Source organism: Pseudomonas syringae group sp. J254-4, assembly GCF_032586855.1.
GTDB classification, from domain to species: domain Bacteria; phylum Pseudomonadota; class Gammaproteobacteria; order Pseudomonadales; family Pseudomonadaceae; genus Aquipseudomonas; species Aquipseudomonas amygdali.
On the sequence record NZ_JAWHOO010000003.1, the window covers coordinates 197,492 to 310,490 of the forward strand.

At 58.2% G+C, this 112,999-nt stretch carries 112 protein-coding genes, 1 tRNA gene and 2 pseudogenes (2 of these 115 cut by a window edge); 46 read left to right on the top strand and 69 right to left on the bottom strand.

All coding sequences use genetic code 11. From position 1 onward, the window contains the following. From der to trmJ, 19 genes are all read right to left on the bottom strand, one after another. Positions 1 to 777, bottom strand: partial view of a ribosome biogenesis GTPase Der gene (der, locus tag RYB09_RS05925; protein WP_004666071.1) — the 5' portion only. 696 nt of this gene lie to the left of the window's left edge; only the first 777 of its 1,473 coding nucleotides appear in the window; the start codon lies at positions 775 to 777; its stop codon lies off the left edge, out of view. A gap of 138 nt (positions 778 to 915) precedes the next feature. Further along, positions 916 to 2,070 carry an outer membrane protein assembly factor BamB gene (gene bamB, locus RYB09_RS05930; protein ID WP_003409122.1) on the bottom strand — a complete coding sequence of 385 codons (1,155 nt, stop codon included), beginning with the start codon at positions 2,068 to 2,070 and terminating at the stop codon, positions 916 to 918. Then, on the bottom strand, positions 2,063 to 2,704 hold the full coding sequence (locus RYB09_RS05935) for a YfgM family protein (RefSeq protein ID WP_002552488.1): 642 nt from the start codon (positions 2,702 to 2,704) through the stop codon (positions 2,063 to 2,065). The genes bamB and RYB09_RS05935 overlap by 8 nt, the downstream gene beginning before the upstream one ends. 39 nt (positions 2,705 to 2,743) lie before the next feature. Beyond that, positions 2,744 to 4,033: a histidine--tRNA ligase gene (gene hisS, locus RYB09_RS05940; RefSeq protein ID WP_122259237.1), complete on the bottom strand. Its 1,290-nt coding sequence runs from the start codon at positions 4,031 to 4,033 to the stop codon at positions 2,744 to 2,746. Positions 4,034 to 4,055: 22 nt separating this feature from the next. Continuing rightward, positions 4,056 to 5,165, bottom strand: coding sequence for a flavodoxin-dependent (E)-4-hydroxy-3-methylbut-2-enyl-diphosphate synthase (gene ispG, locus RYB09_RS05945; RefSeq protein WP_004656273.1), 1,110 nt, complete (start codon positions 5,163 to 5,165; stop codon positions 4,056 to 4,058). Positions 5,166 to 5,168: 3 nt separating this feature from the next. Then, positions 5,169 to 6,173: a helix-turn-helix domain-containing protein gene (locus RYB09_RS05950; RefSeq protein WP_058407385.1), complete on the bottom strand. Its 1,005-nt coding sequence runs from the start codon at positions 6,171 to 6,173 to the stop codon at positions 5,169 to 5,171. Then, positions 6,173 to 6,931 (bottom strand): type IV pilus biogenesis/stability protein PilW, encoded by a 759-nt coding sequence (pilW, locus tag RYB09_RS05955; RefSeq protein ID WP_058399608.1) that lies wholly within the window; start codon positions 6,929 to 6,931, stop codon positions 6,173 to 6,175. The genes RYB09_RS05950 and pilW overlap by 1 nt, the downstream gene beginning before the upstream one ends. Positions 6,932 to 6,957: 26 nt before the next feature. Next, complete coding sequence (gene rlmN, locus RYB09_RS05960; protein WP_316887642.1) at positions 6,958 to 8,106, bottom strand: 23S rRNA (adenine(2503)-C(2))-methyltransferase RlmN; 1,149 nt, start codon at positions 8,104 to 8,106, stop codon at positions 6,958 to 6,960. A 33-nt stretch (positions 8,107 to 8,139) separates the two neighbouring features. Next, positions 8,140 to 8,565, bottom strand: coding sequence for a nucleoside-diphosphate kinase (ndk, locus tag RYB09_RS05965; RefSeq protein ID WP_002552482.1), 426 nt, complete (start codon positions 8,563 to 8,565; stop codon positions 8,140 to 8,142). Positions 8,566 to 8,661: 96 nt separating this feature from the next. Then, positions 8,662 to 8,862, bottom strand: coding sequence for a Fe-S cluster assembly protein IscX (gene iscX / locus RYB09_RS05970; protein WP_057402251.1), 201 nt, complete (start codon positions 8,860 to 8,862; stop codon positions 8,662 to 8,664). Between the two features lie 14 nt (positions 8,863 to 8,876). Beyond that, entirely contained in the window at positions 8,877 to 9,218 is a 342-nt protein-coding gene (gene fdx, locus RYB09_RS05975; RefSeq protein WP_057402252.1) for an ISC system 2Fe-2S type ferredoxin, read from the bottom strand. A gap of 3 nt (positions 9,219 to 9,221) precedes the next feature. Then, positions 9,222 to 11,084 (bottom strand): Fe-S protein assembly chaperone HscA, encoded by a 1,863-nt coding sequence (gene hscA / locus RYB09_RS05980; RefSeq protein WP_316887643.1) that lies wholly within the window; start codon positions 11,082 to 11,084, stop codon positions 9,222 to 9,224. A gap of 44 nt (positions 11,085 to 11,128) precedes the next feature. Then, complete coding sequence (gene hscB / locus RYB09_RS05985; protein ID WP_004666077.1) at positions 11,129 to 11,650, bottom strand: co-chaperone HscB; 522 nt, start codon at positions 11,648 to 11,650, stop codon at positions 11,129 to 11,131. Positions 11,651 to 11,660: 10 nt separating this feature from the next. Next, on the bottom strand, positions 11,661 to 11,984 hold the full coding sequence (iscA, locus tag RYB09_RS05990) for an iron-sulfur cluster assembly protein IscA (protein WP_002552477.1): 324 nt from the start codon (positions 11,982 to 11,984) through the stop codon (positions 11,661 to 11,663). Positions 11,985 to 12,059: 75 nt separating this feature from the next. Next, the gene (gene iscU, locus RYB09_RS05995) at positions 12,060 to 12,446 is read right to left on the bottom strand and encodes a Fe-S cluster assembly scaffold IscU (protein ID WP_002552476.1); all 387 of its coding nucleotides are present in this window, start codon (positions 12,444 to 12,446) and stop codon (positions 12,060 to 12,062) included. Between the two features lie 81 nt (positions 12,447 to 12,527). After that, the gene (locus RYB09_RS06000) at positions 12,528 to 13,742 is read right to left on the bottom strand and encodes an IscS subfamily cysteine desulfurase (protein WP_005760056.1); all 1,215 of its coding nucleotides are present in this window, start codon (positions 13,740 to 13,742) and stop codon (positions 12,528 to 12,530) included. 44 nt (positions 13,743 to 13,786) lie between these two features. Further along, positions 13,787 to 14,278, bottom strand: a complete 492-nt coding sequence (iscR, locus tag RYB09_RS06005; protein ID WP_002552474.1) for a Fe-S cluster assembly transcriptional regulator IscR — start codon at positions 14,276 to 14,278, stop codon at positions 13,787 to 13,789. A gap of 158 nt (positions 14,279 to 14,436) precedes the next feature. Beyond that, positions 14,437 to 15,213, bottom strand: coding sequence for a serine O-acetyltransferase (gene cysE, locus RYB09_RS06010; RefSeq protein WP_058407387.1), 777 nt, complete (start codon positions 15,211 to 15,213; stop codon positions 14,437 to 14,439). Continuing rightward, positions 15,213 to 15,986, bottom strand: a complete 774-nt coding sequence (trmJ, locus tag RYB09_RS06015) for a tRNA (cytosine(32)/uridine(32)-2'-O)-methyltransferase TrmJ (protein WP_316887644.1) — start codon at positions 15,984 to 15,986, stop codon at positions 15,213 to 15,215. Before trmJ ends, cysE begins: the two co-directional genes overlap by 1 nt. Before the next feature lie 215 nt (positions 15,987 to 16,201). Between trmJ and suhB the strand changes: the two genes are divergently transcribed. Continuing rightward, complete coding sequence (gene suhB / locus RYB09_RS06020) at positions 16,202 to 17,017, top strand: inositol-phosphate phosphatase (RefSeq protein ID WP_002552472.1); 816 nt, start codon at positions 16,202 to 16,204, stop codon at positions 17,015 to 17,017. A 66-nt stretch (positions 17,018 to 17,083) separates the two neighbouring features. On the opposite strand, the gene RYB09_RS06025 is transcribed toward suhB, so the two are convergent. The 6 genes from RYB09_RS06025 to queA all read right to left on the bottom strand — a co-directional run bounded on the left by RYB09_RS06025 (position 17,084) and on the right by queA (position 23,168). Then, on the bottom strand, positions 17,084 to 17,623 hold the full coding sequence (locus RYB09_RS06025; RefSeq protein WP_122259238.1) for a glycine zipper 2TM domain-containing protein: 540 nt from the start codon (positions 17,621 to 17,623) through the stop codon (positions 17,084 to 17,086). Between the two features lie 108 nt (positions 17,624 to 17,731). After that, positions 17,732 to 18,643, bottom strand: coding sequence for a protein translocase subunit SecF (secF, locus tag RYB09_RS06030; RefSeq protein ID WP_316887645.1), 912 nt, complete (start codon positions 18,641 to 18,643; stop codon positions 17,732 to 17,734). Positions 18,644 to 18,652: 9 nt separating this feature from the next. Beyond that, positions 18,653 to 20,521, bottom strand: coding sequence for a protein translocase subunit SecD (secD, locus tag RYB09_RS06035; protein WP_058399602.1), 1,869 nt, complete (start codon positions 20,519 to 20,521; stop codon positions 18,653 to 18,655). A gap of 63 nt (positions 20,522 to 20,584) precedes the next feature. After that, positions 20,585 to 20,920, bottom strand: a complete 336-nt coding sequence (gene yajC, locus RYB09_RS06040) for a preprotein translocase subunit YajC (RefSeq protein ID WP_002552468.1) — start codon at positions 20,918 to 20,920, stop codon at positions 20,585 to 20,587. A gap of 53 nt (positions 20,921 to 20,973) precedes the next feature. Further along, complete coding sequence (gene tgt / locus RYB09_RS06045; RefSeq protein WP_122320750.1) at positions 20,974 to 22,089, bottom strand: tRNA guanosine(34) transglycosylase Tgt; 1,116 nt, start codon at positions 22,087 to 22,089, stop codon at positions 20,974 to 20,976. A 14-nt stretch (positions 22,090 to 22,103) separates the two neighbouring features. After that, a complete protein-coding gene (queA, locus tag RYB09_RS06050) occupies positions 22,104 to 23,168 on the bottom strand; it encodes a tRNA preQ1(34) S-adenosylmethionine ribosyltransferase-isomerase QueA (protein WP_316887646.1) in 1,065 nt (354 codons plus the stop codon). A gap of 117 nt (positions 23,169 to 23,285) precedes the next feature. Here queA and RYB09_RS06055 point away from each other — a divergent pair. The 3 genes from RYB09_RS06055 to RYB09_RS06065 all read left to right on the top strand — a co-directional run bounded on the left by RYB09_RS06055 (position 23,286) and on the right by RYB09_RS06065 (position 25,252). Further along, a tRNA-Leu gene (locus RYB09_RS06055) sits at positions 23,286 to 23,370 on the top strand. 310 nt (positions 23,371 to 23,680) lie between these two features. Further along, complete coding sequence (locus RYB09_RS06060; RefSeq protein WP_122280226.1) at positions 23,681 to 24,064, top strand: type III secretion system chaperone; 384 nt, start codon at positions 23,681 to 23,683, stop codon at positions 24,062 to 24,064. A 60-nt stretch (positions 24,065 to 24,124) separates the two neighbouring features. Then, positions 24,125 to 25,252, top strand: coding sequence for a T3SS effector HopA1 family protein (locus tag RYB09_RS06065; protein ID WP_122280227.1), 1,128 nt, complete (start codon positions 24,125 to 24,127; stop codon positions 25,250 to 25,252). A gap of 301 nt (positions 25,253 to 25,553) precedes the next feature. On the opposite strand, the gene RYB09_RS06070 is transcribed toward RYB09_RS06065, so the two are convergent. After that, on the bottom strand, positions 25,554 to 27,860 hold the full coding sequence (locus RYB09_RS06070) for a type III effector HrpK domain-containing protein (protein ID WP_316887647.1): 2,307 nt from the start codon (positions 27,858 to 27,860) through the stop codon (positions 25,554 to 25,556). A 73-nt stretch (positions 27,861 to 27,933) separates the two neighbouring features. Next, positions 27,934 to 28,488 carry an RNA polymerase sigma factor gene (locus tag RYB09_RS06075; protein ID WP_230017797.1) on the bottom strand — a complete coding sequence of 185 codons (555 nt, stop codon included), beginning with the start codon at positions 28,486 to 28,488 and terminating at the stop codon, positions 27,934 to 27,936. A gap of 243 nt (positions 28,489 to 28,731) precedes the next feature. Between RYB09_RS06075 and sctW the strand changes: the two genes are divergently transcribed. Genes sctW through sctU form a run of 12 tightly spaced genes read left to right on the top strand, consistent with a single transcriptional unit; the run spans position 28,732 to position 39,191 of the window. Further along, positions 28,732 to 29,838, top strand: a complete 1,107-nt coding sequence (sctW, locus tag RYB09_RS06080; protein WP_219171071.1) for a type III secretion system gatekeeper subunit SctW — start codon at positions 28,732 to 28,734, stop codon at positions 29,836 to 29,838. After that, positions 29,835 to 31,922 carry a type III secretion system export apparatus subunit SctV gene (gene sctV / locus RYB09_RS06085; RefSeq protein WP_054076889.1) on the top strand — a complete coding sequence of 696 codons (2,088 nt, stop codon included), beginning with the start codon at positions 29,835 to 29,837 and terminating at the stop codon, positions 31,920 to 31,922. The genes sctW and sctV overlap by 4 nt, the downstream gene beginning before the upstream one ends. Positions 31,923 to 31,955: 33 nt before the next feature. Further along, the gene (gene sctD / locus RYB09_RS06090; protein WP_058399593.1) at positions 31,956 to 32,930 is read left to right on the top strand and encodes a type III secretion system inner membrane ring subunit SctD; all 975 of its coding nucleotides are present in this window, start codon (positions 31,956 to 31,958) and stop codon (positions 32,928 to 32,930) included. After that, positions 32,927 to 34,276 (top strand): FliI/YscN family ATPase, encoded by a 1,350-nt coding sequence (locus RYB09_RS06095; RefSeq protein WP_122259245.1) that lies wholly within the window; start codon positions 32,927 to 32,929, stop codon positions 34,274 to 34,276. Before sctD ends, RYB09_RS06095 begins: the two co-directional genes overlap by 4 nt. Positions 34,277 to 34,278: 2 nt before the next feature. Further along, the gene (locus RYB09_RS06100) at positions 34,279 to 34,725 is read left to right on the top strand and encodes a YscO family type III secretion system apparatus protein (RefSeq protein WP_122259246.1); all 447 of its coding nucleotides are present in this window, start codon (positions 34,279 to 34,281) and stop codon (positions 34,723 to 34,725) included. A gap of 6 nt (positions 34,726 to 34,731) precedes the next feature. Continuing rightward, a complete protein-coding gene (locus RYB09_RS06105; protein WP_122259247.1) occupies positions 34,732 to 35,304 on the top strand; it encodes a type III secretion system HrpP C-terminal domain-containing protein in 573 nt (190 codons plus the stop codon). Further along, a complete protein-coding gene (locus tag RYB09_RS06110; protein WP_122259248.1) occupies positions 35,301 to 36,017 on the top strand; it encodes a type III secretion system protein in 717 nt (238 codons plus the stop codon). The genes RYB09_RS06105 and RYB09_RS06110 overlap by 4 nt, the downstream gene beginning before the upstream one ends. Beyond that, the gene (locus tag RYB09_RS06115; RefSeq protein ID WP_316887648.1) at positions 36,007 to 36,396 is read left to right on the top strand and encodes a FliM/FliN family flagellar motor switch protein; all 390 of its coding nucleotides are present in this window, start codon (positions 36,007 to 36,009) and stop codon (positions 36,394 to 36,396) included. The genes RYB09_RS06110 and RYB09_RS06115 overlap by 11 nt, the downstream gene beginning before the upstream one ends. Then, positions 36,393 to 37,046 carry a type III secretion system export apparatus subunit SctR gene (sctR, locus tag RYB09_RS06120; protein ID WP_057430737.1) on the top strand — a complete coding sequence of 218 codons (654 nt, stop codon included), beginning with the start codon at positions 36,393 to 36,395 and terminating at the stop codon, positions 37,044 to 37,046. Before RYB09_RS06115 ends, sctR begins: the two co-directional genes overlap by 4 nt. Before the next feature lie 7 nt (positions 37,047 to 37,053). Further along, on the top strand, positions 37,054 to 37,320 hold the full coding sequence (gene sctS, locus RYB09_RS06125) for a type III secretion system export apparatus subunit SctS (protein ID WP_002552413.1): 267 nt from the start codon (positions 37,054 to 37,056) through the stop codon (positions 37,318 to 37,320). Continuing rightward, on the top strand, positions 37,321 to 38,115 hold the full coding sequence (sctT, locus tag RYB09_RS06130; RefSeq protein ID WP_058399588.1) for a type III secretion system export apparatus subunit SctT: 795 nt from the start codon (positions 37,321 to 37,323) through the stop codon (positions 38,113 to 38,115). It begins immediately after the preceding gene. Beyond that, on the top strand, positions 38,112 to 39,191 hold the full coding sequence (gene sctU, locus RYB09_RS06135; protein ID WP_058407440.1) for a type III secretion system export apparatus subunit SctU: 1,080 nt from the start codon (positions 38,112 to 38,114) through the stop codon (positions 39,189 to 39,191). Before sctT ends, sctU begins: the two co-directional genes overlap by 4 nt. Before the next feature lie 204 nt (positions 39,192 to 39,395). Here sctU and RYB09_RS06140 read toward each other — a convergent pair whose 3' ends face one another. From RYB09_RS06140 to RYB09_RS06205, 14 genes are all read right to left on the bottom strand, one after another. Then, positions 39,396 to 39,743, bottom strand: a complete 348-nt coding sequence (locus RYB09_RS06140) for a hypothetical protein (protein ID WP_002552410.1) — start codon at positions 39,741 to 39,743, stop codon at positions 39,396 to 39,398. Between the two features lie 2 nt (positions 39,744 to 39,745). Beyond that, positions 39,746 to 39,949, bottom strand: coding sequence for an HrpT family type III secretion system protein (hrpT, locus tag RYB09_RS06145; protein WP_002552409.1), 204 nt, complete (start codon positions 39,947 to 39,949; stop codon positions 39,746 to 39,748). After that, a complete protein-coding gene (sctC, locus tag RYB09_RS06150; protein WP_005778267.1) occupies positions 39,946 to 42,045 on the bottom strand; it encodes a type III secretion system outer membrane ring subunit SctC in 2,100 nt (699 codons plus the stop codon). Before sctC ends, hrpT begins: the two co-directional genes overlap by 4 nt. A 1-nt stretch (position 42,046) precedes the next feature. Further along, positions 42,047 to 42,478 (bottom strand): type III secretion system protein HrpG, encoded by a 432-nt coding sequence (locus RYB09_RS06155; protein WP_058399586.1) that lies wholly within the window; start codon positions 42,476 to 42,478, stop codon positions 42,047 to 42,049. Further along, a complete protein-coding gene (locus RYB09_RS06160) occupies positions 42,465 to 42,689 on the bottom strand; it encodes a type III secretion protein (protein WP_002552406.1) in 225 nt (74 codons plus the stop codon). The genes RYB09_RS06155 and RYB09_RS06160 overlap by 14 nt, the downstream gene beginning before the upstream one ends. Positions 42,690 to 42,772: 83 nt before the next feature. Then, positions 42,773 to 43,354 carry a type III secretion system stator protein SctL gene (gene sctL, locus RYB09_RS06165; RefSeq protein ID WP_058407441.1) on the bottom strand — a complete coding sequence of 194 codons (582 nt, stop codon included), beginning with the start codon at positions 43,352 to 43,354 and terminating at the stop codon, positions 42,773 to 42,775. Between the two features lie 35 nt (positions 43,355 to 43,389). Next, on the bottom strand, positions 43,390 to 43,917 hold the full coding sequence (locus RYB09_RS06170) for a hypothetical protein (RefSeq protein WP_058399584.1): 528 nt from the start codon (positions 43,915 to 43,917) through the stop codon (positions 43,390 to 43,392). Then, positions 43,917 to 44,723 (bottom strand): type III secretion system inner membrane ring lipoprotein SctJ, encoded by an 807-nt coding sequence (sctJ, locus tag RYB09_RS06175; protein ID WP_058399583.1) that lies wholly within the window; start codon positions 44,721 to 44,723, stop codon positions 43,917 to 43,919. Before sctJ ends, RYB09_RS06170 begins: the two co-directional genes overlap by 1 nt. 8 nt (positions 44,724 to 44,731) lie before the next feature. Beyond that, positions 44,732 to 45,106, bottom strand: a complete 375-nt coding sequence (gene sctI / locus RYB09_RS06180; RefSeq protein WP_058399582.1) for a type III secretion system inner rod subunit SctI — start codon at positions 45,104 to 45,106, stop codon at positions 44,732 to 44,734. A 27-nt stretch (positions 45,107 to 45,133) separates the two neighbouring features. Continuing rightward, on the bottom strand, positions 45,134 to 46,171 hold the full coding sequence (gene hrpZ, locus RYB09_RS06185) for a type III secretion system effector HrpZ (protein WP_058399581.1): 1,038 nt from the start codon (positions 46,169 to 46,171) through the stop codon (positions 45,134 to 45,136). 52 nt (positions 46,172 to 46,223) lie between these two features. Further along, positions 46,224 to 46,550, bottom strand: coding sequence for a hypothetical protein (locus RYB09_RS06190; protein ID WP_058399580.1), 327 nt, complete (start codon positions 46,548 to 46,550; stop codon positions 46,224 to 46,226). Positions 46,551 to 46,641: 91 nt separating this feature from the next. Continuing rightward, entirely contained in the window at positions 46,642 to 47,550 is a 909-nt protein-coding gene (locus RYB09_RS06195) for a sigma 54-interacting transcriptional regulator (protein WP_058399579.1), read from the bottom strand. A 50-nt stretch (positions 47,551 to 47,600) separates the two neighbouring features. Beyond that, positions 47,601 to 48,521 (bottom strand): sigma 54-interacting transcriptional regulator, encoded by a 921-nt coding sequence (locus RYB09_RS06200; RefSeq protein WP_058407442.1) that lies wholly within the window; start codon positions 48,519 to 48,521, stop codon positions 47,601 to 47,603. Between the two features lie 1,083 nt (positions 48,522 to 49,604). Beyond that, positions 49,605 to 51,068 carry a transglycosylase SLT domain-containing protein gene (locus RYB09_RS06205; protein WP_316887649.1) on the bottom strand — a complete coding sequence of 488 codons (1,464 nt, stop codon included), beginning with the start codon at positions 51,066 to 51,068 and terminating at the stop codon, positions 49,605 to 49,607. Between the two features lie 218 nt (positions 51,069 to 51,286). On the opposite strand from RYB09_RS06205, the gene RYB09_RS06210 reads away from it, so the two are divergent. Continuing rightward, complete coding sequence (locus RYB09_RS06210; RefSeq protein WP_316887650.1) at positions 51,287 to 56,431, top strand: AvrE-family type 3 secretion system effector; 5,145 nt, start codon at positions 51,287 to 51,289, stop codon at positions 56,429 to 56,431. Between the two features lie 49 nt (positions 56,432 to 56,480). Here RYB09_RS06210 and RYB09_RS06215 read toward each other — a convergent pair whose 3' ends face one another. The 3 genes from RYB09_RS06215 to RYB09_RS06225 form a co-directional block, all read right to left on the bottom strand. Continuing rightward, positions 56,481 to 56,867, bottom strand: a complete 387-nt coding sequence (locus tag RYB09_RS06215; RefSeq protein WP_316887651.1) for a type III secretion system chaperone — start codon at positions 56,865 to 56,867, stop codon at positions 56,481 to 56,483. Between the two features lie 77 nt (positions 56,868 to 56,944). Then, positions 56,945 to 59,179, bottom strand: a complete 2,235-nt coding sequence (locus RYB09_RS06220) for a restriction endonuclease (protein WP_316887652.1) — start codon at positions 59,177 to 59,179, stop codon at positions 56,945 to 56,947. Further along, a complete protein-coding gene (locus tag RYB09_RS06225) occupies positions 59,176 to 59,670 on the bottom strand; it encodes a CesT family type III secretion system chaperone (protein ID WP_058399574.1) in 495 nt (164 codons plus the stop codon). Before RYB09_RS06225 ends, RYB09_RS06220 begins: the two co-directional genes overlap by 4 nt. Positions 59,671 to 59,972: 302 nt before the next feature. On the opposite strand from RYB09_RS06225, the gene RYB09_RS06230 reads away from it, so the two are divergent. After that, complete coding sequence (locus RYB09_RS06230; protein ID WP_058399573.1) at positions 59,973 to 61,241, top strand: pectate lyase; 1,269 nt, start codon at positions 59,973 to 59,975, stop codon at positions 61,239 to 61,241. Positions 61,242 to 61,327: 86 nt separating this feature from the next. On the opposite strand, the gene RYB09_RS06235 is transcribed toward RYB09_RS06230, so the two are convergent. Further along, entirely contained in the window at positions 61,328 to 62,698 is a 1,371-nt protein-coding gene (locus tag RYB09_RS06235) for a type III effector (protein ID WP_316887671.1), read from the bottom strand. A 460-nt stretch (positions 62,699 to 63,158) separates the two neighbouring features. Here RYB09_RS06235 and RYB09_RS06240 point away from each other — a divergent pair, with 460 nt between their 5' ends. Beyond that, a complete protein-coding gene (locus tag RYB09_RS06240; protein ID WP_058399572.1) occupies positions 63,159 to 64,103 on the top strand; it encodes a bestrophin family protein in 945 nt (314 codons plus the stop codon). A gap of 148 nt (positions 64,104 to 64,251) precedes the next feature. Here RYB09_RS06240 and RYB09_RS06245 read toward each other — a convergent pair whose 3' ends face one another. Together RYB09_RS06245 and RYB09_RS06250 are read right to left on the bottom strand one after the other, a co-directional pair. Continuing rightward, the gene (locus RYB09_RS06245) at positions 64,252 to 66,864 is read right to left on the bottom strand and encodes an ATP-binding protein (protein WP_316887653.1); all 2,613 of its coding nucleotides are present in this window, start codon (positions 66,862 to 66,864) and stop codon (positions 64,252 to 64,254) included. A 268-nt stretch (positions 66,865 to 67,132) separates the two neighbouring features. Then, positions 67,133 to 67,561 (bottom strand): MarR family winged helix-turn-helix transcriptional regulator, encoded by a 429-nt coding sequence (locus tag RYB09_RS06250; RefSeq protein ID WP_005735168.1) that lies wholly within the window; start codon positions 67,559 to 67,561, stop codon positions 67,133 to 67,135. A 97-nt stretch (positions 67,562 to 67,658) separates the two neighbouring features. Between RYB09_RS06250 and surE the strand changes: the two genes are divergently transcribed. After that, entirely contained in the window at positions 67,659 to 68,435 is a 777-nt protein-coding gene (gene surE, locus RYB09_RS06255; RefSeq protein ID WP_316887672.1) for a 5'/3'-nucleotidase SurE, read from the top strand. Between the two features lie 209 nt (positions 68,436 to 68,644). On the opposite strand, the pseudogene RYB09_RS06260 reads toward surE, so the two are convergent. Together RYB09_RS06260 and RYB09_RS06265 are read right to left on the bottom strand one after the other, a co-directional pair. Beyond that, positions 68,645 to 68,884 (bottom strand): annotated as a pseudogene (locus tag RYB09_RS06260) (SDR family NAD(P)-dependent oxidoreductase); the annotation flags it as partial. A 107-nt stretch (positions 68,885 to 68,991) separates the two neighbouring features. After that, positions 68,992 to 69,909 (bottom strand): LysR substrate-binding domain-containing protein, encoded by a 918-nt coding sequence (locus RYB09_RS06265; RefSeq protein WP_005735171.1) that lies wholly within the window; start codon positions 69,907 to 69,909, stop codon positions 68,992 to 68,994. Positions 69,910 to 70,097: 188 nt separating this feature from the next. Here RYB09_RS06265 and RYB09_RS06270 point away from each other — a divergent pair, with 188 nt between their 5' ends. From RYB09_RS06270 to RYB09_RS06305, 8 genes are all read left to right on the top strand, one after another. Then, the gene (locus RYB09_RS06270; RefSeq protein WP_058399568.1) at positions 70,098 to 70,847 is read left to right on the top strand and encodes an SDR family NAD(P)-dependent oxidoreductase; all 750 of its coding nucleotides are present in this window, start codon (positions 70,098 to 70,100) and stop codon (positions 70,845 to 70,847) included. A 100-nt stretch (positions 70,848 to 70,947) separates the two neighbouring features. After that, a complete protein-coding gene (locus RYB09_RS06275) occupies positions 70,948 to 72,249 on the top strand; it encodes an MFS transporter (protein ID WP_230017744.1) in 1,302 nt (433 codons plus the stop codon). An 18-nt stretch (positions 72,250 to 72,267) separates the two neighbouring features. Further along, positions 72,268 to 73,116 (top strand): transketolase, encoded by an 849-nt coding sequence (locus RYB09_RS06280; protein ID WP_316887654.1) that lies wholly within the window; start codon positions 72,268 to 72,270, stop codon positions 73,114 to 73,116. Then, a complete protein-coding gene (locus RYB09_RS06285) occupies positions 73,113 to 74,132 on the top strand; it encodes a transketolase family protein (protein ID WP_005735175.1) in 1,020 nt (339 codons plus the stop codon). Before RYB09_RS06280 ends, RYB09_RS06285 begins: the two co-directional genes overlap by 4 nt. Positions 74,133 to 74,190: 58 nt before the next feature. Continuing rightward, on the top strand, positions 74,191 to 75,144 hold the full coding sequence (locus tag RYB09_RS06290; RefSeq protein WP_122280237.1) for an alpha/beta hydrolase: 954 nt from the start codon (positions 74,191 to 74,193) through the stop codon (positions 75,142 to 75,144). Positions 75,145 to 75,185: 41 nt separating this feature from the next. Further along, positions 75,186 to 75,473 (top strand): YceK/YidQ family lipoprotein, encoded by a 288-nt coding sequence (locus RYB09_RS06295; RefSeq protein ID WP_058399565.1) that lies wholly within the window; start codon positions 75,186 to 75,188, stop codon positions 75,471 to 75,473. 123 nt (positions 75,474 to 75,596) lie between these two features. Further along, positions 75,597 to 77,342 carry an OPT family oligopeptide transporter gene (locus RYB09_RS06300; protein WP_316887655.1) on the top strand — a complete coding sequence of 582 codons (1,746 nt, stop codon included), beginning with the start codon at positions 75,597 to 75,599 and terminating at the stop codon, positions 77,340 to 77,342. A 62-nt stretch (positions 77,343 to 77,404) separates the two neighbouring features. Next, complete coding sequence (locus tag RYB09_RS06305) at positions 77,405 to 77,566, top strand: DUF2986 domain-containing protein (protein ID WP_069707265.1); 162 nt, start codon at positions 77,405 to 77,407, stop codon at positions 77,564 to 77,566. Positions 77,567 to 77,981: 415 nt separating this feature from the next. Here the strand turns inward: RYB09_RS06305 and RYB09_RS06310 are convergent, their stop codons facing one another. From RYB09_RS06310 to hmpA, 3 genes are all read right to left on the bottom strand, one after another. Then, positions 77,982 to 78,608 (bottom strand): glutathione S-transferase, encoded by a 627-nt coding sequence (locus RYB09_RS06310; RefSeq protein ID WP_316887656.1) that lies wholly within the window; start codon positions 78,606 to 78,608, stop codon positions 77,982 to 77,984. Positions 78,609 to 78,735: 127 nt separating this feature from the next. Next, entirely contained in the window at positions 78,736 to 79,152 is a 417-nt protein-coding gene (locus RYB09_RS06315) for an ester cyclase (protein WP_316887657.1), read from the bottom strand. Between the two features lie 88 nt (positions 79,153 to 79,240). Beyond that, positions 79,241 to 80,428, bottom strand: coding sequence for an NO-inducible flavohemoprotein (gene hmpA, locus RYB09_RS06320; protein ID WP_316887658.1), 1,188 nt, complete (start codon positions 80,426 to 80,428; stop codon positions 79,241 to 79,243). 309 nt (positions 80,429 to 80,737) lie between these two features. Between hmpA and RYB09_RS06325 the strand changes: the two genes are divergently transcribed. After that, positions 80,738 to 82,159, top strand: coding sequence for a sugar porter family MFS transporter (locus RYB09_RS06325; RefSeq protein ID WP_002552378.1), 1,422 nt, complete (start codon positions 80,738 to 80,740; stop codon positions 82,157 to 82,159). Between the two features lie 49 nt (positions 82,160 to 82,208). Here the strand turns inward: RYB09_RS06325 and RYB09_RS06330 are convergent. Further along, positions 82,209 to 82,622 (bottom strand): annotated as a pseudogene (locus RYB09_RS06330) (LysE family translocator); the annotation flags it as partial. A gap of 5 nt (positions 82,623 to 82,627) precedes the next feature. Between RYB09_RS06330 and RYB09_RS06335 the strand changes: the two are divergent. The 12 genes from RYB09_RS06335 to RYB09_RS06390 all read left to right on the top strand — a co-directional run bounded on the left by RYB09_RS06335 (position 82,628) and on the right by RYB09_RS06390 (position 93,756). After that, positions 82,628 to 83,041 (top strand): Lrp/AsnC family transcriptional regulator, encoded by a 414-nt coding sequence (locus RYB09_RS06335; RefSeq protein WP_316887673.1) that lies wholly within the window; start codon positions 82,628 to 82,630, stop codon positions 83,039 to 83,041. A gap of 98 nt (positions 83,042 to 83,139) precedes the next feature. Then, positions 83,140 to 83,520: a glyoxalase superfamily protein gene (locus RYB09_RS06340; RefSeq protein ID WP_316887659.1), complete on the top strand. Its 381-nt coding sequence runs from the start codon at positions 83,140 to 83,142 to the stop codon at positions 83,518 to 83,520. Between the two features lie 249 nt (positions 83,521 to 83,769). Next, a complete protein-coding gene (gene atzF / locus RYB09_RS06345) occupies positions 83,770 to 85,575 on the top strand; it encodes an allophanate hydrolase (protein ID WP_316887660.1) in 1,806 nt (601 codons plus the stop codon). A 15-nt stretch (positions 85,576 to 85,590) separates the two neighbouring features. Continuing rightward, positions 85,591 to 86,700, top strand: a complete 1,110-nt coding sequence (locus RYB09_RS06350; RefSeq protein WP_316887661.1) for a BMP family ABC transporter substrate-binding protein — start codon at positions 85,591 to 85,593, stop codon at positions 86,698 to 86,700. 9 nt (positions 86,701 to 86,709) lie between these two features. Continuing rightward, entirely contained in the window at positions 86,710 to 87,819 is a 1,110-nt protein-coding gene (locus RYB09_RS06355) for an ABC transporter permease (protein WP_122259257.1), read from the top strand. Beyond that, entirely contained in the window at positions 87,812 to 88,732 is a 921-nt protein-coding gene (locus RYB09_RS06360; protein WP_122259258.1) for an ABC transporter permease, read from the top strand. The genes RYB09_RS06355 and RYB09_RS06360 overlap by 8 nt, the downstream gene beginning before the upstream one ends. 26 nt (positions 88,733 to 88,758) lie before the next feature. After that, on the top strand, positions 88,759 to 89,775 hold the full coding sequence (locus RYB09_RS06365; RefSeq protein ID WP_058401724.1) for a formamidase: 1,017 nt from the start codon (positions 88,759 to 88,761) through the stop codon (positions 89,773 to 89,775). A 4-nt stretch (positions 89,776 to 89,779) separates the two neighbouring features. Beyond that, positions 89,780 to 90,466: a cysteine hydrolase family protein gene (locus tag RYB09_RS06370; RefSeq protein WP_058401723.1), complete on the top strand. Its 687-nt coding sequence runs from the start codon at positions 89,780 to 89,782 to the stop codon at positions 90,464 to 90,466. Between the two features lie 2 nt (positions 90,467 to 90,468). Then, entirely contained in the window at positions 90,469 to 92,004 is a 1,536-nt protein-coding gene (locus tag RYB09_RS06375; protein WP_058401722.1) for an ABC transporter ATP-binding protein, read from the top strand. Further along, positions 92,001 to 92,678, top strand: coding sequence for an isochorismatase family cysteine hydrolase (locus RYB09_RS06380; protein ID WP_316887662.1), 678 nt, complete (start codon positions 92,001 to 92,003; stop codon positions 92,676 to 92,678). Before RYB09_RS06375 ends, RYB09_RS06380 begins: the two co-directional genes overlap by 4 nt. Continuing rightward, positions 92,678 to 93,073: an oxalurate catabolism protein HpxZ gene (hpxZ, locus tag RYB09_RS06385; protein ID WP_058401720.1), complete on the top strand. Its 396-nt coding sequence runs from the start codon at positions 92,678 to 92,680 to the stop codon at positions 93,071 to 93,073. Before RYB09_RS06380 ends, hpxZ begins: the two co-directional genes overlap by 1 nt. Then, positions 93,070 to 93,756 (top strand): GntR family transcriptional regulator, encoded by a 687-nt coding sequence (locus RYB09_RS06390; protein WP_058401719.1) that lies wholly within the window; start codon positions 93,070 to 93,072, stop codon positions 93,754 to 93,756. The genes hpxZ and RYB09_RS06390 overlap by 4 nt, the downstream gene beginning before the upstream one ends. Before the next feature lie 21 nt (positions 93,757 to 93,777). Here the strand turns inward: RYB09_RS06390 and RYB09_RS06395 are convergent, their stop codons facing one another. Next, positions 93,778 to 94,896: an HWE histidine kinase domain-containing protein gene (locus tag RYB09_RS06395; protein WP_058401735.1), complete on the bottom strand. Its 1,119-nt coding sequence runs from the start codon at positions 94,894 to 94,896 to the stop codon at positions 93,778 to 93,780. 161 nt (positions 94,897 to 95,057) lie between these two features. Between RYB09_RS06395 and RYB09_RS06400 the strand changes: the two genes are divergently transcribed. After that, a complete protein-coding gene (locus RYB09_RS06400; RefSeq protein WP_058401718.1) occupies positions 95,058 to 95,354 on the top strand; it encodes a hypothetical protein in 297 nt (98 codons plus the stop codon). Positions 95,355 to 95,548: 194 nt separating this feature from the next. Here RYB09_RS06400 and RYB09_RS06405 read toward each other — a convergent pair whose 3' ends face one another. From RYB09_RS06405 to RYB09_RS06415, 3 genes are all read right to left on the bottom strand, one after another. Then, positions 95,549 to 96,292, bottom strand: a complete 744-nt coding sequence (locus RYB09_RS06405) for a hypothetical protein (protein WP_058401717.1) — start codon at positions 96,290 to 96,292, stop codon at positions 95,549 to 95,551. Continuing rightward, entirely contained in the window at positions 96,279 to 96,551 is a 273-nt protein-coding gene (locus RYB09_RS06410) for a hypothetical protein (RefSeq protein ID WP_058401716.1), read from the bottom strand. The genes RYB09_RS06405 and RYB09_RS06410 overlap by 14 nt, the downstream gene beginning before the upstream one ends. 139 nt (positions 96,552 to 96,690) lie before the next feature. After that, the gene (locus RYB09_RS06415; RefSeq protein WP_058401715.1) at positions 96,691 to 96,927 is read right to left on the bottom strand and encodes a hypothetical protein; all 237 of its coding nucleotides are present in this window, start codon (positions 96,925 to 96,927) and stop codon (positions 96,691 to 96,693) included. A gap of 288 nt (positions 96,928 to 97,215) precedes the next feature. Between RYB09_RS06415 and RYB09_RS06420 the strand changes: the two genes are divergently transcribed. Then, the gene (locus tag RYB09_RS06420) at positions 97,216 to 98,493 is read left to right on the top strand and encodes a GGDEF domain-containing protein (protein ID WP_058401714.1); all 1,278 of its coding nucleotides are present in this window, start codon (positions 97,216 to 97,218) and stop codon (positions 98,491 to 98,493) included. Between the two features lie 68 nt (positions 98,494 to 98,561). On the opposite strand, the gene RYB09_RS06425 is transcribed toward RYB09_RS06420, so the two are convergent. The 3 genes from RYB09_RS06425 to RYB09_RS06435 form a co-directional block, all read right to left on the bottom strand. Further along, positions 98,562 to 99,575, bottom strand: coding sequence for an SMP-30/gluconolactonase/LRE family protein (locus RYB09_RS06425; RefSeq protein WP_316887663.1), 1,014 nt, complete (start codon positions 99,573 to 99,575; stop codon positions 98,562 to 98,564). Positions 99,576 to 99,593: 18 nt separating this feature from the next. After that, positions 99,594 to 100,166, bottom strand: coding sequence for a hypothetical protein (locus RYB09_RS06430; protein WP_058408970.1), 573 nt, complete (start codon positions 100,164 to 100,166; stop codon positions 99,594 to 99,596). A 144-nt stretch (positions 100,167 to 100,310) separates the two neighbouring features. Beyond that, entirely contained in the window at positions 100,311 to 102,050 is a 1,740-nt protein-coding gene (locus tag RYB09_RS06435) for a dipeptidase (protein WP_316887664.1), read from the bottom strand. Positions 102,051 to 102,382: 332 nt separating this feature from the next. Between RYB09_RS06435 and RYB09_RS06440 the strand changes: the two genes are divergently transcribed. Beyond that, entirely contained in the window at positions 102,383 to 103,618 is a 1,236-nt protein-coding gene (locus tag RYB09_RS06440) for a DUF1835 domain-containing protein (protein WP_316887665.1), read from the top strand. Between the two features lie 104 nt (positions 103,619 to 103,722). On the opposite strand, the gene sodC is transcribed toward RYB09_RS06440, so the two are convergent. The 3 genes from sodC to RYB09_RS06455 form a co-directional block, all read right to left on the bottom strand. Further along, positions 103,723 to 104,241 (bottom strand): superoxide dismutase [Cu-Zn] SodC, encoded by a 519-nt coding sequence (gene sodC, locus RYB09_RS06445; RefSeq protein WP_316887666.1) that lies wholly within the window; start codon positions 104,239 to 104,241, stop codon positions 103,723 to 103,725. A 234-nt stretch (positions 104,242 to 104,475) separates the two neighbouring features. Continuing rightward, the gene (locus RYB09_RS06450; protein ID WP_058401709.1) at positions 104,476 to 105,486 is read right to left on the bottom strand and encodes a zinc-dependent alcohol dehydrogenase family protein; all 1,011 of its coding nucleotides are present in this window, start codon (positions 105,484 to 105,486) and stop codon (positions 104,476 to 104,478) included. A gap of 63 nt (positions 105,487 to 105,549) precedes the next feature. Then, a complete protein-coding gene (locus RYB09_RS06455; RefSeq protein WP_074594616.1) occupies positions 105,550 to 105,858 on the bottom strand; it encodes an ArsR/SmtB family transcription factor in 309 nt (102 codons plus the stop codon). 146 nt (positions 105,859 to 106,004) lie between these two features. On the opposite strand from RYB09_RS06455, the gene RYB09_RS06460 reads away from it, so the two are divergent. Both RYB09_RS06460 and RYB09_RS06465 read left to right on the top strand, forming a co-directional pair. After that, positions 106,005 to 106,793: a transporter substrate-binding domain-containing protein gene (locus RYB09_RS06460; RefSeq protein ID WP_058408974.1), complete on the top strand. Its 789-nt coding sequence runs from the start codon at positions 106,005 to 106,007 to the stop codon at positions 106,791 to 106,793. A gap of 117 nt (positions 106,794 to 106,910) precedes the next feature. After that, positions 106,911 to 107,903: an ATPase gene (locus RYB09_RS06465; RefSeq protein ID WP_122259263.1), complete on the top strand. Its 993-nt coding sequence runs from the start codon at positions 106,911 to 106,913 to the stop codon at positions 107,901 to 107,903. A 56-nt stretch (positions 107,904 to 107,959) separates the two neighbouring features. On the opposite strand, the gene RYB09_RS06470 is transcribed toward RYB09_RS06465, so the two are convergent. From RYB09_RS06470 to cyoB, 6 genes are all read right to left on the bottom strand, one after another. Further along, positions 107,960 to 108,979 (bottom strand): branched-chain amino acid aminotransferase, encoded by a 1,020-nt coding sequence (locus RYB09_RS06470; protein WP_122259264.1) that lies wholly within the window; start codon positions 108,977 to 108,979, stop codon positions 107,960 to 107,962. 172 nt (positions 108,980 to 109,151) lie between these two features. Next, positions 109,152 to 110,036, bottom strand: coding sequence for a glycosyltransferase family 2 protein (locus RYB09_RS06475; protein ID WP_230017695.1), 885 nt, complete (start codon positions 110,034 to 110,036; stop codon positions 109,152 to 109,154). 255 nt (positions 110,037 to 110,291) lie between these two features. Continuing rightward, positions 110,292 to 111,179, bottom strand: coding sequence for a heme o synthase (cyoE, locus tag RYB09_RS06480; protein ID WP_002552346.1), 888 nt, complete (start codon positions 111,177 to 111,179; stop codon positions 110,292 to 110,294). A 10-nt stretch (positions 111,180 to 111,189) separates the two neighbouring features. Next, positions 111,190 to 111,522: a cytochrome o ubiquinol oxidase subunit IV gene (gene cyoD, locus RYB09_RS06485; protein ID WP_024643949.1), complete on the bottom strand. Its 333-nt coding sequence runs from the start codon at positions 111,520 to 111,522 to the stop codon at positions 111,190 to 111,192. Continuing rightward, positions 111,522 to 112,154 carry a cytochrome o ubiquinol oxidase subunit III gene (locus RYB09_RS06490; RefSeq protein ID WP_002552344.1) on the bottom strand — a complete coding sequence of 211 codons (633 nt, stop codon included), beginning with the start codon at positions 112,152 to 112,154 and terminating at the stop codon, positions 111,522 to 111,524. The genes cyoD and RYB09_RS06490 overlap by 1 nt, the downstream gene beginning before the upstream one ends. A 3-nt stretch (positions 112,155 to 112,157) precedes the next feature. Beyond that, positions 112,158 to 112,999, bottom strand: partial view of a cytochrome o ubiquinol oxidase subunit I gene (gene cyoB, locus RYB09_RS06495; RefSeq protein ID WP_004656083.1) — the 3' end only. 1,171 nt of this gene lie beyond the right edge of the window; 842 of the gene's 2,013 nt are visible here — the last part of the coding sequence; its start codon lies off the right edge, out of view — the gene reads right to left on this strand; the stop codon is at positions 112,158 to 112,160.

Consider the following 112,999-nt stretch of genomic DNA (forward strand, 5'->3'; position numbering starts at 1 on the left):
GATCTTGCCGCGCTTACGCACACCGGCAGTGTCGATCAGCGTGTACTTCTCTTCATTACGCTCGAAGGGAATGTAGATACTGTCGCGCGTGGTGCCTGGCTCGTCATAGACGATAACCCGGTCTTCACCCAGCATTCGGTTGACCAGCGTCGACTTGCCGACGTTGGGACGCCCGATGATGGCGATCTTGATGCCGTCTTTTTCGCTCGGACCAGGAATGCGCTTGGCTTCCTGACCTTCGGCAACTTCCTCGACCTCCTCGCCCTCTTCCAGCTCGTCTTCGTCCTTGGGGAACTCCCGCAGGGCGATTTCGAGCATCTGCGAGATGCCACGACCATGGGCACCAGCCACCGGAATGGCGTCGCCCAGACCCATCGGGCTGAACTCGGCACGTGCCAGGTTTTCGTCGATGTTGTCGATCTTGTTGGCAACCACGTAGGAACGCTTGTTGCGTTTGCGCAGGTGCTCACCAATCATCTGATCAGCAGCGGTATAGCCCGCACGGGCGTCCACCAGAAACAGCACCACATCGGCTTCTTCAATGGCCAGCAGCGACTGCTCGGCCATCTTTTCGTCCATGCCATGCTCGTCACCGGAGATACCGCCGGTGTCGATCAGAATATAGGAGCGCCCTTGCCACTTCGCCTCTCCGTATTGGCGATCACGGGTAAGACCGGACAGATCACCGACAATAGCGTCGCGAGTCCTGGTCAGGCGGTTGAACATGGTGGACTTGCCGACGTTCGGTCGACCCACCAGGGCGATTACGGGAACCATGCGGCTCTCCACTTCGTTATTTCAGAAAATACAAAAGCCGCTGCAGGGCAGCGGCCGGAGTTCGGGGCGATGCCACAAAGGCACCGCAGCCTTGCCGAAGCAAGGGCACCCGGGGCCATTGGCCCCGGGCATGGACACTTATTGCTTGATGGTCAGGGCTTCCAGTTTGCCGCTGTTGCCATACACGTAAATCATGTCCCCAACCACCAGCGGACGAGCACGCAGGCCGTCGCTGTCGATACGTTCGCGACCGACAAAACGACCGTCCACCTGGCTCAACAGGTGCAGGTAGCCTTCCATGTCACCGACCGCTACATAGCTGGAATACACTTCCGGCGCGCCGAGCTGGCGGCGAGCCAGTGATTCGTTGCTCCACAGTGCAGAGGACGAACGCTCGTCGATACCTTCGACAGTGCCGGAGGCCAGGGTTGCGTAAACGCTGCCAAAGCCCTGGGCAACGCCCGAGTAGCTCGAAGCATCACGCTGCCAGAGCACACGACCGCTTTCCAGATCGAGACCGGCGACGCGGCCCTGATAGGTAGCGACGTACAGTGTACCGCCGGACAGCAACAGGCCGCCGTCGATATCCACGACACGATCCAGTTCCGAGCGACCTTGCGGGATAGCAACACGCTGCTCCCAGACAGGCACGCCGTTGGTAATGTCCAGCGCGACGACCTTACCGGTCGACAGACCCGCCACGGCGAGACGATTGGTTGCAAGTGGAGCACCGGTACCACGCAGGGTCAGCACCGCTGGGGTGCTTTCGTAAATCCAGAGCTGGGAACCTGTGGAGGCATCGAAGCCGACAATACGGTCATCCTGAGTCTGAACCACTACCACAGAACCGTTGGTGGCAGGCGGAGCCAGCACTTCGCTGGTCACGCGAGCGCGCCACTTTTCCTCACCGGAGGTGGCGTCCATGGCAATGACTTCACCCTTGAGGGTACCGATCATCACCAGGCCATAGCCCACGCCGACTGCACCGGAAACCGGCAGATCGAGATCTTTCTTCCAGATCACATCACCGGTCAGACGATCCAGCGATACGACTTCGCCAGTGACGTCAGCCGCATAGATGCGGTCGCCATCGATGGCTGGCACGAGCATGTTGTACGTCTTGCCCTGACCGTCGCCGACGGAACGGCTCCATTGCTTGTGCAGAACCACTTCTTCTTTGAAGTCGGTCAGCTCGGCCGGAGGCAATTCCTTTTTGCTGTTGCTGCTGCAACCCGCGGCCAGAATGGCCAGAGCCAGCAATGCTGCATGTTTCCAACGAATCACGTCACGCATCCCCTTTCGCCAGATCGTCGAGCTTCATTTGCAGGCCACCCACTGCTGCGTCTTCGGACAGAGCGGATTTGGCCTTTTGGTATGCAGCATACGCCTCGTCGGTACGACCCAGCTGTACCAGCAGGTCACCCTTGAGTTCTTCACGACTGGCGAGGAAAGCCTTGTCGGCATCGCCGTCGAGCAGCTTCAGCGCGTCATCGGTCTTGTTCTGCGCAGCCAGCACGCGTGCCAGACGCTGACGGGCAATCTCGCCCAGCGTGTCATTGGCAGGCTTGTCGGCCACGGTTTTCAGCTCGGCTGCAGCATCGTCCAGCTTACCGGCATCGACCGCCACCTTGGCGACGAACAGGCTACCGAACTGTGCATAGGTAGTGCCACCGAATTCGCTTTTCAGTTTGCCGGATATCTCGGCGACACGTGCGGTGTCTGCCTGGCCACTGGGCGTCAGTGCGGTTTCCAGCAATTGCTGATAAAGCATCGAGGCGCCTTGCGACTGGCTGGCCTGATACCTGTGCCAGAACTGCCAACCCAAGACCACGACCAACGCAAGCAGACCACCGGTCAACAGGGGTTTGCCGTTACGCTGCCACCAGTCCTTCATTACCGCCAGCTCTTCATCTTCGGTACCCGACACCCCAATACTCCTATTCGCTAAACGGCTGTTAAATCAGCTTCAACCCTGCACAACGCAGGAGGCCAGGTGCTCTGACAGAGCGTCCCAGGCAATATTTTGTTGTTCACCCTGACCGCGCAGGGGTTTGACGCCAATGACCTTTGCCGCCAGTTCTTCTTCACCGAGAATCAGCGCATACAGCGCACCGCTCTTGTCGGCTTTCTTGAACTGGCTCTTGAAGCTGCCGGCACCGGCGTTGACCTGCAAACGCAGGCTCGGTAACTGATCGCGCACCTTTTCGGTGAGAGCCAGCGCAGCCAGCTCAGCTGCTTCGCCAAAGGCGCACAGGTAAACATCGACCTGACGGGCAATTTCTTCCGGGACCTGCTCGAGGGTTTCAAGCAACAGAACCAGACGCTCGATACCCATCGCGAAACCAACCCCGGTCGTCGGCTTGCCGCCCATCTGCTCGACCAGACCGTCATAACGACCGCCTGCACAGACCGTACCCTGAGCACCCAATTGGTCGGTAACCCACTCGAAAACGGTCTTGCTGTAATAATCCAGCCCGCGAACCAGCTTCGGGTTGATGACATAAGGAATGCCGGCTGCGTCCAGACGGGCCTTCAGGCCTTCGAAGTGAACGCGAGATTCGTCATCCAGATAATCTGCCAGCTTTGGCGCATCGACCAGCACAGCCTGGGTTTCAGGGTGTTTGGTGTCCAGCACGCGCAGCGGATTGGTTTTCAGACGACGCTGGCTGTCTTCGTCAAGTTGATCGAGACGTGCCGACAGAAACTCGACCAGCGCATCACGATAACGCGCACGCGCTTCGCTGGTGCCCAGGCTGTTCAGTTCAAGCTTGACCGCATTGCGAATGCCCAGCATGCCCCACAGGCGCCAGGTCATGACGATCAGTTCGGCATCGATGTCCGGACCGTCAAGATTGAAGACCTCGACACCAATCTGGTGAAACTGGCGATAACGGCCTTTCTGTGGACGCTCGTGACGAAACATCGGCCCGATGTACCACAGTTTCTGAACCTGACCGCCACCGGTGATACCGTGCTCCAGGACCGCACGCACACAGGCCGCAGTGCCTTCCGGACGCAACGTCAGGGAGTCGCCGTTGCGATCGGCGAAGGTGTACATTTCCTTCTCGACGATATCGGTCACTTCACCGATGGAGCGCTTGAACAGCTCGGTGAATTCGACGATAGGCATACGAATCTGCCGGTAACCGTAGTTATCCAGCAGACGTGAAACGGTGCCTTCAAAGTGGCGCCACAGCGGCGTCTGCTCGGGCAGGATGTCGTTCATGCCACGAATGGCTTGTAGAGACTTACTCACAGAAAATCCTTAGCAATCCTGGTTAGCCGCGCACGATGACAGATGCGTCGGCTTCGGCCTTTTCAGCCGCTTTCTCGCGAATCAAGCGTTCAAGCTCGTCCACGAGATTGTCGTTGGTCAGTTTCTGCGCAGGCTTGCCGTCGATGTAAATCAGGTTCGGCGTACCGCCAGTCAGGCCGATATGCGCCTCCTTGGCCTCGCCCGGACCGTTGACTACACAACCGATCACTGCAACATCAAGCGGCACCAGCAAATCTTCAAGGCGACCTTCAAGCTCGTTCATGGTCTTGACCACATCGAAGTTCTGCCGCGAGCAGCTCGGGCAGGCGATGAAGTTGATACCACGGGAACGAAGGCGCAACGATTTGAGGATGTCGTACCCGACTTTCACTTCCTCGACCGGGTCAGCAGCCAGCGAGATGCGGATAGTATCGCCAATTCCTTCAGCAAGCAGCATTCCGAGACCGACAGCCGATTTCACCGTACCCGAACGCAAGCCACCGGCTTCGGTAATACCCAGGTGCAGCGGCTGGACGATCTGCTTGGCCAGCAGACGATAGGCTGCGACGGCCATGAATACATCGGAGGCCTTGACACTGACCTTGAAGTCCTGAAAGTTCAGGCGCTCCAGATGCTCGACGTGGCGCAACGCAGACTCCACCAACGCCTCTGGCGTCGGCTCGCCGTACTTCTTCTGCAGGTCTTTTTCCAGCGACCCGGCGTTGACGCCGATGCGGATCGGAATACCGCGATCACGCGCAGCATCGACCACGGCCCGTACACGATCTTCACGACCGATATTGCCCGGATTGATACGCAGGCAGTCGACGCCCAGTTCAGCCACACGCAATGCGATGCGATAGTCGAAGTGGATGTCTGCGACCAATGGCACTTTGACCAGTTGCTTGATGCGACCAAAGGCTTCGGCAGCGTCCATGTCCGGTACGGAAACACGCACGATGTCGACACCGGCCGCTTCCAGACGGTTGATCTGGGCGACGGTGGCAGCAACATCGTTGGTATCGCTGTTGGTCATGCTCTGCACGGCAATCGGCGCATCACCGCCGACCGGTACGGAACCGACCCATATTTTTCGGGATTCGCGACGCTTGATTGGAGATTCGCCGTGCATGACTTATTGCCCTAGCTTCAGGCGAGCAGTTTCGCCGCTGGTAAAAGGTGCCACGTCTACAGGCTGACCGTTGTAGCTGACCTGCGCGCCGCGCGCGTAGCCCAGACGCAGGGTCAACGGCGGCTTGCCGCTGACGTCCAGGCTGTCGCCCTTGCGCTTGAGGCCGCTGACCAGCACCTTGCCGTTTCCGTCAGTAACCTGGGTCCAGCAATCGGCGACGAACTGCACAGTAACCTGACCGGCCCCGGCCATGACTGGCGCTGGCTGCTCGGCTGGTGCAGTCGGCATCGACGGTACGGTCGGCGCAGCAACAGGCGCTTGTGGAGCATTTGCAGGCGGCGTAGTGGCGGCCGGTGTCTGTGCCTGCGCAGGCGCATGACTCGTAACACCTGCAACAGGAGCGGCAGGTGCGGCGCTCGGCGATTCACTGGCAGGCGCGCCGGTGTTCAACGGCAGCGAAGTCTGTCCGGCAGCAGGCGTTTCAGCCACTGCTGGCTCTTCCGGCTCGTCCAGCGGGTGAATCTGAGTGGTGCCGTCGGCGCTTTCGACTTCGACGTGCTCCATGTTCAGCCCGGACTGATCCCTGCCGCGCAAGGAGGCCTGATCCTGCCACCAGAAGAAACCGCCACCGACCAGAAGCACCAGCAACAACAGGCTGACGATACGCAGGATGTTGTGTGAAAGCCTGACCGGCTCTTCGATACGGCCCAGTGCGTGGACGGAACTGCCCTTGCCATCGGTGCCGGTGAACTGGTCGAACTGTTCGACCAGCGCCGCCTGATCAAGGTCAAGCAGTTTGGCGTAGGCGCGTACATACCCCCGGGCAAACGTGTGCCCAGGCAGTTTTTCAAAATGACCGTTCTCCAGATTGCTCAGGGAGGTCACGGTGAGGTTCAGTCTCAAAGCCACATCTGGCAGCGACCAGCTCCTGCTCTCGCGGACCTGGCGCAGGGTTTCTCCAGGGTTCACGCGGGTGGTTGCTACAACTTCGGGATGCGCCGCTTTCATCATTGCTCCGACAGGTATTGCTGATATTCCGGCGTACCGGGATAGAGTCTTTTCAACAGCAGACCAAAACTGGCCGCCTTGTTACGATCATCATAGATCTTCGCCAAGCGTGTACCGAGCAATAGACTACGTGCATTTTGCTCGCTGAGTTGGCTAAAACGGTCGTAATAATCACGCGCCGGCACATATTGCTTGTCTTCGTAGGACATCTGCGCCATTTCCAGCAGCGACCTTGGCAACTGACGGTCCAGGCGCAACGCCTTGGTAAAATGCTCACGGGCCTGATCGCGGTTACCCAGCTTCAGCGAAGTCATACCCAGGCTCTCAAAGACCCGCGACCGCTCAGGATACAGGTTGTCGGCAGCGGCCTGCTCAAAACGCTCGTAGGCTTCCTTGTAACGCTTTTGTTCGAACAGAAAACTGCCGTAATTATTGACGATGCGTGTTTCGTTGTTACTGGAGGCCAGCGCCTTGCGAAAGTACTGCTCTGCAAGCTCCGGCTCCATCTCGGTCTGGAACACCAGCGCCAGCGCGGCATTGGCCTGCGCGTCGGAACTGTCCAGTTCGAGCGCCTTTTTCAGCGGAACCTTGGCGCGCTCGGTCTGCCCCTGCTGAAAGTAACCCAGCCCGAGCTGCACGTACGCTCTGCGCGCTTCCTCACGCCCCTGCGCCGTTGTCAGCGGGTTGACGTTGCCGGTGGATACGCACGCCGTCAGCAGCATGAAAACACATAGCAGCAGCGAGGCACGCACAGACATGGAGTCTCTCTCGATCAGGTTGGCAGTCAGGTTCGAGTCGCCGCAACCGGGGCCGTCTCGGTCTCGGCGCTCAACTCACGCACAGCAATGTAGCGTTCACTACGGCGCGTACGGTCCATCACCTGCCCGACCAACTGGCCGCATGCAGCATCAATGTCTTCACCGCGCGTGGTGCGCACAGTGACGTTATAACCAGCCTGATGCAACAGGTCCTGAAAACGACGGATCGCATTATTGCTGGGACGCTCGTAACCGGAGTGCGGAAACGGGTTGAACGGGATCAGGTTGATCTTGCAAGGCGTGCCCTTGAGCAGCTCGATCATCTCGACGGCGTGTTCAACCTTGTCGTTGATGTCCTTGAGCATGGTGTACTCGATGGTGAGCACACGCTTTTCGCCCAGACTGGACATGTAACGGCGGCAGGAATCAAGGAGCATTTGCAGCGGGTATTTCTTGTTGATCGGCACCAACTGGTTACGCAGCGCATCGTTCGGTGCGTGCAGCGACAAGGCCAGGGAAACGTCGATATGCTTGGAAAGCTCATCGATCATCGGTACCACGCCGGAGGTGGACAACGTCACCCGGCGCTTTGAAATGCCATACCCCAGGTCATCCATCATCAGATGCATGGCGGCAATGACATTGTCGAAGTTCAGCAGCGGCTCACCCATGCCCATCATCACCACGTTGGTGATGGCACGGTCGACGGTCGCCGGTACGCTGCCAAAGGATTTGTTGGCAATCCACACCTGACCGATGACTTCGGCGGCGGTGAGGTTGCTGTTGAAGCCTTGCTTGCCGGTGGAGCAGAAACTGCAATCCAGGGCACAGCCCGCCTGGGACGAAACACACAAGGTGCCCCGCTTGCCCTGCGGGATATAGACGGTCTCGACGCAGCTGCCGGACTCTACGCGCACGACCCATTTACGGGTTCCGTCGCTGGAGATGTCCTCGCTGACCACTTCAGGACCGCGAACCTCGGCACACGCCTTGAGCTTTTCGCGCAGGGCCTTGCTGACGTTCGTCATTGCGTCGAAATCATCGACGCCGAAGTGGTGAATCCACTTCATGACCTGACCGGCACGGAAGCGCTTCTCCCCGATAGAGTCGAAGAATTTCTCCATTTCCTGTTGAGTAAGCCCCAGCAGGTTGGTTTTACCAGTCGATGCAATCATGAATTCACCCTTCACTCGTCAGTCAAAAATGACTTAGCGAGCGGTTACTTCGGTAGCTGCGAAGAAGTACGAGATTTCGCGAGCTGCGGCGGCTTCCGAATCGGAGCCGTGAACAGCGTTGGCGTCGATGGAATCAGCGAAATCAGCGCGGATGGTGCCGGCAGCAGCTTCTTTAGGGTTGGTAGCGCCCATCAGCTCACGGTTCAGAGCGATAGCGTTTTCGCCTTCCAGAACCTGAACGACAACCGGACCGGAGATCATGAAGGCAACCAGGTCACCGAAGAAACCACGAGCGCTGTGCTCAGCGTAGAAACCTTCAGCTTCGGCCTTGGACAGCTGCTTCAGCTTGGAAGCGACAACGCGCAGACCGGCTTTTTCGAAACGAGTGGTGATCTCGCCGATTACGTTCTTGGCAACGGCGTCAGGCTTGATGATGGAGAAAGTACGTTGAACAGCCATGGTGAAACTCCAGAAGCAGTGATTGAAGCGAAAAATTAAACCCGCGAATTATACGCGGGTTCTGGTGTATTGCCTAACTGCGTACGTTACTGAACGTCAATCCAGCTCTTCGATCCATAACCCCTGGATCGCCTCGAGAACCTTTTCCCCGCTGCGCGCAGGATCGTCATCGAATTCAGGCAGGGCAATCACAAGATCGCGCAGCCTGGGGAAACTCACCGCAAGCGGATTGATATCCGTATGGCGTTCGGCCAGCAGGATGGCAATTTCCCGCACATCGACCCATTTGAGACTCATGAGCAATCCTTGAATCAGTGTGGCGCTTCAGCAGCGTGGTTGAGCGAATACTTGGGTATTTCTACGGTCAGGTCTTCAGTGCCGACAATTGCCTGACAGGATAGACGCGATTGCGCTTCCAGGCCCCAGGCTTTGTCGAGCATGTCTTCTTCCAGCTCGTCCGCTTCATTGAGCGAATTGAAGCCTTCGCGAATGACGCAGTGACAGGTGGTGCAGGCACACACGCCACCACAGGCGCTTTCAATCTCGATGTGGTGCTCGTGGGCAATATCGAGAATAGACGTGCCCGGCTCCACTTCTACAACCAGCCCGTCCGGGCAATGCTCGGCGTGGGGCAGAAAAATCACCTGCGGCATCAGTTATTCCTCAATATCATTCAAGTTGCGCCCGGCCAGCGCGGCTTTTACCGTCGAATCAAGGCGTCGGGCAGCAAATGCGTCGGTCACCTGCGACAGACGCTTGGTCTGCTGCTCGATGGCATAACCATCGGTGCCTTGCATCAATTCACGTAATTCGTCCATCTGCAGGTTGATGACCAGACGCTCTTCTTCGTCGAGAAGACGCTCACCATCAGCCTCAAGGGCACCTTGAACCGCTTCGAGCAAGCGCTCGGCGTCGACCTGGTGCTCACGCAGCACACGAGCGACTTTGTCGTCGCCGGCATACTCGAAGGAGTCCTTGAGCATGCGGGTGACTTCGTCATCGGTCAGCCCGTAGGAAGGCTTGACCTGAATGCTCGACTCGATACCCGAGCCCATTTCACGCGCCGAAACGCTGAGCAGACCATCCGCATCGACCTGGAAGGTGACACGAATCTTTGCCGCACCCGCGACCATCGGCGGGATGCCACGCAGCTCGAAGCGCGCCAGCGAACGACAGTCGCTGATCAATTCGCGCTCGCCCTGCAGGACATGAATCTTCATGGCCGTCTGGCCATCCTTGTACGTGGTGAATTCCTGACCACGTGCCACAGGGATGGTGGTGTTGCGCGGAATGACCTTCTCCATCAGCCCGCCCATGGTTTCCAGCCCCAGCGAGAGCGGGATCACATCGAGCAGTAGCAGTTCACCACCATCACGCTTGTTGCCTGCCAGAGTATCGGCCTGGATCGCAGCCCCGATGGCCACCACTTGATCCGGGTCAATCTCGGTCAATGGCTGACGACCAAACAGCTCGGCGACAGCCTCGCGCACACGCGGAACACGGGTCGAACCACCCACCATGACCACCGCCTCGACTTCTTCAAGCTCGATACCGGTATCACGCACCGCACGACGACACGCCTTGAGACTGCGCGCGATCATGGGTTCGATCAGCGCATTGAGCGCATCGCGAGTCAGGGTGCCACGCCAGTCACCATAGGCGACCTCAACAGACTCGGCGTCAGTCAGCGCTTCCTTGGCCGAGCACGCAGCCTGCAGCAGGCTGCGTTGCGCGGAAGGGTCGATATCGGCAGACAGACCGGCATCAGTGACAATCCAGTTGGCTATCGCATGATCGAAGTCATCGCCACCCAGAGCGGTATCGCCGCCAGTGGCCAGTACTTCAAACACACCGCCGGTCAGGCGCAGGATCGAGATGTCGAAGGTTCCGCCGCCCAGATCATAGATGGCAACCACACCTTCGGCTTTCTGATCCAGGCCATAGGCAACGGCAGCAGCCGTTGGCTCATTAAGCAGGCGCAACACATTGAGGCCGGCAAGTCTGGCGGCATCCTTGGTCGCCTGGCGCTGAGAGTCGTCGAAATAAGCAGGCACGGTAATCACCGCCCCCACCAGTTCGCCACCCAGCGTGGACTCGGCGCGTTGGCGCAGGACCTTGAGAATGTCGGCAGACACTTCGACCGGGCTTTTCGGCCCCTGCACGGTGTCGATGAACGGCATGTGCGACTCGCCGCCAACAAAGCGATAAGGCAGTTGCTCGCCCAATTGCTTGACGTCAGTCAGCCCGCGACCCATTAGGCGCTTGACCGACAGAACGGTGTTGAACGGGTCCTGGGAAGCAGCGACTTTCGCTGACTGCCCCACTTCGACACGATCAGCGTGATAGCGCACGGCGGACGGCAGAATGACCTGCCCTTCTGCATCGGCCAGCGGTTCGGACAGGCCGCTGCGCACTGCAGCAACCAGAGAATTGGTAGTACCCAGGTCGATACCCACAGCCAGACGACGCTGGTGCGGTTGAGGACTCAGGCCGGGTTCGGCGATCTGCAGTAAAGCCATGCTGTTCAGAATAATCACTGGCGCGCGACCGAAGCCGCGCGGGGTTAATCGTCGAGGCGCTCTTCTAACTGGCGCACTTCGTGAGAGAGCTTGTCGAGAAACTGCATACGCCGCATCAGCTTTTCAGCGTGCTCGCGTTGTGCAGCATCATTCCAACAGGCCGCGAAGCTCTGGTTCAGCTCGTCCTGAGCGACCTTGAGCTGACGCTTGAAGGTCGCAACGCCAGCGAGATCAGCCTCTTCCTGCAAGTCCTCAAGGTCTTCGCGCAATTGCATCTGCTGCAGAAGAAACTCGGGATCATGCACCGTGACTTCGAGCGGCACTTCGTTGCCGTTCATTGCCAGCAGGTAGCGCGCCCTTTTCGGCGGGCTTTTCAGGGTTTGATAAGCCTCGTTGAGACTGGCCGAACGCTCCAGCGCCACACGCTGCTCACGCTCTGGGGCATCCGCAAAGCGATCCGGATGCACGTTGCGCGCAAGCTCACGGTAACGAGTGCCCAACTGGTCAAGATCAAGCTGAAACTCGGGCTTGAGATCGAACAGGGCGAAGTGACAGGGAGTACCCACAATAAAAGCCTCAGACGTTGAAGCTTTCGCCACAGCCGCACTCACCGCGCGAGTTGGGGTTGTTGAACTTGAAGCCTTCATTCAACCCTTCACGCACGAAGTCGAGCTCGGTGCCATCCAGATAGACCAGACTCTTCGGGTCAATGATCACCTTGACGCCGTGCATTTCAAACACAGTGTCTTCGCCAGCCGCCTCATCGACGAACTCAAGCACATAGGCAAGACCTGAACAGCCTGTGGTGCGAACACCCAGACGAACGCCATCACCCTTGCCGCGTCCTTCAAGGGAACGTCGTACGTGGTTAGCGGCAGCTTCTGTCATGCTGATAGCCATCGGAACTCCTTAGCCTGTTGCATTAGCCTGTTGCAGTTGACTCTGTAGCAAGCTTCTCTTGAAAAGCCTGCCTGCTTACAGCAGACCTTTCTTCTGCTTGTAATCGCGAACGGCGGCCTTGATGGCGTCTTCAGCGAGTACCGAGCAGTGAATCTTGACCGGCGGCAGCGCCAGCTCTTCAGCCAGCTGAGTGTTCTTGATGGTCTCTGCTTCATCCAGAGTCTTGCCCTTCATCCACTCGGTCGCCAGCGAGCTGGAAGCAATGGCCGAACCGCAGCCGTAGGTCTTGAACTTGGCGTCTTCGATAACGCCCTGCTCGTTGACCTTGATCTGCAAACGCATTACGTCGCCGCACGCTGGAGCGCCGACCATGCCGGTGCCGACATCAGGATCTTCCGCGTTCATCTTGCCGACGTTACGTGGGTTCTCGTAGTGGTCGATGACCTTTTCGCTGTAAGCCATGATTCTATTCCTCTCACATCAGGGAGCCGCTCTGCAGGTCACGCGCAATTGCACATGACCTGTGTTGGAGGCGACTTTAAATTAGTGCGCCGCCCACTCGATCTTGGAGATGTCGACGCCGTCTTTGAACATGTCCCACAGCGGCGAAAGTGTGCGCAGCCGGGTGACAGCCTCGCAAACCTTCTGCGCGGCGTAATCGATTTCTTCTTCAGTGCTGAAACGGCCGAAGGTGAAACGAATCGAGCTGTGCGCCAGCTCATCGTTGCGACCCAGGGCACGCAGCACATACGAAGGCTCAAGCGAGGCCGAGGTACAGGCCGAACCGGACGATACCGCCAGATCCTTGAGCGCCATGATCAGCGACTCGCCTTCGACGTAGTTGAAGCTCAGGTTCAGGTTGTGCGGTACGCGTGCAGTCAGGCTGCCGTTGACGTACAGCTCTTCCAGATTTTCGACCTGCTTGAAGAAACGATCGCTGAGTGCCTTGATGCGCACGTTTTCAGCAGCCATTTCTTCCTTGGCAATGCGGAATGCTTCGCCCATACCGACGATCTGGTGGGTCGCTAGAGTACCGGAACGCATGCCACGCTCGTGACCGCCGCCGTGCATGGTCGCTTCAAGGCGAACACGCGGCTTGCGGCTGACGTAGAGCGCGCCGATACCTTTAGGACCATAGGTCTTGTGCGCCGAGAACGACATGAGGTCAACCTTGAGGCTGGCCAGATCGATTTCAACCTTGCCGGTCGACTGCGCGCCGTCAACGTGGAACAGCACGCCACGCGAACGGGTCAGTTCACCGATCGCAGCGATGTCGTTGATAGTGCCGATCTCATTGTTCACATGCATGACCGAAACCAGGATGGTGTCGTCGCGCAGTGCCGCTTCAATCATGGCAGGCGTGATCAGACCGTCTTCACCTGGCTCGATGTAGGTAACTTCGAAACCTTCGCGTTCAAGCTGGCGAGTGGTGTCGAGGACAGCCTTGTGTTCGACCTTCGACGTGATCAGGTGCTTGCCTTTGCTGGCGTAGAAATGCGCAACACCTTTAATAGCCAGGTTGTTGGATTCAGTGGCACCCGAGGTCCAGACGATTTCGCGCGGATCGGCGTTGACCAGATCAGCGACCTGACGACGAGCGTTCTCGACCGCTTCTTCGGCTTTCCAGCCAAAGACGTGGGAGCGCGAGGCCGGGTTGCCGAAGTTTCCTTCGACGGTCAGGCATTCGATCATTTTCTGCGCGACACGCGGATCGACCGGGGTCGTCGCGGAGTAGTCGAGGTAAATTGGCAATTTCATTGAAGCTCTCCTATCAGGCAGGCGCACCGCTCATTCATCTGCGTTCATTCGACGGCGGACGTTTCGATCTTACCCAGTTGCGACATGTGGTTATGACCACGGCGCATATCCTGGCGCTGAGCGACTTCTTGTACCTCACGGCGAGTGACAAGATCCGCCAAGCTGATACCGCTTAGAAATTCGTGAATCTGCTGGCTCAGGTCGCACCACAAGTGGTGGGTCAGGCAGGTATCGCCAGCGTGGCAATCGCCCAGACCCTGACAGCGCGTGGCGTCGACCGATTCATTGACCGCGTCGACAACCTGAGCCACCTGGATGCCTTTCATGTCGCGCGACAGCTGGTAACCACCACCCGGGCCACGAACACTGGAAACCAGATTGCCGCGACGCAGCTTGGCGAACAGCTGCTCGAGGTAGGACAGGGAAATGCCCTGCCGCTCGGAGATGTCGGCCAGAGACACTGGCCCGTTCTGCGCGTGCAACGCCAGGTCAAGCATGGCTGTTACAGCGTATCGGCCTTTAGTAGTCAGTCGCATGGCGTATACCGCAGAGGTTCGGAATGAGAGCGAGTATGCTATTCCCGAGTAAAAGAGTCAACTATTAGACCAAGTAAAACAGTCGGGATTAGCGAAAAGTGCGGGCTGCATCATAGCAAAGGTGCGACGTAATGGCACGCGTCACACCGCCGTGCCACCTAGCCAACCTTGCCTTCGTGACGATCCTTGACGCAGTCGAATACTTCATCACGCAGCTCGGGAAGGTCTTTGGCGCAGTAATCGCTGCCCAGCCTGCCGAGCGCATCGCACATGCCCTCGAGGCGACCGTCGACCGCCTGCAAATGGTCGAGCAACTGGCCAATGGCGCGAGCGATAGGGTCCGGCATGTCGGCGCTGACGCCATATGCGTCGAAACCGAGCTTTTCAGCCATGACCTTGCGCCGGGCTTCGGTTTCATCGTCGGACTTGACGATGATGCGCCCCGGAATGCCCACGGCCGTTGCCCCCGCAGGCACCGCCTTGGTCACCACTGCGTTGGAACCAATCTTGGCACCGGCACCCACCGTGAACGGCCCGAGCACCTTGGCACCCGCCCCCACCACGACGCCGTCTTCCAGCGTCGGGTGACGCTTGCCGGCATTCCAGCTGGTACCGCCCAGGGTCACGCCCTGGTAAAGCGTCACGTCATTGCCGATCTCGGCGGTTTCGCCGATCACGATGCCCATGCCGTGGTCAATGAAAAAACGGCGACCGATGCGCGCCCCCGGGTGGATCTCGATACCGGTCATCCAGCGACCAAAGTTGGAGACCAGCCGCGCGAGCCACTTCCAGCCGTTGCGCCACAGAATGTGCGCAAAGCGGTGCAACCATATGGCATGCATGCCCGGATAGCAGGTCAGCACCTCAAAGGCATTGCGCGCAGCAGGGTCGCGATGGAATACGCTTTGAATGTCTTCTCGCAGACGCTTGAACATTACTGATCCTTCCGCTTGTAGGGCTCACCGCGTGCGGCTTTCTGGGTTTCGGTGAGCACACCGCGCAGGATACTCAGCTCGGATCGCTCGACCTCGCTACGCCCGTACAGCCTGCGCAGTCGTGCCATCAGATGACGCGGCTTTTCCGGATCAAGGAAACCGATGGCCACAAGCGTCGCTTCGAGGTGCGTGTAAAAGCCTTCCATCTCATCCATCGTCGCCAGCTCGGCATTATGCGCCGAGACCGCTCTGGGCGTTTCGCCCTGCTCTGACTGTGCCGAAGCCGCCAGCCAGGCCATGCGCACTTCGTAGCTGAGCACCTGTACAGCCGCAGCAAGGTTCAGCGAGCTGAACCCGGGGTCCGACGGGATGTGCACATGGAAGTGGCAACGCTGCAGCTCTTCATTGGTCAGCCCTGCGTGCTCGCGACCGAAGACCAGCGCCACTTCCGCGCCCTCTCCGGCCTGCTCGATGACTTTCTCACCGGACGCGCGCGGATCGAGCAACGGCCACGGCAGGCTGCGATCACGCGCGCTGGTGCCGAGCACCAGACGACAGCCGACCAACGCGCCTTCAAGGGTCGCAACAACCTGCGCACCTTCAAGAATATCGGTGGCACCTGACGCACGCGCATCGGCATCAGGCGAAGGAAAGATGCGCGGATCGACCAGCACCAGACGCGAAAGCCCCATGTTTTTCATGGCGCGAGCGGCCCCGCCGATATTTCCGGGATGGGTAGTGCCGACCAGGACAACACGAATGTTCTGCAACAAAGCGAACGCTCACTGACGCGAATTAGGGGGGCAAATCTTACAGAAACGGTTCGACTAACGCTATGAAGCTGTGCGGGCCGGAAGATCGGAACTGACCGCTTGTGACATGAAAAAATCCACACGAACCCGACAACCGTGACAACGCAAGGCTGGAAATAATTCGAATCAGCCCATAGAATGCCCGGCTCTCTTTAACAACCTTAGGTGAATTGTCCATGCAGCCCATGCTGAATATCGCGCTGCGCGCCGCCCGCAGCGCCAGCGAATTGATTTTCCGCTCCATCGAGCGCTTGGATACCATCAAGGTTGACGAAAAAGAAGCCAAAGACTACGTCACAGAGATCGACCGCGCCGCCGAACAGAGCATCATTACCGCTCTGCGCAAGGCCTACCCGACTCACGGCATCCTTGGCGAAGAAAGCGGCCTGCACGAAGGCAGCGGCGAAGGCACCGACTACCTGTGGATCATCGACCCGCTGGACGGCACTACCAACTTCGTTCGCGGCATCCCGCACTTTGCGGTCAGCATCGCCTGCAAATATCGCGGTCGCCTTGAGCACGCTGTTGTTCTGGACCCGGTCCGCCAGGAAGAATTCACCGCCAGCCGTGGTCGCGGCGCTGCCCTGAACGGTCGCCGTCTGCGCGTCAGCCAGCGCAAGAGCCTGGAAGGCGCACTGCTCGGCACCGGCTTCCCGTTCCGTGACAACCAGATGGACAACATCGAGAACTACCTGGGCATGTTCCGCAGCCTGGTAGGCCAGACCGCCGGCATCCGCCGCGCAGGCGCTGCAAGCCTCGACCTGGCTTATGTCGCTGCCGGTCGCTTCGATGCGTTCTGGGAGTCGGGCCTGTCCGAATGGGACATGGCAGCGGGCGCTCTGTTGATTCAGGAAGCAGGCGGTCTGGTCAGCGATTTCACCGGTGGTCACGACTTCCTCGAGAAAGGCCACATCGTTGCGGGCAACACCAAATGCTTCAAGGCCGTGCTGACCGCAATCGCACCGCACCTGCCGCCTTCGCTCAAACGCTAAGCTGCAGACATAAAAAAACCGGCGAAAGCCGGTTTTTTTATGTCTTCTGAAGCTCAGCGGCTGGCGTTACTGCGCCTGACCCAATATCAGCTGACCGTTCTTGTCGACCGGAATCTGGCTACCCGGATCACGCTCCATACGAACCTGACCCACTTTCTCGTTCAACTTGTATTTGACGTTGTAACCCACAACCTTGTCGCTCACATCATTGACCGTCGTGCAGCGGTTCTGCGTAGTGGTGTAGGTATCACGCTCCTGCATGCCTTCCTGAACCTTGTTGCCCGCATAACCACCACCTACCGCACCCGCAACTGTAGCGATCTTCTTGCCGTTACCGCCACCGATCTGGTTAGCCAGCAAACCACCGGCAACCGCGCCAATAACGCTACCGACGATCTGATGCTGGTCCTTGACCGGCGCCTGACGGGTAACGGTTACGTCCTTGCAAACTTCACGGGGGGTTTTGATCTGCTGATTGATCGGCTCTACCGCCAATACATCCGCATACTCAGGACCACCCTTGACCAAGCTATAGGTGGCAACGGCGCCGCCAGCAGTCACTACAGCAGCACCTAACACAGCACCAACAAGCATAGACTTGTTCACTTGAACCTCCTGACCAATCGAAACGCAGCATGACTGCGCAATGCCTAGCCTTGGAGCATAAAAAAAGGCGCGAGTTCAGCACTCGCGCCTTTTTTATGATGGCCGGACCTACGGGAGGTCGTCAGCCTTCTCGACGACCACTGGAGGAATCAGGTCCTCGGTGGTCAGGTTCAGCCAGATCAGCACCACGTTGGCGATGTAGATGGACGAGTAGGTACCCGCCAGTACGCCGATGAACAACGCGATGGAGAAGCCTTCCAGGCTGTCACCGCCAAACACCCACAATGCCACGATCGCCAACAGGGTCGAAACCGAGGTGGCAATGGTGCGCAGCAGTGTCTGCGTGGTGGAGATGTTGACGTTCTCGATCAGCGAAGCCTTGCGCAGCAGACGGAAGTTTTCGCGTACCCGGTCGAAGACCACGATGGTGTCGTTCAGCGAGTAACCGATGATCGCCAGCACCGCCGCCAGCACCGTCAAGTCGAAGGTGATCTGGAAGAACGACAGGATACCCATCGTCACCACCACGTCGTGGATCAGCGACACGATCGCCCCGACTGCGAATTTCCACTGGAAGCGGAATGCCAGGTAAATCAGAACACCGCCCAGCGCCATCAGCATGCCGAGACCGCCCTGGTCGCGCAGCTCTTCACCGACCTGCGGGCCGACGAACTCGACACGCTTGACCACTGCCGGGTTATCGGCACCGGCCTTGCGCAGCGCCTCGGCAACCTGAGCGCCCAGTTGCGGATCCTCACCCGGCATGCGCACCAGCAAGTCAGTGGTGGCACCGAAGCTCTGTACAACGGCTTCGTGATAGCCCGCTGAAACCAGCTCCTGGCGAACCTTGCCCAGATCGGCTGGACGCTCGTAGGTCAGCTCGATGAGCGTACCGCCGGTGAAGTCCAGACCAAAGTTGAGCCCTTTATGGAACCAGCTGAACAGCGCCAGTGCGGTAAGGAGCATCGTGATGGCGAACGCAACATTGCGAACGCCCATGAAGTTGATGGTACGTAACATGGCAGCCCCTTAAATCCACAACTTCTTGAAGTCACGACCGCCGTAGATCAGGTTGACCATAGCGCGGGTCACCATGATGGCCGTGAACATCGAGGTAAAGATCCCGAGCGACATGGTCACCGCAAACCCTTTGACCGGGCCGGTGCCCATCGCAAAGAGAATGCCGCCGACCAGCAGCGTCGTCAGGTTGGCGTCGAGGATCGCCGTGTAGGCACGATCGAAACCTTCGTTGATAGCACGCTGGACCGTCATGCCGTTGGCGATCTCTTCACGAATACGCGAGAAGATCAGCACGTTGGCATCCACCGCCATACCCATGGTCAACACGATACCGGCGATACCTGGCAGGGTCAGTGTTGCACCCAGCAAGGACATCAGTGCCAGCAGCATGACCATGTTAAAGGCCAGTGCGACGGTCGCGATCAGACCGAAGAAGCGGTAGATCGCCATGATGAACAGCGAGACGAACAGCATGCCCCACAGGGAAGCATCGATACCCTTGGTGATGTTGTCGGCACCCAGGCTCGGGCCAATGGTGCGTTCTTCAGCGAAGTACATCGGTGCCGCCAGACCACCAGCACGCAACAGCAGCGCCAGTTCGGAAGATTCACCCTGACCGTTCAGACCGGTAATCCGGAACTGACTGCCCAGCGGCGACTGAATGGTCGCCAGACTGATGATTTTCTTTTCTTCCTTGAAGGTCTGCACCGGCACGTCTTTTTCGACGCCGTTGACCATCTGTTTGGTGTAGGTGGTGGTCGGACGCTGCTCGATGAAGATCACCGCCATGCTGCGACCCACATTGCTGCGGGTTGCGCGGCTCATCAGCTCGCCACCGTGGCCATCAAGATTGATGTTCACCTGTGGACGGCCATGCTCGTCGAAGCTGGCCTTGGCGTCAGTCACCTGATCGCCAGTGATGATCAGACCACGCTCCACCGCCGCTGCCGGACGACCGCCTTCGCGGAATTCGAACATCTCGGTGGTGCCTTTCGAATCATCCGGGCCTGCGCCCAGACGGAATTCGAGGTTGGCGGTCTTGCCCAGAATACGCTTGGCTTCGGCCGTGTCCTGCACACCCGGCAGCTCGACCACGATGCGGTTGGCACCCTGGCGCTGAACCAGCGGCTCGGCAACGCCCAGCTCGTTGACACGATTACGCACGGTAGTCAGGTTCTGCTTGATCGAGTATTCGCGAATCTCGGCCAGCTTGGCCGGCGTCAACGCCATGCGCAGTACGGGAATACCGTTCAGCTCGGCAGGCGTGATTTCGAAATCGGTGAAGGTCTTGCGCACCAGTGCACGAGCCTGCTCGCGCTCTGCGTCATCGGTAAAGCCCAGCTGAATCACATTGCCCAGTTGCGGCAGGCTGCGATAACGCACCTTTTCCTTGCGCAACAGGGATTTGACTTCGCCTTCATAAACCTTCAGACGTGCATCGATCGCCTTGTCCATGTCGACTTCCAGCAGGAAGTGCACACCACCGGACAGGTCGAGACCGAGCTTCATCGGGCTTGCACCCAGGTGACGCAACCAGGTCGGCGTGGTACGCGCCAGGTTCAGCGCAACGACATAGTCGTCACCCAACGCCTTGCGCACGACATCCTTGGCTGGCAACTGGTCTTCCTGCTTGCTCAGACGCAACAAACCGCCCTTGCCATTCTCGGCCAGAGAAGAAGCCTTGACCGAGATGCCGGCATCGGCAAGCGCCTTGGCTGCACGATCCACGTCTGCCTGATTGACTTGCAGTGCAGTGCTTGCACCGCTGATCTGGATGGCAGAATCATCAGGGTAGAGATTGGGTGCGGAATAAATAAAACCGACCACCAGCACCGCCAGGATCAGTATGTATTTCCACAGAGGGTATTTGTTCAGCATCACGCCGCCCGCTTAAAACGCGGGGCGCCTTGCGCGCCCCGTCGATGGGTAAAAAGTTACTGCTCAGATCGCTTTCAGGGTGCCTTTTGGCAGAGTGGCCGCGATGGCGCCCTTCTGGATTTTCAGCTCAACGGTGTCAGACACTTCGATCACTACGAAGTCGTCGGTCACTTTGTTGATCTTGCCCGCGATGCCGCCGCTGGTCACAACTTCATCGCCTTTCTGCAGGTTGCCCAGCAGGTTTTTCTGCTCTTTGGCGCGCTTGGCCTGTGGACGCCAGATCATCAGATAGAAGATGACCAGGAAGCCGACCAGAAAAATCCACTCGAAACCACTGCCCGCAGGACCGGCAGCCGGTGCAGCAGCATCCGCAAAAGCGGGAGAGATGAAAAAGCTCATTTGTCGCTCCAGTTACATAATTAGTATAAAAAGCAGGAAAAACTCGTTCTGTTTCAACCCAGAGGCGGCGTTGGAAGGCCGCGTTTGGCATAGAAGGCATCGACGAAGGCGGCCAATGTACCCTGTTGAATAGCCTCGCGCAAACCAGCCATAAGCAGCTGGTAGTGGCGCAAATTATGGATCGTATTCAGCATGCTCCCCAGCATTTCTCCGCACTTGTCCAGGTGATGCAGATAAGCGCGCGAGAAGTTCTTGCAGGTGTAGCAATCGCAGGTCGGATCCAGCGGCGAATTGTCGTGGCGATGGAACGCGTTACGGATTTTCAATACACCGGTATCGGTGAACAGATGGCCGTTGCGGGCGTTGCGGGTCGGCATCACGCAGTCGAACATGTCGACGCCACGGCGCACACCTTCGACCAGATCTTCCGGCTTGCCTACACCCATCAGGTAACGAGGTTTGTCTGCCGGCATGAGGCCTGGCAGGTAGTCCAGCACCTTGATCATCTCGTGCTTGGGCTCGCCCACCGACAGACCGCCAATCGCCAGACCGTCAAAGCCGATCTCATCCAGACCTTCCAGCGAACGCTTGCGCAGGTTCTCGTGCATGCCACCCTGAACAATGCCGAACAGCGCAGCAGTGTTTTCGCCATGCGCAACCTTGGAGCGCTTGGCCCAACGCAACGACAGCTCCATGGAGACACGCGCCACATCTTCGTCAGCCGGGTAAGGCGTACATTCGTCGAAGATCATCACGACGTCCGAGCCCAGATCACGCTGAACCTGCATCGACTCTTCAGGGCCCATGAACACCTTGGCACCATCAACCGGAGAGGCGAAGGTCACGCCCTCCTCCTTGATCTTGCGCATCGCGCCCAGGCTGAACACCTGAAAACCGCCGGAGTCAGTCAGAATCGGCCCCTGCCACTGCATGAAATCGTGCAGGTCACCGTGGCCCTTGATGACTTCGGTGCCGGGACGCAGCCACAGGTGAAACGTGTTGCCCAGAATCATCTGCGCACCGGTCGCCTCGATATCACGCGGCAGCATGCCCTTGACCGTGCCATAGGTGCCCACCGGCATGAACGCCGGGGTCTCGACCACACCACGCGGAAAGGTCAACCGACCGCGACGGGCCTTGCCGTCGGTGGCCAGCAATTCGAAAGACATACGACAGGTGCGACTCATGCGTGATCCTCTGGTGCCGATTCCTGTGGGGCCGTCGGCGCGGGATTGCGGGTGATGAACATCGCATCACCGTAACTGAAGAAGCGGTAGCCGTGCTCGATGGCCGCAGCATAAGCCGCCATCGTCTCGGGATAACCGGCGAACGCCGAAACCAGCATCAACAGCGTGGATTCAGGCAAATGAAAATTGGTCACCAGGGCATCGACCACATGAAATGGCCGGCCCGGATAGATGAAGATGTCGGTATCGCCACTGAACGGTTTCAGTTCGCCATCGCGCGCGGCACTCTCCAGCGAGCGCACGCTGGTGGTCCCGACGGCAACCACCCGCCCGCCCCGTGCACGGCATGCGGCCACAGCGTCGACCACGTCCTGGCCAACTTCCAGCCATTCGCTGTGCATGTGGTGATCTTCGATCTGCTCGACACGCACCGGCTGGAATGTACCCGCGCCGACGTGCAGCGTGACGAACGCAGTCTCGACGCCCTTGGCGGCAATCGCCTCGAGCAGCGGTTGATCGAAATGCAGGCCGGCAGTCGGTGCAGCCACAGCGCCTGCACGCTGCGCGTAAACGGTCTGATAACGCTCGCGGTCCGCGCCTTCATCCGGACGGTCTATATAAGGAGGCAACGGCATATGGCCGACACGCTCCAGCAACGGCAGCACTTCTTCGGCGAAGCGCAGTTCAAACAGCGCATCGTGCCGCGTCACCATCTCGGCCTCGCCACCGCCATCGATCAGAATCGACGAGCCAGGCTTGGGCGACTTGCTGGAACGCACATGCGCCAGCACACGATGGCTGTCCAGCACGCGCTCGACCAGAATCTCCAGCTTGCCGCCGGAGGCCTTTTGCCCGAACAGACGTGCGGGAATGACCCGGGTATTGTTGAACACCATCAAATCGCCCGGGCGCAGATGCTCGAGCAAATCGGTGAATTGACGATGTGCCAGCGCGCCAGTCGGCCCGTCGAGGGTCAACAGACGACTGCTGCGACGCTCGGCCAGTGGATGGCGAGCAATCAGGGAATCGGGGAGTTCGAAGGTAAAGTCAGCGACGCGCATGATCGGGTTCGTTTAGCAGGGCCGGGAAGTTTATCCGGTTTGGCGGCATTAGTAAAAAACCTGCGTAAATCCCTGTTGACCAACGGAAAACTCATCCTTATACTTCGCCGCCATTGAGCCCTGATGGCGGAATTGGTAGACGCGGCGGATTCAAAATCCGTTTTCGAAAGAAGTGGGAGTTCGATTCTCCCTCGGGGCACCACCAAATTGAAGAAAGACCTTGAAATTCAAGGTCTTTTTTTTCGTCTGCTGAAAAGTGGTCTGATTCAATCCTAGCTCTGGCACCACCCTTCTTGGATAGGATGCTAAACGTTCAGAACGGCGTTCCTGCACGGAACATTCGTCGTTCGATGAATAGTGGCAGAAGACCTCAAAACGCCGCCGCCCCCCTCACTTGAACCTCTCGAACCGCCAGCACTGACGAGGCGTTTGCCTGACGTTTCGATACGCGCGTGGAACCCTATCGGGCAAATTTGCCACCCACCCGGCAACTCCACAGTGGCGAACCGATTATGAGTAGCCTTTTCTACAAAACCTTGCTTGATGACTTTTCACGATCCATGGAGATGCACGCCTTGGTGTTTGACGATAAGGGTGCGTGCAACTTGATCATTGACAAGGCATTTGCTCTGACGCTGTTGCGCGATGACACGCATCAACGTTTGTTGCTGATCGGCCTGCTTGAACCGCACGAGGATCTGCCCTTGCAGCGCCTGTTGGCTGGCGCTCTCAACCCACTTGTGAATGCCGGCCCCGGCATTGGCTGGGATGATCAAAGCGGCCTGTATCACGCCTACCAGAGCATCCCGCGGGAAAAAGTCAGCGTGGAGATGCTGAAGCTCGAAATTGCAGGATTGGTCGAATGGATGAGGTGTTGGCGAGAAGCTCGCACGTGACCGCGTTTTTCAATCTTCCGACGTGTTTCAACTACTCATGCTTAGAGTAAGGAGCTACTAGTGAATCCTATCCATGCACGCTTCTCCAGCGTAGAAGCGCTCAGACAATCAAACGTTGATATTCAGGCAATCAAATCCGAGGGTCAGCTAGAAGTCAACGGCAAGCGTTACCAGATTCGTGCGGCCGCTGACGGCTCGATCGCGGTACTCAGACCCGATCAGCAGTCTAAAGCAGACAAGTTCTTCAAAGGCGCAGCGAATCTTATTGGCGGACAAAGTCAGCGTGCTCAAATAGCTCAAGTTCTCAATGAGAAAGCGGCAGCGGTTCCACGTCTGGACAGAATGTTGGGCAGACGCTTCGATCTGGAGAAGGGCGGAAGTAGCGCTGTGACCGGCGCAATCAAGGCTGCCGACAGCCGCGCGTCATCAAAACAGACATTTGCCGGCTTCCAACAGTGGGCTGAAAAAGCTGAAGCACTCGGACGCGATACAGAAATCGGTATTTACATGATCTACAAGAGGGACACGCCCGACACAACACCTATGAATGCGGTAGAGCAAGAAGATTACCTACAAACGCTACAGGCTCTCGATAGCAAGAAAAACCTTATCATACGCCCGCAGGTCCATGACGATCGGCAGGTAGAAGAGCTTGATCTGCGCCGATACATCGCTGAAGAAGGAAATGCCAGAACCGGCTTTTTTAGAATGGTCCCTAAAGACCGGCGCCCAACAGAGGCAAACTCGGGCCGACTTACCATCGGTGTAGAACCTAGATATGGAGCACAACTGGCCCGCGCAATGGCAACCATGATCGACAAAGACAAAGCCGTGACACAAGGTAAAGTCGTCGGCCCGGCAAAATATGGTCAGCAAACTGACTCTGCCATTCTTTACATAAATGGCGATCTTGCAAAAGCAGTCAAACTGGGCGAAAAGCTGAAAAAACTGAGCGGTATCCCTGCTGAAGGATTCGTCGAACATACACCTTTAAGCATGCAGTCGACCGGTCGCGGTCTTTCTTATGCCGAGTCGGTTGAAGGGCAGTCCAGCAGCCACGGACAGGCGAGGACACACGTTATCATGGATGCCTTGAACGGCCAGGGCCCAATGGAAGACAGGCTAAAGACGGCGTTGGCAGCAAGAGGCTATGACCCGGAAAATCCGGCGCTCAGGGCCCGGAACTGAAATCGGGGCTTAAATAGCCCACGCACTCACTACCTTGGTTGTCAGCATGCAAAAGCCCGCTTACTGCGGGCTTTTGCATTATTTACGGGTCGTTGCCTGATGGGTGCGAACGCGACACTGTATAAACCTGTCAACTGGCCGCATATCGGCAACGTGCTCCTCTACCTCGGTATCAAAACGCCGATATTTTCTTGGCAAGCTAGAAAACCCGAGGATTGAAGACAGGCGAAATAACATCAGTACCTGATACGCAGCATAATAAGAAGAGGCTTGAAAAAGTGTTCAAACCTCTTCTCTGTTATCAATGCGCCTTGGCAATCCCGAACTGGTCCAGCACCGGGTCAACGTTATGATCGAACGCCTTCTGCGCCTTGTGCTTCTTGACCGCATCAATGATCGCGGAGATACCAAAACCCAATGCCATGGCGCCGTCGATGGCCCAGCCGATAACCGGGATTGCAGCACCCAGTGCCGCGCCCGCAGCAAGCCCGGTGGCTTCGCCGGCGACCAGGCCGACGGCGCGGCCGATCATCTGCCCGCCCAGACGCCCGAGACCGGCGGAGGCCTCGCGGCCCATCATCTTCGCCCCGGCGTCGACCCCTCCCTTGATCGCCTCGGCGCCCAGCTTCGTGCTGTCGTAAATGGCCTGCGTCGCGCCAAGCTTGTCGCCGTTGGCGAGCATGGTGGATACCGATGCAAAGCCCATGACTGAATTCAGCACCTTGCCACCCGCCCCGGCATCAGCAAGCTGAGCCAACAGCGAAGGGCCGCCCTCTTCATCGCTTTTGCCTTCCAGCAACTTGCGACCTTTTTTGGAGTTCTGCAGCTCATTCAATGTGCTGGTCGTGTAGTTTTCATGCTCGCCTTCAACGAAATCAGCGGGCAGCACACTTTCATAGGCCGCTTTCTGGTTGTCTGCGGTTTGCAGGGCTTCGCTGGCATCGGCCTTTTTCTGGCCGAGCAATTGTTTCAATGCGCCGCCTTCGCTGAAGTTGCGAACGTACGAATCGGCAATAGACGATTGCAGATCAGGTCGATTGCTGACCACTTGCTCGGCCGTCGGCACTTCGGCATCGGGAAACAGATCTTTCTGCAGTTGCAATTGCGCCGACAGACCGCTGATAGCGCCGCTGTAATCGGGGTTTGGCTTGTGCTTGTCGACCGCTTTGTCCGCTGTCGACATGTCGGTCTGCAGCGCCTTGCCGCTGTTGACGTTTTCAGCTTGCTCGGCCACCGCTTTTTGCAGCGCGCTATCGCTGCGCACCAGTTTGCGTTCCTGCTCGGGAATGCTTTTGTTGAGGTAAGCCTGAACGTCGGGATCGGCCTGTAGCTGAGCGATTCTTTCGTTGAGGCCAGCCTCGGTTTTTTCAGTGTTGCGCAAGCCGCGACCGGCGATCACGCTCTGCTGGGTTTGCTGCAACTTGACCATCACGGCGGCTTTCTGCGCGCCGGTGTAAGACTTGGGTTTATCGAAAACACCGGCGTCCAGCTTGCTGATGTCGATACCCGCTACAGAATTCAGGGTCGCCGCATCGCTGAGCATGCTGGCGAACTGGCCACCATTGGTGGGCGCACTTTTCCTGATCCATTCGCTCATGTTTTTCGCGTCAAACAACTGGTCGGGACTGTGCGCAGCTTTCTTGCGCCCGGTCATCCCCGCCTCGTCCACCTGGCTGAGGAAGCCCGGCTGCGACCACGTGCTGCAGGATTGCTTGAGCGTACCCGACAACCCGGGGTTATTTTCAGCCAGCCCTTTCAAGTCGTCGGCACTGATATTGCCGTCCACGTCGGTCTTGTCAGTCGCACCGACCGCATGATGCGGGTCAGCGGCCACCGTCAGCGGCATATTGGCCCGCATCACTGCGGCATTGCGCACCATTTCCAGGGATTGAGGATCCGCATCGGGGTTGTCCTCCATGTATTTACCCAGGTCCTTGTCGGCAGCGTCCGCGGCCTTTTCCATATTTTTGGCGAACGCCTTGAGGTCTTTGTTGGTGATTTTGCCATCCGCGTTGCCGCCATCCTTACCGACGTCCACAGCCGTCTTCAACGCAGGGTTGGCGTTGATGAACGCCATCGCCTTGTCAGCATTGGGGCCGTGCTCTCTGGCCATCCAGGCGGCCGCAATCGGCCGGTTGAGTTCTTTTGCCGCCTGCTCGCGTTCTTCGGGCGGCAGATGGGCGACCATCGGATCCCAGCGCTTGAGGGCCTCGGGCGAAGAGTATTCGGAGTTATCGAGAAACGCGGCATCGGTAGCGCTTGGGGCGTTTGCCGGGTCGGAGGCAGCCGCCGCAGGTGACGCGCTCGCGGTTGACGAGACCGATGTCATCGGCGATACCTGATCACTGTCCTGATCGATGCTGGAGGTACTTTCGCTACTGCTGCTGCGAGTCAGCAGACTCATCAGCGATGAGCCGCTTTGCTCGGTATCGGAAAAGGAAGATGTATTGTCGTTGGCCTGGCCGAACTGCACAAAGGCCTGACCACCACCTGCGCTGCTCTGCGTGAGCGAGGCCTTGGCTAATGGCGTCTCAGCAGCCAGTTCGCCAGAGGTGGGTTGATTCACGATGCTGCCGAGGGCAGGACTGGGAGAACTGGATATACGCATGGTTGCCATCCAAGTGGTGAGGGATGGCAACTGTGTGGTTTTGCGCGCGAGTTGGTTCCAGACAGATATCCACTCAGGCGAACGGGTCAATCTGCTGCTTCAATTGCACCCGCGCCCGGGACAGTCGCGAGCGCACAGTGCCAATCGGTACGCCGAGCGTGTTCGCCGTATCCTGATAATTGCCATCCATCTCCAGCGACACTTCCAGGACCTTTTGCATGTTCGACGGCAAGCAATCGATGGCTGCGATGACGCGTGCCAATTGCCTGTGTCCGTCTACCTGATGAGTGATATCGCCATTCCATTCCAGCTCTGAATGAACGTCGTCTTCCCAGCTTTCCTGATAGGGCTGACGATACATTTTGCGGAAGTGATTGCGGATCAGGTTCAACGCAATGCCACACAGCCAGGTCTGCGGCTTGCTGGCATGCTGAAACTTGTGCTCGTTGCGCAGGGCCTCCAGAAATACGCATTGCAGGATGTCATCGACATCATCCGGGTTCATTACGCGCTTCTGAATGAACGCTCTGAGCATCTGTATCTGATCAGCCGTCAGTTGACGGATACCGGCAGACGAAGAGTCATTACGTGGCTGGGTTGCATCAAGGATCACTAGGTTCGGAAACATGGGCTTACCTTAATTTAATGGTGTGCAAGCCCTATAGCGATAACCGTGCCAGCCAAAATACTTATTTAAGCTATTGATTTATATAACTATTTTAAAATATGTAATTCTTTGTAATACATTTTTTTGCGCAACGCCGCTTTTATCCCTACAGCTTTTGGCACAACAGCGTCAGCTCCTTTTACAAGGGAACCGAATCCTGGCCAGGCCCCACTCAGCGGTCATGACCAGGCTCAGAACCGTCCTATGAAAATCGTCGCCCCGCCTATATTGCCAACCCACACGGTCACGCCGATTCGCGCCGTCACGCCCGCTGCGCGAGCGATTCCCGGGACCCTATCGTCGGAAAAAGGCACGTCATCGCAACAGGTCTCGCGCTTCGCCGCAGCACTGGTGCAAAACAGCCGGATACTGCGCCAGCGCGAACTGATCGCAAGCAGAAATGCACTGCAATCACGGGCCGTCAAACTGGGTGAGCTCTATCAGTTGTTGATGAGCGCCAACGACACCGGGCTGGATAATGCCGCGAGGCTGCTGCGCAAAAAACTCCTGCAAGAGAACGACACGGAACTGGAACAGGTTCTGGAATTTGCCGATGGCGATGCGGCCAAGGCCCACGTGGTGCTGCAAGCGGCGCGCAAACAGGCTGAGGAAGATGGCGCTGAAGGCGAGTACGTGGCGCTCACCCAAACGCTGAAACAGTTGCGACGCAAGTTCGGACCACACGCCCGAGCGGGCATAAATACTGCCAGGGCGTTCGGGCGGCAGAACGTCGACAACAAACGTCGAGCCGCATTGCGCAACCTGTATGGCGTAGCGGTTTCCGGACAGCCGAACGTGACCGGTCTGATCGAAGCCTTGATCAGCGAGCAGGAGGAGACCGGAGACTTCGACCTCAACCTGCGCGACATGCGTAGAGCCATTGCCGACGATCTGTCGGCGATTACCCCTTCGGCATCTCATGAACAGCTGCGCACATTGATGCACGGGCTGACCACGGCACGGCACGTGACGACGTTGTTGCGCGGTTGTGAACACCTGCTTGGGCGCATGCGCAACAAGAACCCTGACCTGAAGGTGGATCCGCCAGCCTTTCTCAAACACTTGCTGACCCTGACGGCCAATGGAATGAACGTGAACCAGACCCTGCAACTGACTCAACACATCGGAGGTGCCAGGCTCAAGAACCAGCTGGCGTTTCTCAATGGCTTGCGGCCGATGCTGATGCAATTGCCCATCCTGCTCTGGAAGGACATGAAAAGCCGCCAGGCTGCGCTGAATAACCTGCTCACCCTGATGGCAGAACTGACTCAACAGGAACAGAAGCAGCTTTTTGAGGGACTTGCCGGATGAATCAAGTCATCAACTTTCTGAACATGATTGCCCTGTCGGCCATGCGCCGGTCAGAGCTGGTTGGCGCATTCTTCGTCATCGCCATTGTCTTCATGATGATCACCCCCCTGCCCACCGGGCTGGTTGATGTGTTGATTGCGGTGAACATCTGTATCTCGTGCCTGCTGATCATGCTGGCGATGCATTTGCCAAGACCGCTGGCATTTTCGACCTTTCCGGCCGTGCTGTTGCTGACCACCATGTTTCGTCTGGCGCTGTCGATTTCCACCACACGATTGATCCTGCTCAATCAGGACGCCGGGCACATTGTCGAAGCCTTCGGCCAGTTCGTGGTGGGTGGCAACCTGGCGGTAGGCCTGGTGATCTTTCTGATCCTGACAGTGGTCAACTTTCTGGTTATCACCAAAGGTTCGGAACGGGTTGCCGAGGTCGGCGCACGGTTTACGCTGGACGCGATGCCCGGCAAGCAGATGTCCATCGACAGTGACCTGCGCGCCAACCTGATAACCGTTCAGGAGGCGCGCAAGCGTCGCGCCGAGCTGAACAAGGAAAGTCAGTTGTTCGGAGCCATGGATGGCGCGATGAAGTTCGTCAACGGTGATGCCATTGCCAGCCTGATCATCGTTGCCATCAACATGATCGGCGGTATTTCCATCGGCGTGTTGCAGCACAACATGAGCGCAGGCGATGCGTTGCAGCTGTATACCGTGTTGACCATTGGTGACGGCCTGATTGCACAGATTCCGGCGCTGCTGATCTCCGTAACCTGCGGCATGATCATCACCCGTGTACCCAATACCGAGGCCGGCGCAGAGGCCAACATTGGCCGTGAAATCGCCGAACAGATCACCAGCCAGCCCAAGGCGTGGATCATCGCCGCAGTGGCCATGCTCGGCTTCGCGGCCCTGCCGGGTATGCCCACGGGAGTGTTCATCACCATCGCGATCATCTGCGGTGCCGGGGGCATGCTGCAGTTGCAACGGGCAAAACCCAAGCCCGACGAACAACGCGCCACTGCCGTCGCCCCGGAAATGAACGGCAAGGAAGACCTGCGTACCTTCTCACCCAGCCGGCAGTTCGTCCTGCAGTTTCACCCAGGCCAGGACAGCGCACAGATAGAGGCACTGATCAGCGAAATACGTCGGCGACGCAATAGACTGGTGGTGCAATACGGTCTGACCCTGCCTTCGTTCATTATTGAACATGCCGATCATCTTCCTCCGGACGAGTTTCGCTTCACCGTCTACGACGTACCCATGCTCAAGGCGACATTTACCCAGTCCCATGTCGCCGTGGACGCCCGCCAACTCGGTGGTGAAAACCTCCCGGCGGCGATCCCTGGCAATACCGACCGCCAGGAAGATCAATGGGTGTGGTTGCCTGCCGAGCAATGCGGTGAGCTGAACCCGGTCAGCGCCATGACTCTGATTGTCGAACGCATGGAACGCGCATTGCAGTCCTGCGCGCCGCAGTTCATCGGCTTGCAGGAGACCAAAGCCATCCTCAGCTGGCTGGAATCCGAGCAGCCGGAGCTCGCGCAAGAGATACAGCGGGTGCTCACGCTGACGCGCTTCTCGGCGGTTCTGCAACGTCTCGCGTCGGAGCGCGTACCGCTCAGGGCAATCCGGCTGATCGCCGAAACCCTGATCGAGCATTGCCAGCATGAACGCGATACCAACGTGCTGACCGACTACGTGCGCATCGCGCTCAAATCGCAGATCTACCACCAGTATTGCGGTGCCGAAGGCCTGCAAGTGTGGTTGCTCACGCCGGAAAGCGAGGGCTTGTTGCGCGACGGTCTGCGCCAGACACAGACCGAAACGTTCTTCGCACTGAGTAACGAGATCAGTCAGATGCTCGTGCAACAAATGAATATCGCATTCCCGGTGCGCGCGCCCGAACAGGCGGTACTGCTGGTCGCGCAGGACCTGCGCAGCCCGCTGCGGACCTTGTTGAGGGAGGAGTTCTATCACGTTCCCGTACTGTCTTTCGCAGAAATCAGCAACGCGGCCAAGGTCAAGGTAATGGGTCGCTTCGACCTAGAAGACGATCTTGAGCCAATGGACAACGAGCACGCAGCTTGAGCCTTTCAGGCTTGAGCAAAGGGAGACTTTCAGATGTTTGAATTACGCGTACTGAACGGTCAGCACCAAGGCGCAGCCTTGCCACTGGTGGGCGAGCAATGGTCGATTGGCTCTGCCGCGCAACACGATCTGGCACTGGACGACGCGGGTGTGGAAAGCCTGCACTGCCGCCTGCAACGCCTGGACGACAGCTGGACACTGAACGCTGAAGAAGGCGCGGTGTGCGACGAAGAAGGTAACGCCCGGCCCAGCATTGACCTGACACTCAACACTGCGTTCATGTTGGGTTCAGTGTGGTTGTGCGTTTCGCCCGCAGACGATGAGTGGCCTTCAGTGCCAGCAGTCATCCCGAAACAGCCACAGGCTGACCCCGAGCCAGCACGCAATGATGTGCCGCTGAAAAAGGTCAAGTCGCGCTCGCAATTGCTCAACCGTACCACAGGGATCATCGCCGGCTTGCTGGTGGGTGTCATCGGCAGCGCCTGGAGCCTGACCCGCCCGCCCGCCATTGCAATGGACCAAGGCCCCGGCCACATGGCCTCGGTCACAGCAGAGGCACCGGCAGAGACACCTCCAACACCGGCAAAGACCATCAAACCCGCGGCCGACAAACGCATACGCCTGACCAGCGCGGAGGCAGTCCGCCATCAGTTGGGCACCATGCTCAGCGACCGGCTGCTGACCGATGTCAGCGTGGAAGAAACAGCCGAGGGGCTGGTGCTCAACGGCGATCTCAAAGAGGAATCCCTGCTGGTCTATCAACGCATGCTGCAGCGTTTCAAGGACCGCTATGAATCGCCGGTGACGGTGTTCGACAACGTCGCCAGCACACGTAGCGCCCTGCCCTTCGTGGTGGTTCAGATCATGACCGGCCCGCATGCGCATCTGGTGACTGCAGACGGCCGCCGTATCTATGTGGGTGACGAAGTGGATGGCCTGCGCCTGACGCGAATCGACAATCAGCGCCTGCAATTCGACGGCAATCGCCACATTGAGGTGAACTGGTGAATGCTGCACTGAGCCAATGGAAAGACACCCACGCAGCGCGCTTGCGTGACTACAGCGCCGTGCGCGTCAGTGGCCGGGTCAGTGCAGTGCGCGGAATTCTGCTGGAATGCAAGATTCCTGCGGCCAAGGTGGGCGATCTTTGCGAGGTGAGCAAAGCCGACGGCAGCTTCCTGCTGGCTGAAATAGTCGGTTTCACTCAGGAATGTACGCTGCTCAGCGCCCTGGGCGCACCCGACGGAATTCAGGTCGGGGCTCCGATCCGCCCGCTGGGCATCGCCCACCGGATTGGCGTTGACGACAGTTTGCTGGGCTGTGTTCTGGATGGCTTCGGACGTCCGCTGCTCGGTGATTGCCTCGGTGCTTTTGCCGGACCGGATGATCGTCGCGAAACACTGCCAGTGATCGCCGACGCCTTGCCACCCACCCAGCGCCCGCGCATCACCAACGCCCTGCCCACCGGGGTACGCGCCATCGACAGCGCCATCCTCCTGGGCGAAGGTCAACGTGTGGGGCTGTTCGCCGGTGCTGGCTGTGGCAAGACCACACTGATGGCCGAACTGGCCCGCAACATGGGCTGCGATGTCATCGTCTTCGGGCTGATCGGCGAACGGGGCCGCGAGCTGCGCGAGTTTCTCGACCATGAACTGGACGAAACCCTACGCGCCCGCTCGGTGCTGGTCTGTGCCACCTCCGATCGCTCAAGCATGGAGCGCGCACGCGCAGCGTTCACCGCGACCGCTATCGCCGAGGCATTCCGCGCACGAGGCCAGAAAGTGCTGTTGCTGCTCGACTCCCTGACCCGGTTTGCCCGTGCGCAGCGGGAGATAGGGATTGCCTCGGGCGAACCGTTGGGGCGTGGCGGCCTGCCACCCTCGGTTTACACCTTGCTGCCACGCCTGGTCGAGCGCGCCGGCATGAGTGAGAACGGCTCGATCACCGCCCTCTATACCGTGCTGATCGAGCAGGACTCGATGAACGATCCGGTGGCGGATGAAGTGCGTTCACTGCTCGACGGGCACATCGTGCTGTCCCGCAAGCTGGCCGAGCGCGGGCATTACCCCGCCATTGACGTATCCGCCAGCATCAGCCGGATCCTCAGCAATGTCACCGGCCGCGAACACCAGCGAGCGAACAATCGTCTGCGCCAGCTACTGGCTGCCTACAAACAAGTGGAAATGCTCCTGCGGCTGGGCGAATACCAGGCCGGTGCAGACCCGGTGACCGATTGCGCGGTGCAACTGAATGACGACATCAACGCCTTTCTGCGCCAGGACCTGCGTGAGCCGGTGCCCTTGCAGGAAACCCTGGACGGGTTGTTGCGGCTTACCTCCCGACTGCCGGAGTGATCATGGACGACACACTGGAAGACGACCCACAGCGCGCGGCACTGGAACAGGTGATCAGCTTGCTGACCCCGCTGCGCCAGCATCGTCAGGCGAGCGCTGAACGGGCTCATCGCCACGCGCAGGTGGAACTGAAATCGATGCTCGACCACTTATCAAAAACACGGGCATCGCTGGATCAGGAACGTGACAACCACAAGCGGCGTCGCGAGGGCCTGTCTCAGCAACACCTGGAAAAGACCATCAGCCTGAACGATATCGACCGATGGCATGAGAAAGAAAAACACATGCTCGACCGCCTGGCCTGTATTCGGCAGGACGTGCAGCAACAGCAATTGCGGGTAGCCGAACAGCAGGCGTTGCTTGAGCAGAAGCGCCTGCAAGCCAAAGCGTCTCAGCGCGCGGTCGAGAAACTCGCCTGCATGGAGGAGACGCTCAACGAAGAAGGTTAAGTGACGATGACCGCACCGATCAAACACCCGGCCAAAGCGCCAACGGCACCACCCGTAGTGCATGCCACGCCGCCTTCTGCGCCCGCGCAGCGCGCACCGGACAAGGCTGATGAGAATCCACCGGCTTTTGGCAGTACAACGCGTACCGACATGCCGAAGGTCCGCTTCGCACAAAACCGTTCGGCGACAGAGACACCGGAGAGCGCCGACGGCCTGTTCTTTTCCCAACTGCTGATACCTCAGGTCGGCGAAGAGCCTGATCAGCAAGGCTTCGGCGGCAGCAGCATCGCCCTGCCCGTGCACGCCGAAAATGTACCGCCCCAATTGATCGACGAGCTGGCGCAGCGTTTGCCCGAACAGCCCGTCGGCCCGCTGGCGTTTACCCTGCTGATGCCCAGCCTGGGGACAGTACGCGTCAATGCCGAAAAAACCGAACACCGTTGGAGCATCCAGCTGGGCTTCGCCCGTCGTGACGTTCTGAAGCGTTTGCAGGGTCATACCGGCGCATGCCGTGATTCACTGTCGCGGGCACTCGGCCATGACGTTGAGCTGGACCTGCATGAAGATCTTGCAGCATGAGCGCGCTGCGTCTGCGCAAGGTCGATGCCCTGCTGGCTCAGGCCACGCGTGAGCTGGGTGCCGGTCAGAGCCTGGGCTTCAGCGCCGCAGGTCAGGACGCCGAACTGACCCTGTTGCCACTGCTTGCCGACACAGGCGAACCGGCAGGCGCTGTCTGGCTGAGCACATCCGTCGGCCCCCTTTTGCTCAGCGACGCCGAAGCGCTGCTCAGCCTGCTGGGCGATATCCCCTTTACGCTCGGGGGCGAGCAACAAGCCTGGTACTGGCAGCTGTTCAATCAACGCCTGAGTCCGACCATTGCCCGACTGCTGGCACCGATCGAACCCCTGCACAACAGACCGCACGCACTCACCCTGGGCTGCCGGGTTCAGGTACAGCGCGGTGGTGAGCAGCTTCACGCGCACTTGCATGCCACGCCCGACACACTGCTCAGGCTGCTGCAATCGGCGCCCTGGCAAGCCCGCATGCGCACTGTGGATGAGTCCTGGTCAGTGGCCAGCCCCCTGATCATCGGTGAAATGTCGCTGACCCTGGAACAAATCGCCTCGCTGCGCCCCGGTGACGTGGTGCTGCCCGCCCACTGCCAGTTCGACAGCGCCGGTCAAGGGTTCCTGAGCCTGGCAGGACGGCAATGGGCGGCACAGACCGACCAGCACGCGCAGCGTCTTTTTTTGCGGCTCAGTCATGAGGAGCACCGCCACCATGAGTACTGAAGATCTGTATCAGGAAGATGTCGATATGCTCGACGACTATGAAGACCCGTCGACTGAACAGCACTGGTCCGAAGAAGACGACGGCGAGCCATCCGGGTATGCGACGACCGAACCGGACGATCACGCAGCGCAGGAAGAACAGGACGAGCCCCAAGCGCTTGATTCGCTGGCACTGGACCTGACCCTGCGTTGCGGCGAGCTCAGGCTGACCCTCGCCGAACTGCGCCGGCTGGATGCCGGGACCATCCTTGAAGTCACCGGCATTTCGCCGGGGCACGCGACACTGTGCCATGGCGAACAGGTGGTGGCCGAGGGCGAACTTGTGGATGTCGAGGGTCGCCTGGGTCTGCAGATTACCCGCCTGGTGACCCGCTCATGATCATGGAGGGCGTAAACCCGATCATGCTGGCGCTGTTTCTCGGCTCGCTGTCACTGATCCCCTTTCTGTTGATTGTCTGCACCGCCTTTCTGAAAATCGCCATGACCCTGCTGATCACCCGCAACGCAATTGGCGTTCAGCAGGTGCCGCCGAACATGGCCCTGTACGGCATTGCCCTGGCCGCCACGATGTTCGTCATGGCCCCGGTGGCGCATGAGATCCAGCAACGGGTCCATGAACACCCGCTGGAACTGGGCAGCGCCGACAAGCTGCAAGCCAGTCTGAAAACAGTGATCGAGCCACTGCAACGCTTCATGACCCGCAATACCGACCCGGATGTGGTCGCCCATCTGCTGGAAAACACCCAGCGTATGTGGCCCAAGGAAATGGCCGACCAGGCCAACAAGAACGACCTTTTGCTGGCGATTCCGGCCTTTGTGTTATCGGAGTTGCAGGCCGGTTTCGAGATCGGCTTTCTGATCTACATTCCCTTCATCGTCATTGACCTGATTGTCTCCAACCTGCTACTGGCCCTGGGCATGCAGATGGTCTCGCCGATGACCCTGTCGCTGCCGCTCAAGCTGCTGCTGTTCGTGCTGGTCTCGGGCTGGTCCCGCCTGCTCGACAGTCTCTTCTATTCCTATATGTGAGGCGGCCATGGAAGCGTTGGCGCTGTTCAAGCAAGGCATGTTTCTGGTCGTCATCCTGACCGCTCCGCCGCTGGGTGTCGCCGTGCTGGTCGGGGTGCTCACCTCGCTGCTGCAGGCACTCATGCAGATTCAGGATCAGACGCTGCCGTTCGGCATCAAACTCGGGGCGGTCGGGCTGACCCTGGCCATGACCGGCCGCTGGATCGGCGTCGAGCTGATTCAGTTCATCAATATGGCCTTCGACCTGATTGCACGGTCCGGGGTCAATCACTAAATGCCCTTCGACGCCCACGAAGCGTTCCAATTCATGCTGGGCATGGGTCTGGCGATGGCGCGCCTGCTGCCGTGCATGCTTCTGGTGCCAGCCTTCTGTTTCAAATACCTGAAAGGCCCGCTGCGCTATGCGGTGGTGGCCGTGCTGGCGATGGTCCCGGCTCCCGCAATCAGCCGCGCGCTGGGTTCTCTTGACGATAACTGGTTTGCCATCGGCGGCCTGATGATCAAAGAGGCGGTACTGGGGACGCTATTGGGGCTGTTGCTGTATGCGCCGTTCTGGATGTTTGCCTCGGTCGGTGCCCTGCTCGACAGTCAGCGCGGGGCGCTCAGCGGTGGCCAGTTGAACCCGGCACTCGGTCCGGACGCCACACCGCTGGGCGAATTGTTTCAGGAAACCCTGATCATGCTGGTGATTCTCACTGGCGGCCTTTCACTCATCACTCAGGTCATCTGGGACAGCTACAGCGTCTGGCCACCGACTGCCTGGCTGCCGGGCATGACCGCAGGTGGCCTGGATATCTTTCTGGAACAGCTCAACCAGACCATGCAACACATGCTGTTGTATGCCGCGCCGTTCATTGCCCTGCTGCTATTGATCGAAGCCGCGTTTGCGATCATCGGTCTGTATGCACAGCAACTGAACGTATCGATTCTGGCCATGCCAGCCAAAAGCATGGCTGGCCTGGCCTTTCTGTTGATCTACCTGCCAACGCTGCTGGAGCTGGGCACCGGTCAACTGTTGAAGCTGGTTGATCTGAAGTCGCTGCTGGCGCTTCTGGTGCAAGTGCCGTGAGTGAAAAAACCGAAAAGGCTACCCCCAAACAGATACGTGACGCTCGCGAAAAAGGCCAGGTGGGGCAGAGTCAGGACCTTGGCAAACTGCTGGTGCTGATGGTCGTCAGTGAAATCACCCTGGGCCTGGCCGATGACAGCGTCGACCGATTGCAATCCTTGCTGGCGCTGTCTTTCAAAGGTATTGACCGGAGCTTTGCTGCATCCGTCGAGCTGATCGCCAGCGAAGGCCTTTCCGTGTTGCTCAGCTTCACGTTATGCAGCGTCGGCATGGCCATGCTGATGCGCCTGGTCAGCAGCTGGATGCAGATCGGCTTTCTGTTCGCGCCCAAGGCCTTGAAGCTGGACATCAACAAGATCAACCCCTTCTCGCATGCCAAGCAGATGTTTTCCGGGCAGAACATCCTCAACCTGCTGCTCAGTGTCCTCAAGGCTGTCGCCATTGGCGCGACCTTGTACATGCAGGTCAAGCCCGCGCTTGGTGCTCTTATCCTGCTGGCCAACAGCGACCTGACGACGTACTGGCACGCATTGGTCGAACTCTTTCGCCATATTTTGCGCGTTATTCTGGGATTGCTGCTGGTCGTCGCCATGGTCGACTTTGCCATGCAGAAATACTTTCACGCCAAGAAGCTGCGCATGAGCCACGAGGACATCAAGAAAGAATATAAACAGTCCGAAGGCGACCCTCATGTCAAAGGTCATCGTCGACAACTGTCCCATGAAATCCTCAACCAGGAGCCCAGCACCGCTCCCAATCCGGTGGAGGAAGCGGACATGCTGCTGGTCAACCCGACGCACTACGCGGTGGCGCTGTATTACCGGCCAGGCGAGACGCCTCTGCCGCTGATTCATTGCAAGGGTGAGGATGAAGAAGCCCTGGCGCTGATTGCTCGGGCCAAAAAGGCCGGTATCCCGGTGGTGCAGAGCATCTGGCTGACAAGAACGCTGTACCGCGCCAAGGTGGGCAAATACATCCCTCGCCCCACGCTGCAAGCTGTCGGGCACATCTACAAAGTGGTTCGCCAGCTGGATGAAATCACCGATGAAGTGATTCAGGTTGAGGTGGAGCTTTAGGCTGGGAGCTGCAAGCCAGGCGTAACAGGTGCTTATGCACCAGCCCTCCCCCACGCCCTGTTTCAATCTCTAGCCTCTAGAAGACCGCGTCCTGAAACAATCCTCAACATTACCTTACCTGTAGCTCGTGCCTGCAGCTCCAGCTGCCCAAAAAAAGACCGCCTCCTCTGCAGGGGCGGTCTTCTTTCATGCTGGCCGAATTGCCTAAGCCAGGTGTTCCAGGCCTGCCAGCATCAGCTCATGCCGCCGGATGTCATCCAGGTTGGTGACGGCATCCGGCGCGTCGCTTACGGCATGCCACACTACAAAATCACGCTGTACATCCAGAAACAGAAAGTAGTTTCTGAACCGCTCGGCCTCTGAGAACCTCATTTGCAGCGCCTCTCTCAGTTGCTCGGGACGCAGCGCACGCCCCTCGATGTGCAGCGCGATGCCCCAGTCATGATGCTCACGCCGACTGACGAAGGACACCCCGTTTGCCACCGGCCAGACCGCAGGGCTCTGGGCAGCAACGTTGTAGTAGAACGCCGCTTTTTCCTTTACCTCAATCATTTCTAATCCTTTAACTTCACGACAGTGTAATCCCGCTCGTGGTCCTGGTCGTCCAGACCGTCGCGCATGTCCGGCGGCCACCAGATGACCAGTTCGCGGTTTGTGGAGTCCGGACGTTTGCAGGCAACTCCCGTACAGCCATGGGTGGCACACCCTGACAGGGTAGCGAACAGCACCAGCACAACTGCAATGCTACTGATCTTCATGGTTTCGCTCCCTTGAGCAGTGATGGCCGACTCTCTTTTGCCATTTTCGATATCTGTGGCTGGCGCACAGCGATATACACCTCGCTCTCTTCACCCGGTTGCAGCCAGGCGTGAGGCCAGGCGGCAACGCCGATGACCCAGCGACCACCGCAGCGGCTCTCGTCGATACGTACCGGTTTGTCGGTATTGTTGTGCGCCACGACAACCGCAACACCCCAGTCCTTCCTGGCGTACCACTGCGAACGTTGACCGTCGAGCGTCAGCCCCGCGCCCGGATCACAGAGGCTATCGGTTTCAAATGGCAGTGTTTCGCCGGTACGCATACCCACGGGGGCAGTTCCATCGACCATCTGGGTGAAGACCTTCTGGACATCGCCGCGGGTCGGCAACTCCCCACCGTCGCGTCGCTCCTTGATCCTTTTCATCTGATCATCGACGTCATGCGGGTTACCGTTTTGCACATAGCGAGCCGGGTTGACCTGATCACCAATCAGCCGCGGCGTCAGAATGAACAGACGTTCGCGCTGGCTCAGTTCGCGGCTGCGGGACTGGAACAACAGCTTGCCGATGTAGGGAATGTCGCCCAGCAAGGGGATCTTGTGGACCTTGTCATTGGCTTCCAGCCCGTGGAAACCGCCGATCACCAGCGAACCATGTTCGGCGATGACGGCTTGGGTGCTGACATTGCCTTTGCGCACGCTGGGTTGTGTATCGTTGATATCGGAGATATCGATCTGGCCGTCTTCAATGTCGACGATCAGTTGCACCTGAGGCTTGCCATCGTGGTCCAGTGAACGCGGGATCACTTGCAGACTGGTCCCGGCGGTGATGGGCTCGATATTGGCGACGCGTTCTGAGGTCGCCGTGATGTATTCAGTACGACTGAAGTCAATGACAGCCGGCTGATTTTCCAGGGTAAGAATGGACGGGTTGCCGATCACGGACGCTGAACCGTTGCCTTCCAGCGCGTGCAACTCTGCAGAAAACTTGCCCGCGTTCTGAATGAACATCGTCGAACTGGTGCCCGCGTCGAACAGGTTGACGCCACCGCCGACGCTGCCTGCGTTGAAATTCCAGCGACTGGAGAGCTCCGCCAGCTCGTTGCGATCAATGTCGAGGATCACCGCATCGATTTCGATCAGGTTGCGTGAGACGTCCAGTTCCTTGATGAGTTTCTCGTACATTGGTTTGCGCGAAGGCAGGTCATAGATCAGCACCGCGTTGTTGCGCACATCGGCTGTTACACGAATGTTCGCGCGGCCACCGGAACGGCTTTTCCCGGATTTCTTGCTGCCGCTGCCATAGCTCAACACCCGATCAAGGCCCTGTTGCAAGGCGCCGGTATCGATGCCGCTGGAATCCAGAGGCAGGCTTTGAGTGTCCGCGCCGCCACCCGCGAGTCCGGCATTTGCGCCACCGTGCCCCAACAGGTTGATGCCATTGATGGCTTCGCCGCGAGAACGCGTGTCGAGCAAATCCTGAAGAATGCTGGCGACACCCGCTACTGTCAGTTGTTGATCACGATAACGAATGGTCCGGTCCGACGCGTTGGCGTATTTGAGCGGAAACACAACAATGTCTTGCTTGTCGCCCTTTTCCGGCGTCTCGACTTTTTTGCTGTAGTCACGCACCAGTTCCACATATTTTGCCGGGCCGCGAACCAGCACCACACCCTCGTTAGGCAGGACGCCCCAGCCAAAGCGTTTATCCAGCAGGCCTACATCGGTCAACGCCGTCTGCAAGTCATCTACCGCATCGGATGAGACTTCTACGCGCGCCGAGGTGTGTTCGCTGGACGGGCTGACGTAGAGCGTGTCGTTATAGACAAACCACTGGAAGTGGTATTCCTGACCAAGCCGATCGAGAAACTCTTCCGGGCTCTGGGCACGAATCCGGCCATCGAGCGTTCCTGGAATGGACGGCATGTCCAGCGCCATGCCGAACTCTTTGGCAAAGTCAGCCAGCGCCGTGGTCAGTTCAGTCTGCCGGGCGTCGTAGGCGTAAGCCGTGTGTTTCCAGGCTTCGGGGGTGACCGCCCATGTAACAGGGGTCAACCCGATCAACAATAAAGGCAACCACATCAAGGCCTTGCGCATTTCAAACTCCCGGTTGCCGGTGATTGAGGGTCGTGCGCCCGGATATCGCGGGCGTCATGTCGCCAATGGTGGTATGCATCAGGCTGAGCAAGGCCGCACGCTGATTGGCCAGGCTTTCAAGGCGATCGAGTAGATCGGCGAGGTTGCAGGGGTTGGGTATCCAGGTGACCAGGACCATGCAGCGGGTCTGCGGATCAATGGCGAAGGCGCCATCACAGGCACACGCAAGACTGGCACCCCCGTGGCTGAGCAACGCCTCGATGCGTTGGGAGTCATTGGCATCGTAGGGATCGAGCAGCTCGATGCTGCAACGTATTCCATGACCAACCACTTCCAGGCGGGCGTTGGCGTCGTCGACCCAGCAGTCCAGCGCAGTCGCCGGACGCTGATCACACCACTGGCCGACGACCTCAGCGAACTCACTGAAATCCATCGATGACATTTTTGGTCATTTTGTAGCCGGCTTGCTGGCACTGGTCAGCAATGTTGGAGCTGACAGCGGCCTGCTGACTTGCCTCACCGAAGGCATCAATGTCGTCGGCAGTAAAATGCCCGTTGCCACCCTCAAGCACGTCATCCACGTCGGACAAGGCGCGATTCAGCGTGCTGTCGAGGTTATTTTGCAGAGATTTGAAACTTATCATGTCCTTTTACTCCAGCAGGAAGGTTCAAACCTTGAGTGGAGCAAACGGCTGGTGCGGTTCCATTTTCGGCGCAAGAGCCTGTTTCAGGCAGACGAGTCACGGCCTGCCAGCCCGTTGCGCAGCGTCGCCCAATCGATGTCGAACGCGCCATTGGCGTCGCTCAGGCGCAGGCTTTCGGTGGTCAGCGATGCGTCGCGCTTGAGCTGCCAGTATTGGGCAAACCGGCTGTCAGCCAGCCACTCGGCGACCGGCTCGGCCATATCGGGGTGAACGCTGAGGGTCGCCACCGCTTCGTTGAGCTGACTGGCCGCGAGATTTTTCACCAGTGCCCTGGCGCGCTCGGCCAGCGTCGTGTCGTCAAGCAGGTGCCGAAGTGACTCGCTGAGCAATTCCTCTATGGCGGTCATTGCTTGCTGCTGTAACACTTCACGCTGCACCTGCAATTGAGCGAGGAACGCATTGGCGTTTTCCCAGAAGCTGACCAGCGCCTGCTGATGCAGCAGGTCGGCCTTCTCTTGTTCGAGAACCAGCATTTGCTCTGCCTGGCGCTGCGCGTCGGCCAGAACATCGCGAGCCAGCAGGCTGTTGGCAATGTCTTCACGACGCAGCACAGGTTCAGGCAGAAGCGCAGTGGCAGTCAGCGTAATACTGCGTTTGGCGAGCATGGGGAATTCCTGATACAGAGCGAACCGGATCGAATTCAAACCGCCGTGACACGCCATAAAATGGCCTGCCACAACGTCTGAAGTTTATTCTCGGGTGCCTCGCACGGGGTGTCGGGAAGCTCATCTGGCGCCCAGGCCAGACGCAATCGCGACCAATACTCAGGCCCCAGCCAGGCCCCCAACAGCAAGCGAGGGTCTTCGTTGGCAAGTTCCAGCCAGACGCCGGGGCGCAGCGCTTTGGTCAGCGCCCAGCACCATTGCCCGTCAGCGCCATCGCTTTCATTTCGGCAAAAGCAGATGCGCCCGGCCAGATCCAGCGCCCGGTCACGCTGTATGGGTGTCAGCGCCAGCCAGCGCAACACCGGCTCGGCAGGCATCGGCGGTTGATCGGGGTCAATGCCGACACTCTGCAAAAATACGCTGTGACGACTGGCCATCAGCCCGTCACAGTCACTGAGTGTCAGCCCGCAGTTCAAGGCAAAACGGCGTTGCCAGTCCGGATGCGCAAACTGCCAGGGGTTGCACCACCATTGAACCCAGTGCTCCTCGGCAATCAGCTCCATCAGGCACGCGCCGGTACGGTTGATCGACTCCGGGCGCCGAACCCGATTCGCCGAAGCAGCGCGGCACGCCAGTCACTGCGCAGCAGCAGCGCAATAATCAGCAGCAATACGACAACACCGGCCGGTACCAGCCAAAGCATCAGGTGCCAGAACGGCAAATCTTCGCTGTCGAGCTTGAACGGTCCGAAGCTGGCCCATTGCGTCGTTTCCTGAAACTCGGTGGCCGGTACAAAAACGATGGAGAATTTCTTCGATTCTGCCGATTGCGTGGACATGCCAGGGATGCTGCTGGCGACCATCTGCTGAATACGCCCACGCACACTGTCCGGGTCCAGCGCAGCCGAGTGCTTGATAAATACCGCCGCAGAAGCAGGTTGCACCGGCTCGCCCGGAGCGATGCGTTCCGGCAGCACCACATGCACTCTGGCCACGATAACGCCGTCTATCTGCGACAGCGTGGCTTCAAGTTCCTGAGACAGGGCATAGATGTAGCGGGCACGCTCTTCGAGAGGGGTCGAAATGACCCCTTCTTTCTTGAAGATGTCGCCCAGACTGGCGCGCGACTGGCGTGGCAGGCCGGCAGCGTTAAGCACGCGTACGGCGCGGTTCATGTCGCTGGCTGCGACCGTAACCACGACACCTGTCTTTTCAAGGCGCTTGCGCGCATCGATGTGCTGGTCCGCAAGGCGTGCAACCACCTCGTTGGAGTCCTGCTCGGACAAGCCAGTGAACAGATCGGTTTCATCACTGCACCCGCCAAGCAACAACATGCAAAACAACAGCAGCCCTGCGCTCAGAAATTTCACGAGAACCTCTACTGCAGGTTGGTCAGCTTGTCGATTGCCTGCGCAGTCTTGCTGACGACTTTGGTCGTGAGCGCTGTCTGCAGCGAGCATTGCGACAATGTGCGAGTCATCGCCGCGATATCCAGTGCCTCTCCGCTGCCCGAGGCCTTTTTCATGGAGCGCATGGCTTGCTGGGACATTTTTTCGGTTTCGCCCAGACCACCGGAAATCGCGCTGGCGATATGCTCGGAAAGCGGTGCTCCGCTTGAGACATTATCCGGACGCGTTGCGGCGGTGAAGATATCGACATCCGCCTGGGGAGGTTCTGAAACGAGCCCTTGTGGTACATCCTGCCCGAGCTCCGGCGAGATGTTTTTAACATTACCAAGGTGGGAAATGGTCACTTGAGTTCTCCGTCAGGCGGGTGTCAGTCAGGCAGCAGCCTGGTTTTTAGTGCTTTGCAGCAGCATGTTGACCAGCAGCAAGGCAACTTGCGCAGCGCTGGACTGCACGCCGGTGCCGGTCTGGCCAGCATCCTGAAGCGTCGCTTCCAGACCTTTCTGCAGCAAGCCACCGAGTAACTGACCCAGATCCTGATTCGGCTGTTCGCCGCCAGGCACAAGGGCAGTATTGGCGGTGCTCACAGGTGTTCCCAAGCCGCCACCGGCCAATACCGATTGCAGGCCTCGGTCTATCAGCTCACCGATCAACTGGCCCACATCACCATTGGGATTGCTGTTGCTGGCGGGGCCGGTGTTAGCGTCGATAAGCGGGTCACCCAGTGAACCAGGCGAATTTTCCGTATTGCTCACAGGGCTGCCCAAGCCACCACCGCTGCTGTCGCCCGCCAGACCGCCGGCTGCATTCTGTTGACTGCCCAATTGCTGGCCGATGATGTCGAGTGCCGAGCGGAACTGTGCTGTTTCGTCGCCGTCGAGGAAGTTATCTTCCTTGAGTTCGTTCACCCACGAACCCGAGTCCGGTTTGGGAAACTGTGAGGGGTTGTCGTCCATGAACTGCGCGATCTTTTTCAGCATCGGCATGTCGTCCTCGGAAAAACGAGTGCCGCCATCCTGCTTGGTCAGAAGATCATTCAGCATCGACTTGGCCAGGCCATTGAGCACCTGTGTCATCAAGTCGGGTTGTCCGGCATCCGAGGCGTTGTCGGCAGAAGCGCCAAAATTGTCGCCCAGCTTTTCGTGGATAAGCGTGTCCAGCGCAGCCTTGATGTCCTCGAGGCCGCCGCCAGCCTTGCCACTGGCGGCCATCGCTTTGCCGAGCAACTTGCCCAATGGCGAGCTCTCGTCCAGTTGACCATTATGGGTCAGCTCCTGGGCAAGCTGCGCAATCACTTCCTGAAGCGCCCGGCTGGATGTACTCGCCCCGGTGGTCTCGGTTTCAGGACGGATCAGAACGAGCGCCATCGTCGGGCTTTGCAGCGTGCTGTTATTAAGACTGAGACTCTGCATCACAACCTCCTCAAAGTAGCAGCCCCCTCTGTGTGAAGGGGCATTCAAGAAATCAGAACTGGACGACCGAGTTCCGGATCTTGCTCGCAACGATTTGGTTGGAAAGCGCTTCTTTCTTGTCTTCGAAGCCCGCCAGCATGCTCGTCTCTCGCAGCAGGCCGTTCTCTTCGTTCGCAGTGCCGTCAAGCTCGGCGCTTTTTGCATCACCTTTACTGATGCTCGAGCGGGTAGCATCGATACTGTCAGTGCTACCCGTGTTTTTGGTCAGTGCAGTGTTGCGGTCGACGCTGCTCTTGACGCTGTTGATACCCTGCGCAGCGCCACCCACTGTGTTAACGACACCGCGACCCGCGTTAGTCAGAGAACTCATGATGCTCATAACGTGATACCCCTTGGTCTGTACCAGCGTAATTGCTTGGTACAGATAGGTGGTAACGACCCTTAAATCGGTTCCAGCACTCTGCAAAAAATCAGATCTGCAACTCCTTGATACGTCGATAGAGCGTGCGGCGTGGCATGTCCAGCTCCAGGCTTGCCGCATCAATGCAGTTACGGTGACGCTTGAGTGACTGTTGAATCAGGGCCTTTTCAATCGCCCTCAGCTGGGATTTGAGCCCACAGGCCAAGTGTTCTTCACTCTGCGGGTCGACGCCCAGCACCGGAAAACCCAATACATGACGTTTTGCAGCAGCCTTGAGCTCACGAATGTTGCCGGGCCAGTCATGCCCCAACAGTACCTGCTGGAGCAGCGGACAGACATCGGGCGGAGCAACGTCCAGTTCTTTGGCAGCCGTGGCCAGAAAGCGCTTGAACAAGGGCTGAATGCGCTCAGGCTGTGTGCGCAACGGTGGCAGCTGGAGTGTCAGCACGTTAAGGCGAAAGTACAGATCGCGGCGAAATTTCCCTTGCTCGACGGCATCATCCAGAGACGACTGGGCCGAAGCAATCACGCAGACATCCAGCTTGATCGTCGAAGTCGAACCCAGTCGCTCCAGTGCTCGGGTTTCGAGCACCCTCAGCAGCTTGGCCTGCAGGCTAAGCGGCATGCTATCGATCTCATCCAGATACAGCGTTCCGCCTTGTGCCGCTTCGATGTAGCCGACTCTGGAGCGGTCAGCACCGGTGTACGCACCGCTGACCACTCCAAACAGCTCACTCTCCGCCAGAGACTCCGGAATCGCAGCGCAATTCATCGCAACCAGGCGACCTTTACGACCCGACATTGCGTGAATGCGCTGGGCAATCGTGTCTTTGCCGGTTCCGGTTTCGCCTGACAGCAACACATCGATACCGAGTTGCGAAATGCTTTCAGCGACGATCCCCAGATTTGGAACACGCTCCTCGTCCAGGTCGTCATCAAACCCCTCATCAAGATCCATCACATGACTCCCGAGACATCAGCTTTTTGGACTCCAGCCGTTGCTGCGATCTATGCAGCAACTCCCAGCTCCTTCATACGGTGGTAAAGCGTACGTCTAGGCAGTTCGAGCTCCTGAAGCACGGCGTCGACATTGTGTCGATGCCGCTTCAACGCATCCTGAATAAGCATCTTTTCGATCACGCGCATCTGCATGCGCAGACCTGTCACCGGATCGCGAGCATCCATCGGTTCGGCCCCCAGCAGCGGGAACCCCAACACAAACCGCTTGGCCGCGGATTTCAGTTCGCGCACGTTGCCCGGCCAGTCATGGCTGAGCAGGATCTGCACACGCCCGTTATCCAGTGCAGGAACGGGACGTTGGAACTCAGCGGCAATCTCCTGGGTGAACTGGTCGAACAATGGCAGGATCTGTTCGCGACGTTTGCGCAAGGCTGGCAAGTGGAGCGTCAGCACGTTGAGCCGAAAAAACAGGTCGCGACGAAAAAGTCCTTGTTCCACCAGTTCATCCAGAGGGCGCTGGGCGGAAGCAATCACGCGCAGGTCCAGTGGAATGAATTCGGTCGAGCCCAGCCGCTCGACTCCCCGGCTCTCCAGCACGCGAAGCAGCTTGGCCTGGAGGCTGAGCGGCATGCTGTCGATTTCATCGAGGTAAAGCGTGCCGCCGCTGGACGCCTCGATGTAGCCCTCGCGAGCGCGGCAGACACCGGTAAATGCGCCGTTGACGACACCGAACAACTGGCTTTCTGCCAACGATTCGGGGATGGCAGCGCAGTTCATGCCGACAAAGGGCCCGGACCTGCTGGACAGTTCATGAACGCGATTGGCCAGGGTGTCTTTACCCGTCCCGGTTTCCCCGCACAGCAGCAAGTCCATATCCAGAAATGCGCTGTTCATTGCAATTTGATGACCAGCGGATAATGCAGTTACGTCCCAACACTCTCGGACGTCCTTATCAATGTCTGTGCTCATCGATCACTCTCACTGTGGGTGGCAAGCGGACTATTAATACCACGTCTTACAAGGCACACATATAGTAATTTAGTTCCCCATGAAATGAGAAAAAGCTCACAAAGTTGAGAATTATTATCATAGTAATATCGTCATATGACGAGCAACACCCGCATAGAGCCAGACTGTTGGGATGATTAGTTTAATCTATCGATATTCCATTCCGATCAAGCGCTTACCGTTCAAAAAAATCTTAAAACCCCCGGCGTGCGGGCCGTTCGTCCGACTGCCCCGTCTTGGACCCGGGCAAAAAACCATGTAATCACACGGTTTATTATTAGAAAAAACCGTGCAGCAAAGTGACTCGACTTATAAAAAACCAACGTACCGTTACAGGCCACATGAAAGGGCTCAACTAATAACGGGCTGAAAGAAATAAAAACGGGAAACACACACTTAACCAGTCCCCCCTCAAGGAAAATTAAGTTACCCAACTACCGAACCAAAACAAAAAGTTCGACATTGAAACTTAACTTACTGATTGGAAACGGAAGACGTTACACGTAACGCTGAACAGCGTTACTCACAGGTTTTCATTCATTCGGTTTTCCGAACGCTGCTCACCCTCGGCATGGAGGGTTACAAAATTCTCCCGGTTTTCGGGCTCGAAACGAGATAGCTTTTTGCCACCCAGCCATTCGGCTATCCGAACGAGTGGATTTCGTTGCGCGTAGACTCAAAATTGGAGGGAAGGGATAGTTAACTGAAAGGATTCAGTGTAGGACAATCCGCCAATCGCAAGCTGTCGCTACGCCAAAGGTGGCCACCATAAAGATCGGTGATACCTCGTCATCACGGAAGAATGTTTCTAAATGTGTGTAAGCACTAGCTTACAAACCTTTACAAAAGTTCAGCGAAAATAGTCGGCGAGCGTAAAAAGTTCATGGCTACCTGCCACGAACGAGAACAAAAACAAGGACGTATCAGCGTTGAAATATAGCGTCTTAACGGCGAGTCACACCGAAACACCAACAAGAAAAAGCACCAAAAAAGGGCATTTTTCAGGTGATTTTGCTAGGCATTCGGCTTTAAAACCGCAGGTTATTAGCGTGAACCGCTGGCATAGACCACGATACGCGGGCCGCTTGGCAGCTCGCGCGGGCCCGTACGATCCTCGATATCATCACGTCTGCGAGGCGACGAGCGGTCATCCACATAGCGCCCGGCTTGTACCACGCTAGGCACCGATAATGCCTCCCTTGGCGGTCTCCGCGGGGTCATCGGCGGCTCTTTATGCTCGACAGCCGGTACCAAGGGTGGTGTTTGCGGCGCAGAAGCCTGCTCTGCCACCTGCATGGGTTCCACGGGCTTGGGCACAGGTGCCCGTTCAGCCACCTCCACCGCCTGCACGGGCCTGGGCACCGGCGTTCGCTCGACCACACGCACCGGCTGCGGCGTCCGGGGTAATGCCAAGTGCTCGACCACAGGCTTATCAACGCGCTGAGGGGCGCTCCTGGTTACAGGCGATTCTCCGGTAATTCGCGCGATACCGGCTGTCAGCACTTGCTTCTGAGTCTTGGGCAGCAGCAACCGCCCCGGCCCATCCGGCGTTTTTTTGCGCAGAAACGCCGAGTTGAGTCTCAGCAACTGCCCCTCATCCACGCCCGCAGTGGCCGCAAGCTGGGTCAGGTCTACGGCATGGTTGAGTTCGACCACGTCGAAATATGGTGTATTGGCCACCGGGGTGAGTTTTACACCGTAGGTAGCGGCGTTGCGCACGATCAGCGAGAGCGCCAGCAGCCTGGGCACGTAATCCAGGGTTTCCCTGGGCAAATTCAGGTGCCAGTAATCAACAGGCAGTCCGCGTCGCCGATTGGCCTCGATCGCCCGGCCGACAGTGCCTTCGCCCGAGTTGTAGGCCGCCAATGCCAGCAGCCAGTCATTATTGAACTGATCATGCAGGCGGGTCAGGTAATCCATCGCCGCCCTGCTGGATGCCACCACGTCACGGCGCGCGTCATACGTAGCGCTTTGATACAGATTGAAGCTGCGCCCGGTAGAAGGCATGAATTGCCAAAGGCCCGCCGCAGCGGCCGGTGAATTGGCCATCGGGTTGTAGGAGCTTTCGATCATTGGCAACAGTGCCAGCTCCAGCGGCATATTGCGCTCGTCCAGGCGCTCGACAATAAAATGCAGATAGGGGCTGGCCCGGACACTTGCCCCACTGATAAAGCCACGATTGCTCAGCAGCCAGTCGCGCTGGCGAGCGATACGCTCATTCATACCCAGGCCATCCGCCAGCCTGCTGCGTTGGGCAACGCGCTGCCACACGTCCTCGCCGTTATACACGGGCAAATCGGAAATGCTCTCTGCCGCACGCGCACCTTCCTGATCATCTCCCCCCCAGTAGACCAGGCCCGTAACCAGCCGCGGATTGCGTTCCTGCCGTGGTGCTGAATAGTCCACAGACTGACAACCCACACACAGCGAGCCCAGGGCGAGGACAGCGATTTGAATAGCGCGAGCCAGCAAGCGGGGGCGCGATACGAAGGAGGCAACGGCGGGCATGGGGGGAATGTCCTGAACGTGTCCATCCTACGTGGCACGTTCACCGTTACGGTTCCCTTTGAAACCGATATCAGCGCTGCAAGGCGCTGGGCTGAATCATTTCAGCCATAAGTATTTGCGATGGAACCCTCCACCATCACTTGCCACTCAGCCGATGAAGGAATTTTCACGCTTTGCATCAGGCTGCCATCAGTGGCAAATGGACAGGGAGATTCACCGTGCATTCATCATCGATCCACCGCAACACCGGAAGCATCATTCAGCCGCCAGTCCCGGCAAACACGAACGCTGCAGCTGATCTACAGCAAAAAACCGAACAACCCAAGCAACGCTCCTCGCACTCACTGAGCAGTGTCGGCAAGCGAGCGCTGAAGAACGTCAGCAAACTGTTCCAGAAATCCAAGGCACCGCAGCAGAAAGCGGCCATGCCTCTCACCGTAAAAAACGTCAAGCCTTCACAGCCCACTTCAAATGCGAAGACAGCCAAAGATAAAGCGCCTGTATCTCAGTTATCGAGCAATAGTCTTGATGACCTGGACGATACGCGCCAGCCAGTGACGCGTGCGGGGCATAGCGGCGCCAGCACTTCCGGCACCAAAGCCCAAGACCCGGACGAGCCGGCAACGCTCCAGAGTTCTCGGCAATCGATGATGACGCGCAGCAACGGAGGCCGTTTCGAGCTGAAAGACGAAAAACTGGTTCGCAACTCAGAGCCACAAGGCAGCATTCAACTGGACGCCAAGGGAAAGCCTGACTTCTCCACGTTCAATACTCCCGGCCTGGCCCCACTGCTGGATTCCATTCTCGCCACCCCCAGGCAAACCTACCTGGCCCATCAAAGCAAAGACGGCGTGCACGGCCACCAGTTGCTACAGGCCAACGGGCACCTGCTGCACCTGGCGCAGGACGACAGTTCGCTAGCCTTGATCCGCAGCAGCAAAGAAGCACTGCATATAGAAGGAAAGAAACCGCCAGCGGTGAAACTGGAGCGTGAAGACGGCAACATTCACGTCGACACCGCGAGCGGGCGAAAGACTCAAGAGTTACCCGGCAAGGCGCACATCGCTCACATTACCGGTGTGCTTCTCAGGCACGACGGCGAGCGTATGCGAGTGCATGAAGACCGGCTCTATCAGTTCGACCCGATCAGTGCTCGCTGGAAAGCGCCTGAAGGCACGGAGGACATCGCTTTCAACAGCTTGGCCGCAGGCGGCAACGGCTCGGTCTATGCGAAAAGCGACGATGTGGTGGTCGATCTCACGAGCCCTTTCATGCCGCACGTCGAAGTCAAGGATCTGCAGTCATTTTCGGTGGCACCGGACAACAGAGCGGCATTGCTCAGCGGCAAAGAGACCCAGGCGATCCTGCTCACAGACATGAGCCCGGTGATTGGCGATCTGACCGAGAAGAAAACCAAAGCGCTTGAACTCGACGGCGGCAAGGCGCAAGCGGCTGCGGTCGGCCTGAGCGACAACAAGCTGTTCATAGCAGACACCCAAGGCAGACTTTACAGCGCGGACCGGAGCGCATTTGAAAGCAATGACCCGCAATTGAAGCTGATGCCCGATCAGGCAAACTTTCAATTGGCAGGCCTGCCGCTGGGTGGTCACGACAGCGTCACCGGATTCATCAACGGGGATGACGGCCGTGTGCATGCATTGATCAAAAACCGCCAAGGCGAGATTCACTCCCACGCACTCGATGAGCAGAGTTCAAAACTGGAAAGCGGCTGGAACCTGACCAATGCTCTGGTACTGAGCAACAATCGCGGGCTGAGCATGCCCCCGCCCCCCACCGCCGCTGACCGGCTCAACCTCGATCGTGCGGGTCTGGTTGGCCTGAGCGAAGGACGCATTCAGCGCTGGGACGCGACGCCCGAATGCTGGAAAGACGCCGGTATAAAAGATATTGACCGCCTGCAACGCGGTGCCGACAGCAACGCCTATGTGCTCAAGGGCGGCAAGCTGCACGCGCTCAAGGTGACTCCTGAACACCCCAACATGGCCTTTGACCACAACACGGCGCTGGCCCAGACCGCGCGCTCGACAACAGTCGAGATGGGCAAGGAAATCGAAGGCCTCGACGACCGGGTGATCACAGCCTTTGCAATGGTCAGCAACAAACGCTTCGTCGCCCTCGATGACCAGAACAAGCTGACCGCCCACAGCAAGGATCACAAACCCGTCACTCTCGATATCTCCGGCCTGGAAGGCGATATCAAGAGCCTTGCTCTGGATGAAAAACACAACCTTCATGCGCTCACCAGTACCGGCGGGCTTTATTGCCTGCCCAGGGAAGCCTGGCAATCGACAAAGCTGGGGGATCAGATGCGCGCCCGCTGGACGCCGGTTGCCCTACCCGGAGGTCAGCCGGTCAAGGCACTTTTCGCCAATGACGACAACGTGCTCAGCGCCCAGGTCGAAGACGCCGAGGGCCAGGGTCTGATGCGGCTCAGTGCAGGCAAATGGCAAGCTTTCGAGCAGCGCCCGGTAGAAGAAAACGGTTTGAATGATGTGCACTCGCGAATCACGGGATCGAACAAGACCTGGCGAATTCCAAAAACCGGGCTGACGCTCAGAATGGACATCAATGCATTCGGGCGCAGCGGTATGGAGAAATCCAAAAAAGCCAGCACCCGCGAGTTCATGCGCGCCAACGTCTACAAAAACACCGCAGAAGTGCCCCGCTGGATGAAGAACGTTGGCAACAACATTCAACATCGCCACCACGGTCGCCTGGGTCTGAATGAGGTTTATGAAACCGAGTCGATGCTGTTCAAACAGTTGGAGCTGATCCATGAGTCCGGCGGCAGGCCACCAGCCCCGGGCAAGGATTTGAAAGCGCGCATTGCCGCACTGGAATCAAAACTGGGGCCTCAAGGCGCTACGCTGGTCAAGGAACTGGAAACCCTGCGCGAAGAGCTGGAAAATCACAGCTACACGGCGCTGATGTCTATCGGCCAAAGCTATGGCAAGGTGAAAAACCTCAGGCAACAAGACGGCATTCTCAACCAGCACGGTGAGTTGGCCAAGCCGTCGGTGCGCACCCAGTTCGGCAAGAAACTCGCTGAGCTGGGCACAAAGCTCAACTTCAAAAGCTCTGGACATGACCTGGTCAAGGAGCTTCAGGATGCCTTGACTCAAGTTGCTCCGTCAGCTGAAAACCCCACCAAAAAGTTGCTCGGCACGCTGAAGTATCAAGGGCTGAAACTCAGCCACCAGAAAGCCGACGTACCCTTGGGGCAGCGCCGCGATGCCAGTGAGGAGCATGGCCTGAGTAAAGCGCGTCTGGCGCTGGATCTGGTCACGCTGAAAAGCCTCGGCGCGCTGCTCGACGAGGTCGAACAGCTACCGCCGCAAGCCGACATAGATCGGTTACAAAACAAACTGGCGACGCTGCGTGATGTGACTTACGGCGAAAACCCGGTCAAGGTGGTTACAGACATGGGCTTTACCGATAACAAAGCGCTGGAAAGCGGTTACGAAGCGGTCAAGACATTCCTCAAATCGTTCAAAAAAGCTGACCATGCGGTGAGCGTCAACATGCGCGCAGCCACAGGCAGCAAGGACCAGGCGGAGCTGGCCGGAAAATTCAAAAGCATGCTCAAGCAACTGGAGCATGGCGACGACGAAATCGGGCTGCAGCGCAGCTACGGACTGAACCTTACCACCCCGTTCATCATTCTTGCCGACAAGGCCACAGGACTATGGCCAACGGCAGGTACCACCGGCAACCGTAACTACATACTCAATGCCGAGCGTTGCGAGGGCGGCGTTACCCTGTACCTGATCAGCGAAGGTGCGGGAAACGTAAGCGGTGGCTTCGGTGCCGGCAAAGACTACTGGCCGGGCTTTTTTGACGAAAACCATCCTGCTCGTAGTGTCGACGTCGGTAACAACCGCACGTTGACCCCCAACTTTCGCCTGGGCGTGGACGTGACAGCCACCGTCGCCGCCAGCCAACGTGCCGGCGTGGTCTTCAACGTTCCGGATGAAGACATCGACGCATTCGTCGACGACCTGTTTGAAGGCAAGCTGAATCCATTGCAGGTGCTTAAAAAGGCAGTAGACCATGAGACCTACGAGGCTCGGCGATTCAACTTCGACCTCACGGCGGGCGGAACTGCCGATCTACGCGCAGGGATAAACCTGACCGAAGACAGAGACCCGGATGCCGATCCCAATAGCGATTCGTTCTCTGCGGTGGTGCGCGGCGGATTCGCGGCGAACATCACCGTTAACCTGATGACCTACACCGATTACTCGTTGACCCAGAAAAACGACAAGACCGAGTTGCGCGAAGGCGGTAAGAACCGCCCGCGCTTTCTCAACAACGCAACGCTTGGCGGGCAGCTTCGCGGTCAGATCGGCGGCACCCACACCGCCCCCACAGGCACACCCGCCTCCGCGCCGGGACCGACGCCCGCTTCACAGTCAGCCGCCAACAATCTGGGAGTAGCGGTCAATTTCAGCGTAGAGAACAGGACTGTCAAACGGGTCAAGTTTCGCTATAACGTCGCCAAGCCGATAACCACCGAAGGTTTGGGCAAGCTGTCTAAAAGCCTCGGCGAGGCATTCAAGGACAGCACGACCAAAGCAAAACTGGCCGAACTGGCCGACCCGCTGAATGCGCGTTACGCAGGCAAGAAACCGGATGAGGTTATTCAGGCGCACCTCGACGGCCTTGAAGAACTGTTTGCCGACACTCAATGGCAGAACGACAAGCAGTACAAAGCGCTTCGTGGCCTGAAACGCGGGGCGGTCGAGCATCGGGCATCAGTCAATAAGCACAGCGTGATGGATAACGCACGTTTTGAGACCAGCAAAACCAACCTCTCCGGCCTGAGCAGTGAAAGCATACTCACCAAAATCATGGGCTCAGTGCGTGAAGCGAGCGCCCCCGGCAATGCAGCCAGGGTTGCCGAATTCATGCGCCAGGACCCGAAACTCCGCGCCATGCTCAAGGACATGGAGGGCAGCATCGGGACACTGGCGCGCGTACGGCTGGAACCGAAGGACTCACTGGTCGATAAAATCGACGAAGGTAGCCTGGACGGCACCATGACCCAAAGCGACCTCTCCGACCTTCTGGGGGACCGCAGCCAGATGCGCATCAAGCGCCTGGTGGTATTCCACACCGCGACTCAGGCTGAAAACTTCACCTCACCAACACCCCTGGTCAGCTATAACAGCGGAGCGAATATGAGTGTCACTAAAACGCTGGGGCGCATCAACTTCATTTATGGCGCAGACCAGGACAAACCGATTGGTTACACCTTTGACGGCGAGTTGTCGCGGCCTTCGGCGTCGCTCAAGGAAGCGGCGAGCAAGTTGAAGCAAGAAGGGTTTGAACTGAAAAGCTGAAAACGCAAACAGTGAAAAAAGCGCCGCCTTTACGCGGCGCTTTTTTTATTCAAGCCAGAAATGCGCGAGCCTCGCGTGCCTGGGAAATGAAGCCGCGAGTCACATCGCAGAACGCCGGTTCATCGAGCGATGCCAGTTCACGCTGGGCGCATAGACGTACATCGCCCTGATCGACAGCAAACCAGCAACCGTGCAAACGGGCGACGTCGAAGTTCAGGCTCAACAGGCGCTGCAGATCAGTGGAACGCTCCGGACAACGGCCTACACTGCAATGAAAGACGACCATTTCGCTGTGCTCGGGCAACTCGATGATCGCCGCTTCGTTGTTCTGGCCGTCGTAAAGGGCGCATACGCCATTCTGCAAGGCCAATGATGTACCGAGCTGGACGCTCAGAGCGTTAATGAAGCGGGCGAAATCGGGTGTCGGGTTTCTCATCGTTATAGTCCTTTAAAGTTAAAGCAGTCTGAATCAGCCGGACAGCAGACAGGTACGGACTGTGCCCGGCGTTGGAATCAGCGCGGAGCGAGCAAGCCTTCTTCCAGCGCCCGCAACTGCTCGTCGTCAAGCGGAACGGAAGGTGCCGGCCGCTGCACTGTGGGGCTGGTTGGCGACGTTGGGGCCGCGTTCCGGGGCTCGTCGACGGACCCGCGAGCTTCAGGCGGTTTTGCTGGCGTAAGCGCAGCGCGTGCTGACGACACGCCGTTCAGCACACCGTCTGCCAACACTCGAACCGTGTCCACAGCCATCTGGGTTGGCAGCTGCAACGCGCCTCGGCCCATGTGATAAGCGTTTTCCATAGCCCTTGGAATGCCGCTCAATGTGCCCGGCTGGGAGGTATGTGGCAGCGATGCCCTGTTCGGATGGCGGATGTTGTTCAAGGCTGTTTCGGTACGATCCAGCATCGGCGTTGCGCCGCCCATGCCCGCATCCTTCAGCGCCTTGGCTTCGGCGGTGACAGACTGGTTGGCGTACAGCGTGGACAAGTAGGAAATCGAGCCCGTTGCGGCCAGAGCCATGTTGCGCAGGATATTCCCCGCACTGAGCGTACCGCGCGCGCCTTCGGGCTGGGCTGTCACTGGCGGCAGTGCCGAGGTCAGCGCCGAGCTCTGAATACCCGATATTGCCTTGCTATAGAACGTGGTACGTACCGACGCTTCGCGCAGGTCCATGCCTTTGGCCAGATCCTTTTTCAACTCTGTCTCGGCTCGGTCTGGCGTGAATACCGGAATTTTGCGCCCTGCGGGATCGACATACGTCGACTTCAACTGCAAAAGCGTTTGCGAACTGGCAGACACCGCCCCGCCAAAGCCGGATGCCAGGGCTCTTGCGCTCAGCGTCTGGCCATTGATCTGGTGTAAATCGTTGAGCATCTGGCGCACAGCCTGAGAACCACCAAAGGCACTGTAAGCCATCAGTTCACCCACCGGATGGGTGGACGAACCCTGGACCTTCTTCTGGTTCAGCACCGCGCGTTCGCCCTTGACGAATGCCTTGTCCTGAGCGAGTTCATCGGGCGTTTTCCTGATCAGTTCACCGTGCTCGCTTTTCAGTTCGAAGGGGTCAGGAATCACCGAATTGGTATCGATAGCCTTGAGTGGCACCATGTTCAAGCGCTCGTTCAGGCCAGTCTTCTGCAAGGCAGCCTGAAACACCGGTTTCACTACGCTATTAACTGTCTCGTGAGCAATGCCCGCGACCATTCCGGTTATTGCCGCCTTGAGCATGCTGGCGTCGCTGCTGGCCTCAGGCACCTCCTCTCGCAGCTTGTCACTGGTGGACAAACGCACGTAACCCAGGTGCGTCATTGACGACAGGAACTGCGGAACCGCAGCCGCAACAATCGGCCCGGCACCTTTCCAGCCGCCAACCGAGTTGCGGGCAGTGACAAGATCACTGACGACGGTGTCCAGTTGTGTATGTGCGGCGACCGAAGCAAGGCGTTTGGCCTCTGGCGATTTGACGAAATCGGCGTGCAGGCCGACCAGAGTGGTTTTGGCATCAACCAGCGCCTGCCTGTTAGCGTGCAAAGCTTCCTTGTCGCCCTCTTCGGCACTTTGCAAGCTCACATCCACTGCAGCGATGTGCTCATCCAGCGACACGATGCTTTTGCTCAGCTCTTCGCCGATTGCCTTGCTAGCACGACCGGCGTACTCGCCAAGAGCGGCCTGACTGACGGCAAGAGTCGCCCGATCCTCGTTGGCATGCGGGCCTGTCTTGGTTGGCGTAGCGTCGTGCATCAACTGAAAGTGCTCCAGTTGATCGGCGACCGATTGCGCGAAGCCCTTGATCAGTTGACCGACTTCGGCTTTGTCGGGGGCCTGACCCGGCTGGGTAAACTTGTCCAGCAGTTGTTGCAAGTCCGAACCATGAAACTGCTTCAGTTGATAGCGCTCAGGGGAGAGACGCTCGGCCATGACTTCAAAAGGCAGCTTTTCAGCCTGCAGCAAGCTGCCAATCAATAACGCGGCACGCGAGCTGATCATCGGCGCGCCGCTGACCGGAGCTGTCGCCTGCTCAGCCTTGAAGGCTTGCAAAAGCTGCGTGTGTCGCGCCGCAACATTCAGCCGCGCGGCACCGGCAGCTGAGCTTTCTGCTGCGTGCGGCCCTGCCTGATTGGGAGTCAGCGGCGGATTCATGCCTGGCGTCACTGCATTCGGGTGAGCGGTCTGGGCGGGAATAGCATCGGGCTGCTGGTTTATCCGGGCGAGCTCGATGCCGCCCGATCCACCGATTCGCGGAGTGTTCATTGAAACCTCCCTGAGGCCGACAGGCTCTCGCGTTTGGCTGCCGTGGCAACAGGCTGCTCAGCCGAAGCACCTGCCGTTGCGGCCTGCCCGATGAACCCGTGCTCGCGCCACTCGTTCGCCAGATCAGCGAACGACTTCATCAACAGCAGCACGCCTTCGGCAGAGGCTCGCTCCAGGCTCACGGACCCCATAAGCAGCACCCGGCTGGTCTGAGCATTCCAAGAGAAAACCGGGCTATGGGCGCCCGAGAACATATGAAAATTGATGTCCATCAACGCCAGCAATACAGCGTCACGATTGCGTGTCGGCAACGCTCCCATGTCGCCGTAAATCAGAACAGCACGGCCCTCATCGCGATCCTGATACTGAAGTGTGAAGTCCACTTCGCTGATTTTGAAATTGGCAGATTCGTAAAAACGTTCAGGCGTGGAAATAAGGCTGAGCGCGCAGATTTCGTTTATCAGGGTGTGGTACGGGTCATTATTGGTCATTTCACGGCCTCTGAGTGCGATATAAAGCCACACCGTTTTTCTGCCGGTGTGTTCGCACTGAGTCGAAGGTAAAGGCGTTTTGGTTCCTTGCGCTCGTCAAGCGCACAAGGGATGGCGTCTTGAAAACATCGCCATCGATAGCGGCGAAACGGGAACCGCTCACCTCGCTTTGCCACTCACTTCGAGCAACATCTGGCGAATTCCTCGTCGACCTATAGAACTGACAGGGACGCGGCGACCGACGCTGGTAAATCCGGAAGACGACGCTGGTTCATATGTCCACCCCATCGAGGTAAAACATCATGAGCATCGGTATCACCCCCACGCCCTACCAACCCGCGCCAGCCGCGCTGGACTTCTCGGCGCTGAGTGAAAAAAGCCCGCAGACAAACACCTTCCACGATGAGAACGCACCGCAGGCCGTAGACGCTGGCGCCATGCTGTTCAACAGCGCCGCACAGAAAAACGTCAGTTTCGGGCAACCCGACAACAGCGTGCAGAGCCCACAGGATGCCAACAACACAGCCAACCCCGAGTCCAACCTCATCAAGCTGTTCAGTGCATTGATTGTTTCACTGCTGCAGATGCTCATGAACCTTAATAAAAAACAGGACACAGATCAGGACTCGAGCGAGTGGCAGGACCCTTTTCAGAACAATGGCGGGCTCGGTACGCCTTCAACCGATAGCGGTGACAGCGGTGACGGCAGTACGCTAGCCGCAACGGGTGATGGCAGCGGCGATACCCCCACCGCAACAGGTGATGGAGGTGGCGATACGCCGACTGCAACAGGCGGTGACGGCGGCGATAGCCCTGCACCCACTGCAACAGGTAGCAGCACGCCTTCTGTCGAAGGCAGCAGCGAGAACGATGATGGCGTAACACCGCAACTGGCCAACCCCAACCATACCTCAGGCACGGGTCCGGTTTCGGATACAGCGGGCGCCAACGACCAGGCCGGCAAGGTCATTGTGGTGAAAGACACCATCAAAGTCGCTGCCAACACAGTCTATGACGCACATGGCGCAACCTTCACCGCCGACAAGTCGATGGGTAACGGAGACCAGAGCGAAAACCAGAAGCCTTTGTTCGAACTGGCAGAAGGCGCCACCTTGAAAAACGCGAATCTGGGCGAGAACGAGGTGGATGGCATACATGTGGTAGCCAAAAGCGCCCAGCAAGTCACCATTGATAACGTGCACGCCGAAAACGTCGGGGAGGACATGATCACTGTCAAGGGCGAGGGAGGCGCAAAGGTGACCAATCTGCAAATCAAAAACAGCAGTGCTGAAAACGCAGACGATAAGGTTGTCCAACTTAACGCGAACACTCATTTGAACATCACTGGTTTCGAAGCCAACAATTTCGGAACGCTGGTTCGCACCAATGGTGAAAAGCAGTTTGATGACATGAATATCAAGCTGGACGGTGTAGACGCTAATCACGGCAAGTTCGCACTGGTAAAAAGCGACAGCGAAGACCTGAAGCTGGAGACCAGCAACATCGCCATGACCGATGTCAAACATGCCTATGATAAAACCAAGGCCTCGACCCAACACACAGAGCTTTGAATCCCAACCGGACAGCTGAAAAAAAGGGGTGGCCTCACTCGTTGAGCCCGCCCCTTTTTACCGTCTAATTGCAACTTACAGTTTGCTTACGACCATCCAGGCTGAAACGGTGTTTCACTTGGAGAAGCCGCAATACCACCCTCTTCAATATCCGCTTCACGCGCGGGACGATGACGCAGGTTATTGACCGTGTTGCGCAAGCTGGCACCGGTATTGACGAGCGCTTCCCCGCCTTTGTCTTTGACGGTTTTTGCCAGTTTCACGGTCTGGTCGGCAACATAGCCTGTCGTACTGGACGCAGTCGACTTCACCGTGTCCTGTATGAACGACTCGGCTTTTTTAACCGCAGGGTCAGTCGCCAGTGCAGCGGTGGTCCAGCCTGCGAAAACGCCTGCCGAACCCGCCAGGTTGGTCAACTGACTGACCGCAGCACTGGTCGCCGGATGGGAGATGTTTTTCGTCGCCATCTCCTGCAACTTGCCTACCCCTGCGAAACCGCCCGCCAAGGCAACCCCGTTTTGTACCAGACTGGTTGCCGAGACCAGACTTCTCACCGCCTTGAGCCCGTCAGTCGCGATGTCCAGTGGCAGACCGGCCATCCGCTTGCCAGCGTTAAGCGCCGCACCTGAGTAGCTGGCTGACTTGATCGCGTTGTAAGCATCGAGCCAGTCAGTTTCGTCATTCAGGTCAGCCTTGGGCTGTTTATCCTTCAGGCCGAGCACGAATGCACCACCGCGCAGGTGATCGCGCGACTGCACACTGAGCATGCGGTTGCCAAAGCCTGCGTTGGCAGCCAGACCACCCGCCGTCGACACGCTGATGTCGACAGCACTCTGGACTGCCGGTCTGGACGCCAGTGCCGGAGCCAACACCGTACGCACTGCGTTGCGCGCCGAGTACGTCTGCACCGCAATCCCCATGTCCACAACCTGCCTGCCAAGCCCTGGCGAGTGGCGCTTCACAGAGGCAGCCATCGCATCATGGAGCCTGTCCGGCGAGGTGCTCAGGTAATGCAGATCACCTGTCGCACGACCCATCATCTTGGTGCCCACCTGGTCCATCACCCCCGACAGCGCCCCGGAAATGAACGGGGTTAGCGGCTTGAGTGGCGCAGGTAGCCAATCGCCCTTGTTAATCGCTGGCTGCATGTACTGAAGCACCGAAGCAGCGGCAAATGGCGTGGCCCGTAACGCGCTTGATGCCGTCGTCGCCAATCGGTCGAACTTTTCCGCCTTGGCAAATGTTTCTCCGATGCTTGCACGGGTTTCGCCCTGCTCACTCAACCGCCTGGCGCGCGCATCGATCAGCGCATCGATCTGCTCGTTATGAGCATGAATGGCAGCGTGGTCGTCCAATGAGTCGGTCAACGGCAATTTGTGTGCAGCGAACACATGATCCTTCAGGTAATCAGTGATCGCATGCAGATTGTCCTGCGCGCCGGAGTTGACGGACCGCACAGAACTGGAAGCAAGAGACGCGTCAGACGCGGTTCGAAAGCTCTCCATCTCAATACCAGGCGGTTGTTGGGCGGATCGGTTGATGTGCATGGAAATTCCCTCTCGGTCTACGGAGTTTGAACAGCAAAGCGCTGAGGCGGGCTTGTCCGGAACGAGTATTTGCGTGAAAGCAATGCAACGAAGTGTCGATCAAACAACGCCAGAAACAGCGAAACGTCCGGCTACCCGCCAGTTGAACAGGATCGACAAAGGCTGTGTGGTCCCGGATCCGCCGACGGTTCCAGTGCATGAGCTGTGCATGCCGAATTCAAAGGCACCAGCCGAAACAGCACAGCAAACCGTGTTGAAAATTACGCACCTGGAAATTAAGCGGGCTTTAAGGCGAGCGGCGTAAGTTCGCGGCATAACGTGTTCACTGAACATGTACAGCCTTCTTCCAACCCAGCAAGGGAGTGCCGTAATGACGGGTCTTTTCGAAAAAAAATGGCGGTGCATCAGTAGAACGGTCACCTACGTTGGTTGGTCGCTGTTCTGGCTTCTGCTCTGGGACCTGGCCGTGACCATGGATGTCATGCTGATCGAAGGCAAGGGCATCGATTTCCCGCTGATGCCTCTCACGCTGCTTTGCTCGGCATTGATCGTGCTGATCAGCTTTCGCAACACAAGTGCCTATAACCGCTGGTGGGAAGCGCGCACGTTATGGGGCGCGATGGTTAATAGCTCACGCAGCTATGGCCGCCAGGTGATTACCCTGATTGAGGGTAATACCGATGATCGCAACAACCCGGTGAAAGAAGTGCTGTTTCATCGCCACGTGGCCTACCTGCGGGCACTGCGGGCCCATCTCAAAGGCGATGTCGGCACCGCAAGGCTCGACGGTCTGTTGTCGAACGCCGAAATTCGTCGAGCCTCTGACAGCAATAACTTTCCCAATGACATTCTGAACGGCTCGGCAGCCATCATCTCCGAAGAGTTTGCAGCGGGACGCATCGACAGCATTCGTCTGGCGAGACTGGAGTCGACCATGGTCGAACTGTCCAACTGCCAAGGCGGCATGGAACGCATCGCCAACACACCCTTGCCCTACCCGTACATCTATTTTCCGAGGCTGTTCAGCACCCTGTTCTGCGTCATCATGCCACTGAGCATGGTGACCACCCTGGGCTGGTTCACCCCGGCGATATCCACGGTGGTCGGCTGCATGCTGCTGGCAATGGACCGTATCGGCACCGACCTGCAAGCGCCCTTCGGCAGCAGTCAGCACCGGATTCGCATGGAAGACTTGTGCAACACCATCGAAAAGAACCTGCACTCGATGTTTAGTGCGCCGGAAAAGCAGCTGCTGTCGACAGGCTCGCAAGGCGAGGACGGTGGTGCTTGGCAGGCGCATCGGCTGGCCGTTTGAAGAGCTGATATAAGCGCTAGCGGCCAACCATAAAAATTTTCACAGGCGAAGGAGGTTTGGAGGCATAGCCTGTGATGAACGGCGCATCATTGACTGCCAAATCCAAGCTGACAGGAACGATGGCCTTCACCCCATACTCTGGCGAAGGTCAGGGTGCCAAGCCATAAGCTTCTGGCGCGGGGCCGCCGCCCTTGCCGTGAAGCGGGGCAAGGCATGCTGCAAGTTCGCTTTTGCGAAACGGCTTTGTGAGCCGCGGAAGATCCGGATCCAGGCCCTCACGTTCGGCATACCCGGAGACCAGCAGGATCGCGGTTCCAGGCCTTGAGGAGCGGACCACTCGGGCCAGATCGGTCCCGTTGATACCCGGCATGAGGTGGTCCGTGATCAGCAGATCAAATGCCTGCCCGTTGGCTATCAGTTGCATGGCCTCTTCACCTGACCCGGCCTCGATCACGCGGTAACCCAGCTCGGCCAGCATGTAACAGGTGCTTGCCCGTACCAGTTCCTCATCGTCGACCAGCAGCGCGATCCCGCGCGTCAATTGCGGCTCTGACGCCTCGACAATGTGCAAAGCCGCTGCTGGCACGGTCATGCTGCGCGGCAACCACAGCTCCACTTTCGTCCCGGAACCTGGCGAACTCTGAATCGTGAGAGCACCGTTCAATTGTGATGCCAGCCCATGCACCATCGAAAGACCCAGACCAGTCCCTTTGCCGACACCCTTTGTGGAGAAGAATGGCTCCACCGCTCGGCCAAGCGTGGCAGCGTCCATGCCAGTGCCCGTGTCTGCGACAGTTAAACAGAGGTATTCACCTTTCGGCAGCTTCGAACGATGCCCATCGCCCACCAGCACCGTGCCGGCAGATATGCACAGGGTGCCGCCTGCGGTCATCGCGTCACGCGCGTTCACGGAGAGATTGAGAACAGCCATCTCCAGCTGGTTTTGATCGGCAATGGCAGCAGGCAGATTCTCTGGAGCATCGACGACCACCTTGATTTTCGGCCCGGCCGTTCTGGCCACCAGATCACCCATATCGCTCAGCAATTTGGCCACATCGACCGGAACCGTCTGCAACGGCTGACGGCGCGCGAAGGCAAGCAGTCTCTGTACCAGCGTCTTGGCACGCTCCGCCGACTGCATCGCGCCCGAGATGAGACGTTGCTCTCGATCGCCACCCACGCCACGTCGCAGGAGCAGATCGAGCGTGCCCACAATGGGCGTGAGCAGGTTATTGAAGTCATGCGCAACGCCGCCGGTAAGCTGCCCCATCGCTTCCATCTTCTGGCTCTGGCGCAGCGTCTGCTGGACCTCCTCGCGCTCGGCGATGGCCTGGACAATTCGCCTTTCAAGGGTGTCGTTAAGCTCTCTCAGCTCCTCCTCGGCAGCCTTGCGAGCAGTGATTTCGATTGCGGTGCCGGTGACGCGCAAACAGACACCGGCTGCATTGAACACCCCGCGCCCCTTGGCCGTGATCCAGCGAACGACGCCGTCCTCTCGGCCAATCGTGCGATAGTCGACCTCGTAGAGCGCGCGACGCTCTGGGTCTGCGGCCGCCAGGAAGGCGTCGATCGTCGCATCACGATCCTCGGGGTGCAAACCATCATAGAAATCTTGCAACGTGACCGTCACGTTAGCCGAGATGCCGAACATCGCCTTGGTTTGTAAAGGCCAAACCAGCGTGTCATGCACCAAATCCACGTCCCAAAAACCCACATCGGCGTGGTCAACGGCCAGGCGCAACCTCGACTCGCTGATACGGATCGCGGAATCCGTTCGTGCACGGTGAACAATCAGTCCGACCGTATGAGCCACGAAGTCGATGATCTCAACATCCTCTGGCAACGGCTCACGCAGCTCACGGTGGTACAGGACGAAAGCACCGAGCAGTGCGCCCTGCGCCGAACGGATAGGGACTGACCAGCAGACGAACAGCCCATGTCCGACGGCCAGATCGCGGAACTCGCTCCAGCGTGGGTCGATCATGATGTCGGCCACTGCCATTAATGCGCTCTGGTAGCCCAGGAACGGGGCGACAGCAATAGCTTTGAGAGCGTCAGGCAGACTCGGGCCGGCACAATGCTCCACGTGATCCATGTCCTCATCCAGGAGCACGATGCTCCCCACGAATCCCGACGTTGACAGCGCTTCCACTTCGCGGACGATTGCGTCCAGAGTAACGTTCAGGGTTGTCACGTCTACAGCCAGTTCAAGGATTCGATTCTGAGTGGCCCTTAGTGCCGCCCCGCGATTGCGTGCCTGGGTCAGGCGCGCATTCTCGATTGCGATGGTTGCCAGTCGCGCTAGACTTTCCAACAGTTTGATCGTATCGGGATCATGATCGCGAACATCGGACCAGTAAGCGCCAAGCGCCGAGAACGGAACAGGTCTACCGACGGGCACCATCACGAGGCTTCGGACAAAGGTCGGCGCGTAAGCGTCCTGCGAGATGCGTGGATCGAGCCAAACATCACTGATCGCAACCGTCTCACCATGGCGCATCGTCCAACCAGATACACAATGGCTAATCGGGAAGCTCTGTCCTTGCCAAAGGGGAGAAACCGCATCTTCGGCTACATAAGAACAGCGGCCTTCATTTTCAATGACGACCGCAATGCCCTCCGCGCCTACCGCAGCGCGCGCCGTGTCCCTCAATACAGCGACGACCTCCTCAACCGAGGCCGCACTGGTCAGCCTCTCGCTGGCACTCAGCACATGCGACAGGCGGTCATCACCAATCAGATCCTTGGGAACATTAAGCAAACGGGTCTCCCAACGGTCGCAGAATACTGTTCCGCGGCATGGTTCAAATTGAAGGAGGAAAAGAGATACTGAAGCGCGACTCTCTTTTCGTATTTGTCGAATTTCAGTCTCTCAGAAAATCTTGTCAAGCATCACCATAGCGATGGTTTACGACCGGCAACACTTGGCCGATTTCTGTTTTTCGTGAGCAGCGTATTCGGGTCGAGAGTCGGCTGGCGCGAGAGGCGAATCTCGACCCATAGCTGCCTGCTGTCGGGGCTTATTTTTGCTAATCGCTTAATTTCTTATAACCGGCCAGCTTCTCCATCAGCGCTCCAGCAACTTCCAGTTGTTTGAGTTCTTTATCCGAAAGGTACGCTTCCACCGCGTTGCCCAGCCATTCATCGCGTCGATCTCGGCTTGTCTGTAATACCAGCCTGCCTTTTTCGGACAACCCTATCCATGTGCGGCGTAGATCACTGGTGTCGTGAGTGCGCGTAATCAGCTCACGAGCTTGCAGGTCGCGCAGCAGAGAGGCCACGTTCGACGACCGCATGTTTTCGGCCTCTGCAATTTTCGAAGGCGTCGCCGTCCCGTCCATTTGGTCAATTGCACTCAAGACCAACATTTGCGACCAGGTTTCAGGGTGATTTTGTGCTTCCTGACGCAGACGTTTGCTTAGTCGAGTCACCTGTTCACGAAACAACGAAATATCCATCAAGGTATACCTATAATAAAATAGCTATGTAATTATAGCTAAAACAGCCTACGGCAGTATTCTCAGATTCGGCCGGAAAATCATGACGGGAATTAAGATGCCTAATGACCACCCGAGATTCGAGCGGATTCTTCTCACCAATGATGACGGTATTGATGCTCCGGGGCTTAAGGTTTTGGAACGCATTGCGTCTCAAATAGCACGGGAGGTTTGGGTTGTAGCTCCGTTGCTGGATCAAAGCGGCACTTCTCACTCGCTGAGTCTTCACACTCCATTGCGGATGAGCTTTCATGGCCCCAGACGCTTTGCAGTCACCGGGACACCGGGGGATTGTGTGGCAATGGCGTTAGGGCACCTGCTCAATCACGACAGGCCTGATCTGATTTTGTCAGGAATAAATAGAGGCGCGAATTTGGGAGTCGAAACAGTTTTCTCGGGCACGGTTGGGGCCGCCATGACGGGGTTGCTGTATGGGGTTCCATCTATCGCGTTGAGCCAGTCGTTTATCGACAGGAGTGCTGTACCTTGGGAAAACGCGCTCAATCATGCGCCACAAGTCATCGCCCAGCTCATGGGTATGGACTGGCCGAAAGACGTTTGCTTGAACATCAATTTCCCCTGCTGCCCCTTGGCCGCCGTGCTTCCATTGAAACTGACACGCCAAGGATCTGGACGTTTGAGCGGTGTATCCGTACGCACAGAGAATGATCCTCGCGGCCTTCAATATCACTGGTTGAGCCTGGACAGGCACACACAAGCTGATACAGCAGGTACTGAAACGGCCGAGCTTCTTGCTGGGCATATTACCGTAACCCCCCTGCAATTTGAGCGTACCTGTGACAAGGCATTAGTATTGCCGGGGCCACAGAATTGAGACTTGCTCGTGGATTAGCACGGCCAGGTTTCTACTTCTTGCGAGCATAGTGGGGGCACGGTTAGAGAATAACCATCTGCCGTCTCGACCGCTTGAACAGCAAGCCGGAAGCAGCCTCTGAGTAAGCATCTGTTTCCGGCCGATTACGGCTTTTCGCGACCTCCAGCTTTCGGCCAAAACCGTCTTTGGCAGGCGTGATCTGAATGTCCTTGGCCTTGATTTGAAATCTGCGCGGCCAGTCGTTGCCAATCCTCTTCACGCCGCACATCCAGACGCAGAAAACAGGCGCGACTACCCAATGAGCTTGCAACCGCATTACCAAGGTCGTCGTTAATATCCGTGACGTAAACGAAGCAGCCTTGTTGCACAAAGAGTTTTGCAATGGCGGCACCGATGCCTTGAGCCGCGCCGGTAACGACCGCTGTTCTGGAAACCAGTTTATTTTCCATAAATGATGACATCTCCATGGTGAGGCGTATTCAGACATCATGAGAATGAGCCCATGCCCTATGCCACGCTCACACCTGGCAAAGAGGCTAACCATAAGCGGGGCGGCTCAAAACACAAACCCCTGCCCTAACTCATGCTCCATCCATTCAAGAAATCTTCTGACTCTGGGGAAGCCGGAATGGGCCTTGGGAAAGACCAGATGATGCGCTGCAACCGGTGCAGTCAATTCTTGAGGCGCAACTTCGATCAGTTCGCCAGTGCCCAGATACTTTTGCGCCAGCAAGGTGCTTTCCAGCGCAAAACCCAAGCCGTGACTGGCGGCTTCCAGCGTCATGTACGAGCGGTCGAAACTCAGCGCATAAGGCTTTTCCGGGCGAGCCAGACCATGCCGGGCAAACCATTCAGGCCATTTGAGCAACGTGGCTTCGGAGAGAATCAATTCGCGGTCGAGCAAGTCCGCTGCGCTGTGCACCGGGCGACGCGCCAGCAGTTGCGGAGACGCCAGCACAGCGAATTTCTCGTCACGCAGGGTGCGCACTTCGTAGCTCGGCCAGTTTGGTCTGCCATGACGGATATCGACATCGATCTTGTCCCGGCTGAAATGCAGCGACTCATAAGAGCACGACAGGTTGATCTGGATATCCGGGTGGCTTACCCGAAACGCCTCCAGCCTTGGCATCAGCCAGAGCAGCCCGAAACTGGGCGCGGAATGCAGGCGCAAGCAATCGAGACTGACATCGCTTGCCGCACGTTCGGTCGCGACGGCAAGGCTGTGCAACACCCCCGAGACATCTTTCAGATACTGCTCGCCGACCGGCGTGAGCGTGACACCACGCGCGGCCCGGACGAACAATTGCCGTCCGATCAAAGCCTCCAGTCTGGCCAGTTGGTGACTGACTGCCGAGGGTGTCAGGTCCAGGACCTCGGCTGCTCTGGCCAGATTGCCGAAGCGGGCAGTCTGTTCAAAGGCCTGAAGCGCTTTCAGCGGTGGCAGGCTCAGAGGTGCATCGTCATCAGGCTGCATGAACACTCCGATGTGTCCGATTATTCGAGTTTCATGCATTCAACCACTGGTATAGCGGATTGACGAGAGGTGAATTTTTTTCAGCATCCAGTGATTTTTGCGGCATTGCTCAGGACCCGCACCGGGAACACTCTGAAGTCATCGATCACCCGAATCGAACCCAACAACAATAATCAGAGGTAACCCTTATGCTTCTTCAAGGCAAAATCGCAGTCATCACCGGCGCAGCGTCGGAGCGCGGTATTGGTCGCGCAACTGCGGTCACGTTCGCCAGCCATGGCGCACGCGTGGTCATTATCGATCTGGATGAGTCCGCTGCACGCGATGCCGCTGCCGCACTGGGTGAAGGTCATCTGGGTCTGGCGGCCAACGTCGCCGATGAAAAACAGGTTCACGAAGCCGTCAGCAAAATCATCGCGCACTACGGTCGCATTGACATTCTGGTGAATAACGCGGGTATCACACAGCCCATCAAGACCCTGGACATCCGCCCTGGCGATTACGACAAGGTGCTCGACGTCAGCCTGCGCGGCACTCTGCTCATGTCGCAAGCGGTGATCCCGACCATGCGCGCCCAATCCTCGGGCAGTATCGTCTGCATGTCGTCGGTTTCCGCCCAGCGCGGCGGAGGCATTTTTGGTGGCCCTCACTACAGCGCGGCGAAAGCCGGCGTGCTGGGACTGGGCAAGGCGATGGCACGTGAATTCGGGCCTGATCAGGTGCGTGTCAATTCCATCGCCCCCGGCCTGATTCATACCGATATCACCGGCGGTCTGATGCAGGATGAGCGACGCCACGCGATCATCGACGGCATTCCCTTGGGCCGCCTGGGCGCAGCGCAGGACGTGGCCAATGCCGCGCTGTTTCTGGCCAGCGACCTGTCGTCCTATCTCACCGGTATCACGCTGGATGTGAACGGCGGCATGCTGATTCACTGACCGCGTGTGGACGGGCTGGCAAACAGCCTGTGTTTGTTCTGGATCGACGATACGCCAGGCGGTTGCCTGGCGGTCTATAAAAACAAGAGATCAGACCATCATGATAACCACCATGACCCTCGACGCGGTGTCGACCACGCGCGCCAATGCCTACCGCAAGACCGCCTGGCGACTGATGCCGTTCCTGATGCTGTGCTACCTGTGCGCTTATCTCGATCGGGTCAATGTCGGCTTCGCCAAGCTGCAGATGATGAACGACCTGGCCTTCAGCGAGACTGTCTACGGCCTCGGTGCAGGCATGTTTTTCATCGGCTATTTCCTCTGCGAAGTACCCAGCAACCTGATCCTGCACCGGGTCGGTGCCAGACGCTGGATCGCCCGCATCATGATCTCCTGGGGCATCATTTCCGCCCTCTTCGCCTTTGTCGAAACCGCCTGGCAGTTCTATACCCTGCGCTTTCTGCTCGGCGTGGCGGAAGCCGGTCTGGCACCGGGCCTGCTGCTGTACCTGACGTACTGGTTCCCCTCTTATCGCCGCGCGCGCATGACCGTGCTGTGGTTCATCGCCATCCCGCTGTCCGGCATGATCGGCGGCCCGCTGTCGGGCTACATCATGACCCGCTTCGCAGGCGTTCATGGCTGGGCTGGCTGGCAATGGATGTTCGTCCTTGAAGCGATCCCGACGGTGATCGTCGGCTTGCTGGTACTGAGCTATCTGAAGGATGGCGTGCATCAGGCGACATGGCTGTCCGCTGAAGAAAAGGAATTGGTCAACAAGGAGCTGCAAGAGGACAACAGCCAGAAAGTGGTACACGCGTCGGTAGGCGCCTTCATTCGCGACAAGCGTCTGTGGCTGCTGGCATGCATCTACTTCTGCGTGGTGATGGGCCAGTACGCGATCACCTTCTGGCTGCCGACGCTGATTCGCAATGCAGGCGTTTCCGATCCGCTGCATATCGGCCTGATGACCAGCCTTCCCTACCTGTGCGCAATCGTCGTGATGCTGCTGATGGGGCGCAGCGGGGACAAGCATCGAGAACGTCGCTGGCACCTGGTCGGGCCGATGATCGCAGGCGCACTCGGGCTGAGCCTGGCAGCGCTGTTCGGCGGCAATCTGCTGCTGTCAGTGTTCAGCCTGTGCCTCGCCGCAGCAGGCATTCTCTCGGCATCGTCGCTGTTCTGGATGCTGCCCACCACCCTGCTGGGCGGGGTATCGGCGGCCGCCGGGATCGCCGGAATCAACAGCTTCGCCAATCTCGCGGGCTTCTGTTCGCCCTACCTGATCGGCTGGATCACCACCACGACCGGCTCAAGCGCCATTGGCATGTACCTGATTACCGGCGTGCTGTTCATCGGCGCCTATCTGGTGCTGCGCATCCCTGCCGCCTCGGTCAATCGTTGAGTCAACGGAGTAATCACCATGACAGCCACTACTTTACCTGCGCCTTCCACTTCGCTGGCGCAGCGTGCTCATAACATTCGTCGACACGCATTACGTATGGGCCAGGTTCAGGGCCAGGGTTATGTCGGACAGGCGCTGGGCGCTGCGGACCTGCTCGCCGTATCCTATTTTCACGCGCTGAACTATCGGCCTGAAGACCCTGAATGGGAACAGCGTGACCGCTTTTATCTGTCGATCGGCCACTACGCCATTGCGCTGTACGCGGCATTGATAGAGGCGGAAATCGTCCCGCTCGATGAACTGGAAACCTACGGCTCGGATGACAGCCGTCTGCCCATGTCCGGGATGGCGACTTACACCCCCGGAATGGAAATAACCGGCGGTTCGCTGGGTCATGGTCTGGGCATTGCGGTAGGTGCCTGCCTGGGCTTGAAGCGCAAGGCATCAAGATCTTTCGTTTACAACCTGCTGTCGGACGGCGAGCTGAACGAGGGCTCCACCTGGGAAGCGGCCATGTCGGCCTCACACTGGAAGCTGGACAACCTGATCGCGATCATCGATGTGAACAACCAGCAGGCCGATGGCCACTCCAGTGAAGTGCTGGCTTTCGAACCCATCGTGGATCGCTGGCAGGCGTTTGGCTGGTTTACCCAGCGCGTCGACGGCAACGACTTGAACGCACTGGTCGCAGCCTTCGACGCGGCCCGCCAACACGTCGGCGCTCAGCCCAGGGTCATCATCTGCGACACGAAAATGGGCAAGGGCGTGGCGTTTCTGGAAACACGTGAAAAGACCCACTTCATCCGCGTGGATGAGCATGAATGGGACGTCGCACTGAATAACCTCGACGAGGGGAAAATCGTATGAGCTCTGCCAATCACACACCGTCTCCGTCCGTTGCCACGAAGAAAAAACTCACCACCTCGGCAATGATCGCGTCTATCGCGTCCGAGGGTCAGGCCACTCGCCCGGCTCCGTTCGGCCATGCATTGGCGGCGCTCGCGGAGCAACGTCAGGATATCGTCGGGCTGTCGGCTGACCTGTCGAAATACACCGACCTGCACATCTTCGCCAAAGCGCACCCTGAACGTTTCTACCAAATGGGCATGGCCGAGCAATTGCTGATGAGCGCGGCTGCGGGCATGGCTCGGGAAGGCTTCGTACCGTTTGCGACCACTTATGCGGTGTTCGCCTCGCGTCGCGCTTACGACTTCATCTGCATGGCGATTGCCGAGGACAACCTCAACGTCAAAATCGTCTGCGGCCTGCCGGGCCTGACCACTGGCTACGGCCCCAGCCATCAGGCCACCGATGACCTGGCGATCTTTCGCGCCATGCCCAACCTGATGATCGTCGACCCCTGCGACGCGCTGGAAATCGAGCAGGCCGTACCGGCGATCGCAGCGCATCAAGGCCCGGTTTACATGCGATTGCTGCGCGGCAACGTGCCGTTGGTACTGGATGAATACGGTTACACATTCGAGATTGGCAAAGCCAAGACCCTGCGCACCGGCAACGACGTGCTGATCATCTCCACCGGCCTGATGACCATGCGAGCCCTGGAAGCGGCCAAGGCACTCCAGGCCGACGGTGTCGATGTTGCGGTGCTGCACGTGCCGACCATCAAGCCGCTGGACGAGCAGACCATTCTGGCGGAAGCCAGAAAACCAGGCCGTCTGGTGGTGACCGCCGAAAACCACTCGATTATCGGCGGGCTGGGCGAAGCAGTGGCGACGGTATTGCTGCGCAATGGCGTTACACCGACCTTCAGGCAGATCGCCCTGCCGGACGCTTTTCTCGACGCTGGAGCGCTGCCTACACTGCATGATCGTTATGGCATTTCCACGCCGGCAGTCTGCACGCAGATCAAAGCCTGGCTGTAGGCACTGAAGGTGCACAGGGGCACTTTCCTGTGCACCTCCTGCGCATCGGGGACAACCGTTGAACGCAAATGAATTGCTGGACCCGGCCTATCACTCGTTCATGGATGAGCCTGCGGTTAGCTGGACACATCAGACCCTGCCCGGGATCAGGGCTCGCGTCGGTGCCGCCTGGACGGCAGCCACTGCGGCCCGTAGCGAGCAGCACTGGACCACAGGCGTTTCGGACGTCGGCATCAGGTTATGCCTTTACCGGCCCGGCCCGCCGCTCGAACACCCCAAACTCCCCGTCATCCTGTATATCCACGGGGGCGGCTTTGTACTGGGCAGCCCGGAGATGGCCGATGACTACCTCGCAACGCTGGCCGTCGAGCTCCAGGCAATAGTCATTGCCGTCGACTACCGGCTTGCACCCGAGCATCCATTCCCGATCCCGCTGGAGGACTGTTACGCAGCGCTGGAGTGGATATTCAGCAATGGGCTGACGCAAGGCATGGACACCCGCAACCTGGTGATCATGGGCCACAGCGCAGGCGGCGGGCTTGCTGCCGCGCTCGCTCTGCTGGCAAGAAACAAAGGGCTGCGGACACTCGCCGGTCTGGTGCTGATCTACCCCATGCTCGATCACCGCACTGGCGCGCCTGACGCGCTGCCAGCCAACCCGACTACCGGCACTTTCAGCTGGTCGCGTCAGGCCAATCATTTTTGCTGGGAATGCCTGCGCGGTGCCTACGCACTGGACGATGAGCACAAAGCACTGTTCTCCCCCGCACTGGCCACCGACCTGAGCGATCTGCCGCCCACCTTCATCTGCGTTGGCGCACTCGATCTGTTTCTTGAAGAGGACCTGGCATTCGCACTGACCCTGTCGCGCTCGGGGGTGCCGGTGGAATTGCATGTCTACCCGGGCGTGCCGCATATGTTCGATCAGTTGCCAGGCGAGCAGACAGCGCAGGCTACGCAAGATATTGCCCGGGCCGTGCGCAGGATGATCGCCGCAGGGTTATGCGACTAGAATGACGCACACGTTGCATCAACTCTGAAACAAGGGAATGTATGTTCAAGCAATGCCTGTTACTGGCTGCAGCCATCTCACTGAGCGGCTGCTGGAGCCTGATGTATCACCTTGATGGTGAACGTTGCGTCTATCCCGGAACACGACACGGCTGGGCATGGGGTACCAAAGACGTGACATCAACCTGGCCCTGGCTGATAGACGTGCCGTTCTCTTTGGCGCTGGATACGCTGTTTTTGCCCTACGACCTCACCGCTTTCCTGCCAGAAAACCTTGGCGGTGATGATCGCGAGTGCCATTTCAATGATGGGCTGAATGTGCTTGGTTGAGAGGATCCCGCAGAGTCAGGATTCTACACAGTGACGAGGGGCTGGAAGCCCGTCATCTGAACCTTCGGCCACTATGACGCTCACTTTATAGGTTGCCTTGTCTCATTGCCGAAAGGAACTCGCATGCTTTCAACCTCGCCATCGATGCCTCTTGTCAGTCCTGTCGAGCGCGAGCTTAGTCTGCGCGCGGTCATTACCGGGGTCGTGCTCGGTATCCTGTTGACGCCTTCCAATGTCTACGCCGGGTTGAAGATTGGCTGGTCGTTCAATATGTCGATCATCGCCTTGTTGATCGGCTATGCGATATGGCAAGGGCTTTCAAAGCGTTCATCCGAGCATCTGCCGTGGACGCTGCATGAGAGCAACATCAATCAGACCGTGGCGTCGGCAGCTGCGTCGATCATTTCCGGTGGGTTGGTCGCGCCGATTCCGGCTTATACCTTGCTGACCGGTCAGCAACTGGATGCCGTCCCGATGATCGCCTGGGTGTTCTCGGTGAGTTTTCTGGGGATCTGGATTGCCTGGTACTTGCGGCCATCACTGCTCAACGACAAATCGCTGAAGTTTCCCGAAGGCATGGCCACTCTGGAAACCCTGCTACACATCTACAACCATGGGCGCGAAGCCGCAATACGCTTGAAGGTGCTGCTCAGCACCGCGTTGCTGTCTGCGCTGGCCAAGTGGGTCGACACATTCATATGGGCGTTCCTGCGCTGGTCGCCGAGCGCTCACCTGGAGCGTCTGACCTTTACCGCCGACCCTTCGCTGCTGTTGGTTGGGTTCGGCGCAATTATCGGCATTCGCGTCGGCATGACCCTGCTGCTCGGTGCTCTGCTGGCCTGGGGCGGTGTGGGGCCGTGGCTACTGAACCAGGGTCTGGTGACATTACCGGCCGACAGCAGCGGCCCGCAGTTCGCAGCACTGGTGGAATGGTTGCTATGGCCGGGTGTGAGCCTGATGGTCTGCTCGACCCTGGCTTCACTGGCGATCCGTTTGTGGGCATTGCACAAATCCACCAGAGCCAGTGGCGGGACGACCTGGTCAGTGCCCAAGGCCGGGCCTGCCGTCGGTTTTGCGCTGGCGATTTTGCTGGTGGTCAGCCTGCAGGCGCTGTTATTCGGTATCAATCTGTGGATGGCATTGCTGACCATTCCCCTGGCAATCTGTCTCGCAGCCGTGGCGGCTCGAGTAGTCGGTGCCACCGGCATTCCCCCTATCGGGGCAATCGGGCAGTTATCGCAACTGAGCTTCGGCATCGTTGCGCCCGGGCAGGTGCCGATCAACCTGATGAGCGCCAACACGGCCGGAGGTTCTGCCGGGCAATGCACGGACCTGATGAACGACTTCAAGGTCGGCCGGGCGATTGGCGCCACGCCGCGTAAACAGCTGATCGCCCAGACACTGGGGATTTTCGTCGGCAGTATCGTCGGGGTCCTGGCTTATATGGCGCTGATCCCGGACCCGCAATCGATGCTGCTCACCGAAGAATGGCCCGCCCCGGCAGTAGCCACCTGGAAAGCCGTCGCACAAACGCTGACCCACGGCCTGGATTCGCTGTCAGCGAGCATCCGCTGGGCGATTTTCATCGGCGGGCTGGTCGGGTTGTTGCTGGGCATCCTCGACAGCACGCTGTCTGCTCATCGCGCCCGGTACTTGCCCAGCGCCGCAGCACTGGGCCTGGCCTTTGTCCTGCCGGCCTCGGTATCTCTGATGATGGCCCTTGGCGCAGTGCTCACCTGGCTGGTGAACTGTCGCTGGCCGTCCGTTACAGAACGCTTCGCCATTACCGCGGCGGCAGGCTTGATTGCCGGAGAGAGCATTACCGGTGTCGGTGCGTCGTTGTGGCAGATGGTTCAGAACGGCGGGTAGTCGCATGCATGGTGCGACAGGCAACTGCTATGATTCGCGCCTGTGCAAGCGAGTTGAAAAACATGAATCGTCGCAAGAAAATCCAGCAGTTGCTGAAAGCCCACGCCAAAAAGGCCAGCGCCAAACTGGCCCCGCAGAGCAAGGCCAAATACATCAGCAAGGCCGACCGCTTGAAGCTGGCGGCCGAAGCGGATCAGGACTCGACCAGCCCGTCCGAAGGCTGACCCGCCACATGCGCGCCTTGACGACGCAGAGCGTCGAGAACTGCATTCCCACGCTGGAGTGCGGAACGATAATCTCAACTGTCGTGCGGCGCTCCGCGTCGTAAAGCCCAATGCTGGAGCGATCATCGCAATTATCGTGCGGCGCTCCGCGTCGCATGCCTTTCCGGACGCTCTGCGTCCTCTTGGCGACGCAGAGCGTCGAGAACTGCATTTCCACGCTGGAGCGTGCGGAACGATAATCGCAACCATCGTGCGACACTCCGAGTCGTAAAGCCCAATGCTGGAGCGATCATCGCAACTATCGTGCGGCGCTCTGCGTCGTATGCCTTTCCGGACGCTCTGCGTCCTCTTGGCGACGCAGAGCGTCCCAGGCGGAGCGTGCGGAACCGCGGCGCAAGCGCCTCAGGCATGGCGGTTACTTGGCGAAAGAATATTCCCCGCCCTGCTCCAAAGCCTTGCGGTACGCAGGCCTGCTCTGCAGTCTTTCAACCCACGCCGTCACGTTCGGGTACGGCTGCAGCATTCCCTGAGCCTTGGCGAGTTCGCCAATGAAGCTCATCTGAATATCCGCGCCACTCAGTTCTTCTCCCAATAGATAAGGCGTCAACCCCAGAGAGTCGTTCAGATAACCCAGATAATTGGCAAGCTCCGACTGGATACGCGGATGCAGCGGCGCACCCGCATCCCCCAGACGTCCGACATACAGGTTGAGCATCAGCGGGAGAATGGCCGAGCCTTCCGCGAAGTGCAGCCATTGCACGTACTCATCGTAGGTAGCGCTGGCAGGGTCCGGTTGCAGTCGGCCATCGCCATGACGGCGAATCAGGTAGTCGACAATGGCACCGGACTCGATGACGACATGCGGGCCGTCTTGAATAACCGGTGATTTGCCCAGCGGGTGCACAGCCTTGAGTTCAGGCGGTGCAAGGTTGCTTTTCGGGTCGCGCTGATAACTCTTGATCTCGTAGGGCAGGTCGAGCTCTTCAAGCAGCCACAGAATACGCTGCGAGCGTGAGTTGTTCAGGTGGTGGACAGTGATCATGTCGGGCTCCGCCGGGTGATAGTGTCTAGAAAAGACTGCGCTGCCACCGGGGAGTGCCCTGAAATGCTGTTACTTCGACGAGCGTGCCGGAAAAGCTGCGTTGATGAGCTGCACACCGATGAAAATCTCAGGCGTTTCTGTCACTGGAGGCGGCCGCTGGCTCACCACGAAGTTCTCGCTCCACTGCGGCTTTATCAATGACCGACCAGACGCTGACAATTTTGCCGGCGCTGAATGTGTAAAACACGTTTTCAGAAAAGGTAATGCGCTGGCCATGCGCGTCCAGCCCCAGAAATCGACCCTGCGGCGAGCAGTTGAATATCAGGCGGGCAGCCACCTGTGACGCCTCAACCACCAGCAGGTCGATGTTGAAACGCAGGTCAGGAATAATGCTGACGTCGTTTTCCAGCATCGTCCGGTAGCCGGCCACGCTGATCCGCTCGCCGTTGTATTGCACGTCGTCGTCGACGAAATCGCCCAGATCCTGCCAGCGGCGTTCGTTGAGACAGGCAATATAAGCTCGATATCGCTCGGTCAGATTCATGGCGTGCCCTCCTGTTCAAAAATATTCGAAGCAGCCTTTTTAAGGGCATGCGTCAAAATACATGCAGTTCTGCGCATCTGAAATGCGCTCAGACCAACGCCTCAGCCGGGCCAAAAAACTCATAATGGCTTTGCCCGTCCGGAATACCCAGCTCGTGCAGCGCGCGCTTCATGAACGCCATGAACGGCTTCGGACCAAGAAAATAGGCCTCGACGTCCCTGTTCGCCGGCAGCCATTGCTGCAGATGCTCAACCGAAGCAAGCCCAGTCACAGTATTTGCCGGTGCGTCACCGGCCGTAACCTCGCTGTAGACCACGTGCGCCGCAAACTGCGCATATCGCTCGCGCCAGTCATCAATGACCGCCTGGAACGCTTGCACGCTGGTATTACGAGCGTAGTGGATAAACACGACGTGTCGGTGACCTGCCTGCAACGCCGCTTCCGCCATGGCCAGCGTCGGGGTGATGCCGACACCGCCGCTGATCAGTACCAGCGGTTTGCTGCCTTCGACAAGCACGAACTCGCCAGAGGGCGGGAACAATTCTACGGTGTCGTCCACTGCGACCTGATCGTGCAGGTAACAGGACGCAACGCCGCCCTGCTCTCGCTTGACGCTGATGCGATAGCTCACACCGTTGGCAGGCGCAGAGAGCGAGTAATTTCTACGAATTTCTCCGCCTTCGCTGTTCAACCGGATACCGATGTACTGACCGGGCTTGTGCGCGATGACCGGTTTACCATCAACAGGCTGCAGGTAGAACGACATGATCTCGCTGCTTTCCGGCACCTTGCGAACAACCTTGAACAGCCGTCCGCCACGCCAGCCACCTGGTGCTGCGGCGATGCTTTCATATACATCGCGCTCGGCATTGATCAGCATGTCAGCCAGTTGCTGATACGCCGCAGCCCAGGCATCGATCACTGCGTCCGTTGCGACCTCAGCGCCCAGCACCTCGCGAATGGCGCGCAGCAGGCAGGCACCAACAATCGGATAATGCTCTGGCAGTATCTGCAGCGCGACATGTTTGTTGACGATCTGCGCCGCCAACGGCCCGAGGTTTTCGAGGCGATCAATATTGCGCGCGTACATCAACACCGCATTGGCCAGCGCCCGTGGCTGTGCGCCATTTGCCTGGTTGGCCTGATTGAACAGCGGACGAACCTGAGGATATTCATCGAGCATGATGCGATAGAAATGAGTGGTCAGTGACTCGCCGCCTGTTTCAAGGATCGGTACGGTGGCTTTGATGATGTCGCGATGGGCAGTGCTGAGCATGATCCACTCCAGAGTGTGCAGTTTCGTTCATGGAACCAGAGCAACGCACGTGCCAGATAAAAACCCATTTAAAATCAATGAATAGAAAATTTAAAAGTCAAAAGGACTGAGTCTTATTGACTAATATCCGGAAAAATCCGGTCATTATGACCAGATAAAGTTAATCGTTTCAGCCATCCTCGCACGCAGAGCATCTTCAAGAATTCAATCCCGACCGGGTTTGTAGGGAACTAGCGCGCAACACATCGCCCTAAGCCTGACATCTACGTACTGGCGCGACGCTGGTTTCAAACGAAGGACTTCAGATTCATGTCTTCAAGTAGCACCTCAGCAGCGGCCGATCCGCAAGGTCGGCAAAGCGCTTCACCGAATCGACTCATCTTTATCTCCGTACTCGTGGCCACCATGGGTGCGCTGGCGTTCGGCTATGACACCGGCATTATCGCCGGTGCATTGCCTTTCATGACGCTCCCCACCGATCAGGGCGGGCTGGGCCTGGATGCCTACAGCGAAGGGATGATCACCGCCTCACTGATCGTCGGCGCTGCGTTTGGCTCGCTTGCCAGCGGCTACATCTCCGACCGTTTTGGACGCCGTCTGACCTTGCGCCTGCTCTCGGTGCTGTTCATTGCTGGCGCACTGGGCACGGCCATCGCGCCTTCCATTCCGTTCATGGTCGCTGCACGCTTCCTGCTGGGTATTGCGGTGGGTGGCGGCTCGGCTACGGTGCCGGTGTTCATTGCCGAAATCGCCGGACCGTCGCGTCGTGCGCGACTGGTCAGCCGTAACGAACTGATGATCGTCAGCGGCCAGTTGCTCGCCTACGTTCTAAGCGCGGTCATGGCCGCTCTGCTGCACACACCTGGTATCTGGCGTTACATGCTGGCTATCGCCATGGTGCCGGGCGTGTTGCTGCTGGTCGGTACGTTCTTCGTACCGCCGTCGCCGCGCTGGCTGGCGTCCAAAGGCCGCTTCGATGAAGCGCAGGATGTACTGGAGCAACTGCGCACCAACAAGCAGGATGCGCAGCGCGAAGTGGACGAGATGAAAGCGCAGGACGAGGAGGCTCGTCACCGCCCGAAAGCCAGGGAGTTGCTGCGTCAGGGCTGGGTGATCAAGTTGCTGCTGATCGGCATTGGCCTGGGCTTTACCGCGCAGCTCACAGGCGTTAACGCCTTTATGTATTACACGCCGATCATTCTCAAGAATACCGGCATGGGCACCAACGCTGCGCTGACCGCCACCATCGGCAACGGCGTGGTATCGGTTATCGCGACCCTGCTCGGCATTTGGGCGATTGGCCGTTACGGCCGTCGGCACTTGTTGATGACCGGGCTGGTGATGGTCATCCTGATGCAGGCAGCGCTGGGTTGCGTGTTGCAATTCATGCCGCAGAACCTCACCCAGAGCTACACCGCCCTCGCCTGCATTCTGGTGTTCCTGCTGTTCATGCAGATGTGCATCTCGCCGGTTTACTGGCTGCTGATGTCGGAATTGTTCCCGATGCAGGTGCGCGGATTGCTGACCGGCACAGCAGTATCGATGCAATGGCTGTTCAACGCATCGGTGGCATTCACCTTCCCGATTGCAGTCGATACCATCGGCAACCCGACGTTCTTCATCTTTGCGGCCATCAACGTCGGCTCGTTGATATTTGTCTTCCTGTGCCTTCCGGAAACCAAAGGCAAATCGCTTGAGCAGATTGAAAAGCATTTGAAGAAAGAGCTGTAACGGCCGACCGGATGAGGCCATCAACGGCCTCATCTACCCTCCAGGCAGATCAGCGCACCAGCATCGAAGCTGCCGCCGCCACCATGATTGCCGCCGCACCGCGAAACAGTTTTCTCTGGGCGCGCTCGCTCGACAGTAAATGTCGAATGCGCAATGCAGCAAATATGAACACTGCCCCTACCCCCAGCAGCACAAATACAGTCAACGGCACCAGAACCAGCCCCCAGGTCTGCAACGAGACCGTTTCCAGCTTGATGACCAACGGTAAAAGCGCCAGATAGAAAGCGATGGTCTTGGGATTGCCCAACGTGATGGTCAATCCGGATGCAGCCGCAGACAGCAGCTCTTTTTTCTTCGTCGGCCTACCCACCTCTATGGCCTGATGGTCGGCGAACCAGAATTGCCAGACCAGGTAGCACAGATAAATCGCCGCTCCCCAACGCACGACCTGAAACAGCGCATTGATGGATCACCAATCAGACCCTGGCCGATCAGATCGGCATGTCTGCCTCGCCCTGCTGGCGACGGGTCAAACAACTTGAAGAGCATCGCTATGTGCTGGGTTACAGAGCGGTGCTGGACCGTCGCAAGATCGGGCTGGGTGTCATGGTGTTCATTCGAGTCAGCATCGATTCTCACAGTGAAGCCGAGGCAAGAAAATTCGAGCAGGAAGTCATGCAACTGGATAATGTCGTGGCGTGCTACAGCATCGGCGCAGATGCCGACTTTCTGCTTCAGGTGGTGGCTCGCGACCTGGATTCGTTTGCCGACTTCGCCATGACGGTGGTCAGAAGGCTGCCCGGGATTAAAGAGATGCAGAGCATGTTCGTCTTGAAGGAGATAAAGCCCTTCGTCTCATTCCCGGTCAAACCTGCGGCCTGACCGCATCAGGCTTAGGCCCTGGATGGCAAGTTCGGGTCAGCAAACATGCATCGCCTGCAAACATCAAACAATCGATCGTTTTCAATAAAGGAATAGTCATGTCCACGACCGAGCAAGCCACTGTGACTTTCGACAGTGCCATCCCGATCCTGCGGATGTTCGACGAACGCAAAGCGCGTGAGTTCTACCTCGACTTTCTCGGTTTCAGCGTCGAATTCGAGCATCGTTTCGAGGCCGATCTGCCGTTGTATCTGGGGATCAGCCGCAATGGCCTGCATTTGCACCTTTCCGAACATCACGGCGACTCCTGCCCGGGGGCTGCGGTGTTTATTCCCACTCAAAACATCGAGCAATTGCGCGATGAGCTGATTGGCAAACAGTACGGTTATGCACGACCCGGCATTGTTCAGCAGGGCTGGGGCCAGGTACTTGAAGTCTGCGATCCGTTCGGCAACCGCATCAGGTTCTGCCAGAGTTGAGGCAAACGCATTAACGTCAGCGGAGACCGATAAACCGGTTGTCCGGCTGACGCCACCACTGCCGGCACAATGGATATGCCGTGATCCATCGTTGTGCACATTGCCGCGTTCAAGCGCAAAGATGACGCATGACTGCGTCAAAAAACTTCGCTAACAGCCTTTAATCCCCTGCCAATCCGCCTTCGGTCAACCTTGGCCCATAACGTGCAAACGTGCCAGTTCATCTTGTATACATGAATGAACACCACTATGACCGCACTCGACATTTCCCAACTTCAGTCGGCGTTACGTTCAGGTCAAACAACCCTGACGGCACTTGTGCAAACCCTTACAGCGCACATTGATGCGGATGACCGGGCGGAAGTCTGGATTCATCGCGTGCCCGTGACGCAGCTTCTTGAAAGGGCGAAGACGCTGGAAAGCATTGCCGCAGAAGCGGGCGATTCGGTGTATGAGCAACTGCCGCTGTTCGGCGTGCCATTTGCGGTCAAGGACAATTTTGACGTGGCCGGAATACCGACCACGGCTGCGTGCCCGGCTTTCGCCTACACGCCCGAGAAAAATGCTCACGTCGTACAGTTACTGCTCGACAGTGGTGCGATCCTGATGGGCAAGACCAATCTCGATCAGTTCGCCACCGGTCTGGTGGGTGTCCGCTCGCCCTACGGGGCCGTGCGCAATGCCCACGATCCGGCCTACGTCAGCGGCGGCTCCAGTTCCGGATCGGCGGTGGCCGTCGCGCGTGGCTACGTGAGTTTTGCACTGGGCACGGACACGGCAGGGTCAGGCAGAGTGCCCGCCGGGTTCAACGGTATCGTCGGGCTCAAGCCCAGCCTTGGCCTGTTCAGCAGCCGAGGCGTGGTGCCCGCCTGTCGCACGCTGGACTGCCCGTCGATATTTGCCGGGGATGTGCTGCAAGCCTGGCAAGTGGCGCAGGTCATCGCGGCTTACGACCCGCTCGACCCGGCCAGTGTGGCCGTGCAGGCATTGGCGGTGCAGCGCAGGGCTCGGCGTGTCGCGGTGCCAAGGCACTGCGAGTTCTTCGGTGATGCGCAGGCGCAAACGGCTTACATCAAAACCCTGGAAGCCCTGCAAAGCGACCCGCTGGTGACTATCGAACCCATCGACTTCGATGTCTTCGCCGAGGCCGCGGCCCTGCTATACCAAGGCCCATGGGTGGCCGAGCGAAGGGCAGCGGTAGGCAAATTCTTCACCACCCATGCTGACGATATTCATCAAGTGGTGCGCGGCATCCTGCAGAGCGCAGCTTCGTTTGATGCCGTGGACACATTCAATGCCCGCTATCGACTGGCGGAACTGACGCGAACAGCCCAGCAATTGCTGGCCGGGGTCGATGTGCTGGTGGTCCCGACGGCGCCCTGCATGCCGACCATTGATGCAGTGCTCGCCAACCCGGTCGAGCTCAATTCACAGCTCGGCTACTACACCAACTTCGTCAACCTGATGAATATGTGCGCCCTCGCCGTTCCGGCAGAGCGCCGTGCCGACGGGTTGCCTGCGGGCATCACGCTGATCGGCCCCGCCGGTGCCGACCAACGCCTGGCAGAAATAGCCGCAGCCTGGCAGCCGCTCTTCGGTCAGAGAGACCAGAGCGAAGCCGTCGCGATGGCACCCTTGCCCCGCAACAGCCCTGTCGTGCAGGTCGCGGTTGTCGGCGCGCACCTCGTCGGCCAGCCGCTCAACTGGCAATTGCTCGAAGGCAGTGCTCGTCTGCTGCGTACCACAACCACCAGCGCAGATTACCGGTTGTATGCACTGGCCGGTACTTCGCCACCGAAGCCGGGCCTGGTGCGTGTGCCTGAACAGGGCGAGCGCATCGAAGTCGAGGTCTGGGAAATGCCGCTGAACCTGTTCGGGGCCTTCGTCGCCGCGATTCCCGCGCCATTGGGCATCGGTTCTCTGCAATTGGCCGACGGCCAGTGGGTCAAGGGTTTCATCTGTGAGCCAGCCGGCCTTGAGGGCGCGCTGGACATCACTGATTTCAAAGGCTGGCGCGCCTACCGCGCCGCGCACACATCTTCCATCGCTCATTGATCAGGGGTAGCACGCATGTCGAACGTTGATCGTCGCAGTTTCATCAAGTTGGCAGGCATTATCGGCCTGAGCGCAGCACTGCCGTTTGGTCGTGCCTACTCAGCCGACGCGCCGCTGGTGGTGGGTTTCATCTACGTCGGCGCTCGCGACGACTTTGGTTACAACCAGGCCCACGCCCAAGCAGCGGCCATCATCAAGACGCTGCCCAACGTCAAAGTGATCGAGGAAGAAAACGTTCCGGAAACCGTGGCCGTGCAGAAGACCATGGAAGCCATGATCCGTCAGGACGGTGCGACACTGATTTTTCCGACCTCATTCGGCTACTTTGAGCCGCATGTGGTCAAGGTCGCGAAAAAGTACCCGGACGTGCGCTTCGCGCATTGCGGCGGCCTCTGGCAGAAAGGTAAGGACCCGATCAACGCGGGCAGCTTTTTCGGTTACATCGACGAAGCGCAATACCTGAACGGCGTGATAGCCGGGCACATGAGCAAGAGCAAAAAACTCGGTTTCGTGGCCGCCAAGCCTGTGCCTCAGGTACTGCGCAACCTGAACGCGTTCGCCATGGGTGCCCGCTCGGTCGACCCGAGCATCGTGACCACGGTGATCTTCACCGGTGACTGGTCGCTGCCGGTCAAGGAAGCAGAAGCTGCCAACGGCCTGATCGACCAGGGCTGTGACGTACTTACCTGTCATGTCGACGGCCCCAAGGTGATCGTCGAGACGGCTGAAAAGCGCGGTGTCATGACCTGCGGCTACCACGCCAGCCAGGCCGCGCTGGCACCCAAAGGTTACCTGACCGGTGCCGAATGGAATTGGGAAACGCCTTATCGCGCCCATGTAGCGGCAGCCCAGAGCGGCACGCCGATGATCAACTTCCTGCGCGGCGGGCTCAAGGAAGGCTTCGTCAAGACTTCCGCCTATGGGCCTGCGGTAACAGGCGACGCCAAACAGCAAGCGGATGCCATCAAGGCGCAAATGATGGCCGGGCAGTTCGTGATCTTCAAAGGCCCGCTCAAGGACAACAAAGGCGCAGTGGTGATTGCAGATGGTGTGTCACAAGGCCAGACCGACATCGCCCTGGAGAGCATGAATTACCTGGTCGAAGGTGTACTTGGCCAGCTCTGAGGAATGTTCATGAGCCTATCCATTAGTCTGCGCCGCCTGGCCAGCGCGCTGTTGCCGGGGCTGCCTACGGTGTTGGCGGTGCTTTCCTCGTGCGTGCTGTTCGGGCTGTTTCTGGCGGTTCAGGGCAAGCCTGCCTGGCAAGCCCTGCAACTGGTCGGCGAAGGCGCGTTTGGTTCATGGTTCGCCCTGGAAAATACCTTGCAGCGTGCAGCGCCATTGATGTTGACCGCGCTCTGTGTGGCCCTGCCCGCCCGGGCCGGGCTGATCATTATCGGCGGCGAAGGCGCGCTGGTACTGGGCGGTCTGGCAGCGGCAGTGACCCCCTTGTGGCTCGGCCCTTTGTCACCCGGGGTGATGCTCGTCTGCATGGCCCTGGCGGCGATGAGCGTGGGCGCGCTGTGGATCGGTCTGAGTGGCTGGATGCGCCAGCGTCGCGGAGTCAACGAAACGATCAGCAGCCTACTGCTTTCCTACATCGCTCTGGCGCTGTTCCGGCAGTTGGTAGAAGGGCCGTTACGCGATCCGGCAAGCCTGAACAAGCCTTCGACTCCACCGCTGGACGATGCCTATATGCTCGGCACCATCAGCGACGGTTTCGAGGTGCATTGGGGGCTGGTGGCGGGCGTGGTCGCGTGTCTGCTGGCGTATGTGCTGGTGCGCCATAGCATCAAGGGTTTTGCCCTCGCCGTGGTCGGCGGCAACGTACGCACGGCGTTGATGATAGGTCTTCCGGTGGACCGCTTGATCCTGCTCAGTTGCCTGCTGGGCGGCGCGGCAGCGGGTCTGGCCGGAATGTTCGAAGTCACTGCTGTGCAAGGCAGCGCCAACGCCGCACTGATTGCCGGCTACGGCACCAGCGGCATTCTGGTCGCCTTCGCCGCACGCCATCATCCACTGGCCATTATCGTTTGCGCCATTTTGCTGGGTGGGCTGGAGGCCAGTGGCGGACTGCTGCAACGACGGCTCGGTCTGCCGGACGCCACCACGCTGATTCTTGAAGGGTTGCTGTTCACCAATCTGCTGCTCTGGGAAGCCCTGGGTGGGCGTATCGCCACCTGGAAGATCAGGCTGACGGCGTCGCCTGCGTCGGTCGACAAGGGAGCGCTGCAACATGGCTGATATCGACCTGAGCACCTTTCTGCTGGCATTGCTGGCTGGCGCGATCCGCGTCGGTACACCTTTTCTGTTCGTCAGCCTGGGCGAATGCCTTACCGAGAAAAGCGGCCGGATCAACCTGGGGCTGGAAGGCATCCTGGTTGCCGGCGCGATGTCCGGATACGCCGTGGCGTGCCTGAGTGGCTCGGCATGGCTGGGCGTTGGCGCTGCCGCCGGGGTCGGCATTCTGTTGGGCCTGCTGCACGGTCTGGCGTGCTCGTTGCCTAGGGTCAACGATATCGCGTTCGGCATCGCGCTGATTCTGCTCGGCACCGGGCTGGCGTTTTTTCTTGGCAAAGCGTTTATCCAGCCGCAAGCCCCCATGCTGCCGTCACTGGCACTGGGTGCCTGGAGCGACGAAGAACGCGTGCGTTCGGCGCTGAATATCAACGTGCTGTTCTTCGTCGGTGCAGCGCTGGCATTCGTACTGCACTGGGGGCTGCGCACCACGCGCTGGGGGCTGATGCTGCGCTTGGTTGGCGATCACGCCGATACCGCTCAGGCGCTGGGCTATCGCCCGCTCAAGGTGCGCATTCTGGCGACAGCGGTCGGCGGCGGATTGGCCGGAATCGGCGGCGCTTACCTGTCGCTTTACTACCCCGGCAGCTGGAATGAAGGGCTGTCCAGCGGGCAAGGATTGATGGCCGTCGCGCTGGTGATATTTGCCCGTTGGCGCCCGTTGGCGTGCCTGTGGGCATCGTTGCTGTTCGGCGCTGCCGGTGCCATTGGCCCGGCCCTGCAAGCGGTCGGTATCAGCACCGGCTACTACCTGTTTGCCGCAGCACCTTATGCACTGACGCTGGTGGTGATGTACGCCACTTGCCGCCGTGGTCGCACCCTGAACGGCGCACCTGGCGAACTCAGCCTGACGCGATGAACTGATCTTTTCGAGGAGGCATGCACATGGCCAGTGGTCTTGGTGGTTTGAACAAGTCGCCCAAGGGCGTGGTGATCGGCCTGGCGCAACTGGCGTTGCCTGATCCGCATACCCGCGAGGCGTTGTGGGCACAAACGCAGAAAGTGGTCAGCATGGTGGCCAAGGCGCGACGCAGCAATCCGGGCATGGACCTGATCGTGTTTCCCGAGTACTCCTTGCATGGCCTGTCGATGAGCACCGCGCCAGAGATCATGTGCAGCCTCGACGGCCCGGAAGTAATGGCGCTGCGCGAGGCGTGCCGGGACCACCGGATATGGGGCTGCTTCTCGATCATGGAAGCCAACCCGCACGGCAATCCATTCAACAGCGGCCTGATCGTTGATGACCTCGGCGAGATTCGCCTGTATTACCGCAAGCTCCATCCGTGGGTGCCAGTCGAGCCCTGGGAACCTGGCGATCTGGGTATTCCGGTCTGCGACGGGCCGCGTGGCAGCAAGCTGGCGCTGATCATCTGCCACGACGGCATGTTTCCGGAAATGGCCCGCGAGTGCGCCTACAAGGGTGCCGACATCATGCTGCGCACCGCGGGTTATACCGCACCGATCCGTCACTCGTGGAAGATCACCAACCAGAGCAACGCTTTCACTAACCTGATGCAAACCGCGAGCGTCTGCATGTGTGGCTCCGACGGCACGTTCGACTCCATGGGCGAGGCCATGTTCGTCGACTTCGACGGCACGATCATGGCTGAAGGCGGTGGTCGGGCCGACGAAATCGTCTGCTGCGAACTGCGCCCGGACCTGGTCCGCGAGGCCCGTGTGCACTGGGCCGTGGAGAACAACATCTACCAATTCGGCCATCGCGGTTACGTGGCGGTAAAGGGTGGCGCGCGCGACTGTCCTTACACCTACATGCATGATCTGACCGCAGGCCAATACCGTCTGCCCTGGGAAGACGATGTCGTGCATACCGACGGTAGCGCCTGCGGCTTTACTGCGCCTGAGCGCGAATTCAAACCCACCCCCAGCAGCTGGAAGGATTAACGCCATGAGTGAACGTCATATTGCATCGGCGCCCTACCCTTGGCCTTGGAACGGGCAATTGCATGCGCACAACACAGCACTGATCGTGATCGACATGCAGACCGACTTCTGTGGCGTCGGCGGCTACGTGGACAGCATGGGTTACGACCTGTCGCTGACCCGTGCGCCCATCGAGCCGATCAAGGCACTGCTGGCGATGATGCGCCCGCTGGGCTTCACCATCATCCATACCCGCGAAGGCCATCGCCCGGACCTTAGCGACTTGCCTGCCAACAAACGCTGGCGCTCGCAACGCATCGGCGCCGGGATCGGTGACCCTGGCCCGTGCGGCAAGATTCTGGTGCGTGGCGAACCGGGCTGGGAAATCATCGACGAGCTGGCACCGCTGCCCGGCGAAATCGTGCTCGACAAACCCGGCAAAGGCTCCTTCTGCGCCACCGATCTGGAACTGATCCTGCGCACACGCGGCATCGACAACCTGATCCTGACCGGCATCACCACCGATGTCTGCGTGCACACCACGATGCGCGAAGCCAATGACCGCGGCTTCGAGTGCGTGCTGCTGGAAGACTGCTGCGGCGCGACCGATCCCGGCAACCATGCGGCGGCCCTGAGCATGGTCAAAATGCAGGGTGGCGTGTTCGGCGCAGTGGGACATTCCGCGATGTTTCGCGACCTGTTTGGAGCATAAACATGCACGCCCCAAGCCTTGAGACGATTGGTGCCAGCAAGCATTTCGGTACGTTTCGCGCACTGGACGAGGTGTCGTTCAAGGTCCGCGCCGGCACTGTCCACGCCCTGCTCGGCGAGAACGGGGCCGGCAAAAGCACGCTGGTCAAAGGCATCATCGGCTACAGCCCGCTGCAATCGGGCAGTATTCTGGTTAACAACCGCGAGCACGCGATCAGCTCCCCGCGTGATTCTCATCAGTTGCATATCGGTATGGTGTATCAGCACTTCACCGTCGCACCGGGCCTGAGCGTGGCTGAAAACCTGGTGCTGTCACGCGGTGATCTGCCGTGGCGTATCAACTGGGCCAGCGAGCACGAGCGCCTCGAAGCCTTCATGGCAAAGATGCCTTTTCGTCTGGATATCCATCGTCCGGTCAGCAGTCTGGCCGCAGGTGAAAAACAGAAACTGGAAATCCTCAAGCAGCTGTATCTGCAACGTCGGCTGATCATTCTCGATGAACCGACCTCGGTACTCACGCCGCAAGAGGCCGATGAAGTGCTGGGGCTGATGCAGTCGATGGCACATCGCGGTGAACTCACCGTGCTGATGATCACCCACAAGTTTCGCGAAGTCAGCACCTATGCCGATGACGTCACCGTGCTGCGCAAGGGCCGCTGGGTAGGCACAGCGACAGTGGCCGACACCACCACGCAGCAGATGGCTGCCTGGATGATGGGCGAAGCGCAAGTGCGTAGCGTGAGCAACGATCGGCCGGTCATGGCAACCCGTACGCCCCAGTTGCAGGTAGAGGGGCTGGATGTACCCGGTGACAAAGGCACGCTGGCGGTGAAAAACCTTTCTCTGGCAGTGCAGCCGGGAGAGATCGTCGGGGTTGCGGGTATTTCCGGTAACGGCCAGCGCGAACTCACCGAAGCCCTGCTCGGCCAGCGACCCTTCAGTGCCGGACAGATATCGGTCGATGGCCAGCCTTACCATGCGCAGCGTGAACAGATGCAGCGTCTGCGCGTGTTCAGCCTGCCCGAAGAGCCCTTGCGCAACGCCTGTATCGGCAGCTTCAGCGTGGCCGACAATCTGGCCCTGCGCAACTTCGACCAGCCGCCGCTGTGCCGTCAGGGCTGGCGTCTTGATCGTCGTGCAATAGGCGCACAGGCGCGCACATTGATCGAACAGTTCAAGGTCTCGCCCAACGACCCGAACCGTCCCATCGGCACCTTGTCGGGAGGCAATGTGCAGCGCGCCGTACTGGCGCGAGAACTGACCCATGACGTCGCGGTGCTGATCGTCGCCAATCCGGTATTCGGCCTGGACTTCGCCAGTGTCGCGCTTATCCACCAGCGCCTGATCGACGCGCGCAACAGCGGCACAGCAGTCCTGCTGCTCAGTGAAGATCTCGACGAACTGCTGAGCCTGGCAGACCGCATCGTGGTCATTCATGACGGCGAACTGGTTTTTGAAACCAGCGCAGCCGCCGCTGATCGAACCGAGCTGGGTCGACACATGGCCGGTGCCGAGCAGCTTGCCGGAGAACCGGCATGATCAGCGTCAATGCGCGTTCGGACTGCTTCACGTTCGACCCCTCCTGTGCCGCTGTGGTGATCATCGACATGCAGCGCGACTTCCTCGAACCCGGCGGCTTTGGTGCCGCGCTGGGCAACGATGTCGCACCGTTGCAGGCCATCGTGCCATCGGTGCAACAACTGCTGGCGCTGGCCCGTGATCAGGGCATAGTGGTCATACACACTCGTGAATCGCACAGCGCGGACCTTGCCGACTGCCCGCCCGCCAAGCTGGCCCAAGGTTCACCGGGCCTGCGTATCGGCGACCTCGGCCCGATGGGCCGCATCCTGATTCGCGGCGAACCCGGCAATCAGATTATCGACAGCCTGACGCCGCTCGCCTGCGAGTGGGTCATCGACAAACCGGGCAAGGGCATGTTCTTCGCCACCGACCTGCATCAGCGGCTGACCGACGCCGGGATCACTCATTTGATCTTCGCAGGCGTTACCACCGAAGTCTGCGTGCAGACCAGCATGCGCGAAGCCAGTGATCGGGGTTATCGCTGCCTGCTGATCGAAGATGCGACCGAAAGCTATTTCCCGGCCTTCAAACAGGCCACTCTGGACATGATCACCGCACAAAACGCGATTGTCGGGCGTGCAGCGTCACTGGCCGATCTGCAACACGCCCTGCAAACAAGGAGTACATCCTGATGGACATCAACCTTGCGCACATCGTCGCCGAAGTGACCAGCGCGTTCACTGATTACGAGCGCGCCCTGCTGGCCAACGAGCTGACCACACTGGATGGGTATTTCTGGAATTCCGAACAGACCGTCCGCTATGGCGTCGCGGAAAACCTGCACGGTGCCGACGCCATCGCGCGCTATCGACGCCACTGTCAGCCAGTCGGGCCCGGTCGAAAGTTATTACGCACCGTGGTGAGCACCTTCGGTGAAGACTTCGCCACCGTCAGCACCGAGTTTCACGATGGCGTTACTGAGCGTCTGGGACGGCAGATGCAAACCTGGGCACGCCTGGACGGCGGCTGGAAAGTCGTTGCGGCACATGTCAGCATTGACCTGAGCAGCCTGGAGCCACGCCCTTGAATTCCCCCAACACCACCAACGCGCTGGCAGAAGACGTCTATCGTCGGCTCAAGCAGGAGATCTTCGACTTCTATCTGCTGCCCTACGACCGCTTCACCGAAACGCAACTGGCAGACCGTTATCAGGTGTCACGCACGCCGGTGCGTGACGCGTTGTACCGGCTGCAGCGCGAGGGTTATCTGGACGTCGAGTTTCGACGGGGCTGGTCAGTCAAGCCGCTGGATTTCGACCAGATCGACCAGCTGTACGATCTGCGCATCGTGCTTGAATGTGCTGCGGTCGAGCGTATCTGTGCATCCCACGACGTGCATCCGGAACTCAATGTGCTGCGTCAGCACTGGCTGATTGATCGCAGCCACTGGCAGATCGACATGCAGGTCGTCGCAGACCTAGACGAACAGTTTCACACCCAACTGGTGGCCGCCTCGGGCAATCTGGAAATGGCCCGTGTTCATCAGGAAGTGACCGAGCGCATTCGCATCGTGCGCAGACTGGACTTCTTCAAAAGCGCCCGCATCGAACATACCTACCTGGAGCACGCCGCGATCCTCAATGCATTGCAGGCACGCAAACGGGACGAAGCGCTGTTGTTACTGCGCTCTCATGTGGAAATCAGCAAACTCGAAGTGCGCAAACTGACGATATCGATGCTCAGTGATGCGCGACGGCGGCATGAGGCATGAGGCATGAAGCGTTGACGGTTATCAGCTGCTTCTGCCGAGTTTGCCGGTGAACGGTGCGGATATCTCGCACCTCAGCCCGACCGGTTCGTAGAAGAACGTTGCCGAACCATCAAAAGCATTACCCAGGCTGCCCTTGATCATCGCCGTGCCATAACCCTTGCGGCTCGGCTGATCGACTTGCGGGCCGCCGCTCTCCGCCCAGACCAGCCTGAAAACAGGCTCGAGATCATCACTGCCCTGCGCAACAATCCCCCACTGCACATTCAGTTCTCCCGCTTCCCGAGACAGCGAGCCGTACTTGGTGGCGTTGGTACACAGCTCATGTATCACCAGTGCCAGCGCCGATGCGGCCTCCTGGGTCAGCAAAACATCAGGGCCGGAAAAACTGATAGCACAGTCTTTTTGATAAGGCGCGAGCATTTCCTGCAGTAAGGCAGCCATTTCGATTTCGCACGTGCTCAGTGCCAGCGAGTGCGCGCGATGCATCATTACCAGCCGCTCGCTAAACACCGCCCGAAACTGCCTTACGTCGGGGTATCGTTTCAAGGTCAGATTGGCAACACCGCCAATCGTCAGAAACAGATTTCGAATACGGTGCTCAAGCTCGCCCAGAATAAGCGCGTTGGATTCCTGCGACCTGCTATACGCACAGATACGCGCGCATAACGATGATGCCAATTGCAGAAACTCGCGCTGTTCAACAGTCAGCGACATGCCCGACGGGTGGATGATTGCAATACTTCCCTGGGCGTTGTTATCAGCGCTCAGTGCCGGAATCGAAATCATCGCGTGCAGATCATGTCGGGCGAAGAGCGCTTTCCACTCTTGCGAAAAGCGCGGGTCGTTTGCCACGTCCGGAACGTCGATGGTTTTCCCGGTCAATATGCCTAGTCCACATGAGCCGCGCTTGCCGGTGATGATGTTACCCACCAGAGCTTGAGAAAAATCGGACGGCAGGTTCGGGAAAATAGACTGACGAAATGTTCTGCCGGCCTTATCCAGCACATTGATGCCGACGACGGCACCCGGCAATCTGATTTGCAGCGCAATGGCAAAATCTTCAAGAAGCGGTTGGGCGGGCAAAGCGGATGACATGACGTCCAGTGCGCGATTACGAAAAACCTCTAGAAACTCACGCATGGCAGCCGCATCCTCAGGTGCGAAAAAGTCAGACATGGTACACCGGTGGCAGGCTTGCGATACGTGAGTTGGACAAAACGCCTTTTAGAGGAAAACAGCGTGCTCGTCGTTGTTCAGCTATTAAAGCTATCCTCAGCACTTTCCGGAAATGGAAGCCCACAATGACACGAGCCGTACTTTTGGTGCTGTTGATCCTCTCGGTTGCATGGCTGGCGCAAAGTGGTGATGGCGACGAAATGCACTGCCCTGACAAAGATGCGAATTTTTTTGCTGAATCCATCAACGCGTATTTTGACAAACATCCACCAAAAGCCGGTAAAGCCGTGACCATTCCTGACGGCGCCCGTTACGACAATCGTACCCACTGGTGGATAGTTCCGGTCGACGTCGGCCAGGAAAGATTACAGGCGCTGTTGAGTTGCGACGGCCATCTAGAACTGTCCGGGCTTAAAACATGAACAACATTGCGCTGGATATCACCTGCCTGACGCCACTGCCTAACCATCGACAGGTCGTTAATTATCTGAAAACCAGCGAACCTGCAGTGCGTAGCCGGGCCTGGTCGCTCGGTGTCAGGCAGGAATGTGCCGAGGACGTGAATGTCGGAAGCTCTGGAGGAGGCCATGAGGTCTGTTGCGGTCTGCAGTGTCTGTCAGCTATGAGTGACAAGCCGGTCAAGTGCATCAATTGCCGAGCTGCACCATTCGGTCACATCATCGAATTTGTACTCCACTGCCAAGGCGTCGGTGATTTCAACTTCAAGTTCTGCCTCCGCCCCGGAGTTGTCAAACAAGTACGCTCGACTTGACGCTTGAATGGCCTCAGGAAGCAGTGCCAGGCACCTATGATAACGAGCACGTATCGTGTCTGGCTTAACGTCGTGCCCTCCTTCGCCAACACGAATGGCAACCCGGTTGATATTGATTTCCGGGGCCTCGGTTGAAACGAAATACAAGTATGTGCGGTATCCCAACGACCTGGCTTTCTTGATGAAATCAACCTTGGAGCGGTCTGACATAACCGTTTCAAAAGTGAAGCTGGCGGCTTGTTCAAGCAATTGATGCCGGATGAAATCAGCGACGACCGATGAGTGGTACGAATTTATCTCGATCGAGTCGATCATCAGGGATTGACCGACAACAGTGAAATGCTCAGCCTGAGCCCCCAGCTGTTCTCTGACGATCAACGGATGAGAAGTAAAAAAGTCTTGAAACGCTTGCTGATCGAGGCTCACGGAGAAAGGCGAGAGGTCTATGAAACCGTTCTCTCCCGCCTCACGTTCCAGGTCGTCAGCATTAACGTATATATAGATTAAATCAGGATCAAGAAGACGCTTAATGGTGCTTTTGCCAGAGCCGTTTGGCCCTGCAAATACACGGAGTCTAGGAACCGGCACTGGCGGACGCCCCAGAGCCGATTTTGAAGCAAACTCCAGCCTTCACGCTGCGACGGGGTTTGGAAGCACAAACAATTTGCTCGGTACCGTCTGCTCGTTCGGCAACGATAAATCCGCCCTTGGAAAGCACAACGGTACGACCAGCTGCCTTGGCTTTTTCGTAAGCCATCCGTGTCGCAAGAGAAGCCTGAGCCGGGATCTGAGCTTCAAGCTCTTGAGTGGCCTCTTCAGACAATGCTTTGTTGACGGCTTTAGGCATGAATCCTCCTGGTCCTTGTGCTTAGGTGAGCGTGAACGACTTCATAGTAGCCCGAAAAAATGCTTTTCGACACGAGACAGATTACACCTTGTTTACCAGATGTGGCGCAAACGAGAGACCTGTCTGCGCCAATCCCGTTTCACACCAGCCAATGCCACAACAACAGCGTACCTATCAGCCCCACTACCGAAACAATCGTCTGTAACACCGACCCTACCCAAAGGGTTTGCTTGAGTTGCAGGCCGAAGTATTCGCGGACCATCAGAATCACCGGCAGAAGAATGATCAGCAAGGAAGTCCCGAACCCGGGCTGGCGACGGGTATCAGGCTTGGCACTGAACAACTCGCCCAACTCGGCGGGTTCTTCAATGTGCATACGCCTGGACAGTATTTGCCAGACCGGTCAGAAATTCGGGTAAAGAACTAAATGTCCTGAATCCTCGCAGCACCCGCGTCAGCGTCAGCCGCAGACGCCCCGCAGCGCAACGGATATGGTCGTTACGCGCGTAATGCACCCTTTGAATCATGTGGGTATAGTGCCTGTGCAACAAGTGCCCGGTGCCTGCGGTCCAACCCACTGCATTCAGTACCCGTCCGGCATTGCGTCACCCATTATCTGATCAGAGCCGCGATCAATTTAACGGATCACTCGACAGGACATCAGATGACCTCATCCAGCCAGCGCCTGGCCTTGCTTGAAGCAGTTGTCGAGCAGTCATTCAATGCCGTTTTGATCACCGATGCCAATCTGACCAATGGCGGCCCGTTCATTGTGTATGTCAATCCGGCATTCTGCGCGATGACCGGCTACGCAGCAGAGGCATTGATAGGCCGTTCGCCAAGGATCCTGCAAGGACCCGACACCGATCGTCAGGTGATCGAGCGTATGCGCCAGTGCCTGAGCGAGAGCCTCTTTTTCGAAGGGTCGACAGTCAATTACCGCGCGGACGGAAGCCCCTATGTCGTCGAGTGGAAAATCTCCCCGGTGCGCGACGAAGCGGGTGCGGTTTGCAACTTTGTATCGGTGCAGCAAAACATCAGCCCGCGCATTCGGGCGGAGCGCGAACAGCATTTGCTGGCTCAGGCGCTGAACGCCGCGCTTGATCCGATCATGATTACCGATTGCAACGCCACTATCGTTTTTGCCAATGAGGCTTTTCAGAACATCACCGGTTACAGCGCGCCGGAAATCATCGGCGAAAACCCGCGAGTGCTCAGCTCTGGTAAACATGATGAGATGTTTTATGCGCAATTCAATGAGGCGCTGGCCAGTGGTACGCCCTTTCGTACGACCTTCATCAACAAGCGCAAGGATGGCTCTCTGTTCTATGCAGAACACAGCATTTCCCCGCTGTGTAACCTGGAGGGAACCATCACGCATTACGTCAGCATCAGCCAGGATGTAACCACGCGGCTGGGCCGTGAACAAAAGTTGCTGGAGATTGCTCACAGCGACCCGCTGACCGGGCTGAATAACCGAAGGGCGGCGGAACACACCCTTGAGCGGCTGATCGATACCGCGCGAATATCGGGCAGGCCATTCAGCCTTATCATTGGCGACATTGATCACTTCAAATCGGTCAATGACCGATACGGCCACCCCGCTGGCGACAGGGTATTGACCAGCGTTGCCGTCATCCTCAAACAACGGATCCGCCTGCAGGATGTCGCGGCCCGATGGGGAGGAGAAGAGTTTCTGATACTGGTGCCCGATAGCTCATTGAATCATGCCGCGGAGTTGGCCGACCGCATTCGAAAGGGCGTTGAGAGTCTGTTGATACCGGATACAGGCTCGGTGACTATCTCTCTGGGGGTTGCGCAGCTCAGCCCGGGAGAAACAGCAGCAAGCCTGATCCAGCGCGCAGACAAAGCGCTCTATCAAGCCAAGCGCCTGGGCCGTAACCGTGTCGACATCGCACACGCAGACGACGCGATTTATTGAGATTGTCTGCGAGCGGAGTCGTCAGGATTACCGCACGGCGCTATCGGTATTTCACAGTGACGGACGCTTTACGGACGACTACCACCAACAAGAACGGGTATTCTCAGCACCTTGTTGGCAGCGGTGATGTAAACCCAGTGCTGTGACCCGGTAGAACAGAATGCAAGATTGCCGGTGTCTTTCGCCGTGACCTTTATTTTCCCCAGCAACTCGCCGCTGGCAGAGAACACCTGAATACCCTCTTTGCTGCTGCTCCAGACGTTGCCCTGCGCGTCGACCTTGAGCCCGTCAGGGATGCCGGGGGCAATCTCGGCAAACACCTTGCCGTTACTCAGCGCCCCGTCGCGCACCTGATACACCCGGATACTGTGTGCCAGTTTCGGATTCTTGAAATCATGCGCCAGTTGCGAGTCCGCGACATACAGCAAGCTTTGATCGGGTGAAAACGCCAGGCCGTTCGGCGAATGAAGTCCCGGGGTATTCAACCTCACCAGTTGGTTTTGTTCCGGATCGTAGCGGTATACATACTCGCCGCCCTGCTCCGGTTTGCCGCCATAACTTTCAGCCTTGTTCAACACGCCGAAGGTTGGATCACTGAACCAGATACCGCCACGCTTATCGACCACGACATCATTCGGGCTGTTCAAACGCTTGCCTTCGTACCTGTCGACCACTGTGCGCCATTGACCATCCGCTTCCTGTCGCACTATTGCGCGTTCGCCATGGGATGCGGCGATGACTCGGCCTTCGGCATCCAGAGCATGCCCGTTCTGATAATGGGCAGGGTCCAGCCGTACAGTCACGCCGTCATGCTCTTTCCAGCTCATGACCTTGTTCGCCTTCACATCACTCCAGATCAACTGACCGTCTGGCAAACACAAAGGACCTTCCGCCCACTGCGCATCGGCGGTAAGCACTTGTGCCTGCGCGTCGGGCTGGATGAGTGCAGCAAACCGGGGATTACTGGCAACCACCGTGACGGGCGAAGCGTCTGAAGCCATCACTGCGCCTGCAGCGAGAAGCGCGCCCGCCAACACGAGCGAAGTGGTTTTCTTGCCTGGATGACGGAAGACTCGATTCATGCATTTCGCCCCAATTGATCAGTAGGCACACCGGCCGGAAGAACGTTTGGCAGCAGCATCCGGTTTGAGTTTCACGATGAGTTGAACGTTGGGCTGATCACCCACGGTACGAGTCAGATGCCCGACCCTGTTGTCGCCAGGCCTTGCTTTGGAGCTGCTGTCGGCATTGAACTGCATTTCCCCGGGGCCCTGAACCAATACCGTGCCATCAGTGGTTTCCACCGACCACTGACCCTGTAGGGTGATCACCCACTGAGGGCCCGGCGCATGGTGCCAACTGCCGACGTAACCCGGCGGCAGTACCGCGTAGGCAATACTTTCTACTTCGTCGGGCGAAACTCCGATCCACTGAGGCTCGGCGGGTGGCGCGTAACTTTTGAATTCCAGCCCCTCGATACGACAATGATCGACATGGGTGGCCCCTGCCTCGTCGGCCCAGACAGTGGCGTACTTGACGGGGGGCTGAAGCTTGCCGTTGCTGGTGGTGCTTTGTTGAGAGTTTGCGGGTACAGACAGTACCGCCGCATTGACGCTAGTGCTTGCCGCACAAACGGCAGCAAAGGTCAGTGCAAATGCGAAGAGCGTTTTCATGGGTAAATCCTTGTTCGCGAGAACACTGGGTGGAAAGACAACGTCGCTGTGCCACTACCAATCAAGAGGCCAGTCGCATGATAACGCGCGATCAAACAGTCACTCATCGAAACCGGACCTGCCCTGGCAGGCCCGGAAGTTACATCAGAGTTTCGGTAACTGACCGATGCGCGCCATCATTTCGGTAACGATCTGCAGGTCCAGCAAAAACTGTCCGGTCGTCTTGAACTCGTTGTCCGTGTGGCCGGTATATTTGACTTCGGGCCTCGCCAGACCGAACTGCACGCCATTGGGCAGTTCATGTACCGACGTCGCGCCAGCCGAGGTGCCGAACGCATGTTCCATACCCAGATTTTCGCTGGCAACCGCAAGCAGCGCCCTGACCCATTCGCCCTCTGGATTGCGGTACATCGGCTTGGCAATGGAATAGTCGAACGCAGGCTTGATGCCGGTTTTCACGCTCCACGCTGCAAGTTTTTCGGAGATTTCGGATTTGAGCTCTTCCGGAGACCTGCCCTTGGGCACGCGCAAGTTGACCGCAAGTTTGAATGCTGTTTCATCCATCGCGACATAGGTAAGAGAAGCGGTCAGCGGCCCCATGAACTCGTCGGAGAAACCAACGCCCAACTTGTTGCCCAGATAATCAAGGCCCCAGTTGTCGGCTGCATAGCGAGCAGCGTCAGTAATCTGGTTATGTTTGAGCGCGACCTTGCCTTGAAGGCTGTTGATGAAGTCAAGCATCCTCGCAACCGGGTTGACTCCAGACTGGGGCGCCGATGAGTGCGCGGAAACCCCCGTCACTGTCAGCTTGACGTCATTGCCGTCGACGCTGGCATCGACCGCGAAATTGCCGCCATTGTTTTTCACGTAATCCGCACCGGCCTGTTGCAGGCTGGCAGCCAGTTGCGCAGGCTTGTCGGTTAACAGAGTAGCGACCGATTTCGATGGAATCTGGTTGGTGGCCGCACCTCCGGTCATCGACACGATTTCAGCACCCTCGCCGTCGGCGTTGCGCCGGGCAAAACTGGCCATGACCGTCCCATAACCTTTTTCCGCGATGACAACCGGGTAGCTGCCATCCAGCGCCAGGTTGTAACCAGGCGTGGGGTTGCGTTCAAAATAGTAGGGGATGGCGTCACCCGTGGTTTCTTCAGTTGTATCGATCAGCAACTTGAAGTTTCTGGCCAGCGGCAGCTTTTCTTCCTTGATGACTTTCATGGCATAGAGCGCCACGACGATGCCATTCTTATCGTCTTCGGTGCCACGCCCATAAAGGCGATCACCAATCAATGTAACCTTGAACGGATCGAGCCGCGTGCCGTCCGGCAACACCCAGTTTTCCGGCGTGACCGGTACAACATCGGCATGCACGTGAATGCCCACGACTTCATCGCCCGCCCCGTCGAGCGAAACTTCATAAACGCGGTTATCGACGTTGCGAAATTTCAGATCGAAGCGTTCGGCAAGGCCTTTGATCGCGTTGGCGATCTTGATGAACTCCGGGTTTTCATGCTGGGCAACGCCGTCAACACGGGCGGTTGGAATGGCGACCAGCTCACGCAATGTGTCGGTTGCCGCATTGCCATACTTCAACCGGGTATACAGACCGAGCAGGCGATTAATGTCGTTCTGTTGCGCGTCGGAAAGTGTTTTGTTGTCGAGAAAGGCGTTGATGGCCGGGCCAAAATCAGCAGCTTTGACAACATCAGTGCTGGACAGACTTTTCAGAAACTGCCTGAAATCCGTGACCGATTTCTCATTGAAAGTCTTGAGAATGATCATGCTCTGTTGTGCAGTGACGTTGGCATTCGCCACGCTGGTGAAGGACGAAAGGCTGGCCATTACCAACGCGGTTGCGGCCAGTTGCTTGAGTGACAGGTTCATTGTTCAGGGCATTCCTTGGCAGGTACAGCACGCAAAAATTCTGACCACTTGATCAGTAAGATTTCAAACTTACACCATGAGCAATGATGCGAGAATCCCCGCTTTGAAATGAGGCAATGCCTTAAAGGGCTCGAATGATCAATGTGCCTTGAAACACACGTGATCAGTACGACCTGACGGAGTTGCAATCCCCCATCCGATTACCTATATTCCGGCGTGGCGCCATCTACGCCACCTACCGCGGAAAGGGCTGCGCCCAGGATTCTGATTCGATATTCCGTCACTACGACTCCCGACCTTCAAGCGGACAAGGTTTTTTGCAAGGAGATCGTATGCCCGGCAATAATAAGCCCTCGTCCCATCACGGCCGTATCAACCTCGAACAGCAGCGCAAGCGTGCCAAAGAGCTTCTGCTGCGAATGAAAGACGGCACTGCAGCTGATCAGCTCATCCTGCTCGACAAGACGACGCCGACCTTATCGGATGCCCAATGGCTGATCGCGAGGCAATTGGGCTTCAGCAGCTGGCCCAGGCTAAAGGCGCATGTCGATGCAGTCGACTTCGCAGCACGGAATCCGGACTTCGAAGCAAGCGACGAAGCGCGAACCGTGCATTGGCGATGCGGCGCCGACATTGCCCACACTCTCAAACTCGCGGGCTTCAAAGGCTCTTTCAAGATGCTGACAGACCCTTTGTGCATGGGTCCGGTTCAGGCTGTGCCTGAAAAGGCATATCAGGCAGCGCGCAGCCACTACATCAGCCAGGCATTCGGGCTGAGCCTTACCGATGTCGCACGCCGGTTTGATGATGAATACACCGATCTGCAGCAGATGAGCAGTGCCGATCACAGCGTGCTGTGGTGCGAGGCAGATGCCTACGACCAGCTCTTCCTGATCAGGACGCTGGCAGCCCTTGAGCAATTGCCTGCCAGGCTTGAAATTATCCAGGTGAGCCAGATTCCCGGCGTCCAGCGCTTCATCGGCATTGGCCAACTGGCGCCCGACCTGCTTGCCTGGCTGTGGCCGCAGCGCAAGGCGGTCACTGAAGAAATGCTGCATCTGGCCCGCCAGGCATGGGCGGCTTACTGCAACGCCTCGCCGGTTGCCCTTGCCGAACTGGCCCACACCCCGCAACCATCATTGCCCTGCCTTGCCCCGGCCCTGTTACGTCAGCTACAGGAATTACCAGGCGTCGATGACGGCCTGTCACTCACCGAGCGCCTGTCGTTGCAGTGCATCAGCGAAGCCGGGGCAATGACCTTCGGCCAAGTGTTTGCTGAGCTGACGGACAAGCGCGAGCCTTTACCGTTTCTGGGCGACATGATGTTTCACGCGATGATGCGTCCCTTGATTGATTCTCCGACTGCGCTAATGATCGAATCAGACAGCCGACTTGAATGGCCTCGCCGCTCGCTAAAGCTAACGCCGTTGGGACAGCAAGTATTGGCCGCAAAGGCCTATTGGCCAGACTACTGCCATCAAGCGCGCTGGGTTGGCGGCGTCTGCATTCAGCCCGGGCAGCCTCACTGGATGATAGATAAGCACTTGCGCCCCCTATGGCGCGCCTGACTCTCAGGAACGCACTGACGGCCATTTGTAACATTGGTGATGCTGATCGGGCGTGAAAATATTCAGGGGGTGCCTGCACCCGAACCGGACACAGGCACAGCGCATCAGATCACGCCACAGGCCGCACGATCACCGCCACCGCCCAAGGGTGCAGGGTGGTCAGAATGGTTATCGCCGCCCGCATGAACCATCAGCGCATGGCCTTTGATTTCCGAGATTTTCTTCAGCCGTGGCGCCAGTACCGGATAGTTGGCGATGCCGTCGGCGTTAACGTACAACGCAGGCAGATCGCCTAGATGGCCATCAGCGTAAGGCCCCAGATGCTTGCCGGTTTTGGCCGGGTCAAAGTGACCGCCTGCGGCCAGCGCAGCGACCTTCTTGCCGTCCTTCGTACCAGCTTCGCAGCTGCCGTTTTCATGTACGTGAAAACCGTGAATACCCGCAGGCAGGTCTTTCAGATTCGGGGTAAACAGCAAGCCATACTGTGTTTCGCTCACCGTCACGTTGCCAACAGGCTTGGGCGCGCCGTCAGCGCTGACCAGATTGATGGGAACGTCCAGCGATGCAGCCTGGACACTGAGGGAGAAAACGCCAAGCAGGCCTAGCCAAAGATGAGGTTTCATGATTTCAATGCGTCCCTGATCTGGTAATCGGATTGAACGTCGCGGCGGGCAGCGTGAAGCTGCATGCCACGCAACGTCCTTGATGTCACAGAGGGTGTGACCACAGACCAGCGCACTTGATGCAAAAAAATGACCGGGGAAAGTTATGCAAAACGTCTCGACTGGCCTGCCATCACGAACGTTGGCAGACCAGCGATTTTGACTTGCGCTCAGCTATCGGCGCAGGGGCATCACTCAGATATCCAGGCAGATCTTGCCGAAGTGCTGATTGGTTTCCTGATAACGGAACGCCTCGACAATGTCGGTCATCGGGAAGGAGCGATCCATGACCGGACGCATGCCATTGGCATCAATGGCGCGGATCATGTCCTGCTGCTGGGTGCGGCTGCCCACCAATACACCCTGCATGCGCAGTTGCTTGACCAGTGCCGGGACGAATTCCAGCTGACCGGCGACACCGCTCAGAATGCCGATGACCGAGATATGCCCAGCGACCCGTGCGGCTGTCATGGAGTGCTGCAATGTCGAAGGGCCGCCCACGTCGATGATGTGATCAACACCACGGCCGCCAGTCAGCTTGCGGGCGGTCTCGCCCCAGTTGCTGTCCTTGCGGTAGTTGATCAGATGGTCAGCGCCCATGGCTTGCAGACGCTCCAGCTTTTCATCACTCGACGACGTCGCGATAACGGTCGCACCGACCATCTTGGCGAACTGCAGCGCAAAGATCGATACGCCGCCAGTGCCTTGCACCAGAACGGTATCACCGGCTTTCAACGCGTCATCGACCATCAGCGCGCGCCACGCGGTCAGGCCTGCGGTGGTCAGCGTGGACGCTTCGGCATGGGTATAACCCAGTGGTGCGTGGGTAAATGAGGTGGCACGGGCAGTCACCTGCTCGCGGGCATAACCGTCGACGCCGTCGCCCGGCACAGTGACGAAACCTTCAACCAGTGGCTCGCCGCTGATCCACTCAGGGAAGAACGTGCTGACGACCGAGTCGCCGACAGCGAACTCGCTGACGCCCTCGCCTACTGCGGTTACTACGCCTGCGCCATCGGCCATTGGAATGCGTTTTTCAGTCGGTGCCCACATGCCGGTGACAACTGCGAAGTCGTGATAGTTGAGCGAATTTGCGTGCAGACGCACAGTGATCTCACCGGCTTTCGGTGCCAGCACTTCGCTTTCGCCAACGCTGACCTGATCGTAGCCGCCGCCAGCCTGCACGTAGATGGTTGTATTGCTCATGGTCAATCTCCTATCAATTCAACATTACGCAAAATGACGAAATGTGTAAGTAACGCTAAAGGGTCATAGTTCTTTCTTGAGCCTATCGGCGAACCGGTCGATGGCTTGCTCGTCGCGGCGAAAATAAGTCCATTTTCCGATCCTTGTCGCCTGAACCAGACCGGCGCGTTGCAAGATCGCCAAGTGCGCAGACGCGGTGGAAGCCGACAGACTGGCCTTGGCCTGAATGTGCGAGACGCACACGCCTATCGCCGGATCACCGTGGTCCTGTGGGGGGAAATGGGCTTGCGGGTTTTTCAGCCACTCCATGATCAACATGCGAGTGTCATTGCCGACCGCTTTGATTTGCTCAAGAATCATGGGACACAACATTACGCTTTTTTACGAAATGTTCAACCCCTGATTTATGCACGCACATTTGACTTCATGCTTTCATTACAGCTTCACATCGGCCTGACAAATGAAGCAATCTGTCGACTCCAACAAAACCGACTGCACGGCTGAGAGCACTCAGACTCATGATGAACCTTAAATACAGCGCATTCACCGCCCTGCTGCTGGGCATGACAGGCATGGCTCAGGCTCAGGAATCCACCTCGCATCTGGACAAGGTTCTGCAAACCGGCCAGTTGGCAGTCTGCACCACTGGCGATTACAAGCCCTATACCCTGCTGCGCGAAGACGGTGAATATGAAGGCATCGATATCACCATGGCACGCTCGCTGGCAAAGAGCCTGGGAGTTAACGTGCAGTGGGTGCCTACCACCTGGAAGAACCTGATGCCGGACATGGTCGCCGGCAAATGCGACATCGGCATGGGCGGCATCTCGGTCAGCCTGGAACGGCAGAAAAAAGCCTTCTTCAGCAATACGCTGGATGTCGATGGCAAGATTCCTCTGGTGCGCTGTGAAGACAAGGCCCTGTACCAGACGGTCGAGCAGATCAATCAACCCTCGGTGCGCTTGATAGAACCGGCTGGCGGCACCAATGAAGCCTTCGCGCGCGCTCATCTGCCGAAGGCGTCCTTGGCATTTCACGACAACAAGACCATCTTCCAGGAACTGCTGGACAAGAAGGCTGACGTGATGATCACGGATGCCTCCGAAGCGCTTTACCAGCAGAAACGTATGCCAGGCTTGTGTGCAGTCAACCCGACCGCGTACATGCAATACGGCGAAAAGGCCTACCTGTTGCCCCGCGATGATGTGACCTGGAAAAGCTACGTTGACCAATGGCTGCACCTGAGCAAGGCCACTGGCGAGTATCAGCAGGCGCTCGGGGAATGGCTGGCAGTGCCCTCGGAGTAAGTCTCAGGAGGATTCGACGGGAATCGTATTCAACTTCCTGCGCTGCGATAGTTGCAAGGCGTGTCCGGGTGAAATAGCGTGTTGCAACAACTCTATACAGGAAGGCAGTCAACGAGCATGAAGCCCGGCAAACCTATCACACGCGCATTCTGTGTCGAGTTGCAGCAAGAGCTGTCAATCGCTGCTGCCCGACGCGAATACTTCTCTCAGGAGCCGCCACGCAAACGCTTCGAGTTTCTCTGCTCGAATGAGGCTTGCAGGGCAATGGGGGCAAAGGTGACCGGGGTTCGCTATGACGTGAAACCACAGGACAACCCGACCTTCGTTGCTGCGCACTTCCGTGCCAACCCGCACTACGATCACCATCCGGGGTGTGAATGGGTGGACGAGAGCGCCGAAGAAAAGCCGGACGTTCATGTCGAAGAAACAGATGCTCAGACGCGTCTGCGCCAGGCCAAGCGCAAGCTGGATGACTACATCGACATATTCGACCCGACGCTCAAAGCACCCGCCAAAGAGAAGTCCGGGGAAGAAAAAGCCGGTGCAGGCAATCTGCAGCCCGTCGTCAGCCAGCCTTTGACCGAACCGGCGTCACCCAAGGCCGCCCGCTACAGCGAAACCCGCACCAACAACCTGGAGCGCCTGGTAGACAGCTATCGACAGGCCAAGGCCGAGTTGTCACTGGACGATTTCAAGCTGTTGAAACTGAGAATTCCCGGTCAGGGCGAAGTGTCGCTACGCGGGTATTTTCGCCATATCAAATACGCGCAAACGGGTGACAACGGCCGTGTGCTATTTGGTGGCGGGTTGATTGAGCAACGTTACGGACTGGGCTTCAAGTTCAGGTTTTTTGACCGTATCGACGGCAAACTGGTGACGCTTTACGTATCACCCGCGCAAATGCAGGCCTACCGTTCAAGCCGCTATATCAGTGAGTTATTAAGCCACGCGGATGATGTGAAGTTCTTCACGGTATATGCACTGGGAACGGTCACGCAAAGTCCATCGGGCAAGAGTTATGGCCTGGAAGTCGATGACTTGCGGCATCTGGCGATTGTGCTGGGCCCAGCGAAAGAGTTGGTCGAGGAAGGGAAAGCCGCTGCACCTTGAACATGCGGCCAGCGATCGTTCCAGCGCATGGCACTGGAACGATACAGGTCAAGCTATCAGACCTTGACGATCCAGCCGGCTGGCGCCTCGATGTCACCGGATTGAACGCCGGTCAATTCCTTGTACAGACGCTGAGTGACCGGACCGACTTCGGTCTGGCTGTAGAACACATGCAGCTTGTCCTTGTAGGAAATCCCGCCAATCGGGGTGATCACCGCAGCCGTACCGCAAGCGCCCGCTTCCTTGAAGGTGTCGAGCTGGTCGATGAATACATCGCCCTCCTCGACCGTCAGGCTCAGACGGGATTTTGCCAGCTCGATCAACGACAGACGGGTGATGCCCGGCAGCACAGACGGTGATTTCGGCGTAAGGAACACATCATCATTGGTGATGGCAAAGAAGTTAGCCGAACCCACTTCCTCGATCCTGGAGTGAGTCTGTGGGTCGAGATAGATGCAATCGGCAAAACTGTGTTTCTTGGCCTCAGAACCGGGCATCAGGCTGGCGGCATAGTTGCCACCAACCTTGGCAGCCCCGGTGCCATTGGGCGCAGCGCGGTCATACCCCGAAATCACGAAATTGTTTGGCTTCAGGCCGCCCTTGAAATAGGCGCCCACCGGGATGCAGAAGATCGAAAAGATGAACTCCGGGGCCGTACGCACGCCGATGTTGTCACCCACACCAATCACGAACGGGCGCAGATACAACGCGCCGCCTGAACCGTATGGCGGGATGAAACGTTCGTTGGCCTTGACCACCTGTTTGCAGGCGTCGATGAATACATCGGTCGGGACGTGGGGCATCAACAGACGGGAGCAACTGCGCTGCATGCGCTGGGCGTTCTGATCGGGACGGAACAGATTGATCGAGCCATCCTTGCAGCGGTAGGCCTTGAGGCCTTCGAAGCACTGCTGACCATAATGCAGCGCGGTCGACCCTTCGCTGATATGCAGCGTGTTGTCCTCGGTCAGTGAGCCCTGATCCCAGGCACCGTCGCGCCAATGAGAAAGGTAGCGCTTGTCAGTCTTGATGTAATCAAAACCCAGAGTGTCCCAGTTGATGCTTTCTTGACTCATAACGCCCTCTATCATTTTAGCGACTGCCTGGTCGAGTCAGGCCAATGCCTTATTCTGCCAGATCATTCGGGCCATGAGGCTCGAAATAAATGCAAACCGACATGGCATTTCTGACCCAGGCCCAAACATGGGCGCTCTGTATGCTCAGTGAGTTGACCAACGACGATGATGCTTACCGATAGCTCAGCAGCAAACGCTTGCAGCGTCGCCAGGTCGTTCCATTGAAATATTTCCAGGGGATGGTACGCAAAAGACTCCAGGCGTATCGCTTATCCGCGACCGCGGCGTATTTCAATGCCTTGTTGACAACTTGAGTGCGGCCACTCTGATATTCGGGATGCTCACGGTAGGGCTCGATACTTTTGAGATCAGCCTCAAGCAGCACCTTGTACTTGCGTGAAAGGTTGTTGGGGTGACGTCGATAGCGTGTCACGATTTCGGGAATCACATGCATTTCATAGCCCAGGCGGGCAATTCTCAGCGTGGCCTGGAAATCCTGAACCTTTATCTCCGGGTCGTAGCCGTTCGCGTCGCGCATGGCCTGCATCCGATACAGCGCCACCGGTGCCCCGACAACGACCGCACCGCGCAACACGTCGTCGAATGTCAGCCGTTCGACATAGTCGCGCGATTGGCATTTGATCGTGTTGCCGTCGCAGTCCATGTAGCTGATCAGTGCGCCTACGCAGCCTGCCTCGGGATGCTTGTCCAGATAATCGGCACGAATGCGCACCGATGAAGGAAGCATGATGTCATCGAGGTCGGGTGTGGAAAGATAGACGCCCTTTGCGTAGCGCAGACCATGATTGAGCGCAGCGCTGACGCCCTGATTGGCTTGGCGATAGAGCTGGAACGGGTAACGCGCCTGCAATGACTCAAGCATCGCGATGCTGTTGTCGGTCGAACCATCGTCAACGATGATGACTTCAAAATTACCGTAGTCCTGAGCAAAGATGCTCTGAAGGGCAGCTTCAAGGAAGCGCTCGGCGTTATAGCAAGGGGCGACGATCGAAACCAGGGGTTGAGGCGTGAGGCTCTGACTTTCTGAGGGCATCATGGGGTAATAGCCATAATCATTATCGGCCCTGACGGGCTCGGAAACCGGATATCTATAACAGGTCGCTTGAAAACGGCACATCATGCGGCAAGCGATCCTGATTTTCTACAGCAGGTCACAAACGCCGTGTAAACAGGCGTATCCAGCCGCCAGGAATCTGCTGCCGTTTGCTGTCATTCATCAAGTGTAGATCGCATCCGAAAAAAAACCCCGTTCTTCGCAGAACGGGGTTTCGGTTTGTGCATCAGGTGAAAATCAGAAGGCGTAGGTCACCAACAATTCTTTTGTCACCTGAAAGTCCACCGACATCATCACGCTCAAGGCAGTGATGGTGAAGATAGAAAACACGAACAGCTTGCGAGCCCAGACAGTATCGTCAACGGCTTTGTAACCCTTCCAGGCCATATACAACCAGTACATGCCCATGCCTGCTGCAACAGCCAGGTAGTTGAGGCCCGCATAACCACCTACGGTCAACATCAGGGTCGCCACGAGGAACGCCAGGATGTAGAGCATGATGTGGCGCTTGGTGACCAGAATGCCGCGCTTGACCGGCAGTACCGGAATTTTCGCCGCACGATAGTCATTGAAACGGAAGATGGCGATCGCATACGAATGCGGCATCTGCCACAGGCTGAACATCACCAGTAGCGTCAGGGCCGCAAAGTCGAAGCTGTTGGTCACTGCGCAGTAGCCGATCACTGGAGGCATGGCCCCCGAGAGACTGCCCACCAGCGTGCCGTGAACCGATCTGCGTTTCAGGTACAGGCTGTAAAGGCCGACATAGATCACAAACCCGATGACCGCAAACAAGGCAGCCAACGGGTTGGCCTCGGTGTACAGCAGGGCAACGCCCGCAACGCCGAGTATGGTTGCGTAGAGCAGCGCCAGTTTCAATGAAACCAGGCCCTGCACCAGGACCCGGTTACGGGTCCTTTCCATACGCTGATCGATATCGCGATCGATGCAGTTATTGAACACGCAACCAGACGCAACGACCAGGGAAGTACCGATTACAGCAGCGAGGAACACGCCGAAGTCGATATTTCCCTTGGAAGCCAGAAAAAAGCCACCTGCCACCGAAAGCACGTTACCGAAAATGATCCCCGGCTTGGTGATTTGGATAAAGTGCTTCAGTGACATCTGGTATTCCTCAATGCGCCATCATTTCGCGGTGGACGCTGAAAATGATCCACAGCGACAGGCCAACCAGCAGGACGATAACCATCGTGGTAAAGGCGAAGGCCATCACGTTGTTGCGCTGCACGCTCGTGAAATCCAGGTGCAGGAAGTAATGCAGGTGCACCAGGATCTGGATGATCGCGAAGACCAGAACGATTGCAATCGTCATGTCCTTCGGCAGCGACGGCGACATCACCAGGGCAAACGGAATGGCGGTCAGGATGACCGACAGTACGAAACCGATGATGTACGACTTCACCGAGCCGTGACTATTGTCTTCAGCGGAGTGATGCGAATTTGACATTACAAAGCTCCCATCAGATAGACAACGGTGAACACGCCGATCCAGACAACGTCCAGGAAGTGCCAGAACAGGCTGAGGCAGCTCAGGCGCGTCTTGTTGGTGTTGGTCAGGCCCTTTTTCTGGACCTGGAACATCATGATCGCCATCCAGATCAGACCGCTGGTCACGTGCGCGCCGTGCAGGCCTACCAGCGCGAAGAACGCTGACAGGAAGCCGCTGCGGCTCGGACCGTAGCCTTCGTGGATCAGGTGATGGAATTCATAGATTTCCATACCGATAAACGCAGCACCACACAGGAAGGTCAGGGCCAGCCAGCCAAGAACCTGGCTTTTCTTGCCCTTGTACAACGCCAGCATGGCGAAGCCGTAGGTGATACTACTGACCAGCAGGAACGCGGTTTCCACAGCCACGAATGGCAGCAGGAAGATGTCCTGGCCCGACGGGCCACCCGCGACACTGTTGACCATCACGGCGTAGACCGCGAAGAACGAGGCGAACAACACGCAGTCAGTCATCAGGTACAGCCAGAAGCCGTAGACCGTCATGCCACCGCTGTCGTGGTGATCGTCATGCCCATGATCATGGTCGTGACCGTGATCGTGGGCTCCGGAGTTGATTGCAATATTTGACATTGTTTAAACCTGTTCCAGCGAGGACTTGACAGGAGTGTATGCACCGTTGGCCGCCAGGACCTTGTGATGCTCACCTTCAATACGCGCTACATCTTCAGCCGGCACCATATAGCCCTGGTCGTCACGGACAGCGTGAGCAACGAAGACTGCAATGGTCGCCACCAGGCTTGCGCCTACCAGCCACCAGATGTGCCAGATGAATGCGAAGCCGAAGACCGTCAGCAACATACCCATGTACAGGCCGGTCGCCGTGTTGTTAGGCATGTGAATCGCCGAGTAGCGAGCAGGGACCTTATAAGCGGTACCGGCACGTTTGGCGTCGGTGAACGCGTCGATGTCGTCAGCTTTTGGCAGTTCGGCAAAGTTGTAGAACGGTGGTGGCGAAGAAGTGGACCATTCCAGGGTATGGCCATTCCATGGGTCACCGGTCAGATCGCGGTTGTTGTCGCGGTCACGGATACTCACGAACAGCTGGATCAGCTGCGAAGCGATACCCATGGCGATCAGCACAGCACCAAACAGCGCGACGTCCAGGTAGATGTTCCACTCTGGCATATCGGTAGCGTTCAAACGACGGGTCATGCCCAGGAAGCCCAGCGCGTAAAGCGGCATGAACGCGACGAAGAAGCCGACGATCCAGAACCAGAACGCTGCCTTGCCCCACTTCTCGTTCAGGGTGAAGCCGAACGCTTTAGGGAACCAGAACGCGAAGCCGGCGATGTAACCGAATACCGCACCGCCGATGATGACGTTGTGGAAGTGAGCGATTACGAACAGGCTGTTGTGCAGTACGAAGTCAGCACCTGGAATCGCCAACAGAACGCCGGTCATACCGCCGATCGAGA

What these genes read in the sequence shown, in the direction of transcription:
- RYB09_RS06205 (WP_316887649.1), bottom strand. Translation starts at nt 51,068, where the DNA reads ATGCCCGCCGTTGCCTCCTTCGTATCGCGCCCCCGCTTGCTGGCTCGC.
- sctL (WP_058407441.1), bottom strand. Translation starts at nt 43,354, where the DNA reads ATGCTCGCCAAACGCAGTATTACGCTGACTGCCACTGCGCTTCTGCCT.
- RYB09_RS06265 (WP_005735171.1), bottom strand. Translation starts at nt 69,909, where the DNA reads ATGCAGCCTGATGACGATGCACCTCTGAGCCTGCCACCGCTGAAAGCG.
- RYB09_RS06310 (WP_316887656.1), bottom strand. Translation starts at nt 78,608, where the DNA reads ATGATCACTGTCCACCACCTGAACAACTCACGCTCGCAGCGTATTCTG.
- RYB09_RS06285 (WP_005735175.1), top strand. Translation starts at nt 73,113, where the DNA reads ATGAGCTCTGCCAATCACACACCGTCTCCGTCCGTTGCCACGAAGAAA.
- RYB09_RS06060 (WP_122280226.1), top strand. Translation starts at nt 23,681, where the DNA reads ATGAGTAGCCTTTTCTACAAAACCTTGCTTGATGACTTTTCACGATCC.
- ispG (WP_004656273.1), bottom strand. Translation starts at nt 5,165, where the DNA reads ATGCACGGCGAATCTCCAATCAAGCGTCGCGAATCCCGAAAAATATGG.
- RYB09_RS06465 (WP_122259263.1), top strand. Translation starts at nt 106,911, where the DNA reads ATGAAGCCCGGCAAACCTATCACACGCGCATTCTGTGTCGAGTTGCAG.
- RYB09_RS06425 (WP_316887663.1), bottom strand. Translation starts at nt 99,575, where the DNA reads ATGAATCGAGTCTTCCGTCATCCAGGCAAGAAAACCACTTCGCTCGTG.
- sctW (WP_219171071.1), top strand. Translation starts at nt 28,732, where the DNA reads ATGAAAATCGTCGCCCCGCCTATATTGCCAACCCACACGGTCACGCCG.
- sodC (WP_316887666.1), bottom strand. Translation starts at nt 104,241, where the DNA reads ATGAAACCTCATCTTTGGCTAGGCCTGCTTGGCGTTTTCTCCCTCAGT.
- RYB09_RS05950 (WP_058407385.1), bottom strand. Translation starts at nt 6,173, where the DNA reads ATGAAAGCGGCGCATCCCGAAGTTGTAGCAACCACCCGCGTGAACCCT.
- RYB09_RS06250 (WP_005735168.1), bottom strand. Translation starts at nt 67,561, where the DNA reads ATGGATATTTCGTTGTTTCGTGAACAGGTGACTCGACTAAGCAAACGT.
- RYB09_RS06280 (WP_316887654.1), top strand. Translation starts at nt 72,268, where the DNA reads ATGACAGCCACTACTTTACCTGCGCCTTCCACTTCGCTGGCGCAGCGT.
- RYB09_RS06300 (WP_316887655.1), top strand. Translation starts at nt 75,597, where the DNA reads ATGCTTTCAACCTCGCCATCGATGCCTCTTGTCAGTCCTGTCGAGCGC.
- RYB09_RS06415 (WP_058401715.1), bottom strand. Translation starts at nt 96,927, where the DNA reads ATGCACATTGAAGAACCCGCCGAGTTGGGCGAGTTGTTCAGTGCCAAG.
- RYB09_RS06230 (WP_058399573.1), top strand. Translation starts at nt 59,973, where the DNA reads ATGAGCATCGGTATCACCCCCACGCCCTACCAACCCGCGCCAGCCGCG.
- cyoE (WP_002552346.1), bottom strand. Translation starts at nt 111,179, where the DNA reads ATGTCACTGAAGCACTTTATCCAAATCACCAAGCCGGGGATCATTTTC.
- RYB09_RS06375 (WP_058401722.1), top strand. Translation starts at nt 90,469, where the DNA reads ATGCACGCCCCAAGCCTTGAGACGATTGGTGCCAGCAAGCATTTCGGT.
- RYB09_RS06340 (WP_316887659.1), top strand. Translation starts at nt 83,140, where the DNA reads ATGTCCACGACCGAGCAAGCCACTGTGACTTTCGACAGTGCCATCCCG.
- RYB09_RS06470 (WP_122259264.1), bottom strand. Translation starts at nt 108,979, where the DNA reads ATGAGTCAAGAAAGCATCAACTGGGACACTCTGGGTTTTGATTACATC.
- RYB09_RS06460 (WP_058408974.1), top strand. Translation starts at nt 106,005, where the DNA reads ATGATGAACCTTAAATACAGCGCATTCACCGCCCTGCTGCTGGGCATG.
- RYB09_RS06350 (WP_316887661.1), top strand. Translation starts at nt 85,591, where the DNA reads ATGTCGAACGTTGATCGTCGCAGTTTCATCAAGTTGGCAGGCATTATC.
- RYB09_RS06225 (WP_058399574.1), bottom strand. Translation starts at nt 59,670, where the DNA reads ATGACCAATAATGACCCGTACCACACCCTGATAAACGAAATCTGCGCG.
- RYB09_RS06275 (WP_230017744.1), top strand. Translation starts at nt 70,948, where the DNA reads ATGATAACCACCATGACCCTCGACGCGGTGTCGACCACGCGCGCCAAT.
- RYB09_RS06075 (WP_230017797.1), bottom strand. Translation starts at nt 28,488, where the DNA reads ATGTTTCCGAACCTAGTGATCCTTGATGCAACCCAGCCACGTAATGAC.
- hmpA (WP_316887658.1), bottom strand. Translation starts at nt 80,428, where the DNA reads ATGCTCAGCACTGCCCATCGCGACATCATCAAAGCCACCGTACCGATC.
- sctR (WP_057430737.1), top strand. Translation starts at nt 36,393, where the DNA reads ATGATCATGGAGGGCGTAAACCCGATCATGCTGGCGCTGTTTCTCGGC.
- RYB09_RS06365 (WP_058401724.1), top strand. Translation starts at nt 88,759, where the DNA reads ATGGCCAGTGGTCTTGGTGGTTTGAACAAGTCGCCCAAGGGCGTGGTG.
- sctT (WP_058399588.1), top strand. Translation starts at nt 37,321, where the DNA reads ATGCCCTTCGACGCCCACGAAGCGTTCCAATTCATGCTGGGCATGGGT.
- hrpZ (WP_058399581.1), bottom strand. Translation starts at nt 46,171, where the DNA reads ATGCAGAGTCTCAGTCTTAATAACAGCACGCTGCAAAGCCCGACGATG.
- RYB09_RS06325 (WP_002552378.1), top strand. Translation starts at nt 80,738, where the DNA reads ATGTCTTCAAGTAGCACCTCAGCAGCGGCCGATCCGCAAGGTCGGCAA.
- pilW (WP_058399608.1), bottom strand. Translation starts at nt 6,931, where the DNA reads ATGTCTGTGCGTGCCTCGCTGCTGCTATGTGTTTTCATGCTGCTGACG.
- RYB09_RS06240 (WP_058399572.1), top strand. Translation starts at nt 63,159, where the DNA reads ATGACGGGTCTTTTCGAAAAAAAATGGCGGTGCATCAGTAGAACGGTC.
- RYB09_RS06295 (WP_058399565.1), top strand. Translation starts at nt 75,186, where the DNA reads ATGTTCAAGCAATGCCTGTTACTGGCTGCAGCCATCTCACTGAGCGGC.
- RYB09_RS06400 (WP_058401718.1), top strand. Translation starts at nt 95,058, where the DNA reads ATGACACGAGCCGTACTTTTGGTGCTGTTGATCCTCTCGGTTGCATGG.
- RYB09_RS06370 (WP_058401723.1), top strand. Translation starts at nt 89,780, where the DNA reads ATGAGTGAACGTCATATTGCATCGGCGCCCTACCCTTGGCCTTGGAAC.
- RYB09_RS06435 (WP_316887664.1), bottom strand. Translation starts at nt 102,050, where the DNA reads ATGAACCTGTCACTCAAGCAACTGGCCGCAACCGCGTTGGTAATGGCC.
- sctC (WP_005778267.1), bottom strand. Translation starts at nt 42,045, where the DNA reads ATGCGCAAGGCCTTGATGTGGTTGCCTTTATTGTTGATCGGGTTGACC.
- RYB09_RS06430 (WP_058408970.1), bottom strand. Translation starts at nt 100,166, where the DNA reads ATGAAAACGCTCTTCGCATTTGCACTGACCTTTGCTGCCGTTTGTGCG.
- hscA (WP_316887643.1), bottom strand. Translation starts at nt 11,084, where the DNA reads ATGGCTTTACTGCAGATCGCCGAACCCGGCCTGAGTCCTCAACCGCAC.
- iscU (WP_002552476.1), bottom strand. Translation starts at nt 12,446, where the DNA reads ATGGCTTACAGCGAAAAGGTCATCGACCACTACGAGAACCCACGTAAC.
- RYB09_RS06410 (WP_058401716.1), bottom strand. Translation starts at nt 96,551, where the DNA reads ATGCCTAAAGCCGTCAACAAAGCATTGTCTGAAGAGGCCACTCAAGAG.
- iscX (WP_057402251.1), bottom strand. Translation starts at nt 8,862, where the DNA reads ATGAGTCTCAAATGGGTCGATGTGCGGGAAATTGCCATCCTGCTGGCC.
- hpxZ (WP_058401720.1), top strand. Translation starts at nt 92,678, where the DNA reads ATGGACATCAACCTTGCGCACATCGTCGCCGAAGTGACCAGCGCGTTC.
- surE (WP_316887672.1), top strand. Translation starts at nt 67,659, where the DNA reads ATGCCTAATGACCACCCGAGATTCGAGCGGATTCTTCTCACCAATGAT.
- RYB09_RS06155 (WP_058399586.1), bottom strand. Translation starts at nt 42,478, where the DNA reads ATGGATTTCAGTGAGTTCGCTGAGGTCGTCGGCCAGTGGTGTGATCAG.
- RYB09_RS06440 (WP_316887665.1), top strand. Translation starts at nt 102,383, where the DNA reads ATGCCCGGCAATAATAAGCCCTCGTCCCATCACGGCCGTATCAACCTC.
- suhB (WP_002552472.1), top strand. Translation starts at nt 16,202, where the DNA reads ATGCAGCCCATGCTGAATATCGCGCTGCGCGCCGCCCGCAGCGCCAGC.
- iscR (WP_002552474.1), bottom strand. Translation starts at nt 14,278, where the DNA reads ATGCGACTGACTACTAAAGGCCGATACGCTGTAACAGCCATGCTTGAC.
- RYB09_RS06110 (WP_122259248.1), top strand. Translation starts at nt 35,301, where the DNA reads ATGAGCGCGCTGCGTCTGCGCAAGGTCGATGCCCTGCTGGCTCAGGCC.
- hrpT (WP_002552409.1), bottom strand. Translation starts at nt 39,949, where the DNA reads ATGAAGATCAGTAGCATTGCAGTTGTGCTGGTGCTGTTCGCTACCCTG.
- cyoD (WP_024643949.1), bottom strand. Translation starts at nt 111,522, where the DNA reads ATGTCAAATTCGCATCACTCCGCTGAAGACAATAGTCACGGCTCGGTG.
- fdx (WP_057402252.1), bottom strand. Translation starts at nt 9,218, where the DNA reads ATGCCGCAGGTGATTTTTCTGCCCCACGCCGAGCATTGCCCGGACGGG.
- ndk (WP_002552482.1), bottom strand. Translation starts at nt 8,565, where the DNA reads ATGGCTGTTCAACGTACTTTCTCCATCATCAAGCCTGACGCCGTTGCC.
- secF (WP_316887645.1), bottom strand. Translation starts at nt 18,643, where the DNA reads ATGTTACGTACCATCAACTTCATGGGCGTTCGCAATGTTGCGTTCGCC.
- secD (WP_058399602.1), bottom strand. Translation starts at nt 20,521, where the DNA reads ATGCTGAACAAATACCCTCTGTGGAAATACATACTGATCCTGGCGGTG.
- queA (WP_316887646.1), bottom strand. Translation starts at nt 23,168, where the DNA reads ATGCGCGTCGCTGACTTTACCTTCGAACTCCCCGATTCCCTGATTGCT.
- RYB09_RS06420 (WP_058401714.1), top strand. Translation starts at nt 97,216, where the DNA reads ATGACCTCATCCAGCCAGCGCCTGGCCTTGCTTGAAGCAGTTGTCGAG.
- RYB09_RS06115 (WP_316887648.1), top strand. Translation starts at nt 36,007, where the DNA reads ATGAGTACTGAAGATCTGTATCAGGAAGATGTCGATATGCTCGACGAC.
- RYB09_RS06215 (WP_316887651.1), bottom strand. Translation starts at nt 56,867, where the DNA reads ATGAGAAACCCGACACCCGATTTCGCCCGCTTCATTAACGCTCTGAGC.
- RYB09_RS06455 (WP_074594616.1), bottom strand. Translation starts at nt 105,858, where the DNA reads ATGTTGTGTCCCATGATTCTTGAGCAAATCAAAGCGGTCGGCAATGAC.
- RYB09_RS06190 (WP_058399580.1), bottom strand. Translation starts at nt 46,550, where the DNA reads ATGAGCATCATGAGTTCTCTGACTAACGCGGGTCGCGGTGTCGTTAAC.
- RYB09_RS06200 (WP_058407442.1), bottom strand. Translation starts at nt 48,521, where the DNA reads ATGAGCACAGACATTGATAAGGACGTCCGAGAGTGTTGGGACGTAACT.
- sctS (WP_002552413.1), top strand. Translation starts at nt 37,054, where the DNA reads ATGGAAGCGTTGGCGCTGTTCAAGCAAGGCATGTTTCTGGTCGTCATC.
- rlmN (WP_316887642.1), bottom strand. Translation starts at nt 8,106, where the DNA reads ATGATTGCATCGACTGGTAAAACCAACCTGCTGGGGCTTACTCAACAG.
- RYB09_RS06195 (WP_058399579.1), bottom strand. Translation starts at nt 47,550, where the DNA reads ATGGATCTTGATGAGGGGTTTGATGACGACCTGGACGAGGAGCGTGTT.
- RYB09_RS06315 (WP_316887657.1), bottom strand. Translation starts at nt 79,152, where the DNA reads ATGAATCTGACCGAGCGATATCGAGCTTATATTGCCTGTCTCAACGAA.
- yajC (WP_002552468.1), bottom strand. Translation starts at nt 20,920, where the DNA reads ATGAGCTTTTTCATCTCTCCCGCTTTTGCGGATGCTGCTGCACCGGCT.
- RYB09_RS06000 (WP_005760056.1), bottom strand. Translation starts at nt 13,742, where the DNA reads ATGAAATTGCCAATTTACCTCGACTACTCCGCGACGACCCCGGTCGAT.
- cysE (WP_058407387.1), bottom strand. Translation starts at nt 15,213, where the DNA reads ATGTTCAAGCGTCTGCGAGAAGACATTCAAAGCGTATTCCATCGCGAC.
- RYB09_RS06220 (WP_316887652.1), bottom strand. Translation starts at nt 59,179, where the DNA reads ATGAACACTCCGCGAATCGGTGGATCGGGCGGCATCGAGCTCGCCCGG.
- sctD (WP_058399593.1), top strand. Translation starts at nt 31,956, where the DNA reads ATGTTTGAATTACGCGTACTGAACGGTCAGCACCAAGGCGCAGCCTTG.
- RYB09_RS06450 (WP_058401709.1), bottom strand. Translation starts at nt 105,486, where the DNA reads ATGAGCAATACAACCATCTACGTGCAGGCTGGCGGCGGCTACGATCAG.
- RYB09_RS06395 (WP_058401735.1), bottom strand. Translation starts at nt 94,896, where the DNA reads ATGCGTGAGTTTCTAGAGGTTTTTCGTAATCGCGCACTGGACGTCATG.
- bamB (WP_003409122.1), bottom strand. Translation starts at nt 2,070, where the DNA reads ATGCGTGACGTGATTCGTTGGAAACATGCAGCATTGCTGGCTCTGGCC.
- RYB09_RS06070 (WP_316887647.1), bottom strand. Translation starts at nt 27,860, where the DNA reads ATGCGTATATCCAGTTCTCCCAGTCCTGCCCTCGGCAGCATCGTGAAT.
- tgt (WP_122320750.1), bottom strand. Translation starts at nt 22,089, where the DNA reads ATGTCTTTCGAATTGCTGGCCACCGACGGCAAGGCCCGTCGCGGTCGG.
- RYB09_RS06140 (WP_002552410.1), bottom strand. Translation starts at nt 39,743, where the DNA reads ATGATTGAGGTAAAGGAAAAAGCGGCGTTCTACTACAACGTTGCTGCC.
- atzF (WP_316887660.1), top strand. Translation starts at nt 83,770, where the DNA reads ATGACCGCACTCGACATTTCCCAACTTCAGTCGGCGTTACGTTCAGGT.
- RYB09_RS06270 (WP_058399568.1), top strand. Translation starts at nt 70,098, where the DNA reads ATGCTTCTTCAAGGCAAAATCGCAGTCATCACCGGCGCAGCGTCGGAG.
- RYB09_RS06475 (WP_230017695.1), bottom strand. Translation starts at nt 110,036, where the DNA reads ATGATGCCCTCAGAAAGTCAGAGCCTCACGCCTCAACCCCTGGTTTCG.
- sctV (WP_054076889.1), top strand. Translation starts at nt 29,835, where the DNA reads ATGAATCAAGTCATCAACTTTCTGAACATGATTGCCCTGTCGGCCATG.
- RYB09_RS06105 (WP_122259247.1), top strand. Translation starts at nt 34,732, where the DNA reads ATGACCGCACCGATCAAACACCCGGCCAAAGCGCCAACGGCACCACCC.
- RYB09_RS06305 (WP_069707265.1), top strand. Translation starts at nt 77,405, where the DNA reads ATGAATCGTCGCAAGAAAATCCAGCAGTTGCTGAAAGCCCACGCCAAA.
- RYB09_RS06355 (WP_122259257.1), top strand. Translation starts at nt 86,710, where the DNA reads ATGAGCCTATCCATTAGTCTGCGCCGCCTGGCCAGCGCGCTGTTGCCG.
- RYB09_RS06160 (WP_002552406.1), bottom strand. Translation starts at nt 42,689, where the DNA reads ATGATAAGTTTCAAATCTCTGCAAAATAACCTCGACAGCACGCTGAAT.
- iscA (WP_002552477.1), bottom strand. Translation starts at nt 11,984, where the DNA reads ATGGCTATCAGCATGACAGAAGCTGCCGCTAACCACGTACGACGTTCC.
- RYB09_RS06100 (WP_122259246.1), top strand. Translation starts at nt 34,279, where the DNA reads ATGGACGACACACTGGAAGACGACCCACAGCGCGCGGCACTGGAACAG.
- RYB09_RS06360 (WP_122259258.1), top strand. Translation starts at nt 87,812, where the DNA reads ATGGCTGATATCGACCTGAGCACCTTTCTGCTGGCATTGCTGGCTGGC.
- RYB09_RS06170 (WP_058399584.1), bottom strand. Translation starts at nt 43,917, where the DNA reads ATGGAGCTGATTGCCGAGGAGCACTGGGTTCAATGGTGGTGCAACCCC.
- RYB09_RS06380 (WP_316887662.1), top strand. Translation starts at nt 92,001, where the DNA reads ATGATCAGCGTCAATGCGCGTTCGGACTGCTTCACGTTCGACCCCTCC.
- RYB09_RS06490 (WP_002552344.1), bottom strand. Translation starts at nt 112,154, where the DNA reads ATGTCAAATATTGCAATCAACTCCGGAGCCCACGATCACGGTCACGAC.